Here is a 115,343-nt window from a genome sequence, read left to right as displayed (position 1 = left end):
CGCTTCTTCAGCCATTGTATGAACAATTGATTGTCGCTCTTTATTCTTTTGGTCGATTTCTTCAGCTAATGCCTCCGCCTCAAGTGCATCTTCAGTTAATAACAATTCCACTGCAGGATCCGCAGAATCTAGTCTCCCTACTGCATTTAATCGTGGTGCAATCGTAAAGCCAATGGTCTCTTCTGACATCTCAGCTAATTTGACATTGGCTAACGATATTAATGAGCGGATACCAAGATTTTGTGTAGATTGCAGCTTTTTAAGACCTTTTTTCACAATTAAGCGATTTTCATCTGTCAATGAAACAAGGTCTGCAACTGTACCAATTGCCACAAACTCTAACAGATCATTTGGCACATTACCTAATAGAGCGTGAGCAAGTTTAAATGCTACACCCACTCCAGCAAGCTCTTTGAAAGGATAACGACTATCAGGAAGTTTCGGATGAATGATTGCCAGACATTCTGGTAAGATAGGGCCTGGTTCATGATGATCCGTTATAATTAAATCGATTCCCATTTCTTTAGCCGCTTGCGCAGGTTCGATAGCAGCAATTCCTGTATCAACAGTAATAATTAACGAAACACCGATATCACTAGCATATTGAAATGCGGGAACATTTGGTCCATAACCTTCCGTAAAGCGGTTAGGTATGTAAAATTGCACATCTGCTCCTAGTGAAGTCAAAGTTCTCATCATGACAGTCGTACTCGTAACACCATCGGCATCATAGTCTCCAAAAATCATAATCGATTCGTTATTTTTAATCGCTCGTTGTATACGTGAAACAGCCAAATCCATATCTTTTAATAAGAAAGGATCGTGAAATTCTTTTTTTTCATCAAATAAAAAATACCGTGCTGATTCGACGGTATTAAAGCCGCGATTAACAAGTAATGTAGCCAAAGCAGATGAAATATTTAATCCGTTTATAAGTTCCTCTACAGAGGCTTCATCTGATTGACGAACATTCCAACGCGTTTTAGAATGTAACATACGTTCACCCCTCAACTTTTACATTATACTAGAGCGACGTAAACGTTTCAATTATTCTTTGTTGCTTACCTTTAATTGTTCAGTATGATGAATGTCACTTTTCACTTGATGGGTTTTATCAGCTTCTTTGTGCCCCTCCTTTCCTTTAAGCGCTACTATCTGCTTTTTCAACGACTTTACTTCTCTCTGTAAATTAAAAATCTTTACCAAACCTACCGAACTGACAATCAGCCCTCCCATTAAAACGGAACTTAAAATAACAAGAATCAGTGGCCAACTGCTTTCTCCAAATAGATAATTAACCGTAACTGAATCAACGTTAATAACAGCAAAAATAGCGACAATTAATGTAAAAACAATACTGAGCAATATAATCCATTGGTTTTTCATTTATTCCCCTCCTATTTATTTTCATAAGGAATCATTTGAATAAAAACGTTTTGCACTTGATGAAAAGCCATTAGTTTTTCTTTTGCTTTTTTTACAATAATATGCCCATCTTCTACTGTGAGAGATGAGTCTACAGCTATTTTCAAATCAATAATTAAGTAATGCCCATGCTCTCTTGCATGCAACTCTTCTATTCGTTTAATTCCTTCCACTTTGTCTACAGCAGAAAATAGATAACTTGATGCCTCAGGGCTTAACACATGATCCATTGTATTATGAATGGCTTCCTTCCCTAGTTGAAAAGCCATATGGAGAATCATAAATGCTACAACTAAACCGATGACAGGGTCCGCATATTCTAGCCAATTGAGCCCTAACTTTCCTCCAATAATCGCACTACCTATACCGATTAATGCAGCTAATGACGAATAAACATCCGACCGATGTTCATAAGCGTTTACAATAAGTGCCTCACTATTTAATTCTTTTCCCAGTTTAAACTTATATCTAAACATTCCCTCCTTTACTAGGATGGAAACAATCACAGCAATAATCGCATATACCTTCGGGGCATCAACTGGTTGGAATAATGATTGAAAGGATGAAATGAAAATCTCAATACCAACAAAGAATAGAAATACAGCAACAATAATAGCAGCAATCAATTCAGCTTTTCCGTGTCCATATGGATGGTCCTCGTCAGGTGGCCTTTTAGCTGCAATTAAGCCGATATAAACAGCGAGTGAACCTGCTACATCAGAAGCTGAATGTATCGCATCAGCTATTAAAGCTTTACTACCAGAATGAACACCAATTACCCATTTGAAAATAGCTAGGGCAATATTTGCCCCCATCCCTAAAATTGCTGCATTCTCAGCCCGTTTAAACCTTACTTCTTTCTCCACAAGCATTTATTAAATCCCCCTCTTAATCATTCATCTACCTATTATTTCCATAATAGCTAAAATCATAACTATAACTAGAGATGGCTTCTACTTTAACTAATTCCTCATTCTAAATAAACTCGTGACAAAAAAGCATCTGCAAATTTTATGCAGATGCTTTCTTATCTTTTTAAACTTGTGGTTCGTCTGTTTTCTGTTTCTTTTCTTTGTATGTGATTAATACGCCATGCTTTTTCAGTTGCTTCCCTTTCCATGATAGCCACATTTGTGTCGCTAGGAAGATTGATGAATAAGTACCGGCAATTAATCCTATTAGTAAGGCAATATTAAAGTTACGTATCGCTTCACTACCAAAGATCAACAGGCCAAGAACAGCTAGGACGACTGTAATAATGGTATTAATTGATCGACCCAGCGTTTGCCGTAAACTTTGATTAGCTATATGCGCGAGCTCATCAAAGGTTTTAATTTTCTTCTTCCTAACCATATTCTCACGTATGCGGTCAAATGTAACGATTGTATCATTGATCGAATAACCAACAATGGTTAAGACAGCCGCTATAAATGTAAGATCCGCCTCTAGCCTTGTCACACTAAATATAACAACAATAAAGAATGCGTCATGCAATAAAGCTAGTACTGCGGCTAAAGCCATCCTCCATTCAAAACGAATGGTGACATACAGAATAATTCCTATGGCCGCAATGGCTAATGCTTTTATTGCATTCATCGCTATTTCTTTTCCTACTGTTGGGGTAACAGTACTAATATTAGGAATACTTCCATATTCATCTTCTAATTGTGACTGATACTCAGCAATTTGTTCTTTATTGAATACCTCGTCTTTGATGCGAGCAACACCAATTTCATTATTGTTTCCGGAAATAACGATGTCGTCCGTTTCGATGCCTATTTTAGCTAAAGATGCTTGATAACCGTCTTCTGTTAACGGCTCATTAGACATTTGCTCAATTCTTGTTCCTTGTGAAAAGTCAATGCTCAAGTTTAAGCCGAATATAAAGAGCACAATCATTCCAAGGACGATCATTATGCCAGAAAAACCATAATATTTTTTCCGATGCTTAACGAAGTCAAAGCGGTCAAATTTTGTTGTTAAATCTACTGTATCTAAGTTTTCATTTAGTTGATGTATATCTTTCTTATGAACACCGAACATGCCAGGCATGTTTTTAAACAGGTTACTATTTACACATAACCCGAGTAATAATCTCGCACCGTATACTGCTGTAATAAAACTCATCAATATACTTAAAATTAAAGTCGTTGCAAAACCTTTTACGGAACTTGTCCCATAAATAAACAGTACGCCTGCTGCTAATAAGGTCGTTAAATTGGCATCAAAAATAGTTGATAAAGAGTTTTTACTTCCTGCTTTAAATGCAGCTTTAATTGAACGACCAACTCGTATTTCATCTTTTATTCTTTCATAGGTAATAATATTTGCATCAACTGCCATACCAACACCAAGAATTAATGCTGCCACACCAGGTAATGTTAGTACCGCATTCATCATATTAAATACGACTAATGTCAAATATAAGTAAATAGATAAAGTGATGACTGCAATGACTCCAGGAAGTCGGTAATAAGCGATCATAAAGATGAAAATCGCAGCAATACCTATTATTCCACCTATAATGGTTTTATCTAATGCTGACTCACCAAATTGTGCACCAACAGAAGTAGAGTAGACTTCATCCAAGTTAACTGGTAATGAACCGGCCGATAATAAATCAGATAAAGTTTTTGCTTCTTCTAAAGTAAAGTTACCTACAATTGAAACCGAATCTTGATTGAATACTTGGCTCACTTGTGGAGCTGATAAGTATTTTGGATCTTCTTTTGTCACTTCTTCAGCGAATGAATCTCCTTCTTCAAAATCTAACCAAATGACCAGTAGATTCTCTCCTGCTGGTTTGTTAATAATTTCTTGAGTAACTTCTCTAAACTTATCCGCACTCTTTAACTTAATTGAAACGCTCGGACGGCCATTTTCATCGAAGGTTTGTGATGCTCCCCCTTCAACAAGGTCACTCCCATCCATCAACACATTGTCATCCACGTCTCTAAACGTTAGATTGGCCTCAGTTGAAAGCATTTCCCTAGCTTGCTCTTGATCTGTAACTCCAGCCAGCTGCACCCTAATGCGGTTATCCCCTTCAATTTGTATATTGGGTTCACTTACACCAAGGACATTAATCCGGCGATCTAGGGACTGTGCTGTTGCAGCCATTGCAGCTTGGTCTATTTCTTGGCCATCTTTTGCAGGTGACACCTCATATAACACTTCAAATCCACCTTGCAAATCAAGACCAAGCTTTACATCTCCTAAAATATCTTTCGAAGTGAATCCCATCATACTTGCAAATAAAATAATGATTAGAAAAAATGATAGAATTCTGCTACGCTTCACCATTATGTATATTTCCTCCTCACTTTCCAAACGAGCCCAAATGTTGAGCTTTAAACGTGACTTTTCTAACAAAACAAACGAAGTAAATATGATTATAACCGTTTAAAGAAAACCTTTCTCAATGCAATATTATTATTATGAAACAAGAGGAAGGGACTGTCAATTTTATCAACGTACCTGTTTAGAGAAACGTTTATGACTAGATTACTATGTAGATTGGCAAAGCACTCGTTCTATTTTAGTAATTCCTTCATTTCCTCAACATTTTCCAGAGAAAATTCTGTGTCCATATAAGCTTCTACAGTTGTATAGTTAATAAATTCTCCGACTTTTATCCCTAAAACATCTTCCACAATTTCAAATAATCGTATCGTTGAATGAGGGGTTTTCCACTTTTTCTTCTTTAAGTATTCCCATAATTGCGTTCTTGTCACATGTTCGTATCCAAGAAAGCGAAACTCATCGATTTTTACATCAAGTGCAGGTTCGACCTCTTCGAAAAAAATATCATAGGCATGCATTGTCAACTTCAACTCTCCCTTTTTTTAAATATCACTCACTTTAATTATGAAAGCTTGTCATGCTTTGTCCATCTTCTTGCATATAGATTAATTGTATATGAATACCTTTCATTTGAGAAGGCAGGGTGTACAATGTCGAAATTTATTCAAGGAACGATTATTCTCTTATTTGCTGGACTTGTAACAAGAGTACTCGGGTTTATTAATCGGATTGTCATCGCAAGGTTCATTGGAGCTGAAGGTGTCGGTCTTTATATGATGGCTTTTCCTACATTTATTCTAATCGTAACCATTACTCAGCTTGGTTTACCCGTGGCAATTTCAAAAAATGTGGCGGAAGCGGAAGCAAGAGGAGATACAGGAAAAACAAAAAAAATTCTCATTGTTTCATTAGCTACCACATTATCCTTATCGATTCTTTTTACTCCAGCTTTAATTTTATTAACACCATATTTATCCGAGCATTTATTAACTGATAACAGGACGCTATATCCATTATTAGCTATTGCACCTGTTGTGCCAATTATTGCTGTTTCATCTGTCATACGTGGATACTTCCAAGGTAAACAAAATATGAAGCCGGCAGCTTATTCACAACTTATTGAACAAGTCGTAAGAATCACATTAATTGCTGCACTAACTAAAGCATTTTTGCCATATGGAATTGAATATGCGGCAGCTGGAGCTATGCTTGCAGCCGTTATTGGTGAATTAGCTTCACTCATTTATTTACTCGCATCGTTTAAGTTAAAAAAGAAGTTTAAGTTACGAAAACAATTTTTCCAACATATCCGCAAGGGCAAGGATACCTTTAAACAACTCATGGAAGTAGCATTACCAACGACAGGCAGTAGGATGATTGGTTCTGTCGCTTGGTTTTTAGAGCCAATTGTTGTCACTTATAGTCTTGCTATAGCTGGTGTTTCTACAATCGCCGCGACAGAAGGGTATGGTGCCTTAACCGGTTTTGCGCTTCCCTTGTTAATGCTACCGTCATTTATTAATATAGCGCTCTCCACTTCACTCGTACCTGCTATTAGCGAAGCCAAAGCAGTGAATAACTTCCATTTAATTGAGTATCGTCTGCAACAAGCATTAAGAATATCTTTAATAACAGGTGGTCTTTCAGTTGTAGTTATCTATATTCTGGCAGAACCATTGATGACTGTAATGTATGGTTCGACAACAGGCACCGAATTCTTAAAATTAATGGCGCCTCTATTCCTATTCTATTATTTCCAACAGCCACTGCAATCAGCTCTACAAGCCCTTGATTTAGCACGTGCTGCCATGATGAATAGCCTGATTGGTGCGGTTGCTAAAATTGCCGTTATCTTTATTCTTGGAAGCCAGCCTGCCTTTGGTATTACAGGAGTAGCGCTCGGATTAATTGTTGGCTTTGTATTAGTCACTCTCCTACATTTCGCCACTTTGTTAAAAGCGATTTCTTATACCATTCATATGCGGGAATACTTCATCACATTTGGCGCAATGTTCCTTACCGGTTATATCGGATATATGACCATTAAGTTCCTAAATTTCACCAGCGTACCTACTATCCTATGTGGGGGAATCGTTATGAGTTTCATATATCTATTCATCATGATTTTCACAAAGCTCATTAGAAAAGGTGATGTACAAGGCCTTCCAGGAGTCGGTCCGTTTTTAGCAAAATTTACGTTTAAATAGCCTTCATAAAAAAACTGAGTGACTAGATCTACTCACTCAGTTTTTCACCTGATTTCTCATCAATTAAATCAATATAAAATGTATTATTTTCAAAACTACATAACGACACCCTTGAAATATCATAAACCCCTTTTTCCTTTAATTGTTTCTTCAACCATTCCTCATTCTTATTGATTAGTGTTAAGTTTTCACTATTTATTCTCCCATCCATGACGAGAGGAAGGGTAAATGATGGTGTAAGGTCCGCTTGTGATGACTGATTGCTCTTTTCAATCACAGACAGGCTACCGGATACCTCTAGTATTGCATACTCAACATCAGATATAAGTGCAATATCTTTTTCACGTAGTTGCATAAGGAGATCGTCTAAATTGTAACGTAGCTTTTTCATTGCTTTCTCATCAATTTTCCCTTTATTAATTAAAATAACTGGTTTTCCATCAACAAAATCCCTCATTTTCTTACTTTTTAAGGACCAATAGGCGGAGATAATCTGTACAACCATCAGAATAAGCATAGGAAGAATATTCCTAAATAATTTCTCGTCACTTTTCTCAATTGCAACAACAGCCAATTCGGCAATCATTACTGAAATGACTAAATCAAGTATACTAAGCTCACCAATTTCCCTTTTCCCCATGATGCGATAGATAATAGTCATTAACACATACAATAAGACCGTGCGAAATATCACAATCAAATATTCTTCCAACATAGCCACCTCTTTATAAGATTAGCTTGTACAGGACTTCTCAATTTAATCAAATTGAGTAAGAAATATTTTTTTGATTTTGCTTCTATTTTTCCATACGAAGAATATGCTTGTACAAAGGAATTTTATCAAAAGAGAAAGGGGAGGTTTCCAATCGAAGAATCGAAGGCATTAGGGACTTCCGTTTTACATGGCCTAATAGCCATTTTCACATTGGCAATTGTTAGTAGTTTTATTTTCGCTCTTATATTAAGGTTTACTTCCTTACAAGAGTCTTCTGTTCAATATGTCATGACAGCCATTTCTTTTATTGCTCTTTTTACCGGAGGTTTCATTTCAGGTGGAAAAGGTAAACAAAGGGGATGGATGCTCGGCGGGATAACTGGTGCGATTTATACAATTATTATTTTTTCATTCCAATATCTCGGTTTTGATAAACTATTTAACCCTCAACAAATCGTATACTTTATTTGCTATATTCTCATTGCTATGATGGGTGGGATTTTAGGTGTAAACATGAATTCAAAGTCAACAAAATAGACATCATGTAAATGAAAAAAGCTGTTTAAAGTAGGAGATCTACTTCAAACAGCTTTTTCATTCTTAAACGGTACCTGCCGCTGATTCAGTTACTTCACGAATCGCTTGACGGTCGTATGTAAGACGGCTTCCATCGCCACACTTGATAACGACTTTGTCCTCATCGATTGCATCTACAAAGCCATGCAAACCACCGATTGTAACTACTTTATCGCCTTTTTTCAGACTATTCTGCATTTGATTAACCGCTTTTTGACGTTTTTGTTGTGGTCTGATTAAAAGGAAATAAAACAGCACAAACATAATGACTAACGGTCCAATAGTAGCTAAAATATCCATATTCTCTTTTCCCCTCCTTTCAAGTATTAGAAGTTTTTCGCGTTCGGCTTATTAAAGCCATATTTCTCGAAAAATTCTTCTCTAAAGTCACCTAGACGATCCTCTCTGATTGCCTCTCTGACCTTTTCCATTAATTTTAACAGAAAATATAGGTTATGATAAGTTGTAAGCCTTATTCCGAAAGTTTCGTCACATTTTATTAAGTGTCTTATATAGGCACGACTATAATTTCGGCAAGTATAGCAATCGCAATTCTCATCAAGAGGACCAAAGTCACGTGCATACTTCGCATTTTTTACAACTAATCTTCCTTCACTCGTCATCAATGTGCCATTTCTTGCAATCCTCGTTGGTAATACACAATCAAACATATCTACCCCACGAATCGCACCATCAATTAAGGAATCCGGTGAACCGACACCCATTAAATAACGTGGCTTATGATTAGGTAGCAATGGTGTTGTTTCTTCCAACACTCTATTCATTATATCCTTTGGCTCCCCAACTGATAACCCACCAATTGCATAGCCAGGAAAATCAAGTGAAACAAGGTCTTTCGCACTTTGAGCACGTAAATCACTATATTCGCCACCTTGAACAATCCCAAATAAACCTTGGTCGTTTGGTCGTTCATGTGCTTCTAAACATCTTTCGGCCCACCTAGATGTTCTTTCAACAGATTTTTTCATATATTCATGTGTTGCTGGGAAAGGTGGACATTCATCGAATGCCATCATAATATCCGAGCCCAGTGCGTTTTGTATTTGCATTGCCTTTTCAGGTGAAAGGAATAGTTTATCCCCATTCATATGATTACGGAAATGGACACCCTCTTCTTCAATCTTTCTAAAATCACTTAGACTAAATACTTGGAATCCACCGGAATCAGTTAAAATAGCGCGATCCCAATTCATGAATTGATGTAAGCCTCCCGCTTCCTTCACCAACTCATGTCCAGGTCGTAACCATAGATGATAAGTATTACTTAAAATTATTCCCGCTCCCATATTCACTAGATCTTCAGGTGACATTGTTTTCACCGTTGCTAGTGTACCTACTGGCATGAAAACAGGTGTTTCAAATGAGCCGTGAGGTGTGTGAACACGTCCAAGTCTCGCGCCTGTTTGTTTACATGTTTTTATCAATTCATAACGTATAGCTGTCATGACTTAACTCCTTTTCCATATCAAACTCTTTTATTTAATAAACATTGCATCTCCAAAACTAAAGAAACGATATCTTTCTTCCACTGCTTGTTTATATGCTTCAAGCACATGCTCACGTCCAGCCAATGCACTAATAAGCATAATCAACGTTGATTTTGGCAAGTGGAAATTCGTGATCATGCCATCAATCGCCTTAAATTCATATCCAGGAAAGATAAAGATATCAGTCCAACCACTTGACTCTTCAAAACGTCCATTAAAAGCAGTAGCAATTGTTTCAAGTGTTCTTGTTGAAGTTGTACCAACACTGATGATTTTATTACCTGTTTCCCGAATTTGGTTTAACGTTTGAGCTGTTTCTTTTGTCATTTGATAGAACTCTGCGTGCATTTCATGGTGATCGATGTCATCTACATTTACTGGTCTGAACGTACCTAAACCTACATGAAGGGTAATGAAAAGAACCTCAATCCCACGCGCTTTTATTTTTTCTAATAGTTCTTCAGTAAAATGCAAACCAGCTGTAGGAGCTGCTGCAGAGCCATTCTCCCGTGCATAGACTGTTTGATAGCGATCTCTATCCTCTAGTTGTTCTTTAATATAAGGTGGCAAAGGCATTTCACCTAATTGCTCCAATACCTCATAAAAAATCCCTTCATATTTGAACTTGAGAATACGACCTCCGTGGTCACTCTCTTCAACACATACTGCTCTCAGTTGACCATCGCCAAAGATAATTTCCGTGCCTACTTTCACTCGTTTGGCTGGCTTTACAAGTGTTTCCCATTGATCATCTTCAAGCTGTTTTAACAGCAGCACTTCTAATTTTGCTCCCGTTTCTTCTTTCATTCCAAAAAGTCGTGCTGGTAATACTCTTGTATCATTCAATACGAGGGCATCACCTGGCTGTAAGTATTCGACAATATGCTTAAACACGTCATGACGGACCGCTCCCGTCTCCTTATCTAATACCATTAATCGGCTACTTGTTCGATCTTTAAGCGGTGTTTGCGCAATTAATTCTTCTGGTAAATTAAAATCAAATAAATCTACTTTCATTTTGTCTCGTCTCCAACTTTTGAATAATTTAACGTGATTTCCCAACAAAATAGACAATTAAGGAAAGGATCACACTAATAATAATTGACGTTACAATTGGGAAATAAACGGTTGTATTCCCTTTTCTAAATACGATATCTCCAGGGAGCTTCCCTAAATTGAAAAAATGCATAAGAAAGCCAATAACAAATAGAACACCACCAATAATCATGAACCATTTTGGCAATTGGATGGCACCTCCATTTGAAAGTGTTCATAAACAAGCTGTGTCACAACCCGGCCCCTTGGTGTCCTTTGTAAGAAACCAATTTGTAATAAATAGGGCTCGTACACATCTTCTATCGTATGTGCTTCTTCTCCAATGGTTGCAGCAATCGTCTCTAATCCTACTGGGCCACCGCGAAAGCGCTCAATCATGCCCCTCAGTAACTTATGATCAATATGATCTAATCCTAATCGATCGACCTGTAACATCTCTAATGCCTCATTTGCAAACTGTTGGTTTACTGCACCATCCCCTCGTACTTGAGCATAATCCCTAACTCTACGAAGCAAACGGTTCGCAATACGAGGCGTTCCTCTTGAGCGACGAGCAATCTCATCTGCAGCCTCTCTGTCTATTTCTGTATCGAGTATAGCTGCCGTTCGTACAACGATTTCCTTCAGTTGCCCCTCATTATAATATTCCAGCCTACTCATAACCCCAAACCTATCCCTTAAAGGTGCAGATAATGAGCCAGCTCTCGTTGTAGCACCAACTAAAGTAAAAGGAGGAAGATCCAGCCTGACGGAGCGAGCACTTGGGCCTTTTCCGATCACGATATCTAGACAAAAATCCTCCATTGCCGGGTATAATACTTCTTCTATTGCCCTAGGCAAACGATGAATCTCATCTATAAATAATACATCACCAGGCTCAAGTGAAGTCAAGACAGCCGCTAAATCACCAGGCCGTTCAATGGCTGGCCCTGCTGTTGTCCGAATATTAACGCCCATCTCATTACTAATAATAGATGCTAAAGTCGTTTTTCCAAGGCCTGGTGGTCCGTAAAGAAGAACATGATCCAATGTTTCATTCCGCATTTTCGCTGCTTTGATGAATATGCGCAAATTCTCCTTCACCTGATCTTGGCCGATATACTGTGCTAAGGTTTGTGGACGTAAGCTATATTCAAATGAGGTATCTTGATGATCCGCTTCTCCTGATATAATACGCTCATCCATTTGTTAACCATCCTTCCATGCCTTGCCTTCTTTCTTACTTAAGCAGCTTTTGCAAGGCCAATTTAATATACTGATCGGTAGTTAATGTTTCAGCACTTAAATCTTTCGTTATTTTCTTTAATTCTTTATCAGAATAGCCGAGCGCCTTTAACGCCAGAAGAGCTTCATCTAATTCATGGTTTCGATCACTCTTTATTTGTTTCTCTTCTGTAAATAAGTTCGGTAACAAGTCTGGCACAATATCCACTAATTTTCCTTTTAAATCAAGAATCATCTGCCTAGCCGTTTTTTTGCCTACACCAGGGAATTTCACAAGAAACGCCTCATCTTCATGCTCAATCGCATGGACAACCGCTTCTGGCTGACCTGTAGCAAGAACGGCAAGTGCACCTTTAGGACCAATACCAGTAACATTGAGCAATTTCATAAACAAAGCTTTTTCCTGTCGTGATGTAAAACCATATAGCGACTCAATATCTTCTCTGACATGATGATATGTATAAATTTTTACTTCTTGATCGGTCGTATACCTAAATGGATTGGGTGTAATCACTTGGTAACCAATTCCATTATTATCTACTACAATGTATTCTGGCCCGATGAAGTCAACACGACCAATAATATATTCAAACAAAATTCATTCTCTCCCTCTCTTACATACCTCCCACCATTATACTACAAAATTGTCTTGAAGAAAAAAGGATATCTATTTACTCGACAACTATCAATATTTTTGCCTGTTCACTCATGAAAATAGTGAAATGACCAATGCAAATGAACTGCAGCTTTAAAAGATAATTATAAAAGAAAAAACCAGTCATTCAGACTGGTCTGCTTCCCGATCTTTCCCTACCAATACTTTCTTTAACTCATCTTGAACAGTGACATCAGCCATCGGAACTTTTGAGCGATAAGCGGAGCGTGAGATAAGATGCGCTGATACAGGTGCGGTTAAAAAAACAAAGAATATGACTAATATTAACCGAATACTAAAAACACCTTCATGAATAAGAAAAAAGATTAAAGTACCTATAAGCGTAAATAATACACCAATCGTCGAACTCTTTGACGCTGCATGGGATCTTGTATATACATCTGGTAATCGTAAAATCCCAATCGCACTAAGAAAACTAAACAATGTCCCAATTATAATGAGTATTCCTGCTCCTAACTCACTCGTTACGGTCAGATTCAATGACTTTCCCCCTCTCTAGGAAACGTGCAAAGGCTATCGTACCAATAAACGATAAAATCCCTAGTAATAACATGACTGAAAAGAACGCACTTGTCCGCATGAATATAGAAATAATCGCAATCGCCGCAATAATATTTACTCCTATATTATCAAGCGCCTGCACGCGATCCGGAATAGACGGACCTTTAATAAGACGATATACAGCTGCTAAAATAGATAGGACAAGGAAACATAATGCAACTATTAATAAACTCTCAATCATCTTCCTGTCACCCTCTTAATCGACTTTTCGAATCGAACCTTTGACTTCAATAGCGATTCACTCGAAGTTGGGATGTCTAGTCCATGAACATAGAAGGTCTTGTTGTCATTTGAAACCTCAACTACAACCGAACCTGGTGTTAAGCAAAGTAGAAAAGAAAGTAATGCCAATTCGATCTCACCTTCTAATTCTGTTTCAATTGTAAAAATGCCAGGACTAATATCCAACTTTGGTTTAATAACCTGTTTAACAACCTCCATACTAGATGTAAATAATTCATGAATAAACACTAGTAACAGGCTAAGAATGTTCACAAAAGTAATGATATAAAAGTTATCATCAAAAAACCTTCTTATTAAAAAGAGAATAAATATCCCTACTAAATAACCACTAAAAAAAGATAAAAAACTCCATTCATCCTGTAAAAACATCCATAATGCAGCGATGAATAAATTGACGAGAACTTGCATGGCCATACTAACTCACCATCCTTTCAAATAGAATGATATTAATCGCTATATCCTAATAAAACAGCCTCAATATAAGATGACGGATTCATTAAAGATTCTACAGCAATATTCACATAATCATATAACCCTTCAGCCCCTATCCCAAGGCCGATAGTTAGAACAACGAGTGCTACTATCGGAAACATGACGCCCTTTGTACTACTCTTTTCCATGTCTTCTGATAGAATTGTCTCTCCCCAAAAACTATTCATAAATATCTTCATTACCGAAAAGAGTACCATTAAACTCGTTATTAACCCGATTGCACCAAGCCAATAATAGCCAACCTCAAAGGTGCCTTCAGTTATATACACTTTTCCAATAAAGCCGCTCAATGGAGGGATACCCGATATGGAAAGTGCAACGACAAAGAACATCCATCCAAGATAAGGATGTGTTTTTATAAGACCACTTATATCATTCAATTTACTTGTACCTACAAGGGCAATGATCACACCACCAATAAGAAAGATGACCGCTTTTATCACCATATCATGAATTAAATAGTATATGGATCCCGTCAAACCTTCACTTGTATAAGTCGCTAGCCCTGCTAGGATAAAACCAACACCAACGATGACGTTGTACGTTAAGATTTTCTTAATATCATTAAAGGCAATCGCTCCAATGGCGCCAAACAACATGGAGATAGCTGCCATAATACCAATAATCAAATGAGTCACTTCTGGTTGATGATGAAAAATCAACGTAAAGAATCTAAAGATAGCATAAATACCAACCTTCGTTAATAATGCTGCAAAAATTGCTGCTACTGCTGTCGGCGGTGCACTATATGACCCTGGTAACCAGAAGAATAAAAATAAAGCAGCCTTTAAACTAAAGACAAATAAAAACATCATCGCTACAGCGGTAATAATGCCGCTTTGACCTACTTCACTTACACGCTCAGCTAAATGAGCCATATTAATTGTCCCCGTCACTGAATACAAATACGCTACAGCTACTAAGAAGAGAAAAGAAGCAAGAAGATTAATCAAAACATATTTAATGGATTCTCTTAATTGCTTCTTCTCTCCTCCTAAGGTAATAAGGGCATAGGAAGAGATTAACATTACTTCAAAACAAACGAATAAATTAAAAACATCTCCCGTGAGAAAAGAGCCATTCACGCCGGTAATTAAGAAGAGAAACAATGGATAGAAGTAATGCCTTTCTCTATCCTCACCTATAGAGCCAAAAGCAAAAATAAGACAAAATAACCCTACAATACTTGTTGTTAATAATAGCAATCCAGAAAACATGTCAGCTACCATACTGACACCAAATGGCGCTTCCCAGCCACCTAATTGTAATGTTTGAATCCCATCATATTTCACCTGATACATTAAAACGCCAGAAATAACTCCAGTGGCAATAAGGGTTAGTACACTAAAAATTTTATGAAATAATATACGTTGTCTAAATATCACCATCACTAAACCAATAATAAGAGGTACAATGATCGGCATTATAACTAAGTTATTCATTCTCATCACCTCTCATTTCTGCTGTGTTATCGGTTCCTAGTTCTTGATAGGCTCGGTAACTCAACACAAGGAACAAGGCGGTCGTTGCAAAATTGATAACAATAGCAGTCAAAATAAGAGCTTGAGGAAGTGCATCCGTAAAGGTTGTTGTACCTATTCCTAGCAATGGTGGTCCACCACTCTTCAAACCACCCATCGTAAGGATAAGTAGATGGACCCCATGACTGATAATCGACGTTCCTAAAATAATTCTTATCAAGCTCTTCGTTAAAATTAAATACGTACCGATTGTAAACAAAACTCCAACTAGAATCGACATTATCGTTTCCATATTATCGATCCTCACTAATCGTCATAATAATTACCATCGCTGTTCCAATAACAGCTAAAGCTACACCTATATCAAAGAGCACAGCTGTCGCCAATTCCGTTTTCCCGAATATTGGTAAATCGAAATAATCAAAAGCTTGGAATAGGAAAGGCTGATCAAATAAGATTCCTCCCACTCCTGTTAATACTGCTATAAGCACACCAACAGCTGTTAAAACTTTAAAGTCGAACGGAAAGTTCGCTCTAATTGAATTAATATCATATGTTAAAAACAAGAGCGTGAGAGCTGCTGCGAAAGCAAGCCCTCCAATAAATCCGCCTCCTGGATTGTGATGTCCGGCAAAAAACAAGTAAACAGCAAAGGTAAGAATAATGACTACTGCAACATTCGTTACAGCCCTTAAAATAATATCATTAGGCTTTTTCATTATTTCTCCCTCCTTGATAATCGTAATTTAATCATTGTGTATACGCTCAGTGCAGCTATACATAACACAAAAATCTCTAACATCGTATCAATACCTCTGAAATCGACTAATATCGCATTAACGATGTTTTTCGCACCTGCTAATTCATATGAATCCTCATAATAACTAGCAATTGGTTCAAAGATTTGGGTACCATTTGCCGATAACGCGAATACTGTTACCACCGCTCCGACTGCGATTGATATAATTAAATTCAAAGGCTTGAATGGAACCCCTTTCTTTTGCTTCTTTGTTTGCTCTTTAAATTTTGGTAAATGGAAAAAGCAAAGTAAGAATAATGCTGTTGTAACCGTTTCAACAACAAGTTGAGTTAACGCCAAGTCCGGTGCTCTGAAGATAACAAAGAACAGCGAGACCAAATAGCCTAAAACTCCGAGAGAGATGATTGCGGTCAATCTCGATTTTGCTAACAAAACAGTAAATGCCGCTACTAACATAGATAAAATAATCGCCATTTCAAAAATATTAACTGGTGCATCGTTCGTTAAATCAATTGTTATTGAATTCGAAACAATTAATGTTCCACCAATTAATAGAACAAAGAATGTGAATATATAAGCAAGATAATCACGCGTATAACCCGTCATGTATTTATTCGTTATACTTGCAGCAATACGTTGCGACGATTCTAATCCATTATTATAGAGTGCATTGATCGTTAAGTTTTGCGGGTACAGTCGATACACTTTTGTCCACTTCTTTAACGTAAGATACATGATTGTCCCTATAACAACAACGCCGATTGTCATATATAACTCAGCAGAGAAACCATGCCAAGCCGATATATGGATTTCAAGTACATTCTCTTCCATTAAAGATGGTAGAATAGCTGCTACTGCTGGGACTAACAGTAAATCTGCAATCACATTTGGGAAGAAGAAAATGACAATGACCAATGAAGCAAGAATGATAGGGGCAATTAGCATACCTATTGGAGCTTCATGCGCCTTTTTCTCCAAACGCTCTGGTTTATATTTCCCTCTAAATGTCTTAAAGACAAGAATCATACTGTATATAAAGGTAAATATACTCGCAACCCAAGCGATAATTGGAAACAGTACACCTAATGTTTCCATATTAAATGCATCCATTTCCATTACTTTAACTACAGATGCAAAAAACATTTCCTTACTTAAAAAACCATTAAACGGTGGTAGACCTGCCATGGCAAATGAACCAATTAAGGCAACTGTAAATGTGATAGGCATTACAGTCATTAAACCACCCAGACGTCTAATATCACGCGTACCGGTTTCATGGTCAACGATACCCACTACCATAAATAAGGCACCTTTAAATGTAGAGTGATTAATCATATGGAAGATAGCTGCTGTAATCGCTGCTGCATACATAGCAGCTTCATTTCCGTAACCGAAATAAAGGGCGGCTGATCCAATTCCAAGCAAGCTCATTATCATTCCCAATTGGCTGATAGTGGAATATGCCAGTAAACCTTTTAAATCAATTTGTTTCACAGCGTTGAATGAACCGTACAATAACGTAATTAAACCAACTGTAGAGATTATCCAAAACCATTCCGCTGTACCACCAAATATAGGGGTTAATCTTGCCACTAAATAAATCCCTGCTTTTACCATTGTTGCTGAATGCAAATAAGCACTAATTGGTGTAGGCGCCTCCATTGCATCAGGTAACCAAATACTAAAAGGAAACTGTGCTGACTTTGTAAAAGCACCTAGTAAGATTAATATCATCGCTGGCAAGAATAAATCATGCGCAATGATTGTTTCACTCATAGCAAACATTTCTCTAATGCTATACGTGTCCGTTATCATCGATAGCATAATAAAACCAGATAACATCGCTAAGCCACCAAAAATCGTAATCAACATCGATTTTTGAGCGCCATACCTGGATTTTTCTCTTTCATACCAATAAGCAATTAATAAGAAAGATGAAATACTCGTTAATTCCCAGAAAACGTATAGAACAAGTATGTTATCTGAGAATACAAGTCCTAGCATCGCTCCCATAAAGAGTAGTAAATACACATAAAAATTGTGAAGCGCTTCTTTTTCTTTTGATAAATAATATATCGAATATAAGATAACGAGTGCACCAATACCCGTGATAAGTAAGCCAAAGATTAAACTTAACCCATCTACATACATATCTAAATTAATACCAAATGAGGGAATCCATGGGATCGTTTCGTATATTGTTGCGCCTGAGGCAATCTTAGGAATTAATTGCAGCAAATAAACGAATATAATAATAGGGATAAGAATTACAAACCAACCTGTATGCAATCTTTTATTGAAATATTTATAAAACAATGGGACAAAAATCGCAAAAACAAATGGAATTAAAATCATGATGTGCAATATCGTCAACCGTAGTCCCTCCTCCTGAAATGACTGTGAATGTTAATGACAAAAACTTTTTCAAAAAATGGGGTGACAAACTTATTTTGTCTTATGTTAATTTATCCATTACATTAATGTTTTAATTAGGGGAAAATAATGTTTCTAACTATCTTGCCACATTTCAAAAATGGCAGAATTCATGAAATTTCATTTTTTAATTGACTGTTTCATTCGCATAGGATATAGTCATACATAGTTTATTGATATTAAATGTAAATTTTTATGAATTTCACATCTATTTCGAGGTGACAAAACATGAAAAAAATTAAAGGACGTATGGACGAAAGCATATTAGTTTGCGTCTACTATGGACCAAATGGTGAAAGACTTATTCAGCGTGGATGCAAAATTGCAAACATGATGGATTGCCCTCTATATATTTTAACGATTGACCCTAAGCCTTTTGATGATATGGATGCAGAGAAGTCTCATTATATTACAAAATGGCAGCAATTAGCTGAAATGCACAGTGCTGATGCTTTCATTTTAAAAGATAATGAAAGAAGGCCTGTTTCCAAAGTTATTGCTGATGTCGCTCGCGAAAAAAATATAACACAAATCATTCTTGGGCAAACGGCACAAAGCCGCTGGGAGCAAATTGCAAAAGGGTCTATTATTAACTCTCTATTAAGAGAAGTACCTTTTGTCGACCTGCATATTATTTCAGTATCACGATCATTAAAAGATGAAGAAGGTCATTTTGAAAAAGGTGTTCGTGCTTACCTGATTAAGGATGGGGACCATTATCGACTTACTTTCAAATATTCAAATGATGTAGAATATGAAGGTATATTCTTTAAAGATCTCGGTACCGATTTTAATAATGGTGTGTTTAAGTTTATGAAAGATAAAAAAACACTACAGGTTCAATGTACAGAAGATGTCATAAAAGATTTCAAAAATGTTGATATGGCTCCTGAATTTGACGAGGACGATGAAAAATAATCCGTTCTCTCCTCTTAACGCCTCCAATTATATGGAGGTGTTTTTTTATAAATTGACATCTACTTTGATTAGCTGTTTTTCGCATTTATCAACACCAATATACCTTAATGTTTCAGCAGGAGTATGGTGATTGTATATATTCATTAGAATGGAAATGGCAATTCCCTTCCGATAGGCATGGTAACCAAAAGTTTTTCTTAAAGTATGCGTACCAATTTTCCCTTGTACACCAACCTTTTTTGCTGCTTGGTTAATGATACGGTAAGCTTGTTGCCTCGTAATAGGTTGTTCGTTCTTTTTAGATTTAAATAAATAATCGTTGTCATTTAATTTAAATAACTTCATATAAGAACCTAGTTCTTTCAAAATGCTGTTATTTAAATAAAATGCACGAGATTCACCATTCTTTTCGTCCTTAATATATAAAAATTCTTTTAAGCCTTCTTCCTCCCATAAATCTTTAACCTTTAAAAATAATAAATCACTCACTCTTATCCCTGTATTAATCCCTAAGACAAACAGGAGTACATCCCTTTGTGAATGCAATCTTAATTCTGCTTTAATTTTGTTAATGTCTTCTATATCCTTAATCGGATCCACAAACTCCACAGGATTTCCTCCTAGAAATTTTAATGTAACTTAATTGTATGTTATCAAAAATTAAGTTACATTACAACTTGTAAGTATACGGATTAGCCTATTTATTTATATTTTTAAAATTGCTATCATTCTTTATTTTCCTTACTTTAAAGCAGAATAAACTTTTACTACTTCAAAATAGCGACCCTTTAAAAGGTCGCTACAGTCATTTATAAAGAATAGCCGCTAAAAGATTTTAAAACTTCCATATAATCATTTTTTGACTTAATTGGAATCCCTTGTTTCAATTGTTCACATTTTTTACTTTCAAGCTTTCCTAAATCAATAGAAAAGAACGATTGTATAATTTGCGCCTTTCTTGGTTTGCCATTAAAAATGGTGAGCACACCATCTTCAGAAATGCCAAAATATCCATTTGCTTTTAATAATGGCGAAATATCATTTACTTGTTGCCGAAAAACCATTTCCCCTTTTTTCATATCCATTAATTGCCACTCATCGTATTTTGCCCATAAATCTTCAAAAGACCATATCGTTTCACGCACTCGCTCCTGACTAATTTCTCCATCAATATATTCTCTTTCTAATATAATATCTATTTGTTCTGGTTCAATCTCTGTGTTTGTTAGGGATTCTTTTCCATTACTTACAGCTTGGACGCTATTATTATGAATACTAAAGGGAAAAGTGATGAGTAAGATAATTAAGGTTGTAGCACTTAATTTCTTCATTATTGCCCCTCCTTCACCAAGTATATCCAACTCTTCATACTGATATTTTCTCCACTTTTTTCTTCCTTATACGCATAGGCTCCATTGAGCATTTCATAGGACTTGTATCAAACAAAAAAAATACACGAACAAATTTATTTTACAAATTTGTTCGTGCGTCATTGATATTGATTACTTTGAATAAAAGACTTCATCAATATTCTCATTTATTTTTTCCATAGGGAGACCGGCTTTTATATCATTATCAATGATGGAAAGGCGATAGAATTGACTTTCGTTCGTTATAATTCTCACCTTTCTCTCGCCAACAAAGGATTTTACCTTTGAAAAAACATCTTGTTCAACTTGTTTTACATCCGCATCTTTATTTAGTCTTAAAGCAATTACAATCTTCCCGTCATGCTCTGCTGCTTTCGCTTCTTTTACTTGCTCTACTTGTTCTGCATGACGGATTACTTTTCCGACTAATTCTCCTTCATAGGATTGATAATAGTTAGACCTAGGTTCATGATTATACTCAATATGGCCATTATAATTGACATCTGTTTTGCTGAATTTCCCATCTCTTGTTGTACCCGTTTCATCTCCTAGAGAATGATCCATCCACTCAGTTACTGCACCATCATCATCATTTAATAGCTTTATTTTTGATTTTTGATTATGCTGTTCATTCGTATAATAACCAATCGGTACTGTCCGGTTCTCATGTGTCGTATCACTTGCATGATTATTCGTACCACAGGCAGCTAAACTCATCGACATTACAACAGCAAAAGGGACAAATAAAATCTTCCTTTGCATGCACATACCCCCCACAGGTAATATTAGAGATTTTTCATCTCTTTACTATTTTGCAAAAATCAGGGGAGGTCATACAAATTAGATTTATCCATCTATTCTTTTTTTCAGCTCTTCCACAAATAATTTCCTTTTCTGAAATTGCTCGATGGTTAAAGATAGTAATGGTCGCATTTTCTCTGGAAAAATATAGTTTCTCTCTCGAATACACCTATTCCATTCTCGAAAGACATCAGTTGGAAAAGAGAGAGCATACAGATATTGTTTACTAGTAGTAAGCTCCTTTAATTGAGGAAACTTCTCCAATTCATTTAGTTCCCAATCAAGCGTGGGTAGAATTCTGTTAGCATACTGTAAATAATCCGATTCCTTTTGGCCAATGGATATCAAGTCAAAATCAATTAAAAATAATTGGTTACGATCATCGCGAATCATATTATGATGCGCCACATCACCGTGAAGTACTACTTGATTCGTTTCTAAAGAATCTTCATTTTCCCTCATACCTGTTAAAGACCATTCTGCCCATGCTAAGTATTCTGCCATCATCTCTTTTGGCAAGAAATACTTTACAATACTTTTATTTTTTTTGAATTGCACTGTCCGAATTCTCCATTTTTCTCGCTGATGGTATGGAGGCAGTAATGTGACATAACGATCCTTTAACTTTTTTGAGATATGATGAAATTTCTCAATGAGATCTAACCCTTCTTTACGATCGATTTCTTTTTGATAAGTAAAAGGCTCTTCAGAAGGGGAAATATAAAATAAGCACCCAAAATAAATTCCTTCAAAAAATAACGGTGGATCTTTTGCTAAAGGAAGAAAGGAATAAGTACGAACAAATCCCTCTTTTATTAATGAAGAGGTAAATGTTTCTTGAAGCTTAAACTTATGAAATGAACGAAATCCTTTTAATATAAATGGTTCGTGATCTGTCTCCACTTTAAAAACATTTTGCCTAATTTGTTTGATTTCCCATATGGTCCATGGTATTTGTTTTTGTAAATAGGAGAGGAGACGATTATGTTCATCGTCTCCTTTTATATTATCCTTCGAAGTCGCTGCTTTCTTCATAGCCTCTTGGCATACCAAACGGTTGGGCACCACCCATTGGTGCATAACCAGTTGGGAAACCATGGTGCGGCATCGGACCATAAGGATAGCCAAAACCTTGATTCATCGGTGCTTGATATTGCGGGCCTCCACATCCACAATCTTGCGTACCTGCTACAGTTGGAGGCAATGGCATTTGACTTTGGCTTGGGCTTAACGGTAATTGTTCCCCTGACTCACTCACACCTTGCACCTGCGGATAAAACGGCATTCCACCATGATGCATCATATGATGTGGTGGGCATGGTGGTGGACATGGTGGCGGGCATGGATAGCAAGGTTGCTGCATGGCCGGCATCATGTAAGCCGGTTGTAACGGTAATTGCTGATCATAAGCACCACCCACTTGTGGTGGCAGTTGTGCTTGCTGATCGTAAGCACCACCCACTTGTGGCGGAAGTTGCGCTTGTTGATCATAGGCACCTCCTACTTGTGGTGGCAGTTGCGCTTGTTGATCATAAGCACCTCCTACTTGTGGTGGCAGTTGTGCTTGTTGATCATAAGCACCTCCTACTTGTGGTGGCAGTTGTGCTTGCTGATTGTACATACCTCCTACTTGTGGCGACAGCTGTGCTTGTTGTTGATTTTGATATGGTGCCAAATAGGCAGAACTTTCTTCATGATAATTCGGACTCTCTACACCCGCTACCATACCTTGTTGCTGATAAGGGTTGTAAGCTCCTTGATTTTGGGGATAATAAGGCTGTTGCATTCCAGGCTGGAACATATTTGGGTTATAAGGATACATAAGTTGATCATAACCTCCTTGGATTTGCTCCTTTCCTTTAGGAGAAGGAGCTTTGGCTGACTCAGTCGACTTAGGTAAGATATTGATTGGTTTTTTTGGTAATTGCGGCATAGGTTTCAATGGTTTCTGTTCTTCTACTGGCTTTAATGGCTTTTGCTCCTGTACAGGCTTTAATGGCTTTTGCTCTTGCACTGGTTTTAACGGTTTCTGCTCTTGAACAGGCTTTAATGGCTTTTGCTCTTGAACAGGTTTTAGTGGCTTTTGTTCTTGCACAGGCTTTAACGGTTTTTGCTCCTGAACAGGTTTTAATGGTTTTTGTTTTTCAAAATTCATCATATAGTAGTTGTTTATATCGATATCCGGCAGGATTTGTTTAGGCATTTTAGGTTTATACGGTTTTTTTACTTCTTTTTTTACTGCCTCTTTTTTCACTTCTTCTTTCTTTACCTGTTCTTTTGGCATCTCTTTTGGCATTTCTTTTTTAGAGCCTACGTTAATCTTTGTTCCTGATAATGGTGCTTCTTTCTTAACCATTCCTCCCGTGCCTGGTACTTTAATTTTCATACCTGGCATGATCATATCAGGGTTACTTAACTGAGTATTCATCTTTTTAAGCTCTTCAAAATTCACGCCGTACTTCTTCGCAATCTTCCATAGGGTATCACCCTTTTGAACAATATGGATCTTCACGCTGGTTCCCTCCTATACAAAACAAACTTTCATTGATGAGAGCTTTATACCATCAATGATTATAACGAATCGGGATAAAAAGTAGCTGCCTAACACCAATAAATAGGTGCGGGCTCATACCTACTTTTCGACGAGTCCATATATTCTATGAAGGAATGGGCAAATTGCTAATAATCTTCAAAAAAACTTATGCAGAAATCATAAAAATTATGATAAACATTATATGAATGCACCTAAAAAGGAATATTTTAATGAAAATTTCACCGATCCTAAAAATGGTTTACCATCTTATTTTTTTCCAGAAAAAAACTACCTAATGAAAGGTAGCCGTATTTCCAATCTATTTTAATACCAACATACGTGCTAAAGCTTTTTTTGCATCTGCTGCGATTTGATCATCAACCTTGATTTGATTGATAGGTTCGCCCTTCTCTAACATTTCTAAATTCCACGCTAAATGCATTAAATCAATCCGATTCATTGTCATACATGGACACATATGTGGATTTAATGAAACGATTTGTTTATCTGGATGTGATTGAATGAGACGGTTTACTAAGTTCATCTCTGTACCAATCGCCCACTGAGACCCTGGCTCACTCTTTTCGATTGCCTGAATAATCGCATTCGTTGAACCATCCATATCGGAACGTTCAACAACTTCTCTTCTACATTCTGGATGAACAATGATTTTCATTTCAGGATAGTTTTTTCTTATATCTTCAATGTTCCTTACTGTAAAATTCTCATGCACCGAGCAATGGCCTTTCCACAAAATTACTTTGACTTGCTCATATTCTCCATCAAATGCTAATCTATGTTGAATCGGATCCCAGACTGCCATTTCATTTAAAGAAATCCCTAACTTATAAGCTGTATTTCTGCCAAGATGCTGATCCGGCAAAAACAAAATTCGCTCCTTTTGTTGGAGCGCCCACTTCACCACTTCTTCTGCATTAGAAGAAGTAACAGTTGCCCCACCATGTTCACCAACAAATGACTTAATGGCAGCGGTTGAATTTACATAAGTAAGTGGTAAAATTGTTTCCCCAAATCGTTCAGTTAATAGTTCCCATCCTCTTTCCGTTTGATGGATATTAGCCATATCAGCCATGGAACAGCCCGCTCTCATATCTGGTAAATAGACTTTTTGATTTTTTGTTGTTAAGATATCGGCTGTTTCAGCCATAAAATGTACACCGCAAAACACGATAAACTCCGCCTGTGTATTCTCCGCACATAATTGTGCTAATTTTAATGAATCACCTGTGCTATCAGCAAATTGTATCACTTCATCTTTTTGATAATGATGACCTGGAATATATAGCTTTTCTCCAAATCCAATCTTTACTCGCCTCACTATATTTTCTAACTGCTCGTTAGTTAACGAACGATACTTATCTGGTATAATCGTCTGTTTTTCAACTGTGTCAAATAGATTCATGCTGTTTCTCCTCCTCTTTCACAGACATCTTCACACTAATATCGAGTGCGGTAACTGAATGTGTTAAAGTACCAAGCGAGATGTAATCCACGCCTGTTTGCCCATATGCATGAAGTTCTTCTAATTGAATACCTCCTGATGCCTCTGTTACAACACCTTTCGGCACATAAGCAATCCAATCTTTTATTTCATCAGGTGTACGATTATCAAACATAATGACATCTGCACCCGCAGCAATCGCTTCATTTAATTGCGCTAAACTTTCGATTTCGACTTCTATCTTAACCATATGTCCAACTTGTGACTTCACTCTTTCTACTGCTTTCTTTATCGAGCCTGCAAAGCTTATGTGATTATCTTTAATCATGACCGCATCATATAATCCGTAGCGATGATTATAACCACGGCCTGTTCGAACTGCATATTTCTCAAGCATCCTTAATCCAGGTGTCGTTTTTCTCGTATCGACAATGCGAGTATGTGTACTATTTAATAAATCCACCGCTTTTTTTGTTTTCGTAGCAATGCCGCTCATTCGTTGCACTAAATTTAAAATTACACGTTCTCCTTTTAAAAGTGCTGAGATTGGACCATACACTTTTAGCAATACCTCCCCTTGATTAAAACACTCACCTTCCTTTTTAAAGAATTTAAAATGGCATTCATTCGATAATAAGAGAAAGCCTGTAGTTACAACCTCTCTACCGCAAAACACACCTGTATCTTTCGCTAGAAAAGTAATTGTGCCTTTTTCATGTTCTCCAAAGATCAATTCTGTTGTTAAATCTCTTTCTCCAATGTCTTCAATGAAGTAATGCTCTAATTGCTTGCGAAGTTTCACTATATTCATCATGTTCACCTTTCTTTTCATGCTTAATTTCTTTTTTCAACCATTCTTCCACTTCAATAGGAAAGTCTTCACGAAAATGTCCCCCTCTACTTTCAGTCCGTATGAGGGCAGATTTAGTCATGCATCTTGATATTTCCATCATAAAAACGATTTCAATTTCCTCTTGTGATAAATGATCTAATGATTGCGGGAGATGATAATGATTGAGATAACGTAACTGCTTTTGTAAGTTGGTCTTATTCCTTACTATGCCGACATATTCCATCATCCGTGTTTGAATATCTTCTTTTGCTGGTAATCTTTCTTGGATATTCTCTTTTTTCATTTCAAACCGAAAATTGCTTCTTTCAACGGAGATGTTCTTACTCATATTAATTTGCTGAGCCACTTTTTTACCAAAATACAAACCTTCTAAAAGAGAGTTACTAGCTAAACGATTTGCTCCATGCACACCCGTCCTTGCCACTTCCCCAATTGCATAAAGATGAGCAATACATGTCTCACCAGCATCATTCGTCTTGACCCCACCCATCAGAAAGTGGGCACCAGGCGATACAGGTATTAATTGATCCTCGAGATGAATACCATTGGCTTCACATAATTTACTAATGGTCGGAAATCTAGTAGAAAATTGTGCCACCTGCTGAATATTTACATACACTTTCTTACCTTGCTTCATTGTTTTATAAATTGTTTGAGCAACAATATGCCTTGGTGCTAAATCCTCAAGTGGGTGAATCCCCTTCATTATTGGATATCCTTGCTCATCAACTAAAACGCCACCTTCCCCACGAACAGCTTCAGAAATAAGACCTTTCGCTTCACCATCCACGAATAATAAAGTCGGATGAAATTGAATAAATTCAAGATCCGTTAATATAGCTCCAGCTCGATGCGCAAGAGCTAAACCATCACCAGTAACAACAGAACTATTAGACGTATATTGAAACAACTGACCGCACCCACCAGTTGCTAAAACAACATGTTTGGCGAAAATGATATGGTTTTGGTCTTCTTTTTTTATTTTTACGCCGTAGCAAATTTTACTTTTAACGAGGAGCTCATAAACAAATGCATCAGTTATTACTTCCACATGTTTAGGTAATTGATTAATCATAAAATCAATAAGATGCTTCCCCGTTGCATCGCCACCACTATGCACAATTCTTTTTTTACTATGGGCTCCTTCTAACCCTAGTGATAATTGCCCGTTTGTATTCTCATCAAATGGGAAACCTTGTGCATTTAACTCATGAATTAAATCAGGCGCTTCCTTTGTTAAAGATGCCACAACCTGTTCCTCATTGTGATAGCACCCAGCATCCAATGTATCTTGCAAATGGAGTGCCCAATCATCCTCTTTACTGAGCGAAGCAGCAATTCCTCCTTGTGCTAAATAAGAATTACTCCTTCTCACATCTGACTTTGTGATAATTATCACATGCAAATCACTACGTAATTTTTGTGCTAATTGAAGAGCAGCCAAACCACTCCCAATAATAACCACATCTAAACTCTTCATTATGATCCTCCTGACAGTAAACTATTCAGGTTAAATTAACATATGTCTTGACACCTATATTTACACAGATTTAAACTGATGACAAGAGTTTTATCAATTATTTATTTCCCTTCTTGTAATAATTAAGTAAAAACCTTTACTAGAAATAAATATAGAGGATGATGGATCAGCCATAATCCATCTCCTTCTATCAGAAACGAAGGACTGAGGCCATTTATGATTTACTTAGACTATGCCGCCACTTGCCCCTTATCAAAAGAAGCGGCGGATGCATATGTAAGAACTGCCACTGAATTCTATGGAAACACAGCAAGTTTTCATGATATAGGGAGTCGAGCACATGATTTACTGGAACAATGCCGTTTGACGCTAGCTTCATTTCTACATGTTCCGAGTGATGGCATTTATTTTACGAGTGGAGGGACAGAAAGTAACCTTATTTGTATCCAATCGCTTTTAACATTAAAGAATACAAAAGGACATATTATTACAACTCTAGCAGAGCATTCTTCCATTTCTAATTTTTTGGCCATTCTAGAAAGCAATGGTTATGAAGTCACTTATTTACCATTTGATCATAACGGTCAAATTGATTGTAAACAATTCGCAGCTGCTATTAGGCAAGATACCATTCTTGCTATTATCCAACATGCCAATAGCGAACTTGGTTCAATACAACCAATCGAGGAAATCAGTAGATTATGTAAAATTCATCAAATCTTGCTTCATTGTGATTGTGTCCATTCCTTTGCGAAAGTCGATCTCACTTATGTAAGCCAGGCCGTTGATAGCCTTGCTATATCTGCCCATAAATTTTACGGACCAAAAGGAACAGGTTTTGCTTATATTCATCCAGGACATCCTATTAGTGGCTTACTACCTAATACTTCACATGAAAAAGGATTGAGGCCAGGTACAGTCAATCTACCAGCTATCGTTGCTATGACAATAGCTGCAGATGAAAGCATAAAAACATGGAAACAAACAAGAGCGCATGCACAAATCCTTCGCCAAGCTTTTATCACTCATTGTGACCATTTTGACTCTATTATTTATGAGGCACCGAAAGATAGACAAATCCCATCTACTATAGGGATGCGCATACCTGGAATTGAAGGACAGTATGTGATGTTAGAAGCGAACCGAAAAGGATATTGCATTGCGACTGGTAGTGCTTGTGCAGCAAACGCGCAAATACCATCCAAGGCCATGTCTGCCATCAGGGTTAGTGGCAAAGAAGCGAAAGAATTTTTCAGAATATCCACTGGAACAGAAACCTCGAAAGAACAATTAATCGCACTTGCCGAATTTCTAGCTACACTAAAGGAAAACATGGGATAACTTTATTTATTCTGGTTTCTTATGGTAAAATTATTGATTATCGTTATAGTAGAGGGGATTAAGAATGAGCGGACAAAAAAAGGTGCTTGGAGAAGACAGAAGGATGAGACTACTACAATTATTGAAGGAAAGAGAAGAGCCTATTACAGGTAGTGAACTAGCCGCTAAGTATCATGTAAGCAGACAAGTAATAGTCGGTGATATTACCTTGTTAAAAGCAAGAAACGAACCGATTATTGCCACAAGCCAAGGATATTTAAGGTTAAATCATACCTCACCACATCCGGTGGCGACAAGAACAATAGCTAGTAACCATTCACCTGAACAAACAGAAGAAGAGCTAAATTTGCTTGTTGATCATGGCGTCACAGTAAAAGATGTCACAATCGAACATCCAGTATATGGTGATTTAACAGCTTCCATTATGGTTTCTGACCGCAAAGAAGTGAAACAGTTTATGAAGAAAATACATTCTACTCAATCTAGTTATTTATCAGAATTAACAGGTGGCATTCATCTACACACGATTACGAGCAGCAGTGAAGCAAAGCTGGACGAAGCAGAAGAAGCATTGAAAAAATCAGGATTTCTTATTGAAATAGATTCATAATATTAGGAAATGGTACTTTATAAAAAAGAAAGTAGCGCATACCGCACTACTTTCTTTTTTCTCATTTATGAGTCAATTCTTCTATTTTCCCGAGTTGATAGGAAGGATAACTGCCTAAAATATGCACTTTGCAGCCTAATGCCTCTAATTCCGCCTTGACGCCCGGAATAAGGACATCATCTATTTTCTGGTCGATATCAATAATAAAGAAATAATTCCCTAATCCTGTTTTCATTGGCCTTGACTCGATTTTTGATAAATTTAAATTTCTCCATGAAAAGGCAGATAGCACTTGGTGAAGTGCTCCAGCACGATCATCAGGTAACGAGACCATAACAGTTGTCTTATATCCTTTTGACTTTTGCGCTGTCTTCAGGTGACAATCTTGCTTTGCCACTACAATAAACCGTGTATGATTATGTGAAAAATCATGAATATCTTGGTGAGCAATGGTTAAATGATATTCTTCTGCTGCTAACGCATTGGCTATAGCAGCAACCTTTTCATCAGGATGTTCACTTACATATTTTGCAGCTGCAGCCGTTGATGTCATATTAACAAGTTCCACATCTTTTAAAGTCGAATGTAGGAAACGATGGCATTGTGCAATCGCATGAGAATGGCTATATACTGTTTGAATATCTTCTAGTTTTTGACTAGGGTGAATGAGTAAATGTTGTCTAATAGGGATTGTCATTTCACCCACAATTGGGTAAAGTGCCTCATGAACTAAATAATCTAAAGTAATATTAACTGATCCTTCTAAAGCATTTTCAATTGGTACAACTGCTAAATCAATTTCATCATTCGCTAAAGAGTCTAAACAAGCAGGAATGGTCGCTTGTGGAATTGCTTTATCTTCTGGAAATAACCCGCGAACGGCTATATCAGTAAAAGTAGCAACTGGTCCTAAGAAGCCTATTTTTTTCATTGTGTACACCTTCCATCAGTAGCTTCATTCTATGTAGCCACAACAAATTTGAATTATGAAAATACTCATTATACTATACTTTAACACTTTAGCTTATGGATGTAAAAGAGGTTTTTTATCTTTTTATAAGATATCTTCCCTTTTATAATCGAGATCGTTTATTTGGCATGTCGATGATTGAGCACCTACGCTTTGACTTACCTAAGGTTCATACATGTATGTTTGTCACTTCACCTATTTTCATCTTACTAAGCTGTTCGTTATTCATTTAGGTAGTAATCCTTTTTTTAGAAAGAATAAGACGCATGAGTTTTAACTCATGCGCCTGAACTTAATACTTCTACTTTATCTACGAATTCTAGTTTCCTTAAATCGGATAATAAATGATCGATTCCTACTGCCATATCAGCAACATTTAGTGATAGGGTGACATTGGCCCGACCTAAAATCGGTATGGTTTGGTGGATGGTTAATACATTACAACCTGATCCAGCCACAATACTTAATAACTGTGACAATGTGCCCGAGCGATCCTCCAAATGGAAAAACAATGTAATAATTCTTTCTTTCACGATTGTATGAAAAGGAAAAACAGTATCGCGATATTTATAAAATGCGCTACGACTCAAATCTACTTTATGGACAGCGTCCCAGACAGACTCTGCTTTTCCTCTTTCAATCATTTCTTTTGCATCCAAAGTCTTTTTCATAGCCTCAGGCAATACATCTTCTCGGACAAGGAAGAATTTTTTATCTAATTTATCCTGTTTCATCTTTCACCTCATTGATATTTTAAGGTTAGTCAATAAATTCAAATTCATAATCTAATAACTTGACGATATCTCCGTCTTTTGCACCTTTTTCGCGTAATGCTTCATCTACACCCATTCCTCTTAACTGACGGGCGAAACGTCTAACCGATTCGTCTCTACTAAAATCAGTCATCTTAAACAATTTCTCAACTGCATCACCAGACACGATAAAGTCACCAGCTGAATCCCTTGTAATCGTAAATTCAACTTGATCTGCTTCATGTTTATAAAGTACACGGTGAACACCTGTATCCTCTTCTTCATGCTCAAGTGGGAATTCTGGTGTTTCTTCTACTTTATCTGCAATCGCAAATAGTAGCTCACGTAAACCAGACCTTGTAACAGCAGAAATCGGAAAAATTGGATACTCTTCTTCAAGCTGCTCCTTGAATGCCGCTAAGTTTTCTTCTGCATCAGGCATGTCCATCTTGTTCGCTACAATAATTTGTGGGCGTTCTGTTAGACGCAAATTATATTCCTGTAATTCATTATTGATTGTCACATAATCTTCGTACGGGTCTCTGCCTTCCATTCCTGACATATCAATCACATGTACAATTACGCGTGTACGCTCAATATGTCTTAAAAATTGATGGCCAAGACCCACTCCTGAATGAGCACCTTCAATTAACCCAGGTAAATCAGCCATGACAAAACTACGATTATCTTCTGTTTCTACCATACCCAGATTAGGAACGATTGTCGTAAAATGATACGCTCCAATTTTCGGCCTAGCTGCAGAAACGACAGAAAGTAAAGTCGACTTACCAACACTCGGGAATCCAACTAGCCCCACATCTGCAAGCAATTTCAATTCAAGCATAACTTCTCTCTCTTGACCTGGCTCTCCATGTTCTGATAATTCCGGTGCAGGGTTGGCAGGAGTTGCGAAACGGGAATTGCCACGTCCTCCACGGCCACCTTTTGCAATGATTGCCTGTTGGCCATGCTCCGTTAAATCCGCAATTACTTCACCAGTATCAGCATCAGTAACCACAGTTCCCGGCGGTACTTTTATAATCATGTCCTTCGAGTTTCTACCATGTTGATTTTTAGACATTCCGTGCTCGCCACGTTCTGCTTTGAAATGTTTTTTATATCTAAAATCCATTAGTGTTCTTAAGCCTTCTTCAACAATAAAGACAACATTCGCGCCTTTACCACCGTCTCCTCCAGCAGGACCGCCTTTAGGAACATATTTTTCACGACGAAAGGCTACCATTCCGTTCCCACCGTCGCCACCTTTTACATACACCTTGACCTGATCGACAAACATAAGATCTACTTCCTCCTATTCAAAAGATGCACATGAATATGAACACCCTTGACTCTCGCTGTTTATATTATCTTTTACTGACTAGCTTTTTACTATTAAATAAATCCACTTTACTTCTCTTCAAAAAGAACAAAGAAATCAAATGATATTTCATCTTCTATTAAGCGCCGCACTGTAAGCCCCATACTTGTTGATTGCTCTAGTAAAAATAAGCGAATCTGCTGCATATAAATAATTGTTCCACTAAAATCAAAAAAGAAACGGACACCCTGCTTTTCTGGATTAATTGATATAGATAAATGATTATCAGCAAATGGCTGTACAGCATCATTTAAGCAAGAGAAAAAAGACCTTGTCCAATCAGTTAAACTTTTATCATCCAGTTGATCACATTTGAATACTTCATAAACGTCATACTCTAATTGAAATTTTGGATTTTGCCAATTGTACGTAAATAAAAGTGAAGCAAATTGAGGCATTTGTAGGTTTGATAACTTTGCCTCTTGTTGCGCCTCCACAACAATTTCATCAATAATTTCTTTTGCCCGTTCCACCTTATTTAAGCTTAAATTGCCTTTAATTAGTTGTATTTTATTTAACCAATCATGCCTTGCATGACGTAGCACTTCAACAATATCCCAATCTTTTTCCATAATTGACTCCTACATCTTCTTTTATGGTCCCTGCCATTACATTGATATGGTGTTAGTATAACAAAAAAAACCCATAGACGTATGTACCCTAGCAAAAAGAAAGGTAAGAATTTTTAAATCTGCCCCTATATTTAAGGTTCCCTCAATAGAATTGCATAAAAAGATGCGGACTTTTATCAAAAGAGGACAGTTTGAGGAGATATATGTGGGATGAATGACATGAAGAGAACTCTAACCATTAATGGTTAGAGTTCTCCACTCAATCTTATGCTTCTTGAGCTGCAGGGTATACGCTAACTTGCTTACGGTCACGTCCAAGACGCTCAAATTTTACAACTCCGTCCACTTTCGCGTAAAGAGTATCGTCTCCACCTTTACCCACGTTTACACCTGGGTAAATTTTCGTACCGCGTTGACGGTAAAGAATAGAACCACCAGTAACGAATTGACCATCTGCACGCTTAGCACCTAAGCGCTTAGAGATTGAGTCACGTCCGTTCTTTGTAGAACCTACTCCTTTTTTAGATGCGAACAACTGAAGATCTAATTTTAATAGCATGAAATCCACCTCCTACTGTTTGAAGGTTATTTTTATATTTTCCGGATAGTTCTCAACGATCGTTTGCAATGAGACAACCATTCCCTCAAGCAATAATTGGACTTTCTTTTCTATATCTTGAGCAAGATCGCTCGGAAGAATACAGGATAATAGTCCAGATTCCATTTGAATCTGCGGGGTAACTCCCGCTAACTGATGGATGCTATTAACGCATCCAACTGAAACAGCTGATACACCTGCACAGACAATGTCCTCTCCATTATTAGCAAACAGGGCATGACCACTTATTTCAAATGATTGTATGAGTCCAGAACGATTACGATGAATACTTACATCAATCATCAATCATCAACCTTATGCGTTGATTTTATCAATCACAACTTTAGTGTACGGTTGACGGTGACCTTGTTTCTTATGATAGTTTTTCTTTGCTTTGTATTTGAATACAGTGATTTTCTTCGCACGACCTTGTTTTTCAACTTTAGCCGTAACTGAAGCTCCATCAACAACTGGGCTTCCAACTTTCACACTGTCTCCACCTACGAAAAGAACCTTTTCAAAAGTAACTGTTTCGCCTGCTTCTGCGTTAAGCTTTTCGATGTAGATTGTTTGACCTTCTTCTACACGGATTTGCTTACCACCAGTTTCAATAATTGCGTACATAACTGCACCTCCTCTTAAGACTAAGACTCGCCATCCCAGGTGTCCTGCAAAGCAGAATCTTAATAACCTTTTCTGCGCGGTTGTAGCATGGGCGCTACAAACATAACATCAAAATGTTATCATACACATGCTGTACTGTCAATACGATTACACTTGCATTTCTTTCACAGAACCAAATCTTTTTATTTGATAGCTTGGCTTTGGACGATCAATGAATTCGAAAACAATGTGTTTCGCACAACTATCTTCTAATTGTTGCAGTTCCTCTTTAGTGTATATCGCAGCGACATCCCTTGTCACCTGAACAAGAACCGCTTCCTCATCACGGGTCCGATACGACCACAATTCTCTCTCTAAGCGAAAGGCAACTGTTTCTGCGCGCAATACCTTACCTGTCCCATGACAAACTGTACAATTGTCTTGTAATGCTTCCGAAAGTGACACCTTCGTTTTCTTTCTCGTCAATTGTAAAATACCAAGAGGTGTAAATCCGATTACTTTTATTTGTCTTTCATCGGCGGCTAGCGCCTCTTTCATAACAGATAAAATATGGATTCTATCCTGCTCTTTTTCCATACTAATAAAATCTATAAGGATCATTCCTGCTAGGTCCCTAATACGTATTTGTCTCGCTACTTCCTTTGCCGCTAATTCATTTGTTTGTAAGACCGTATCTTGCAATTGCTGTTTTCCAGAAAATTTCCCAGTATTCACATCAATAATGGCTAACGCTTCTGTTTCATCAAAAATCAAATATGCACCATTATCTAACCATACCATTCTTTTTAACGCTTTTTCGATTTCACGTTCAAGACCATAGGCAGAAAAGATAGCTTCTTGCTCCGTATGAAGGTGAAATGTGACATTGTCTTTAGGCTGTAACTCCTTTTTGACAGTAGCATCATCCACAATTACTTCCCCACTCTTCATTTTCTGTATGACTTGACGTAATTTATGTAGAAATTGATCTTCGGTTTGAACCACACCGGGTCGTTTTATCAAGAGAGAGGCGGAATAGAGCTGCTGATATTTTGCCCGCAATTGTGTTAATTCTTTTTCCAGTACAGCCATATCAACATCTTTCGCAGCGGTCCTAATCACTAGCCCTTCCTTGTCTTCTAACAACCTTGCACAGTTTTGCTTTAAATGTTCTCGAACACTATGGTCAGTAATTTTCTTAGATACAGCAAGATAGTTCCCATAAGGCAAATAGACCATATAATTGCCTTGCAATTCAATAACCCCAGTCAGCCTCGGTCCTTTCGTCCCCGTTTGATCCTTTTCTACCTGCACAAGTAACCTTTCCCCTTGATGGACAAAAGAAGAAAGGTTACGTTTTTCCTTCTTATCATCATTTTCAAGTGCATAACTTTGTAATTTATCCTTATGCAAAAAGCCACTCTTTTCTTCACCAATATTGACAAAGAGTGCATTTAACCCTGGCATTACCTTTTCAACTATGCCTAAATAGATATTCCCTACTCTTGTTTCGTGCTGTGAAGGTTCAATATACAATTCTTCGACTTCATCTTGATCGAGCAAGGCATATCTTTTTTCTCTATTGATTGTATTGATCACTAATCTTTTCAATTGTTCTTTCCTCGATTCTAATAAACATACACTAAGTCACTTATTTGAGCTGACACATTCTTTTCCGCAAAGTACGCATGTAATAACTCATTTTCATCTAGCACACTCTTTTCTTTGTTCCCTGTCTCAACAATAATCGAATGTTTACAGCCACGTTGAAATTTCTCAAGTACTTTCATGATTGGTTCAGATTCTTGAACAACTATTGGCTTTAATTTACGTAGCTCACTATGTTTCCCATAGTATCGTTCCAATAAGAACCGCATAAATATATATCTGCGCTGTTTCCATTCATAGTATAAGGAAAAAAGTAAGAATGCAAGGATGATGCAAATATTAATATTAAATGGGAGAATCCAAAGAGACGCGATTAAAAACAATATGAGCATAAAGATAGACAGTTGCAACGCCTTTCTATGTGCCTCACCAAATGCATAAAAATAAGACAAATACAAAAAGACTAATTTCCCACCATCCAACGGCCAAATCGGAAGCAAATTAAAGAGTAAGATCATCAAATTATACTGGACAAATAATGTAAAGAACTCAGGTGTGACTAACTGCCATTCATAACATAGGAAGGCAACAGCAATCATCCAAACATGCTGTAAAGGTCCTGCTAAAATCACCATTAACTCTTCTTTTAATGGTCGATTCCCATGTTCATCCATCTCTGCAACACCACCAAATGGAAGTAACACAATGCTTTTTATTCTCCAAGAAAAAAACTGTGCGGCCACAGCATGTCCTATTTCATGTACAAAAATAATCAATAGTAAAAGAAAAAGCTCGTTAAAATGAGAAGTGATAATAGCTAAACCGACTACCAACCAGAGTAAAGGATGGATACGTATTTGCTTCAATAGTGTGATCCATTTATTCAAAAGGAATCACCTGCGAAGGATCAACAAAGTCATCCCCTTTTTTGATAGCAAAATAAAACAAGCCTTTTCCATCCTCTTTCGTAGCCGCCTCTCCTACTTCTGCTCTCTTTTCAACATAGTCGTATGCTTTCACATCAATTTCAGCTAAATTGCCATACCAAGATTGACTTTGATCCGCATGTTGGATGATAACCGTTTGTCCAAACCCGGGCTTTTCCCCAATAAATTCCACGACTCCTCCATTTGCAGCCTCTACTTTTTCGCCTATGTTTGTTTCAATCGAAATTTTTTGACCATCTTGCTCAAACTCTTGTAATACCTTGCCTGTTGCTGGTAAGCTCGGTTGCGCTTCCTCAACAGATTCTTCGGTCTCTTTCTGCTTTGGCAATAGGGCAAAGGATTGGCCAAATTGTTCCTCATACCAATTAATAACAGTGGCAAATTGAAAATTCTTATCCATTGCTTCTACAACAAAGGCTTTCGGCTTTTCAAAAATTGCTCCATCATTTTTAAACATAATGGCCACAATGAGAAATAAGCAGGCAGATACGAGCACTTTGAATAGAAACACTTCCTTTTTAAATAATGGGTGATTCGTATTTGAATGTTTAGGAGGTGGACTATCATATGAGGGAAGTTGATCAAAACCATGCCTCTCCTCATCTTGCAACCAATTCATCTTTTTCGATTTTTTTTGAACAGGCTTATTCTTCTCCATCTCTTTTTTTCTCTTAGCCATCCGTTTCCTTATATCATCAGCTCTTGAGCTCATCTTAACTTCCCACCTATTCATCATCATTTGTACAAGTCTATGACGAGAGGTTTTTAAGTATGACAGATAGATAGGAGAGAAGTTATTTAGGGTGTGCTGGCATATAGAAACAGTTGGAAGAATGACAATAAATGAAATATTTTAGCCATTGGAGTGCTTTCAACAAGAAGAAGGGTAGCGTTTTAATAGAGGGAATTTTAGCTGATGATAATTTATTAGTTTATCGATGAATACTCTTACAATTTTCCCCATTATGTCTTTTGTGTTTGACAGATAGTTTTACTGCTTTTACTCGCAGTTAGAATATTCCCATAGCGTTTTACCCCTTGTGGGAAAGATTAAAAAATCCTTAGCGACAACAGCTCACTAAGGATTTCCATTTTTATTTTACTTTGAAGAAGTTCTTTATCTTTGTAAAAACACCGGTATTCTCTTCTTGAAGTTGTTGAAGTGGTACAGACTCGCCAAGAATTCTCCGGGCAATATTTCGATAAGCAATGGAGGCAATATTATTTGGATCCATTGCGATTGGTTCTCCTTGATTGGTTGCTCGAATTACTTGATCGTTATCCGCCACAATTCCTAATAACTCCAAATCGAGATGTCTCGTAATATCATCAATATCCATCGTATCTCGGTTTTTCATGAGTTGTGGTCGAATACGATTAATAACTAACCTTGGACGTTCGATATGATCTTCTTGCTCTAACAAGCCGATAATGCGATCGGCATCGCGAACCGCTGTTGCCTCTGGTGTTGTAACAACAATCGCTTTAGTCGCTCCTGAAACTGCATTTCGATAACCTTGTTCAATACCAGCTGGACAATCAATAATAATGTAATCAAAGTCCTGCTTTAAATCGTCAATTAGTATTTTCATTTCGTCCGGATCAACCGCATTCTTATCACTTGTTTGTGCCGCAGGCAGGAGATAAAGAAGATCATCAAAGCGTTTATCCTTCACAAGGGCTTGCTGCATCTTACAACGCCCCTTAACTACATCCACTAAATCATAAATAATACGGTTTTCAAGGCCCATGACAACATCAAGATTTCTTAGCCCAATATCTGTATCCACAAGGCATACTCTTTTTCCTTGCAGGGCTAATGCTGTACCAATATTTGCAGATGTTGTTGTTTTACCAACGCCGCCTTTTCCGGATGTAATGACTATCGCTTCTCCCACTCTAGAATCCCCCTTGCAAATTCGATATATTTGGTCTTACATGTACCAATACTTGCAGTCTGTCGATAATGATTTTCCGCTCTTCATTCATATAAGCACATTCCATTTCGCGACTGTTCTCATCTTGTTTTTCATCAGGCGCACGAGAGATGCTATCACAAATACGAAGCTGTGTCGGTCTCATAATAGAAGCTGAGATCACAGCCTCATGGTTACCATAGAAACCCGCATGTGCAATTCCTTTTAGCTCACCCATAATAAAAATATTGCCACCAGCTCTTACTGTTCCTCCAGGGTTAACATCACCAATGAGTAATAAATCCCCCGGGACTTCAATCACTTGGCCTGAACGAACAATTTTTGTAATAGAAACGATTTCGTTTGCTTGCTTTTGCTTTTCAGCCTCATCCTTTGTCAGAACATTAGAAAGCACAGACTCCACAACAAGATTTTTCTTTTGTCTGATTAACTCTTTTATCTCTTCCTCTTGAGAAGAAGTTAAATAGCGATTACCTGTATGTACAAGGACAGAGATCAATTTATTCTCTTGACTTTTACTACTCTCTATTAATTTATGATTTAATTCTTTTTTAAGTTCCGCATAAGAGCATGCATCATCAAGATGGAGTGTAATCCCATCCTTCGTGCCCTTCATCGTTACATTTTGTCTTTTATTCATTTCAAGATGTTCACCTCAAGAAAGACAAGAACAGATCCATTCTGTATGCTCGCCTCATTCTGATTCTCAATACATATTGTAGGAATAAATTCGACATCAGTTTGCAAAATCCTTTTTTCTTGCAAACTCAATCTTCACTCTGGATGAAAAGAATAATTATATGGCAAAAGAAACCGGATAACCGGTTTCTAAAGTTGCCTGCAAACAGTCATTCAACTTTATTTCTGCTTTTTTCTTCCTTGTTGCTAGAACACATCTAACATTATAATGATAGTCGTTCCACATATCTTTCAAAATATTTCTTCAATGGGAAAATGACTATAATGATAAAAATAAGATTCAATATAAGTGTTGGAATGAATCTCGAAAAAATGAAATCCGAGAATCCCATTGTTGTAATACTAATAATAAAGTTGACCCCATAAGATCCTAGCTCCATTAATGCCACACCAAAAAGTGTAATGATTGTCGTCACAATAAGATTATTCTGTAAGATCTTCATTAATTGATACACAATATACGTAACAACTGGGAATAAAAATAAGTTAATACCGATAATTTCAGTATAAACAATATCAAACAGCAAACCAAATATAAAAGCATAAAGTAAACCTAGCTTTTTCGAGCCAAAAATGACTAAAAGCATAATTGCTCCAAGTAAAAAATGAGGGATAAACCATCTCTCATTTGCAAACATCTCTGTTGGAGCAACCATAAGCGCAAATGTACTTTCTATGACGAATAAGAAGATAAATAAGAGAGGGAGAAGATATTTTCTCAACTTTCTTCCTCCTCATTTAATTCTTCAAGCTCTTTTTGAATCTCTGGATTAATGCTGTTAAGTTTTGTTACCATCACATGTTGAATGTCATATAGGTCTGCATTCGGCTCAATATAAGCAGTTTGTGTAAGGCCATATTCCGCAGGTGTAACCTCAACAACTTTTCCAATTGGCAGGCCTTTAGGGAATACTCCACCATAACCAGATGTTACTACCATTTGCTCTTTTTCCACTTTTGCATCATAAGGGATCTTCGTCATAAGCAAACGTTTTGTTTTTTCATCGTACCCTTCAATTAAACCAAACGTTTCTTCTTTTTTCTCACCATTTTGCACAACAGCTGAAATACGGTTCGTTGGATCTTTAGAACTTACCAGCTGAATCGTGGACGTGAAGGTTTGTGCACTTTTCACCTTACCAATCAGTCCATTGGCTGTAATAACCGCCATATTTGCCTCGATACCGTCTCTTGTTCCTTTATTAAGGGTAAGCTTTTCTTCCCACCTTAAAGGGTTTCTACCAATTACTGTAGCCTGTATAGGTTCATAGTCGGTTAAACTATCTTCTTTTTCTAGTATTTCACGAAGCTCAGCATTATCCTTTTCTAACAATTGCACCTCTGCTTCTAAAAATGCTAGTTTATCTAATCTAGATTTCAGTTCTTTATTTTCTTCATATGTATTTTGCAAGTCTTGAACATTTTCAAAGAAACCAGCAATGTACTGTGTTGGACCGGCAACAATATTTTGCGCCCATCCCGTCATATCTTTTAAAAACTGTTCTGGCCATGTAACACTATCTCTTTCTCTTAAAGAAAAGCCTATCAACGATACGAGAATAATGATACTTACAAGCAAAATAATCAGGCGTTTATTCAGAAAGAACTGTGGCATGCTAAACACCTCGATTGTTATATTTTATGCATTAATAAACTTGAAAAACAGGGCATTAATGGCAGCCACTAATGCCGAATTTTCCTGTAGGTCACTATTCTTAACGAGAGTCTTTAGATTTATTTTTAAATAAATGAATATGATCTAACGCTTTTCCAGTTCCAATTGCCACACAATCCAGTGGGTTTTCAGCAATAAGGACAGGCATTTTGGTTTCTTCACTAATGACTTTATCCAAATTGCGTAACAACGCTCCTCCACCTGTTAAAACAATTCCACGGTCCATAATATCTGCTGCTAACTCCGGTGGTGTTTTTTCTAATGTTACTTTAACTGCATCAACAATAGAGTATACCGTATCTTTTAATGCTTTTGAAATTTCATCACCTGTAATCTCAATTGTTTTTGGTAACCCAGTTAAAAGATCACGTCCACGGATTTCAAGATTGTCTACACCTTCCGCTTCGCTAGCAGAACCAATTTCTAATTTAATCATTTCTGCAGTTCGATCACCAATCATTAAATTATAATTTTTACGAATATAATTAATGACTGCATCATCCATTTCATCCCCAGCGATGCGGATCGATTGGCTAGTAACAATTCCTCCTAAAGAAATAATAGCCACTTCAGTTGTACCGCCACCAATATCCACAACCATACTTCCTGTCGGCTCCCATACAGGTAAATTCGCACCAATTGCTGCTGCAAATGGTTCTTCAATGGTAAATGCATCCTTTGCACCAGCTTGTCTAGTCGCATCGACGACAGCTCTTTCTTCTACTGCAGTAATGCCGGATGGTACACAGACCATAACATTCGGTTTACCTGAAAAAATGCCCTTATTTTTATTCGCTTGTTTCATATAATATTTCATCATTGTTGCTGTTGTATCATAATCAGCGATTACGCCATCTTTCATTGGTCTTAATGCCACGATATTTCCCGGTGTACGACCAATCATATTTTTAGCGTCATTCCCAACGGCAACAATATGTTTTGTATCAGTTTGAAGTGCCACGACCGATGGCTCTCTAACAACGATTCCTTTACCTTTTACATACACTAGTGTATTTGCTGTTCCTAAATCTATCCCAAGGTCTTTTGTACCAAATCCAAACATTCCTGTATCTCCCTTTCTGATACTATACAATTTTTAAAATAAGGTATATTTTATAGGGCATCTGACAGTCCCTCATTCTTAAAAAGATGATAGGTAAAATACTATACTTCCCCTAAAAAATCATAAACAATATTATATCGTATCGTCAAATAAAAACATAGTGCTAGATATAACCTTTTTCCTTTAAACTGACAAATTTCTTTTCACCAATGATAATATGATCGAGAATATCTATCCCAATTATTTTACCACATTCAGTTAGTCTTTTCGTCACATCAATATCTTCTCTACTTGGAGTCGGATCGCCAGAGGGGTGATTATGCAGACAAATAATCGAGGCGGCAGACTGTCTGAAAGCTTCTTTATACACTTCTCGTGGGTGAACAATAGAGGCATTTAAGCTCCCAATAAATATGGTTTGCTTGCTTAAAACTTGGTTCTTAGTGTTTAAATAAAGACAGACGAAGTGTTCCTGAGATAGAAAACGCATTTCGTTCATTACGTAATTTGCAGCATCCTCTGGTGAACGAATGCTGTATCTTTCATCGAAGGTTAAATTAGTCATTCTTCTGCCAATTTCTACAGCTGCCATGATTTGAATGGCTTTTGCCTGGCCAATACCTTTCACTTCGGTAATTTCGCTAAGGGAAGCATCTTTTAATAAACGCAATCCATCAAACTTTGTTAGTAAGCGATTGGACAGCTGCAAAACGGATTCATCTTTTGTCCCTGTCCGCAATAAAATAGCGATTAGTTCATGATTGGATAAGCTCTCTGGCCCACTTTGCATTAACCTTTCCCTCGGCCTTTCATCTTGTGGGAAGTCTTTAATCATTAAGCTTTCCGTATCCATCCCTTTCCTCCTTTTTCATTTATCCAAACAAATGGTGAGGAAGTGAATAGCCTATTTTGCGCAACTCTCTAATCGTTTGTGATATAGGTAATCCCATTACAGCAAAATAGTCTCCATGAATTTGTTTAACAAGTGCTGCCCCAATTCCTTGGATACCATAGGCTCCCGCTTTATCAAAAGGCTCACCCGTTTGGATATAGGCATAGATTTCTTCTTCAGATAATGACCAAAATTCAACTTTAGTAACAACAGAAAAACGAGTGATTTTATTTGCTGTTAATATTGCTACACCTGTGTACACTTCATGTGTACCGTTCGATAGATTCTTAAGCATAAGATACGCTTCCTCTTCATCTATCGGTTTGCCAAGAACTTCACCTTTATGGACAACAACCGTATCTGAGCCGATTACAAAAGTATCACACTCGTTATTGTAGACGGCTCTCGCTTTTCGTTCCGCCAATGTTTGTACAATTTCATCTGGCTTTAAATTGGCATCATACCGTTCATCAACATGACTGCCTTTTACTTTGAAAGATAAATTCATTTGTTCAAGTAGTTGCTTTCTACGAGGGGAAGTGGAAGCGAGTATGAGGGTTTGTGTTTGCATGTGTTTCACCTTACTTTCATCGCATTTCAAATTGGGAGATACCCTTTTATCGTATCAAACAAAACAGCTTTTAACAATTTAAAACCCTCATTTTTATCCTTAATTTTAAAACAAAAAATAGCCCGAAAAAAAATCGAGCTAAAGAGAGCTAAACTTCATAAAAAAATAAATATAGGAAGTAAAGTAAAGTCTCACAGATTCATTAGAAATAAAATTATTCCCCAGAAAATAATATACTAAGAAACTTTTAAGTTTGAACGATGACCGTATATGATTGTAGGAAATTTAAGACTGCTTGTTGAGCGTCCTCTCCATTATGAGCTTTTAGAGCAGTAAGCATTTTATCCTTTAATGCAATTAAATCTTCATGGTTCAGCCCTTGATTCATCTCATTTAACGTACTTGAATACGTATTAATTTGTTCAGCGGACGCTTCACTTGTCAATAATCGATACACTTGAGGTGAGAGCTCTAGGATTTTCTTTTCTTCTGCAGTTAAACCTTCTACCTTAGCACCATCAATCATATACTCTTTAGCAAACACTTCTGCACCTTGACCTTCTAATTGGGCACTCATAGCCTTAGCCGCTTCACTTGTAGCTGCAACGCCAATGATAAGGGTATATTGTTCTTGATTCTCGTGGATAAATGTAGGAATACCTTTCTCCTTATACGAAGCAGCGATCCCCTCTGCACTATCCTTGGTAGTAAAAACGCCTCCTTGGACGATAAACGTATCTAAAGCAGGTAATTCTGCCGTCTCACTACCAACTATTCCTTCTCCTGATGCACCTACTTGTGAACTTGCGGCGCCCCCCTCTGCCGTTTCCCCTTTATCGAGAACATTTAACATAACCAACCCAAATCCCGTTCCGACAACAACGGCAAACAGAATGGTAAAAAACATCGACGGATTTAATTGATATTTCATTTGTTTAAAACTACTTTTCTTTTTCTTAGCTAGGCTTTTACTAGATTTGTTATTCTTTTTCTTCACTTTTTCTCTTTCTGCTAATTCTTTCTCCCAATCTACTTCTTCTTCTCCACTTGGTAAAATCCAATCAAATTGATCCTCCACTTCATTTTCTTTTGTGGCCGCTTGCTCTTTTACACCTTCTCCTTTATGCTTCGGTTGACCGTCTTGATTTAATTTTATCGTGATTGTTCTCGCCTTTCCGTTATGCTTGTCCATCTTTGTCCACTTCCCTCCCTCTTGCCTTTTACTATTATTTTCATCACTTTATCATAGGAGAAAAAAAAAATAACAAGACTTTTGTCGTCTTGTTACAGAATGATTTCGTCAAATTCCATCATGGATAAAAACTTTGTCTAAGACAGAATAAGACTTGCCAGCAGCTTGGCCATTGACAATTTTAGGATTATTCTCTTTTACATCAATAGCGGTAGGGAAATGTTTAACTAATACAATCATATGTAATCCCTTATGCCATCCTTCACCTGAACGATCTCGATTGATTCAATGGCTGTATACCGATCTAAATGCTGAAATTCCTCTGTGTATAAAAGCCAACCCTCATAGCTTTAAGATTGCAAGTGTATGCTAATGACGGTCTTTTCTAATCTATTTGGCCACTTTACTTCAACAATACCTTCCTCTGATGCTGTCGAAATATCATTGATTGTTTCACTATTTGCCGCTTCATCCGGTTTAACTCTTTCAACATTAATTGCCATTTGCGTAAGCTGAATGTTATTAACCTTTGCCGCTTCATCTTCAATGATACCGTTTTATTGTTAGTTTTAGAGAAACATCAGTTTGCTTACTTCGCATCACAAACGCTTTTTCTTAGGAAAGATCAAGCCAGCAATTAAACCACTTTGTCAAAACTAGAAGATTTGTAAATAATACAGCCATATTTCTTCAGCAAAAAAGTAAGCAGATAGCGCTCCTGCTGCAATAAAAGGGCCAAAGGGGATGGGGTTGCCTCGTTTGACTTTGCCAACTAGCATAGCTAGTAAACCGAAAACAGCGCCGTAAATCGTTGCAAGGAAAAAGGTGAACAAGACAAGCTTTGCTCCAAGTGCAAACCCTAATAACGCAAACAGCTTAATATCACCGCCGCCCATCCCACCATTACTCACAACAGCAATGGCAAGAAGCAAAAAGAAGCCAATAGCGCAACCAACCAAACTATCCCACCAAGGTGAAAGTGGCCAAATCAATCGTTCTATTAGAAAAATGACTGCAAAACTAAGCAAAATACGATCCGGTATTAACATATATTGAATATCCGAAACGAAAATAATCATAAATAAAGAAATCAACGTGAGAGCAAATAAAAGCTCTGGCGTCCAACCTAATGTGACAAGTGCAAGCACAAATAACAGCCCTGTTAACAGTTCAACGATAGGATATAATGGCGAGATTCTCGCACCACATTGACGACATTTCCCACCCTGAATTACATAAGATAACACAGGTATAAGTTCAATGGCTTGCAAGGTATGGCCGCAGTTAGGACAAGCTGACCGCGGTTTTACAATCGATTTTTTCACTGGTACCCTCAAACCGACAACATTGTAGAAGGAGCCGAGGATGAGGCCCGTAATAAATAAGTAGATTAGTAGTAAAATGGGATTGACCTCCTAACTTTTTTCCTTAACACTTTCTTAAGATAAGTACGGCTTCATTATTTCCGTTAAAAACTAATCTTTCACCTTTTATTAAGAAAACTTTGTATGTGATATTGCTTTTCTCTTTTTCAACTTCAACATAAGAATCTGCTGAATTTTTAGTTTTCTTCTTTAGATCTTCCATTTTTTTAACTAACCAACTTCAGCTATATTGTTTTTCTTGAATAACATTCTCAGATGTAATCATCAACTAGCCGAACTAAACATCTGCCTTGCATTAGCAACATGGGTATCCTTTTTCTATTATCAATGAACCCTCCTATACTCTCACACAGCAATGGTTGCTAATATGCCGAGGATGACAACGCGGGCTAGTCGTTCTACGAGCGTGAGTCCTCGTTCATTTTTACACTGTTATTTCTTTGTTTCAACATGTTCATCTGTTATTCTATCTTTTTTATCCAAAATCAGGTATACATCACTAGTTATATTATACTATTTTTCTGTTAAATCAATAGATATTTTCCCTCTAAATGGTAGATAATATTCGACAAAATAAAAAGGAAACACTTCTTTCACAAACGGCAACCCTATTAATAATTAGCTTACTTACGATAAAAGGGGTACGTAACAATAGCCAGTCTGTACAATCTTTGATTAGTTTATTATCACGAAATAGCAAAATCGCGAGCACAAGCATGAACAAGAATAGGAGAATCATATACCAATTCATCGTAAGGCATACGATAAATATCGTAATGGCTGGAAGTTCTGCGTTGAAACTGGCGAACATTTGAACAAATCTTGGGTCCACTGTACATTAAAAACAGCACACAAAAGTAGCAATGACACTGACAACAATAGGATAGGTCAATGCTGAAAAAAACTTGTTTTTTAGTTGAGTTTGTTTTTCATAATAATCAGCTAGCCAGTGTACGACATCATCTAGCATCCCTCCGGCTTCTCCAGCTGGTAAAAGGGCAGCGGATTGCCGCAAATACATTCAATATACTTGTCTTTCAACCCATTTTTATAGCCATACCTTATGTAATCATTTCGTTACGCTTGTCTCTATTGTATGCATACAAACTTCTCTTGATGTTTGTAACACATTGATGAGCTGATGGATTTTCTCATTACGAATAAGGTTAGCTACCGAATAATTCAGTAGCTATCATTCGACCGGTACCCGCTTTTAAGAGCACGATCCGCTGTGAAAAAACCCTACTAAGACGGATGCGAGTGGAAGGCGAATTTGCGTTTGTTATGCTTTCTTTGAAATGGCGCTTTTTTTCTTAACAAAACATGACAATTAATTGGACTCCACCCTTCTCTTCTTCAGCTTCAGCAAACTATGGTGGAGAATTGTATCACCCGAATAATATAGATTTATCCGCTTATCAAAAAGGTACGTCTTTAGATGAGTGAACGGGTTGTTACATCCCTTCTTACCCTTTTCATCAAACCAAATTAGCAGAATGGTATGAAGCAAATGGCTATGGTTCCATAATAAAAAGTGACAATTTAAAATTACTCCATATCTTGACGAAAAATACCGTTATATAAGCCGGTTTCAAAGGCAGTGATTATTGCTACCGGTATCAGTTCACAAATTCAATGGATTGAAACGGTTGAGCAGAGTTGTTTTCGCTCCATATGAAAGTGTAACCTTCTATGAGAATTTAATGGCAGGATTATTGCTAAAGATGGCGTTTATCTTATGAGTGGGGGAACAACGGTGAATACATCCCAAATGGTGATTTTATTGCTCAAGAAAAGGACTTTCTGCTTGAATAACACATAATACTCAAACGTTAATTGCTCTATTCATGCTGGTACAATGAAAGGTAAAGGGCAATCCAAAAAGCCATTTTCCACTTTTGGATGCCCTATACATAAACGGCTACAAGCCAGATTCATCGTAACCAAACATTATTGATGAGCAAGAAAACGCTTTACTTCGGAAATAAAGTATAGGGAACCTGTAATCACTAGAACGTCATTTGCACGCATGGTCGCTTTTGTTTCTTTGATTGCTGCTTGCCAATCAGCTGTAACGGAGTGCTGATGCTTTTGACTGATTGCAGACAGTTCCTCAGCTTTTGCGGCACGAGGAAATTCAAACGTTACAAAAGTAATCGCTTTCGCACAATCCTCCATTTTTTGAATCATGCCTTGAAGTGGTTTGTCCTGTAATGCTGCAAAAATAAAATAAATATCACGATCTTGGTAGCGCTTTTCTAATTCGTTACAAAGCGCAGTCATTCCTTCTTCATTATGTGCTCCGTCTAAAATTGTTAGTGGGGATGTCGCTACGCGCTCAAAACGACCGGGCCAATACGTGCTCTTCAAGCCTTTCCCAATGCTTTCTTCTGAGATCACAAAGGAAAAATATTGATTCAGAAAATCAATCGCCATTAGTGCCAAGCTGGCATTTTCTACTTGATGAACACCTGGCATCGATATTTCTAAATAGTCTCTTTGACTAAATGTATTATGAAAAGAAAAGGCCTCACCCACTTCTGTCGATACGATATGCTCTGCTTGGAATTGCTTATTTGCTTGATAAACTTTTGCATGTTTTTCTTTTGCCGTCTTTTCGATAACAGCCACTGCCTCATCCTGCTTTACACCAGTAATAATTGGTGTCCCAGTCTTTATAATCCCAGCTTTTTCAGAGGCAATCTTCTCAATCGTATCACCTAATATGGCTGTGTGATCAAGACCAATATTTGTAATGATAGATAATAGTGGATGAAGGACATTTGTTGAATCTAGTCTGCCACCTAATCCTACTTCAAATAATGCAATATCAACTGGTTCAATATGGGCAAAATAATGAATCGCCATTGTTGTTATAATTTCAAATTCAGATGGCTCTCCTAGTTCTGATCCTTCAAGCTCTACTGCAAGTGGATAAATATCATTCACTAGCTGTACAATATCATTATCAGAAATCGGCTTGCCGCCTAATGTAATCCGTTCATTAAATTGCTCTATATACGGAGAAGTAAATGTACCTACCATAATCCCTTCTGCTTCAAGGATCGAATGGATATAAGCAAGTGTTGAACCTTTACCGTTCGTTCCCCCTATATGTATGACCTTCAGTCTTCTTTCTGGATGATTCAACTTTTCCATCATCCATTCCATCCTTTGTAATCCTGGTTTAATCCCAAGACGAAGACGAGAATGAATCCAACCAATTGCTTCTTCATATGTTGTAAACATGTCTATCTGCCACCTTTATTAATATAACCATGATAAGAGGAGACGATATTTCGCCTCCCCTCCTATTATACCTTATTCACCTTTTAATTCGTTCATTCGTGCTTCAACTGCTGAGCGTTTTTCGCTATAATCCTGTTCTTTCGCTTTTTCTTCAGCGATTACTTTTTCAGGTGCTTTCTTCAGAAAACCTTCATTGCTTAATTTTTTCTGAACACGCTCTACTTCTTTATTTAACTTATCCCATTCTTTTTGCAGACGAGCAATTTCTTCGTCGATATTAATTAAACCTGCTAATGGTAGAATAATTTCTGCTCCAGTAACAATTGCCGTCATCGCTTTATCAGGTGCTTTCGCATCAATCGCTATGGTTAATTGCTCAGGGTTACAGAAGCGTTCAATATAACCAACATTTTTACTTAACACTTTTTGTACTTTTTCATCTTTTGTTTTAATGAGCATATCAATCTTCTTACTCAATGGTGTGTTTACCTCTGCACGAATATTACGTACGGAACGAATAATTTCAACAAGCAGTTTCATTTCTTCTGCTGCTGCTTTATCCGAAAGTTCCTCATTCACAGTCGGCCAAGAGGCAACTGTAATCGATTCCCCTTTATGAGGAAGGTTTTGCCAGATTTCCTCTGTAATAAACGGCATGAATGGATGTAATAATCTCATTGTTTGGTCTAATACATAAGCAAGAACAGATCTTGTTGTCTGTTTAGCCGCTTCATCTTCACCGTATAATGGCAGTTTCGCCATTTCAATATACCAGTCACAGAAATCATCCCAAATGAAATTATAGAGGATACGTCCTACTTCACCAAACTCATAACGATCGGATAGCCTTGTTACCGTTTCAATCGTTTCATTCAAGCGAGTGAGAATCCATTTATCTGCAACCGATTTTTCACCAGTTAAATCAATTTCATCATAAGTTAATCCATTCATGTTCATCAAAGCAAATCGAGAAGCATTCCAAATTTTATTGGCAAAATTCCACGTAGATTCTACTTTTTCAAAGCTGAAACGTAAATCTTGACCTGGTGAGCTTCCTGTTGATAAGAAATAGCGTAAAGAGTCTGCACCATATTTCTCAATCACATCCATTGGATCAACGCCATTACCTAGTGACTTACTCATCTTACGACCTTCCGCATCACGAACCAACCCGTGAATAAGTACATCTTTAAATGGACGGCCACCAGTAAATTCAATACCTTGGAAAATCATTCTAGATACCCAGAAGAAAATGATATCATAACCGGTTACTAACGCATCAGTCGGATAATAACGTTTAAAATCAGCACTTTCTTCATTCGGCCAGCCTAAGGTAGAGAATGGCCATAACGCTGATGAAAACCATGTATCAAGCACATCTTCATCTTGTTTCCAGTTCTCACTATCACTTGGTGCTTCTGTTCCTACATATACTTCACCTGTTTCCTTATGATACCAAGCTGGGATGCGATGGCCCCACCAAAGTTGACGAGAAATACACCAGTCACGAATATTTTCCATCCAGCGTAAATACGTATTTTCAAAACGATCTGGAACGAAGTTGACTTTATCTTCACCCTTTTGCAACTCAACTGACGCATCAGCAAGTGGTTGCATTTTTACAAACCATTGGGTAGACAAATAAGGTTCTACAACTGCTCCACTACGTTCTGAATGACCAACAGAATGAAGATGCTCTTCGATTTCAAAAAGAATACCTTCTTCTTGCAAATCTTTAACGATTTGTTTACGACATTCGAAACGATCTAACCCTTGATATTTGCCAGCATTCTCATTCATTGACCCGTCTTCATTCATTACTAGAATTCTTGTTAGATTGTGACGATTACCAATTTCAAAGTCATTTGGGTCATGAGCTGGTGTAATTTTTACTGCTCCTGAACCAAATTCCATGTCAACATAATCATCTGCAACAATCGGAATTTCTCTGCCAGTAATAGGAAGTTTAACCGTTTTACCAATCAAGTGTTGATAACGCTCATCTTTAGGGTGAACTGCAACCGCTGTATCACCAAGCATCGTTTCAGGTCTTGTTGTCGCAATTTCAATATGACCACTACCATCTGTTAATGGATAGCGCATATGATAGAATGCCCCTTGAACATCTTTATGAATAACTTCTATATCAGATAAAGCGGTTTGAGTAGAAGGGTCCCAGTTAATAATATACTCGCCTCTATAAATCAAACCTTTATTGTATAAAGCAACGAAAACTTCTTGTACAGCATCTGATAACCCTTCATCTAGTGTAAAGCGTTCACGGTTATAATCTAAACCGAGACCAAGCTTAGACCATTGTTGTCTAATATGTCCTTTATATTCATTCGTCCATTTCCACGTTTCCTCTACAAAGGCTTCACGACCTAGATCATAACGACTTTTGCCTTCTTCGCGCAGTTTTTGCTCAACTTTTGCTTGAGTAGCAATACCTGCATGGTCCATACCAGGTAGCCATAGCACATCATAGCCTTGCATGCGCTTCATTCTCGTCAAAATATCTTGCAGCGTTGTATCCCATGCATGACCTAGATGCAATCTTCCCGTTACATTTGGTGGCGGAATCACAATCGTATAAGGTTTTTTCTCCGGATCATCTTTTGCCTCAAAATATTTTCCTTTTAACCACCAATCATAACGACCTTGTTCAATAGACTGAGGGTCATATTTTGTTGGCATCGTGATATTATTCTCTTCCATCGCCTATTCATCCTTTCTCACATTCGCTTATCGCTAACAATCAAACAAAAGCAAAATAAAAAACTCCACTCGTCACAAAAAGGACGAATGGAGTTGCTTCCGCGGTACCACCTTTTTTTCAATTACAGATATCTTTAGTAATTGACTCTCGAATGGATAACGGCGTTCCCGTCTTTCGCTAATAATAGAACTATGTTCACGAAAGAAGCTCCAGGGCGACCTTCCAATGGATTCGCTTAGAAAATCTCTCAGCAATTGATTTTCCTCTCTTAAAGCAAAGCGCCAATGTACTCTTCCCTATCAAAGCTTTTCATTTGTTTGAATATAAAATAATACTACCTAAAAATAGTCACTATAGTCAATAAGGATGACCAATTTTTTTTATTATATACATGATAATAAAAAAAGGGACCAACTTATAAGAAAAATGGCTCTTATTTTAGACTTGTTATGTATGATGAAAAAAGGCGGGATGAGGATGCAAATGCACACTATATATTAATTTTTACCGAATAAGTTTGATTGCTTCTTAAAATGAATATAGGAGCCCAGTTTTTATCCATTTTGGGCTCCTTCTTGTTCTGCCTTCGCTTTTTCAGCTGCTTCTTGTGCTTGTTTTTTCTGACGCTCAATTTCATCAATCCTCATGGCTACATATTCCGTATTCTTTAATAACCAAAATTGCCTTTGTATATGTTCTACATGCTTTCTTTCATTCTTTCTCGACTTACCATTATGATATTTTTCTGCTGCGCGAATGACAGGTCCTGGATGAGCAAAATAACTTTGAAATAAAAGCATTTCATCTTCTCTAAACGGATAATGCTTAAAATAAGTGTAAATCCAATCGACGGCATCGTCCGCACGCTTCGGAAAGGTTTTTAAAGATCTTGATAAGAACGGAAGAAGATCATGCATAGGTGAACTTCTCTTCGCTTCCTCAAAATTCAAAAAATAACCATATCCACGCTCATCATACAAAAAATGTTCGGTAGAAATTTTTCCGTGTATAACAGCAGTACGAACTTTTTCCTCTTCCTTTGTTTTCTCGTACCAATCCTTTAATTTCTTCGTTGAGAAAGTTAACGCTTGAGCGATATCATTATAATATTGTGTAAACATCAACTCATAAGGAGACATATATTCCCTAGATTCACATGTTTCAATAAAACCATTTAAAAATTCACTCTGCTTTTCCCATTCTAGTAACGTATTTTCATAATGCTCCTCACGTTCTTCCTTAGAAACTTCCACTTCTTTCGTACTTAAGACATGCAAGCGAGCAAGTTCTCTAAACATTTGTTGATGACGTTCAAATTGATCTTCTTTAATCTCATTTGCTAGCCAAGGCATTAAGTAATACAGCTTTTGTTCGTGTAAAACGGCATACCTACCGTCAACCGTCGGATAAATCGGGACAATCCGGTTGTATCCCATCTGGTATAATTGTTGAATATAACGAATGAAGTCCGCTCCATGATTTGCTTTTATTTTTTTCAAAGAAAAAACACCTTTGCTAGAGTAAACCTTCTGAACGCTACCAAAACTTTCGATGAAATTAGGCTCAAGTGCATAGTGTTTTAAAATGGGACCATATTTTTTTAATCTATTTTCCTTTGCCACTTAGACCACTCACTTTCCTCCCTTACCTTTATTGGTAAGTAAACAAGTGACACTGATAAAAATGCGAGCAGACCGGTGAGATCTGCTCATAATAGGCTACCCTTATCAGCTGCTAGTTTGTTACAGCTACAGGGATATATAATACTTGGCCTTCATGCACTTCTTGATTCAATTCAAGTTGATTGGCTCTCATTAATATTTGTGGTGTCACATCATATCTTTCTGAAATAAGATCAATCGTGTCATTGGGCTGGACAATACATACCTTAACCTTCGTCAATTGTTCTTCATCTTCTTTACGAGCAAAAAATTCTGTTAAACTCATGCTTTTTTTGCCCTTTACTTTCTTCTTCTGTTGTTTGACTTCTTCCGAAGAAGATTCAAGCTCATCTTTCACCTCTTCATGCTCTTGAACCGGTTTTGTTTCTTCTACTTGCTTAACCTCAAAGATTTCTTCTGCTTCCTGCTTTTTCTCTTCATATCGATTAGCTATAAAAGAAACCTCTGGCATATCAATGGGTTCCTCTTCATGGGGCTCAAGAATAGGTAAGGAGCGATTTAAAACCGGTTCTTCTTCAACCACTTCTGGCTCCTGCTTCGCTTCAGCAACAAACACATCCTCATCTTTTTTATTTTCCTCCGGTAAGGTGAAGTTAATCTCTGTATGTTCTTCTTCACGACTGGTATCTTCTTCTTCAACTTGAGCCGTTGAACGTTCGACCGTGTCAAGCTCTAGCACATTATTCTCATCTTCGGTATATGCTACATGCTGTTGATCACCATACAAACCAGATATCGTCAAGTTGGCATGGAGCTTCATGCAACTTCTTTCAGGAAACATATAATCAAATGACTCTACTTGGACATCAATATCATCCAATCTTTCAATGCGATTATTTGGGATTGTAATATCTACAGGAAAATAGTGAGTAAACTCACATACGCCCTCTTCCCTTTCTTCCACAGATTGGATAAATCTTAATGTAGATGGTGGTTCATTCATACTTTCCTCGGTTGATTCATCACGATGATATTCACCTGTTAGTTCTAGGGCTCCTTGAATTGTTACATACTGCTCACTATCCTGAATCGTTATATTCGGATCAAGTGAAATCGAAAGTAATTGTGATACTTCCTGTCCTTTTTGAAACCAAACGGATTCCTCTAGCGAAAACCGCAAGTTCGACGGATTTCCTTGAGACATATTCGACTCCTCCTCCCATATCATCAAAAAACAATAACATCTTTTCTCTTACACTTTATGAGGGCGAAAAGTGAATTATGATTACTTTACTTAGAAAGGAGCGAGTCTTCGCTAGATTAACGATATTGTTAAAGGGGAATCGATCAATTTAGGACCTGTGAATGTTAAAATCTAACGCCTTTTCACACGGAGATCATCGTCTACATAACTTTCTCTTTGATTGTTTCCCAATGTTTGAGCCTTATCAATGCAGCTGTCTTTACCTCTTTGTTACTGATATTCTTCTCTTTGCGCGCTCTCTAAAGCATTTGTCTATCGAAAATAAAAAAGCGAACAATTCCATTTCGGAATTTGTTCGCTAAAAACTTATTTCAATTTCGCAAATGCTTTTTCAGCTGCGACAATTGTTTGATCAATATCTTCATCCGTTAACGCTGTAGATAGGAATAAACCTTCGAATTGTGATGGTGGAAGGAATACGCCTTGAAGCGCCATTTCACGATAATAAGAAGCAAAGAAGTCAAGATTAGACGTTCTCGCTTTATCATAATTAATGACATCTTCATTTGTAAAAAATAGACCAATCATTGATCCTGCACGGTTAATTGTATGTGGAATCTCATATTTTTCTGCTGCTGTTCTCAAGCCTAATTCGAGTTTATCGGCTTTCTTAATAAAGCTCGCATACGTATCAGGTGTTAATTGGCTTAATGTCGCATACCCTGCAGCCATCGCAAGCGGGTTACCTGATAGAGTACCTGCTTGATAAATAGGCCCACTTGGTGCAACTTGCTCCATAATTTCCCGTTTACCACCGTACGCACCCACAGGCAGTCCACCACCTATAACTTTTCCTAAGCAAGTTAAATCAGGTGTAATGCCGAAGAAACCTTGGGCACAGTTATAATCCACACGGAAACCTGTCATCACCTCATCAAAAATAAGAAGGGCGCCGTATTCATTTGTCACATCACGCAACCCTTGCAAAAATCCTTCTACTGGAGGGACAACTCCCATATTACCAGCGACAGGTTCAACGATGATGGCAGCGATATCTTCACCAAATTGTTCAAAAGCGTATTTCACACCTTCAAGATCATTGTAAGGAACTGTAATCGTATTCTTAGCAATCCCTTCAGGCACACCAGGGCTATCAGGCAATCCAAGTGTAGCTACACCAGAACCCGCTTTAATTAAGAGAGAATCCCCATGACCGTGATAACAGCCCTCAAACTTCAAAATTTTATTCCGTCCTGTGAACCCTCTAGCTAATCTTAGTGCACTCATCGTTGCTTCTGTACCTGATGAAACCATCCGAATTACATCAATTGAAGGAACACGATCGATGACAAGCTGTGCTAATTCATTTTCAATTAGTGTTGGTGCCCCGAAACTTGTTCCATTTTCAGCAACTTCCTTCACTGCAGAAACGACTTTTTCATTAGCATGTCCTAAAATGAGCGGGCCCCATGAAAGGACATAATCGATATATTCATTCCCATCAATATCATAGATTTTTGACCCTTGGCCTTTTTCCATAAAAATCGGATCCATATCGACCGACTTAAAGGCACGGACTGGGGAGTTTACTCCACCAGGCATGAGTTTAACTGCTTCTTTAAATGCGGCTTGTGACTTTTCATATGAACGCATAAACATCCCTCTTTTCTTATTTGTGTGAATTCAGCCATTTGGCTGCATCTTTTGCATGATAAGTAATAATTAGATCACTACCAGCTCTCTTCATCCCTGTTAGCATCTCAAGTACGATTCTTTCTTCATCAATCCAGCCATTTTGTGCAGCAGCTTTTACCATGGAGTATTCGCCACTTACATTATAAGTAACAAGTGGTAAATTAATATTGTTTTTCACATCACGAACAATATCAAGATAAGGCATCCCAGGCTTTACAATGAGGAAGTCTGCACCTTCCATTAAATCTGATTCAGCTTCTCTTATTGCTTCTAAGCGATTTGCAGGGTCCATTTGGTATGATTTCCGATCACCAAATTGCGGTGTACTACCAGCAGCGTCTCTAAATGGCCCGTAAAAAGCAGACGCGTATTTGACCGCATAAGACATAACAGGTATATGTTCAAAGCCTGCCTCATCAAGACCTTCACGAATAGCTATTGTAAATCCATCCATCATATTGGAAGGAGCAATAATATCTGCACCGGCTTTCGCTTGACTAATAGCTGTTTGCACAAGTAATTCTAATGAAGCGTCATTTAATATTTCCCCATTTTCAATCAATCCACAATGGCCATGGTCAGTATACTCACAAAGACAAGTATCAGCAACGACCAAAATGTCTGGATACTTCTCCTTAATTAATCTTGTTGCTTCTTGGACAATTCCATGTTCATGATACGCCTGTGTACCACAATCATCTTTTTCAAGAGGAACACCAAATAATAAAATAGATTGGATACCTAAAGAAACAACCTCATCCATCTCTTCAGTTAAATGGTCTAATGATAAATTATAAATACCTGGCATAGAAGGAATTTCTTTTTTAATATCTTGGCCTTCTGCAACAAAAATAGGATAAATAAAATCCTCCACATGTAGATGCGTTTCTCTAACTAGATTGCGCATATTTGCTGTCCTACGTAAACGGCGGTGACGATTAAATTGACTATTCATTGTACTACCTCCAACTTGATTAAGAAATGACTTTAATTACTTCATTAATTAAATGTTTAAATGTATATACTGTCGGTACAGCATGTACCTTCAAACCGTAAAATTCTGCTCTTTTTGCAGCTATTGGTCCGATACAACCGATGATACTCTTCCTTATTTGATCCTTCAAACCATAACGCTCGACAATTTCCATAAAATGGTCAATTGTTGACGGGCTCGTAAATAATAATATATCTATGCCCTCATTCAATAAGCGATCTGTTAATACTTGTTTACTCTCGTCAGGAAAAAAATTTTCATAAACGATTCGTTCAGTCACTCTATGCTTTGCTTCCACAAGCTTTTGCTTAATAAAATCGCGGGCGAGGTTGCCCTTAGGCAAGAAAATATTTTGTTCTCCCCCTAAAATGGCGATAAATTCATGGGCAAATGTTTCAGCAACAAATTCCGATGGCATGAAATCAGCTTTCATGTCATATTGCGCCAACGTTTCAGCCGTTTTCTTTCCTATAACGGCCAACTTTGGTAAGTTAGTCTTTTGTGACACATATGTAAAAAACACATCAACTGACACACTACTTGTGAAAATAACCCATTGATATTGTGTGAAATCGATGGTTTTTAAAGAATGGGCATCTGTTGTTTCTCTAAAAGAAATTAATGGGATAATCACTGGATGTCCACCAAGGGATCTGACCAACTCACCACTAGCCTCCGATTGATCTTTACTTCGGGGAATAAGGACAGACATTCCATGTAAGGCACTGTCCTCATGAATCATCCTTTGTCTAACTCCTCTTTAACTGCATCAATTAATGCTTTTGCACCTAATTCCGATAAATTTTCTGCAACTTGATACCCTATTGTCTCAGGATCATCGCCAACAACCATATCTTTATAAATCGTACGGCCATCCGGAGAACCAACTAAGCCAGTTAAACTTACTTCCCCATTCTCAGTTAAACGTGCAAATCCGGCAATTGGCACTTGGCAACCGCCCTCCATTTTATGAAGAAATGCACGCTCGGCAAGCACTGTTTTTTTCGTTTCCTCACATGTGAATGCATCTAAAAGTTTTCTTAGTTCATGATCATCTTCTCTACATTCGATAGAGAGTGCACCTTGACCAACGGCTGGTAAACAAATATCTGGATCAATAAATTCTGTAACGATTTCCTTTGTCCATCCCATTCTTGATAGGCCGGCAGCAGCCAGAATAATGGCATCATATTCTTCTGTTTCAAGCTTAGCAAGACGTGTATCAATATTCCCGCGAATCCATTTAATTTCTAAATCTGGTCTTTTAGCCAAGAGTTGTGAACCTCTTCTTAAACTACTTGTCCCGATAATTGCGCCTGGTTTTAAGTCAGCTAATTTCACATGGCCTTTGGAAATAAGTGCATCTCGATAGTCTTCTCTTTCCGGAATACAACCAATGGTCAATCCTTCAGGTAAGACAGCTGGCATGTCCTTCATACTATGTACAGCCATGTCAATTTCCTTATCTAACATCGCTTGTTCTATTTCTTTAACGAATAGGCCTTTTCCTCCTACCTTTGAAAGGGTAACATCCAGGATTTTATCTCCTTTTGTCACAATTTCTTTTACTTCAAAATCAACTGCAGGATTCAAACGGCGTAACTGTTCAATCACCCAATTCGTTTGTGTTAACGCAAGCTTACTTCTTCTTGAACCGACAATTATTTTTCTCATGACAGCCTCCCTATTCTTTAAAAACATATTCCTTTTCTTATTCATACCAGAAATGGAAAGACGATAACCTTCCAAATAAGAAAAAATTAATTAATACAACAAGGAAAGCAGCCACATTCCAAGTAGCAAGTGATTTACCACTCATTCCTCTGCCAACCTTTAAATATAAGTAAATACTATACAAAATGAGGACCAATAAGGAACCAAGCACTTTTGAATCCAACCATACCATATTTGGTAATTTCATATAAGCCCATTGTATCCCTAATATTAAACTAATCACTAACATAGGCACCCCTATACTAGCAAATAGATAAGACATTTTTTCTAGTTGTGATAAATTCGCAATTCGAATCAGCCTTGAACCCCACTTTTTTCTCTTCAACAAATCATATTGAATCAAATATAAAAGAGCAAATACAAATGACAATGAAAAAGCACCATATGAGAGAATCGCACCAATAATATGAAAAAAGAGGAGCTCAGACATCAATTGATTCGCCAACACATCTGATTCAATCTCAATAGGAGCAAATGTATGTAAAGCCATAATAAAAAAACCAAGTACATTTGTGAAGAAAACGATAAAATCAACTTTCATAATGCGATTAATAATTAAAGAAAATGTAATAAGTATCCATGCGTAGAAGTATAAACCTTCAAATATCGTTAATACAGGAAATCTTCCCGTATTCCACATATAGAGTAATAAGAATATCGTCTGTAATCCCCATACAAATGCAAGTAACCAGAAGGCTACACGATTGGCCTTCCGGTTACTTGCTAAAAAGTCAATAAAGTAGAGAAGTACACTCGCTGCATAAAGAACGACAGTAAATTCATGCAGGCGTGCCATATAGATATCAAACATGGACAGTACCCCTTTTTATGATTGAAAGGATGTCTGTTGCACCTTTACACGATCTGATTTTGGTTGTTCTTGTTTTTCGATTTGTTGGACAACAAGATCCTCTATATTAAATATTTTCACGAACAATTCTAATGCTTTATCAGCATTTTTATGTCCTGCCAATTCTTTTGCTTGTAATACAGGGTCTTTCAACATTTGGTTCACAATACTCTTCGTGTGCTTGCTAACCACTTTTCTTTCCCGTTCTGTTAGGTTTGGAAGCTTTCTTTCCAAACTCTTCATTGTGTCAGCCTGAATAGCAAGAGCTTTCTCTCTTAAAGCTGAGATGACAGGTACCACACCTAGAAGTTTAAGCCACTGTTTAAATTCAACGATTTCACTTTCGATTAATAATTGAATTTTCTCCGCTGCTTTTTTACGCTCTTGCAAATTCGCTTCAACAATACCTTCTAGATCATCAATATCATATAAGAAAACGCTATCTAGATCAGCAAGTGCTGGATCTAAATCACGTGGAACAGCAATATCAACCATAAATAATGGCTTACCTTTCCGCAATCTTTCTACATCTGCCATCATCTCTTTTGTAATCATATAATTGTTTGCACCTGTAGAAGAAATCACGATATCAGCTTCCACTAATGCACATTGTAATTCTTGCATTAATTTCGCCTGTCCTTCATAGCGATGTGCTAAATTTTTCGCTTTCTCAAAAGTACGATTAATTACCGTAACATTGGCACCATTTGCATGAAGATGTTGTATCGCTAATTCGCCCATTTTACCTGCTCCGAGAATTAGGACTTGCTTATTCGTAATTTGACCGAATATTTTCTTAGCAAGTTCAACTGCAGCATAACTAACAGATACGGCATTTGCGCCAATATCCGTTTCGGAATGTGCCTTTTTAGCAAACGTAATGGACTGCTTGAATAATTGATTGAAAATTGTTCCAGTTGTATGTTCCACTTGCGCTTGCAAAAAACTAGAGCGAACTTGGCCTAAAATTTGTGTTTCTCCTAGGACCATTGAGTTTAATCCACTACCGACTTTAAATAAATGCTCTATCGCACCATCATGTTCATAAATAAAAAGAAAGGGCGAAAATTCATTTTGATCTATTTGAAACCAATCGGCTAAAAATTCTTTAATATAATATCTACCTGTATGCAGTTGATCGACAACCGCATAGATTTCGGTCCGATTACATGTGGATAGAATTACATTTTCCAAGATGCTTTTCTTTTGTTGCAATGCTTGCATTGCCTCACCCAATTGAGAAGGATCGAATGTTAATCTTTCTCTAATTTCCACAGGGGCTGTTTGATAGTTTAGACCAACGACCACGATATGCATTTTTAGTAGACCCCCCAAAAAAATTGCATAATTACCTACATATATTATAACATTATCTTTACAAGCTGTTTCAAAGAAATGTGAACAGAGTATGAACACATATGATATGATATTTGAGTAGTAAATGATTAATTTAGAACTATTATAATTTGATATTTATTATCATAAACACTCCACTATGTACAATACCAAAAAACTGTCTAATATTCAAGTGTACCTAACTGAAAGTGGTGAATAAATGAAAAGTCAACGACTATTTGCCGGCATTATCTTAGTAGGCTACGGCTGTTTCTTTCTCATTCAGCAATTACAGGTTGAGAGTTTACAATCGCTATTGACCTGGCCAGTATTACTAGCTATTACAGGTTTGGCTTTTTTAATCCAAGCATATAGCGGTAATGAATATAATGCTATATTTCCCGGTGTGATTCTCTTTGGGTTTGGTTTACATTTCATCATTGTTGATCGTTTAAGCATATGGCCTAATCATATCGGTGCCTTTGTCCTTATTATTGCCCTTGCTTTTTTATTATATTACTTAAAAACAGGCAATGGCCTCTTGCAAGGGTTTCTTATGTTAGTATTAGCCATTACTTTATTATTTTATGATAAAATTTTGCAATATGCAGGTAGCTACGGTGAGATCATTTCATACATAACGAAATTCTGGCCTGCTATTTTTATTATCATTGGCCTCTTTTTCCTTAGTAAAAGAAAATAATCTATGAGAAACTTCCATTGAAAAAAACGAACAAAATGTTCGTTTTTTTCGTTTTTGTTAATTATTCACTTTTATAGAACAGAATCTAAGAAACTTTTCGTTCTTTCTTCCTTTGGATGATTAAATAACTCTTCAGGATGACCGACTTCAACAATTTTACCATCATGCATATACACTGCCCAATCTGCCACTTCCCGCGCAAATCCCATTTCATGCGTGACAACAATCATCGTCATCCCTTCTTCAGCAAGTTCTTTCATTGTTGCTAACACTTCACCTACTAATTCTGGGTCTAGTGCAGAAGTTGGTTCATCAAACAGCATTACATCCGGCTTCATTGCTAATGCCCTTGCAATGGCAACACGCTGCTTTTGACCACCTGAAAGTTTAGATGGATAAACATCTTTCTTATCCGATAAGCCAACTTTATCTAACAGGACTAACGCTTGTTCCTCCGCTTCCTTTTTCGATATTTTTTTCACTTGCATCGGTGCTTCCATTATATTTTGTATGACTGTTTTATGAGGGAAGAGATGAAAGTGCTGAAACACCATTCCTACTCTTTGTCTAATTTCATTTAAGTCATGAGAATCTTTTTCTATTACTTCACCCTCTAATGTAATGGTTCCACTATCTTTTAATTCTAGAAAGTTAAGACATCTTAGCAATGTGCTTTTACCAGAACCACTGGCACCGATTAGACAAACAACATCGCTTTCTTTTACTGTAAAATCAATATCTTTTAATACATGAAGATCACCAAAAGACTTATTTAATTTCTCTATATTAATCATAATTGATTCACTCATCTATATTCATCCCTTTCTATCGCTCACTATTAGACATTTTCTTCTCAACAAGGTTCACAATAACTGTAAATAGAAGAACAAGCACTAAATAATAGACGGCAACAATCAATAAGTAAGTCATATAATCATAATTGATTGATCCTTGTGTTGTGGCAATATTAAAGAGCTCATAGACCCCTACAAATGAAGCTAGTGAAGAATCCTTTAACGCAATAATAAATTGGTTCCCGAGTGGTGGCAAAGCGCGTCTGCTTGCTTGTGGTAAAATTATTCTTCTCATTGTTAAGCCTGCACTCATCCCTAGGGAACGACCTGCCTCCATTTGACCACTTTCAATAGATTGAATGGCTCCTCTGAAAATTTCTGCAATATAGGCACCATTATGGAAGGCTAAACCTAAAACAACGGACCAAAAACCGGAAATATTTAATGAAGTTAAACCGAAATAAAAGATAAAGATTTGCACAACGAGAGGTGTTCCTCTGACTAAGAAGATATAGAGGTCCGCAACCCACTCTAATACTTTCACTTTAGATATCTTTAACATAGCAAAAAAGAGACCGATAAAAATAGCAATAAAAATTGAGACGATTGTTAATTGAAAAGTTAGGAGCATTCCCTCAAAAAACATCGGGAAGGTGTCAACAAACGTTGTTAGTATGTCCATATTTCCTCCTTAAGGTAAAGTGTATTTTCTTTTTAGATGCAAGAGGCGAATGCATACGCAATAAACGGAGATGCATTCGCCAACAGAAAATTATTCTTCTGATTCTACAGTAATATCTTCGCCGATATATTCCTTGCTAATTTCAGTCAAGGTTCCATCTTCATGAAGCTTCTCTAATGCATCGTTAATTTTTTCAAGTAGCTCTTCATTGTCTTTGGCTACAGCAATCGCTTGCTCACTTTTTTCTAAAAGCTGTTTTCCCTCAATATTCATACCCGCACCGATCGCTTCTTTACCTGTAACAAAATCGGTAATGACCGCATCATGCTTTCCACTAGATAAAGCCTCGAGTGCTACGACATCGCTATCATAAAACTTAATATTATCAGTAACTTCTGATACTGTTTTTTGATACGTTGTTCCTTTAGCAACAGCTACTTCAAGACCTTCTAAATCTTCTAATGTTTCTATATCGCTATCCGGTCTCACATAAATTTGTGGGCCTGAATAATAGTAAGGAATCGAGAAATCAACGGCTTGTAACCTTTCTTCTGTTATTGTATGACTAGCAACAGCGGCATCAAAACGTCCTGATTTTACACCTTCAACAATTCCACCGAATTTAAATTTTTGCTGCACTGGTTCTAGTCCTAGCTCTTTTGCAACGGCTTCTGCTACTTCAATGTCGAAACCTGTCATTGAACCATCATCTTGCGTTACACTAAATGGATTAAATTCTCCCGATGAAGCATAAGTGAATTTCCCTTCCTCTGCTAAATCCATACCTCCACTACTCGCTTCTTCATTTGAGCCACATGCAGCTAATACAGCTACAGATGCAGCAACAATCATTCCTTTAAGTATCTTTTTCACTAGTAAAATATCCCCCTTGTATGTTCTTTTTTCATATATGCTATCAACCTTACCACTCTTACAAATTATTCTCAAAATTCATATTTTATGATATTTTAAGATATAAAACTGTAAGAAAGTCTCACACATCCCTCTTATCCTCTATCCTCCTTATTAAACATGTATCCTCCTATATCATCTCTATTACTAAGAGTAGAGGGGAAGGGTCCACTTGATTCACAAGTGAAATGATGTAACTCAATTTTACATACATAGTCTAATTTCCCTAAATTCTGAAAAATAAACGTAAACTTCTCAACAAATGCGCATCTTTAAACTTAAAGTGTTGATAACCATTTCATCCTACCAAGATAAAAGAAAATCTTTAACAAAAAAAGACGAACAAATCCGGCCTCATCCGGTTTGTTCGTCTTTTTAAAATGTTTGATTGTAACCTTGAACCAGGTTACATCAAACCTTTAATAACGGCCCATGCTTCCTCTTTCCCTTTGCCTGTTTCTGAAGAGAATAAGATAAGAGAGTCGCTAGGGTCAACGTCAAGTGTTTCTCTCGTCACTTTAATATGTTTCTGCCATTTTGATTTTGGTACTTTATCGGCTTTTGTGGCAATAATGATGCAAGGAATCTCATAATGTTTAAGGAATTCATACATCATCACATCATCTTTAGTAGGCTGATGTCTTAAATCCACAATAAGAACAACCGCTCGTAATTGTTCTCGAGAAGTGAGGTATGTCTCAATCATTTTCCCCCATGCTTCCCTTTCTTTTTTTGACACTTTTGCATAGCCATAACCTGGTACATCAACAAAATGTAAGATTTCATTAATAAGATAAAAGTTTAATGTTTGCGTTTTTCCAGGCTTAGAAGATATTCTTGCTAATCCTTTACGATTCAACATTTTATTAATAAAAGAAGATTTCCCTACATTCGAACGACCTGCTAATGCAAATTCTGGTAATTCTACATCTGGATATTGTTCAGGCTTTACGGCACTGATGACAATATCTGAACTTACAACCTTCATTGTTCCACCCCGTCTACTAACGCTGCTTTCAGTACTTCATCTACATGGGATACAAGCACAAATGAAAGTTCCTCACGAATTGATTCTGGAATATCATCTATATCCTTTTCATTATCTTTCGGTAAGATAATTTTTGTTAATCCCGCGCGATGAGCGCTCAGTGATTTCTCCTTTAATCCACCGATAGGTAAGACACGACCACGCAATGTTACTTCACCTGTCATGCCTACTTCTCTTCTAATTGGTACACCCGTTAATGCTGAAACAAGTGCAGTAGTCATTGTGATCCCTGCAGATGGACCATCCTTAGGAACAGCCCCTTCTGGAACGTGAATATGAATATCGAATTTCTCATGAAAATTCTCATCAATCCCTAATTCCTTTGCATTTGAACGCACATAACTAAAAGCTGCTTGAGCGGATTCTTTCATCACATCACCAAGTTTACCCGTTAAGACTAACTTACCTTTACCTTTTGATAAAGAGACTTCGATTTGAAGTGTATCTCCACCTACAGTTGTATAAGCAAGTCCTGTAGCGATACCGACTTGATCCTCTAATTCAGCCTGGCCGTATCTAAAACGTTTCTTACCTAAGAAATCTTCAACCGATTTCGCAGTAACAACCACTCTTTTTTTCGTTTCTGATACAATAATTTTTGCCGTTTTCCTACAAATACTAGCCAATTGACGTTCTAAACTCCTAACACCAGCTTCTCTTGTATAATAACGCACAACAGCTTGAACAGCATCATCTCTCACTTGCAATTGAGATTTCGAAAGACCATGCTCTTTGATTTGTTTTGGCAAAAGATGGTCTTTAGCAATATGAAGCTTCTCATGTTCTGTATAACCAGCAATTGAAATGACTTCCATACGATCTAATAATGGTCCTGGAATTGTACTTAAATTGTTAGCTGTAGCAATGAACATAACCTTCGATAAATCATACGTCTCTTCAATATAGTGATCACTGAAGTTATGATTTTGCTCAGGATCTAATACTTCAAGCATTGCCGATGATGGGTCTCCACGAAAATCATTAGACATTTTATCAATCTCATCTAATAAAAATACTGGATTAACTGTTCCTGCTTTTTTCATCCCCTGGATTACTCTACCCGGCATTGCACCGACATACGTTCTTCGATGTCCGCGAATTTCTGATTCATCACGGACACCTCCTAAAGATACCCGGACAAAATTACGATTGAGAGAGGAAGCGATTGATTTCGCTAGACTTGTTTTCCCTACACCCGGAGGTCCAACGAGACAGAGGATAGGGCCTTTTAAAGAGTTCGTTAATTGCTGTACCGCCAAATATTCAAGCACTCTCTCTTTTACTTTCTCTAAACCATAATGATCTCGATCAAGGATTTTCTCTGCTTTTTTGATGTTTAAATCATCGACCGTTTCTTTAGACCAAGGTATCGCTAATAGCCAATCGATATAATTTCGAATAACAGAGCTTTCTGCCGAACTAGAAGGGACCTTTTCGTAACGATTCAGCTCTTTTAATGCTGTATTTTCTACATTACTAGGCATATTTGCTTCTGCGATTTTCGCTTTTAAATCTGCAATTTCTCCTGTTTTACCTTCTTTATCGCCTAATTCCGTTTGAATGGCTTTCATTTGTTCGCGCAAATAATATTCTTTCTGCGTTCTTTCCATCGATTTCTTTACCCGATTGCCGATTTTCTTTTCTAAATTCAGCACTTCTTTTTCGTTATGAATAATGCTGATCACACGATTCAAACGATCTTTTATATTAATTGTCTCCAAGATTTCCTGTTTCTCTTTTAGTTTTAAAGGAAGATGAGAAGCAATAATATCAGCTAAACGACCGGGTTCTTCAATATCTGTAACAGATGTAAATGTTTCTGTTGATATTTTTTTAGATACTTTTATGTATTGTTCAAAATGACTTAAAAGAGTACGCATTAATGCTTGGTCTTCTACATCACGAGATTCAGACTCCTCAAACACTTCAACCTTTACTGAAAAATAGTCTTCATCATCTAAAACCTCTGCTATTTTTGCCCGTTTAAGTCCTTCTACTAGCACACGAATTGTACCATTTGGCAATTTGAGCATTTGTTTTACCCGAGTAAGAGTACCTAAATGATATAAATCATCGCTGTCAGGCTCATCTATCGAAATGTCCTTTTGTGTTGTTAAAAAGATTAAATGGTCATCTACCATTGCTTTTTCAAGTGCTTGTACTGATTTATCACGACCTACATCTAAGTGTAGGACCATTGTAGGATAAACGAGCAAACCTCGAAGCGGCAGGAGGGGGACGATGATCTCTTTCTTATTCGTCATATACTTGCACCTCCAAAATGCATATGTATCAAGATTTCAATTCATTTTCTTTGTACAATTTTATCTTATTTACTTCACAGTGTCGACTTTTTAATCTAGTTCGTTAGCTAAAAAAGTAAAAAAGGGCAATCATTTTGTTTGTTTTCTTCATTCTAGCTTGACAATTGCTTATTTCATTCCCTATTTATTTGCCTTTAAAACGGGGGAATGAAAAACTCCGGCAGTTGTTGCCGAAGTTATTAGTACCTCACATACTTTCCTTTTTAGCAAGATCAATTGCTGACGCATCTAATGGTGAAATTAACGGCTTTTCATGTTGATATTCTTTGTGAAGGGCGAACTCGAACACTTCATTCAACGTTTTAACGGGAACAATTTGAATTCCTTCCACTTCATTTAATATCGATTGCATATTCTCTTCAGGGATAATAACTGTCTTTGCACCAGCTTTTTTGGCTGCTTTTACTTTTGGATATACCCCGCCAATAGGCTTAACCGTACCATGAATACTGATTTCGCCTGTCATTGCTACAGTGTGATCTATCGGATGTTTATAAATAGCTGAATAAATACCAGTAGCCATTGCAATCCCAGCAGATGGGCCATCAATCGGGACACCGCCAGGGAAGTTCACATGAATATCATAATCATCTGCAGGTACGCCCATTGAACGAAGTACTGTAATCACATTCTCAATTGAGCCACGCGCCATACTCTTTCTCCGAATCGATTTTCCTTGTCCGCCAATACTTTCTTCTTCTACAATTCCTGTAATATTAATAGATCCTTTTTCTTTAGCAGGAATCACAGTAACTTCAATCTCTAATAAAGCACCAGAATTAGGGCCATGAACAGCTAGACCATTAACTAAACCAACCTTGGCTGTTTCTCCGATTTTTCTTTCCATTCTCGGTACTAATTGACTTGATTGAATGACCCACTCGACATCTTCGTCCTTAATATAATCGCGCTCTTCTTGTATCGCAAGACTCGCCGTCGTTTGAACTAAGTTAACTGATTCACGACCGTTTCTAGCATAAGATGCTAATGTTTGTAAAGCGTGTTCACTTATTTTTAAGTTCACTTTATCGGCTGCCTTTTTAGCAACTTCCGCAATTTCTTCTTCTGTTAATTCCCGGAAGAACACTTCCATACAACGTGAACGAATAGCTGGAGGCAATTCGTTAGGTGTTCTTGTTGTGGCACCAACTAACCGAAAGTCTGCTGGTAAACCATTTTTAAAGATATCATGTATATGAGAAGGAATTTGCATATTTTCTTCATTATAATAAGCGCTCTCAAGGTATACTTTCCGGTCTTCCAACACTTTTAACAACTTATTCATTTGTATAGAATGTAACTCTCCAATTTCATCTATAAACAAGACCCCGCCATGGGCATTTGTGACTGCCCCTTGTTTCGGTTGTGGGATTCCTGCTTGCCCCATTGCTCCCGCTCCTTGATAAATGGGATCATGTACAGATCCAATAAGCGGATCAGCAATCCCTCTTTCATCAAATCGAGCAGTTGTCGCATCTAGTTCAATAAAGACTGAGGATGGTTTAAATGGTGATTTTTGATTTTTCTTGGCTTCTTCTAATACTAATCTGGCCGCAGCTGTTTTACCTACTCCAGGAGGCCCATAAATGATGACGTGCTGGGGATTTGGTCCACAAAGTGCCGCCTTAAGTGATTTTATGCCATCTTCTTGCCCTACAATATCATCAAAGGTCGTTGGCCTAACTTTCTCTGAAAGAGGTTCTGACAGTTTAATTGACCTCATCTTCTTTAATTGATCCATTTCTTTACGAGACTCTCTATCAATAGAGACTTTTTGAGTACGTTGGTTTTTAAGTAAGTTCCAAAAATAGAGCCCAATAACAATTCCAAAAAATAGCTGTACAAACAATGCAATTCCCGTCCAACTCATCCTATTCCCTCCTGAACATTTTCTTGCTGATAATGGATAGTATCTCCTGCGCAAAGTTGGAATAAACAAGAATTTTAAATTCAATAAGAGGAAGCTTATGGTTACTTTAGCATTTATTATAGGTGAATGATTTAATCAAACGGGAAATTTGTTAAGCTGTGATTGAGGAAATAGATATGCAAAAAAGTGGTCAATTTTTTGATTGGTTTCATCTTCTACTTTACCTGGTGATCTTATAGTAACGACACTCGATTCGATCTTGTTACACGTTAAAAGACCCTAGCTTATTTCGGCTCTAAGGCATTTATTGAGGTCATTTATTTGACTACCAAAGAATGGTGAGCGGTATGTAGGTTTTGCTCAGTTATCTTTGCGTATTTTACTCTGGATGTATGAGCAAATTCATTTAGTTCAGCTATCTTTAAGGATTTCAATATAGATGCACGAACAAATCTACTTTGTTCAGCTATCTCTAGCATTCTTACCTTGGATAGACAAGCAACTACCTACCAAATTGATATAACAAAACCAATTATCTATATACTCACACGTCCTTCATACACAGAACTTTTCACTGCAGGTAATAGAAAAGGAACTAAACCGTAGTTTAGTTCCTTTCACACTTATGCAGAAGTTTTTCTTTCTTCTTTCACAATTGTACCATCTTCAAGTAATAGCTTTGGTGAACCATTCTCAAGGACCGTTTCTTTTGTAATGATACATTTTTTAATATCATCACGAGAAGGTAAATCAAACATGACATCAAGCATGATTCCTTCAATAATCGAACGTAATCCACGGGCACCTGTTTTTCTTTCAATTGCCTTTTTAGCAATTTCAATCAGTGCTTCATCCTCGAATTCTAATTCAACATCATCTAATTCAAGCATTTTTTGGAATTGTTTTACTAAAGCATTTTTCGGCTTTGTTAAAATTTCAATCAATGCTTCTTCATCTAATGGTGTTAAGCTTGCAATAACCGGCAAACGACCAATAAATTCAGGAATTAAACCGAAACGCAATAAGTCCTCTGGTAAAACTTTAGACAGTAACTCATGTTGTTCCAGTTCTTTCTGCTTATTATCCGAACCGAAACCGATCACTTTTTGACCTAAACGGCGTTTAATGATTTGTTCGATTCCGTCAAAGGCACCACCACAAATAAATAAGATGTTCGTCGTATCAATTTGAATAAATTCTTGATGCGGATGTTTTCTTCCACCTTGTGGAGGTACGCTGGCAACAGTGCCTTCAAGAATTTTCAATAATGCTTGTTGCACACCTTCACCAGATACATCTCTTGTGATCGACGGATTTTCTGACTTACGCGCCACTTTATCAATCTCATCGATATAAATAATTCCTTTTTCAGCTTTCTCCACGTCATAGTCTGCAGATTGGATAAGCTTTAGGAGAATATTCTCAACATCTTCACCAACATAACCTGCTTCTGTTAATGAAGTCGCATCCGCAATTGCGAATGGTACATTTAGAATTCTTGCTAATGTTTGGGCTAGTAATGTTTTACCGCTTCCTGTTGGCCCAATCATCGCAATATTACTTTTTGCCAGTTCTACATCATCTACTTTACTGTTCGAATTAATCCGTTTGTAATGATTGTAAACTGCTACAGCTAGGTTTTTCTTTGCTTGGTCTTGACCGATTACATATTCATCGAGAATGTCGCGAATCTCGGATGGCTTTGGAACATCCTTAAATTCAACTTCTTCCTCTGTTCCAAGCTCTTCTTCCACAATCTCGGTGCATAATTCAATACATTCGTCACAAATGTAAACACCAGGACCAGCTACTAGCTTACGAACTTGATCTTGTGTTTTCCCACAGAAGGAACACTTTAATTGACCTTTTTCATCATTAAATTTAAACAAATCCTTCACCCCTTGATCAAACTTCTAAGCGATATATCTTCTGCGAACTTTTGTTTATCATTAGCTAAATATTTTGAGCCAAATCACTCGCCAGTTCTTATTAAAAACGCTTGATAAAAACTAACCTTTAAGTTATGTATTGCATTGTAACACACTTCAGCAAAAGACAGGAAATAATAACACTTACCTCTAAGTTATGTACGTAATACGTTATTCATGATTCGCAGAAGGAAATCACTCAATAAAACTTGTACTTCCATAAGCATGTCCATTTTTATGTCCATCCATAAGTGGAATTTTTTTCAGGCAGTTATGTATATGATAAGGTAGCCTGCTTTTGCCGTACTACTATTATGTAATATCTAAAATTGTAGAAAACAAGGCACGATGTGATCGCGCCTTGTTATGTGTAAGTTCCGGGTTGCTACCGTTACTTTGTTATATTCATTTTAAACAGTTTTACTATTTTCTACAAGTAAATCGATTGCTTTTTTCGCTTTAATATCAGATTGTAAACCATCAAGGCTACCACCAAGCGCCATTTGAATATTTTCAGCTGTCATATTATACATTTCAGCCATTTTATTTAGTTCTTCGTTCAATTCTTCTTCAGAAACTTCGATGTTTTCTGCAGCAGCGATTGCTTCAAGTGTTAAGTTGATGCGCACGCGCTTCTCTGCGTCAGCTTTCATTTGCTCACGTAATGCAGACTCATCTTGTCCAGAGAATTGATAATAAAGCTCAAGGTTCATACCTTGCATTTGTAAACGTTGTTCGAATTCTTGCATCATGCGATCTAATTCAGTATCAACCATTGCAGCTGGAATATCAATTGTCGTGTTCTCTGCTGCTTTTTCTACTACAGTATCACGCACATGGTGCTCTGCTTCATGGTTTTTACTATCAACTAATTGTTTCTTCGTTTTTTCTTTTAGTGCATCTAATGTTTCAACTTCTTCATCTACATCTTTAGCAAATTCATCATCTAATGCAGGAAGTTCTTTTGTTTTGATTTCATGTACAGTCGTTTTGAATACTGCTTTTTTACCCGCAAGCTCAGCAGCGTGATACTCTTCTGGGAACGTAACATTTACTTCTTTAGATTCGCCAGTAGAAACACCAATTAATTCTTCTTCAAAACCTGGAATGAATTGTCCAGAACCAAGTTCTAATGAGAAGTTGTCACCTTTTCCACCTTCGAATGCTTCTCCATCAACGAAACCTTCAAAGTCAATCACAACTGTATCACCTTGTTCTGCTGTACCTTCTTCTTTAACAACAAGCTCAGCTTGTTTTTCTTGAAGGCCTTTTAATTCGTTTTCTACATCTTCATCCGTTACTTCTGTATCGAATTTTTCTACTTCAAGACCTTTATATTCGCCAAGTTCTACTTCAGGCTTTACAGTTACTTTCGCAGTGAAAATAAGCGCTTTACCTTTTTCGATTTGTTCTACATCGATTTCAGGACGATCAACTGGCTCAATGCCTGTTTCTTCAATCGCATTTGCATACGCTTCTGGTAAAAGAAAATCAACTGCATCTTGGTATAAAGATTCAACACCAAAGCGTTTTTCAAATAGGCTGCGAGGCATTTTACCTTTTCTGAAGCCAGGAACATTTACTTGTTTAACTACTTTTTTAAATGCAGCGTCTAAACCTTCGTTTAACTTCTCTGCATCTACTTCAATTGTAAGAACCCCTTGGTTCCCTTCTAACTTTTCAAATTTAGCAGACATACTATTATTTCCCTCCAAAATCTATGATCATTTCATTCACAGCAAATAGAATGAATATGTCTAATCGATTATTCATTTATATAAGGTGAATCATCTTTCTATCCACATAATACAACCATTATATTATAACATAACGTCTCTAGCTTTCAACAATGAGACTATATTTTAGGATAAGAAAATTCTTCTATTGCTTCAATATAAGTAATAGCTGCATGATAATCTTCTTCTTCGACAGAATATTTCTCAAGCATTTCATCCACAGAAAGGTCCATGCCTAAATAATCAATCGCAAGTGTATGATAGGCAGCTGCCCATGTTTTAATTGAAAATGGTTCTAATTCTACCGGATACATGAGAAATAAATGACGGTTTACAAGAGAAGCCGCATGTTCAAGTAAAATGGGATCATCTTGTTCCATCTGCTCTTCTAACTCTTTGAGCATATCGATCCTTTGGTGAAAATCCTCAAAGTCCGGCAACTGTGCAGGAACGAAACTTTTTACCGTTCCCATTTTTTCAACAATTACTTCCTTATTATATAGATGCTGTTTCAGCACATCGAGAAGTAATGTCTTAAAAAAGGGATGCCCTTCTTCAGATCGTAAATAAACAAGGATTTCTTTTACATTGTGTACAATATTCTTGTCTGCCAATTCTTTAGCAAGTATCATCTGTTCTTGTTGATCTTTTATTTCAAAAAGTTGTAGTTGAATTACCGCGTCACTCTCTACATCACTGGACTTTATATCTGCTTCAGCCATTCTACGGCTGAATTCTAGTAGTCGGCTAAGGTGTTCAAATTTCCCAGGAGGCACTTTATTCTCTTCAAATAAGTATTCAATAGTGGTGACAATTTCATCGTAGCGATGTAATTGTACTAAAATCATCAAATACATATCGACCACTTGGAGATAATCACCTATTCCATTATGAAGCATGTATTCCGCTTGTTTTTGCGCAAGTTGCAATTGACCTGATTCAAAAAAAGCGAGCACAAGACCCGTTTGAATATCCTCATCCTCACCATTTAGATCTGAAGCTTCTGTTAAAAATTCTACCGCCTCTTGAAACTCTCTGCGATGCAAAGCCTCTAATCCCTTCTCTAATAAACGCCTATCTAAAAAGGGGAAGGGAACCACTTTATTTTTTTTGTCATTACGATTTTGTTTTGTCATTTTGCCTACGTCCCTTAATTTCCTTATTTAGTGGTAAGTGTAGCATGAAAAAAGAAAAATGCAAAAGGATTGTGCAATTGGGAGATTCCGAGGAAAAACATCATAAAAGGGAGGCTGGGACATAACTAAATGAGCTAACCTCAAAAAAGAACAATAACAAATTGATCTTAAAACATCATTTGAAAAAAAGTCCGTTCCATTGCGCTACAGTCACTCGCTTTCCGATGAGAGGGGCTGAGCCTCCTAAGGCATTGCCTGGTCTTAGCTTTTCCTCTATTTCCCGCAGGAGTTGAGTGTCTTCCGCTCCATTTCACTATTCTTTTCATATAAGGGTTCAAATCACACAAAAAACCGAATGATTAGATGCTAGAACTCCTAATCATTCGGATAAATCATTAGCTAGCATACTTATGTCCCAACCTCATAAGTTCCTATCTTAATGCTTGTTCATATGCTGTGATATGGTCATCTAATTGCAAGGTGATTTCAATTTCATCCCACCCATTCATTAGCATCGTTTTCCAATAAGCATCAATTTCAAATGACACTTGGAATCCTTCATCATCACGAATCGTTTGCTTCTCTAGATTCACTTCTAATAGATAAGGCTGTTGTTTGCCTTTTTCAAGTAATTGCACAACCTTCTCCTTTGGCAATGCAATCGGTAACACACCATTTTTCAGGCAATTTTGATGAAAAATATCTGCGAACGATGGTGCTACTATCACTTTAAATCCATAATCTAGGAGCGCCCATGGCGCATGCTCCCTTGACGACCCACAACCGAAGTTCTCATTTGCAATTAAAATGGAGGCATTTTGATTTTTTTCTTGATTTAATTCAAACGTCGGGTTTAAACTACCATCTGCCATATAACGCCAGTCATAGAACAAAAATTGGCCAAAGCCCGTTTTTTCAATTCGCTTTAGAAATTGCTTAGGAATAATCTGGTCTGTATCTACGTTGGCACGGTCGAAAGCAATCGCTTTATCCTTTAAAGTTTTAAATCGAGTCATCTACTCCACTCCCTATCTTACTGGTTGTTTTTCAACCATTTTTCTTACATCGACAAAATGACCATGAATAGCGGCTGCTGCTGCCATAATTGGACTGACTAAATGAGTTCTCGCTCCAGAACCTTGTCGACCCTCAAAATTCCGATTAGATGTGGAAGCACAATGTTCACCGCTAGGGACAATGTCATTATTCATACTCAAACACATACTGCAACCTGAATCTCTCCACTCAAACCCAGCATCTTTAAAAATGGCATCAAGACCTTCTTCTTCTGCTAGCGCCTTGACCGTTTGTGAACCTGGCACAACTAATGCACGCACATCAGGATGAACTTTATTGCCTTTAATGATAGAAGCCGCCTCACGTAGATCTTCTAATCGTGAATTGGTACAAGAACCGATAAATACATGTTGAATCTGAATATCTTCTATTTTCTGTCCTTCCTGTAGTCCCATATATTTAAGGGCACTCTCAAGTGATTTCTTTCCTACGACTGTTTCATAATCACTTGATGTAGGAATGGAATCAGTTACTTTAGATGTCATCGCTGGGTTTGTCCCCCAGCTAACCATTGGGGCAATATCGGCTGCTTCAATCGTAATCACACGATCATAAGTTGCATCTTCATCCGACACTAGTGATCGCCATTTTGTCACAAGCTTATCAAAGGCTTCCCCTGTCGGAACATGCTTACGTCCTCTTAAGTAAGAAAATGTTGTTTCATCAGGGTTCACTAATCCAGCTCTCGCGCCACCTTCTATCGACATATTACAAATCGTCATCCGCTCTTCCATAGACATATCTGCAATCACTTCGCCCGTATATTCAATGACATGTCCTGTTCCAAAATCAAACCCATACTGAGAAAGCACATAAAGGATCACATCTTTTGCTGATACACCGTGTTGCCTTTTGCCATTGATTTCAATTTTTAATGTTTTCGGTTTTTGGCGCCAGATGGTTTGTGTGGCTAACACATGCTCTACTTCACTTGTACCGATACCGAATGCAATGGAACCGAATGCACCGTGTGTGGATGTATGACTATCGCCACATACAATTGTCATACCTGGTTGTGTTAAGCCTAACTCTGGACCAATGACATGAACAATTCCTTGGTCTGGATGATCAATTCCTGCCAATGGTACTTGAAACTCTTCACAGTTCTTTTCTAATGTCGTCATCTGGTTCAAAGCAACCTTATCATTAATGACCTTGCGATTATCTGTAGGGACATTATGATCCATTGTGGCGAAGGTTTTATCTGGTCTTCTCACTGTCCTCCCTTTCATTCTTAAGCCAGAAAACGCTTGCGGCGATGTTACTTCATGCACTAAATGCAGATCAATATACAATAGGTCTGGCTTTCCCTCTTCTTGATGAACAATATGTTGTTCCCATATTTTCTCTATAATTGATTGTCCCATTTTTTTCACACACCTTTTTAAAAGAAACACGGACCCATAATAGGCCGTGTCCCTTCTTCATTATTTAAGCGTACGCACCCATAATATGCATAATAGCTTCATTATCTAGTAGCATCGCTTTTACTTCCGCGATCATTTCTGTTGTCGATGTCACTTGTTGGCTGAACTCCGCAATATCACTTGTTCTAAAGCCTGCATCTAACACTTGTTTTACAGCACGTTCTACCTCATTCGCCTCTGTTTCTAACCCGAACGATTCACGAAGCATCATCGCAGCAGATAAAATCATTGCTAACGGATTGGCCACGTTTTTTCCTGCGATATCAGGTGCCGAACCATGAATCGGTTCATATAAATATGGACCATTTTCAGATAAACTAGCAGATGGTAACATGCCTAATGAACCGGTTAAAACGGAGGCCTCATCACTTAAAATGTCACCAAACATATTCTCTGTTACGACAACATCAAACTGTTTAGGATTTGTCACCATTTGCATCGCCGCATTATCAACTAACATATGTTCAAGATACACATGGGGATAATCTTTTGCTACTTCCTCTGCCGTTTCCCTCCACATCCTGCTTGATTCAAGTACGTTTGCTTTATCAATAGATGTGACTTTTTTTCTTCTCTTTTCTGCTAAAGCAAATGCTTTTTCGATTACACGCTTCATCTCTGCTTTTTTATAAAATAATGTATCGACTACCGCAGATTCTCCGTTAGCATCCATTCGTTCACTCGGTTGACCAAAATATAATCCGCCAGTTAATTCGCGTACCATCAATAAGTCTACACCTTGGATCACTTCATCTTTTAAAGGAGAAGATTTCGCCAAACTTTCAAAATAAGTTGTTGGACGAAGATTGGCATATAGATTAAGCTCTTTACGGATTTGTAATAACCCTCTCTCCGGACGGATATCAGGATTTACTTGATCCCATTTAGGACCACCCACTGCTCCTAAAAGAATCGCATCGCTTTCTTTGCAAAGTTGAATGGTTTCTTCCGGAAGTGGTTTGCCTTTTTCATCAATCGCATGGCCGCCAATCATACCATAAGAAAATTCAAATTGGTGATTATAGCGCTCTCCGACTGCTTGGAGAATTTCAACTGCTCCTTTTGCAACTTCTTTCCCGATCCCGTCTCCTGGTAGTACAGCGATACGTTTTTTCATCTTTTATCCCTCCGATTAAAAGTGTATGTTAACTATTTTGCATAGCTGGTTCCGTTTTTTCTTTCATATATATGACTCGGTTTACTGCATTTAAATAAGCTTTTGCTGATGCTTCTAGCACATCTTGAGCGAGCCCTCGACCGCTCGTTTCTACCCCTTGATATGTTAACTTAACGAACACTTGCGCAAGCGCATCTCTACCGGCTCCAACTGATTGAATGCGATAATCGAGTAACCTAATTTCACCATTCACACTTGCTTCTAATGTGTTATATAGTGCCTCAATACTTCCTGCACCCGTACCCGCTTCCTGTATCACTTGGTTATCGCTTCCGGATAATGTAACCGTTGCTGTCGGCACTTGATTCGTACCGTACTGAATTTGGATTTGAATCAATTCATAGAATCGCTGTTCCTTCGATAATTTCTCTTCTAGTACAAGGGCGACTAAATCTTCATCTGTCATCTCTTTTTTGCGATCGGCTAAATCTTTAAATACAGTAAATAGTGGTTTGATATCTTCATCTGCCACATCTAATCCTAATTCGTCTAAACGATTTTTAAATGCATGTCGTCCTGAATGTTTACCAAGGACAAGAGAGTTAGATTGCACACCAACTAATTGCGGTGAAATAATTTCATAAGTCGTTACTTCTTTTAATACGCCATCTTGATGAATACCAGATTCATGGGCATAAGCGTTTGCTCCAATAACGGCTTTATTTGCTGGGACCGGCATACCGGAAAGTTTGCTTACAAGGCTACTTGTTCGGCTAATTTCTCCTAGGTTTAATGTTGTTTGAGCATTGTAGAAGTCTTTTCTAATGTGAAGGGCGACAGCTATTTCCTCAAGCGCTGCATTGCCCGCTCGCTCTCCAATTCCATTAATCGTTCCCTCTATTTGTGTCGCACCATTTTCTATCGCAGCTAAAGAGTTTGCAGTGGCCATCCCTAGATCATCATGGCAATGAGCTGATAATGCTACTTTATCGATAGACGGGACATTATTTTTTAAATATTTAAAAATCTCTCCGTATTCCTTCGGTGTTGCATATCCGACTGTGTCCGGTATGTTGATCACCCTTGCTCCTGCTTGGATGACTTTCTCTACGATTTCTGCCAAGAAGGGCAATTCTGTTCTTGAAGCATCCTCTGCTGACCATTGCACAATGGAAAAGCGTTCCGCCGCATACTTAACGGTATTAACTGCCGTTTCCACTACTTGCTCTTTTGTCATTTTAAGTTTGTAATCACGATGAATAGGGCTAGTTGCTAAGAAGGTATGGAGCCTTGGTTCGGCTCCTCCCTTCAATGAGTCCCATGCAGCATCTATATCCGATAATACCGCTCTCGCTAAACCTGTTACAGAAGCGTTCTTCACTGTTTCTGCAATAGATTTCACCGATCCAAAGTCTCCTTTAGATGCGGCTGGAAAACCTGCTTCGATGATGTTTACATTCAGTCTTTCTAGCTGTCTAGCAATCTCTAATTTCTCAGAGAAGTTCAAGTTGACTCCTGCTGATTGTTCTCCATCTCTAAGCGTTGTATCGAATATATTAATTTGTTGCACTGCTCACCACTTCTTTCTTTTTATTGTTTTGGACAAATGGCATCATTTTGCGAAGCTCTCTGCCAACTCTTTCAATTTCATGTTCACTTTCTTTTGCATTAATAGCTGTAAATACCGGGCGATTCACTTGGTTTTCCATAATCCAGCCTTTGGCAAATTTGCCTTCTTGAATATCTTTTAATACTTCTTTCATTTCTGCTTTTACCTTTTCATCTACAACACGTGGGCCACTGACGAAATCTCCCCATTGTGCTGTATCTGAAATAGAGTATCTCATTCCTTCTAATCCACCTTCGTACATCAGGTCAACAATTAATTTGAGTTCATGGAGACATTCAAAGTAGGCGAGTTCCGGCTGATAACCTGCTTCCGTTAACGTTTCAAATCCTGCTTTAACAAGAGAAGTGAGTCCGCCACATAATACCGCTTGTTCTCCGAATAAATCTGTTTCTGTCTCTTCTTTAAATGTCGTTTCTAAGCCACCAGCTCTTAATGCACCAATCGCTCTTGCATATGCTAGTGCTAATTCTCTTGCTTCACCTGATACATCTTGGTGAACGGCGAATAATGCTGGTACACCCGCTCCCTCTTCATATGTTCTTCTTACTAAATGACCTGGTCCTTTTGGTGCGACTAATAAAACATCACTTTCTTTCGGGGGAACGATTTGATTAAAATGGATATTAAATCCGTGAGCAAACATCAAGGCTTGATTGGTTAAATTCGGTTCGATTTCTTCTTTATATACTTTCGTTTGCAATTCATCTGGTAATAAAATCATTACGATATCTGCTTTAGCAGTCGCTTCACCTACTGAGTAAACTTGAAAGCCATCTTCAACTGCCGTCTGCCATGATTTCCCCTGTCTTAAGCCGATTACTACTTCTACACCGCTATCTCTCATATTTTGCGCATGCGCATGACCTTGTGATCCGTATCCAATTACCGCTACAACTTTCCCGTTTAAGTAGTTCGCATTTGCATCTCCGTTATAGTACATTTTAGCCATTATTCATTCTCCTCTATTCATCATTTATTTTTTTATACAATTGAAAAGTTATGTTTTTGTTGCGACTGTCTTTGTGTCCCTCTAGGGAAAGCCGTTGTGCCCGTTCTAGCAATCTCTTTAATACCATATGGCTTAATTAACTCTAGGAACGCTTCGATTTTTTCAGATTCACCTGTAATTTGGATGACTAAACTATCTTTGCTTACGTCAATGACAGAAGCTCTGAAAGGCTCAATTAAGGAATAAATCTCATTTCTTGTGTGCGGATTAGACTGTACCTTTATCAAAGCTAGTTCTCTAGCAACAACTGCTTGATTTGTAATATCCGTCACTTTCAGTATGTCTACCTGCTTATTGAGCTGTTTCGTAATTTGCTCGCTTTGTTGTTCTGACTCTACATAAATTACACATGTGATTCTTGACATCCCCTCCTGTTCAGATAAACCAACTGAAATACTTTCGATATTATAATTTCGTTTAGAAAATAAATTAGTAATTCGATTAAGTACACCAGGTTTATTTAAAACGAGTAGCGATATGATTCTCTTCATTCTTTCACACCTACCATCTCATGAATCCCTTTACCCGGAGCGATCATTGGAAAGACATTTTCATCAGCATCGACACGGAAATCTAGCAATACAGGCTCTCTTGTGTGTAATACTTCAGCTAACACTCTCTCCGCTTCTTCTTCTGTCGTTATGCTATAACCTTTAATATCGTAAGCTTCAGCTAGCTTCACAAAATCAGGTTGAACTGGAATCTTGCTATGTGAAAAACGTGATTCATAGAAAAACTCCTGCCATTGTCTGACCATCCCCAGAGATTGATTATTGAATATTGCGATTTTTATTGGTAAGTTCATTTCTTGTATAACCGCTAATTCCTGTGTTGACATTTGAAAGCCAGCATCACCGACAATCGCAAGCACACAACTATCTGGATCAGCAATTTGAGCACCAATACTTGAAGGTAAACCAAATCCCATCGTTCCAAGGCCACCAGATGTAACCCATCTATCCGCGTGTTTAAAGCGATAGTATTGCGCTGCCCACATTTGGTGTTGTCCGACATCTGTCGTGACAATCGCTTCGCCCTTCGTGTTTTCATACAAGAGCTCCATTACCCGTTGCGGCTTTAACTTAGGCGATGCTTGATCATAATGGAAAGGATGAGCAGCACTCCACTGTTTTAATGTTTCCATCCATTCGCTATGAGCTGGTTCATTACATTCTTCTTGAAGAAGTGCGAGTAGCGCAGCCTTTGCGTCTGCTACAATCGGAATAACTGTCGGTACATTTTTACCAATTTCTGCTGGGTCAATATCGATATGTGCAACCTTTGCATTCGGAGCAAAATGTTCCAAATTACCTGTTAAGCGGTCATCAAACCTTGCCCCGATATTAATCAATAAGTCACATTGTGAAAGAGCCATATTCGCTGTATAACAGCCGTGCATCCCACCCATGCCAATAAATAATGGATGGTCACTTGGAAAGCCACCAAGACCAAGTAATGTATGAACAACTGGTATTTTTGTTTTTTCCACATACTGTAAAAGTTCGGTTGCCCCCTTCGAATGAAGAATACCTGCCCCTGCTAAAATGACTGGTTTCTGTGCTGCTCCTACCGCATCTGATAGTTTACGAATTTGCAAGCGATTAGGCTTTAATGTCGGTTGATAACCGGGTAAGTCCATTTCTGCTTCTTCGGGTCTTTCGGTAATCGTCGATGCTATATCTTTAGGAATATCAATGAGCACTGGACCGGGTCTGCCTGTCGTTGCAATATAGAACGCTTCTTTAATGACTCTTGGAATATCCTCCAATTGGCGAATTTGAAAATTATATTTTGTAATCGGTGTTGTAATTCCTAAAATATCTGCTTCTTGGAATGCATCTGAACCAATCACACTTGTTGCTACTTGGCCTGTAAAGGCTACTATTGGTAATGAGTCCATCATCGCATCAGCCAACCCTGTTACAATATTCGTTGCTCCCGGGCCGGATGTTGCTATGACGACACCAGGCTTACCTGAAATCCTTGCGTAACCTTCCGCAGCATGTATGCCGCCCTGTTCATGTCTAGGGAGAACATGAAGGAATTTCGCATCATAAATCTTATCGTAAATCGGCAAAACCGCTCCGCCAGGGTAGCCAAAGACGACTTCTACATTTTCCCTTTCTAACGCATCCATTAATAAGTCTGCGCCTGTAATCGTCTCAAGCTTTGTTTTCACTTCTTCTGTTAAGGCAGCTTCCCGCACCATCGCTCTTTAACCTCCTTATTAAAATAAAATATAAAAAAGCCTCCCCATCCCTCTTTGACCAAACATTGGTCAAGGGATGAAAAGGCTTTGATCACCATTCCACGGTACCACCCTTGTTCGCGTTTCAAATATGCACGCGCACTCAGTAACAGCATAATAACTGCTAAGCTTAGATAACGGGTTCCTTCGACCCGGAAGACTCTACTAATTGTTCAAGTCTCCACTCCGAGGTGAGTTCATTTTAAGACTGGTTTACCGGTTTCCAGCTTGCCCGGCTCTCTGCAAAACCTACATCAAAAAACTACTTATCCTCATCAACGCTTTTAGTTTCTCACTTTAAACCACTAAAATTTCGTTTGTAAAAATAAAAGGAAAATAACGCTGCTTCCAATTTCATTTTCGATTTATTTTGTTGTGCTTTGCTTTGTTGAGGACTATCTTACGCCCATTTTTAAAAGTCGTCAACACCTTTTCGAAAAATTATTTGATAATTTAGATTAATCTGTTTTCGTGTATCCGCTTACATCATTGATCTATTAACCTTTTAATTGGACAAAATTTTTTATTGTTTTTATTCATTCAGCAGCATGCGAGAAAAGTAAGTGAAGTTCTTTTTAGGATGTGGTATTTGAGCAACTTATTGAGCAAACAAGCACGGCGAATTGAAGCCTATTAAAAGATTAATCATGAGCATTCATTTTCGATAAATACTATACAAAGAAACTACTACCTTCAGGGATCATTTCATTTTAGTCTATTTTTTTAATATTTAATCACGTAATAACGTGATAACTTCTACCATATTCCGACTCATTTTTTCATTATTTGATAAAAACCACCAGGATTAAAGAAGATTTTTATTTATTACATCCTATCACTATTATTTTAAGATAGTATTTTTATATTTGTTTTTCTTGGGTTTACAATTAAGGATGGACAACAACAAAGGAAATAACTTGTGGGTAATTTAATACGAAATCGATTTCTAGCTCAAAACAAAAAAAGCGCTAATCCAGGTTTTCACCGGAATCAACGCTAGTGTTGGTAGATAAATATGTAGCTAATGGCGTCCCAGGAGAGATTCGAACTCCCGACCGACAGCTTAGAAGGCTGTTGCTCTATCCTGCTGAGCTACTGGGACTTAATATCAAGACAATATTTATTATACGCAGGATAAACTGAAGTGTCAATTCATTTTTAAATAAATTTATAATTGGAAGAGAACTGCTGTAATCCTAGCAGTTCTCTTGTTATGCAAATGAGAATGATTGCTGCCATTCTTGGAGTTCGATGCCGTCTCTCGTCCAAATGGAAACGACCACTTTTTCCGCTGTCCAATCTACCATCATATATGTTTTTTCTTTCGGTTGCCTTGGTAGCGAGATGCTATTTGGGTTGAGATAAAGGATTTGATCTACCATTTCAGCACCTAGTTGATGTGAATGACCAAAACAAACGATACGTGCAGCAACTTCTTTTGCTCTTAAGCTTAAACCTAATAATGAAGATTTCACACCGTACAGATGACCATGTGTAATCCATACATTGCCGTTATCTGTATCTATTAATTCTTCGTTTTTATAGCGAGCATCGGTATCGCAATTCCCTCTCACTGCGACATATCCAGCCATTTCAGCTTGGTCGCTACTTAATTCAGAGTCCCCACAATGAATCATATAGTCGACATTTTGACTGTGACGTGCTTTTAGTTCTTGCAGGATGTTACGATCACCGTGGCTGTCACTAACGATGAGGAACTTCATGTTATCCTCCTCCTTAAAGAATAGTTGGAAGATCTTTTTCTAATTGCTTTAATGCATGTCCTCTATGGCTAATGGCTGCTTTTTCTTCTGATGTTAACTCTGCCATCGCCTTGTTCTTTGCATTCGCCCAAAAGATGGGATCATAGCCAAAGCCATTGGTTCCTTTTCGTGCATAAAGAATTTTACCTTCACATGTTCCCGAAACGGTATATGTTTTCTTTCCAGGGATAGCTACCGCCAATGCACAATAAAACCGAGCATCCCGCTTCTCTTCCGGTATATGTTTCATTTCTTCCAGTACTTTATCTATATTCGCTTCATCATTTTTTTCTTCCCCTGCATAACGAGCGGAAAATATTCCTGGGCGTCCTTCAAGGGCATCAATTGATAATCCGGAATCATCAGCGATCACCGGTCGATTCATTAAGCGCGAAATTTCTTCTGCTTTTAAAACGGCATTTTCTTCAAAAGTCGTACCCGTTTCTTCCACATCTGGCATATCAGGATAGTCATGTAATGTTTTCACTTCATAACCGAGTGATGCAAACATTTTTTTAAATTCCTCTGCTTTGCCTTTATTCTTTGTAGCAATAATAATTTCAGACATATAGCGTTTCCTTCCTTTTATGTTCGTCATAAAAAATAAAGAGAAGAGGAGGCCCCTTTCCTCACTCTTCTCATTCTACTATAAAAGGATGGTGATACCAATTAATAGCTGCCAGTATTCACACTTTCAGGTCTTGAAACAGGCTCTAGCTTTTCGCCATCTTCATCAAGTAAATCAGCCTCGCCATTCACTGTCACAGCAACAGATTCCACATCTGCTTGTTCTGTGAGTGATAACGCTAAAACTTTTAATACATTTTCGCTAATGACATTTTCTTCCCCACTTGAGAAAATCGATTCATCGAAATCAAGTGTAATCGTTCCCTCTTCTACTTTCGGTTCACCTAGTAAAGCGACTTCACTCGGCAAGACAGCAGAAAGTTTAGATCCTAAAGAAGGGTCCCCTAACTCGTCAATAATCGCCGTTACATTATTGTCGACATTATTTGATACTCGTTTTGTTACTGGGACGAAGTACTTTTCCTCTTCTTCGCCACCCATGTAATAAACGGTCACTGGTTTTGTATTTGTAATATCTGTGACAACAGAGTTATCATAATTGATACCGATAGAGCGACTTACTTCTTCGCCAATCGGTGTACCATTGACTGGCATTTCTTTAATCGCATTCCCATTTATGCTTAATTTTACTTGTTCTATTTCATCAAATTGGGTCAATGTCCATGTGACTGATTGCAGGACTCTTGCTTCATCTTCTGGATTATACTCAGCAAATTCCTTAGAAAAATCAACATGAGCCACTTTATCTTTTACATCAACCGTCATTTTTGTATCAGCTGGTAACACTGCGCGGAAATTATTTGGTAAGAGTTCAGTTACTTTTCCATCTACCACTAAATATTCTAACGCTTGTTTAGCAACAGAATTCGTACTCGGTAAATCTAATGTTTGTGATACAACATAGCCATTATTGTCAATTAAGTATAATTCTGTTGGAATCGTTGTTGTCTCTGCCGCCTCATCAGCAGCTCCACTTTCCTCACCAGTTGTCTCTTCTGTCTCTACATTGGCATCTTCGTTATTAATGGACATTTCACTCGGTGGGTCAATTTTCTCTTTCTCCTCTCCACCAAATAATCCACAACCTGATAACAAAGCAGATGAAACTAATACAGCGGACACTGCGATGGTCGCTTTTTTATTTAAAGACATAACCTTTCCCTCCTAAGACAGTTTGTACTACATGTATACGAGCCTATTTACAAAATAGACCGCCTTTAGGAAAGAAAGTCTTCTATTCTTTTAGACAAATTTGGACAAAGCTTATTTAAACAAGATGATGTTTCGTTAAAACAGCCTTAATTTGAAAATAATCAATTGTATCATCATTGAGTTCATCCTTAATTGGCCTTAACTTTTCTACACCGACTTTATCTGCAGCTACAAGTACTTCCTCTTCTACCTGCTCATTGAAAACTTGGTCCCAATCAATCGAATGGCCTTCTGCTACCGCTCTAAAAATATGATTTTGAATCGTTATCGGTGAAAAAGAACGCTCTTTAGCAATCTCAGAAATTGTTTTACCTAATTGAAAGGCTTCATAGGACTGGATATGACTTCCTGTCCCTTCAGCCACCTTTTTATTTACAGATTGTGCCTTCACAAAGTGTTGCTCTTTGATCTCGATGTCATTTTTCTCAGTAAAAACTTTAATCGCTTCTAGAAAAGCTTCCCCATATTTACTATACTTCATTTCACCAACACCTTTAATCGATAGCATTGCTTCTTTCGTAGCAGGGAAATACGTACACATTTCCTTTAAAGCCGTATCAGCAAAAACAACATAGGGCGGTACACCTTGTTCTTGTGCTAAGTTTTTTCTTAACTCCCTTAAGATAGCAAATAACTCGCTATTTTCTTCTCCAGCCGAACGTTCTTCTATCTCTTTATCTTCAGAAATTTTCATATATACTTGGGCTTCTCTTTTTAAAACCGGGATCGCTTCATCTGCTAAAATAACGGTCGGATATTGTCCATCTGTCATGGAAAGATAGCCTTCCGCAAGTAAATAATTGATCATATCAACAATTTGCTTTTCTGTTTTTTCTTTCATAAGCCCGTATGTCGTAAGTGTATGAAAAGACAATTGCTTAATCCGTTTATTCGCCGATCCTTTTAACACTTGAGCTGTTAGCTTAACACCAAAGCGCTCTCCCATTCGTTTAATACACGAGAAAATCATCATCGCTTCATTCGTGATGTCAACAGATTGTCTTTCATCTAAACAGTTAGAACATTTATTACATACTGAGACATCCTGATTGGCAAAGTAAGCGACAATATAGGATTGCAAGCAACTCTCTGTATGACAATAATTCGTCATCTGTCTTAGTTTTTCATATTCTTGTTCGCGAAGGCTTGTTGAAAGCTCGCTCTTTTCTATAAGGAATTTTTGTAGGAGAATATCTTGAGGAGAGTAAAGTAAAATACATTCACTTTCTTCCCCATCTCGTCCCGCTCTTCCAGCCTCTTGATAATAAGCCTCGATGTTTCGCGGCATATTATAGTGCACCACATAACGTACATCCGGTTTATCAATCCCCATCCCGAACGCATTGGTAGCAATCATCAACGACACTTGATCATGGACAAATTTTTCCTGAGCGTGTTTACGATTATCCTCAGAAAGACCAGCATGGTATCTTTCCACTTTATAACCTTTCTTCAGAAAATGTTCATATAATTGATCCGTCTGTTTTCTGCTAGAAGTATAGATAATACCTGATTCTTCTTTTCTACTGGATACATAGGCTTCTAAATACTTGCGCTTATCTCTTCCTTTTAACACTTGAAAAGAAAGGTTCGTTCGGGCAAAGCCCGTAACAAAAATATGCTCTTTTTCTATATGCAATAAGCGACTAATATCTTCTTCTACATTTTTCGTTGCTGTCGCTGTTAATGCAGCAATCACAGGCGTATTCGTAAGGGAGAAAATCCTGTCCACAACGGAACGATAACTCGGTCTAAAATCATGTCCCCATTGAGAAATACAATGCGCTTCATCAAAGACAATCATTGACAAATGAATGTTCTCCATAATCGTTAGAAACTCCATTGATTCCAGACGTTCCGGAGCTATGTAGACAAGCTTATATTCCCCTCTTAACAGTCGCTCTTCTGTTTCCGCATATTCCTTGTAAGAAAGACTACTATTCATATAGGCTGCAGGAATTCCTGCTTCAAGAAGGGCATCTACTTGGTCTTTCATCAGTGAAATTAAAGGGGAGATAACGATTGTCACACCGTCATTCATAAGTGCGGGTATTTGAAAGGAGAGTGATTTACCACCGCCAGTTGGTAAAATGCCAAGTACATTGTGGCCATGATTTAAATGCTGAATAATATCTTTTTGACCTGGTCGAAAACTTGTATATCCGAAATACTTCTGCAAATGCTCCTCTGCTGTTTGCATATTCCACCCTCACCTCATTTTTTTATTTATTTATATTTAAAAGCATAACGCATCCCGTTTCTTTCTCGCAATCTATTCATTAAAAAAACACCAAATACAATCAATGATCGTTCATTGATTGTATTTGGTGCCTCCATATTATCCGAGTTGTATACGCTCCACATCGTTTATCTCTCTATGCAACCATTTTGTGGCAATGTCTTTGAACATCGCTTCAGAACCTGTTGTGAAAAAGCGGTGCTGAGGCTCTTCTTCACTCGTGTTTAAAAAGCCGCGATCATAAAGAATCGTGCTCGCTTCTCGAGCGGTTTCATCTCCGGAACTAATCACGTTAACACCTTCACCCATGACTTGTTTAACTAAATTCTCTAGCAGTGGGTAATGTGTACAGCCCAATATCAATGTGTCTAAACCTTTATTTGTTAACGGACCTAACGTTTCTAGAACGATTTTCTTTGCAAACACACTCTCGTACTCTCCACTTTCTACCAGTGGGACAAATTTAGGGCAAGCTAAGCTATGAACGACCGTACGATTATTGATCCCTTTTAAAGCGAGTTCATAAGCACGACTCTTCACTGTTCCCGCTGTACCAATGATGCCAATAATATGATTTTCTGTGACTTTTAGCGCTGTTCTAGCTCCAGGAAAAATAACGCCAATGACCGGAATTGGTAGCTCATTTTTAATATCATCTAATGCCACAGCAGTCGCAGTGTTACAGGCAATAATGAGCATCTTCACTTCTTTTTCTAATAAAAACTTGGTCATTTGCCATGTGAATTCTTTTACTTCTTCCCCAGACCTCGGACCATATGGACACCGAGCTGTATCTCCTAAGTAAATAATATTTTCATTAGGTAACTGACGCATCACTTCTTTTGCAACAGTTAATCCGCCAACTCCTGAATCAATAATACCTATCGGTTGTTTCACTTTCTTCTCGCCTCAATCTCTTTTCATATCTTGATGCAACTTTCTTAGATTCTCCCTTAAATGAACGACCTCTTCACCGGAAAAATCCTTTAATACTTCTTGCAAATAATCTTGTCTTTTGTCGATTACTTCTTCTATAATTCTTTCGCCTTCCTCCAATAGATGGATTCTTACAACGCGGCGATCATTAGGATCTTTTACTCTTTTTACTAATTCACTTTTTTCCATACGATCGACTAAATCTGTCGTTGTACTAAAGGCTAAGTACATTTTATTCGATAATTCGCCAATTGTCATGTCCCCGTCCTCTAATAACCATTGTAAGGCAATAAATTGCGGAGGTGTAATCGTATAATTGCTTAAAATTTCACGGCCATGTTGCTTAATGATTCCAGAAATATATCGTAAATCCTTTTCTATATCTGCTACAACTTCATTTACATGTTCATTTCTATGTTCTCTTACGTTCATTCGCTACACTCCTATATATCATCGAAATATTCGGTTATTCCGTTACTTTTTAACCCTCATTTTATTGTCACCTTTTTCAGAAGAAAATTCAAGCGAGAACTGTAAGCAAACTAAAAAAATATGTCAAGAAAAGAAAAACGAGCATAGCGCCCGCCTAGAAATACTAAAACTCTATTACATTGATAACCGGCAATCCAGTCGGACTGCCGGTCTAAAATTATAACTCTAGCTCTCCCATACGAAGGAGCTCTACAACAGCTTGTGAACGCCCCTTTACACCAAGCTTTTGCATGGCATTAGATATGTGGTTCCGAACTGTCTTTTCGCTTATAAACAATTCACCAGCGATTTCCCTAGTTGTTTTATCTTGTACTAGCAGCTCGAATACTTCCCTTTCTCGTTTTGTGAGTAACGGCTTGTGAGTATAATCATTCTCCTTCAAGTATTGTAACCCTCCTTGCCTTTCGCCAGCCATGAATCGCGGGGTGGGTGTGTATTAGTCACCATATCATATGTATAATAAACAATGAGAGTGACTGAAATTCTTGAAGTAGCGAATGTTTATTTTTATAAATGTACGCCTGTCCCTATCTAAGATTGAGGTACATTTATTTTCTCATGAAAAGCATGCTTCATTTCATCGGTCCACGGCGCACCTTTACCAGTTAATTTAGATACCTGAACAATCGTTCCTCTACCTGTAAAGCAAATGTCACCATTCTCTCTTTTACCCATGTAATGAATATCTACCGAAGATTGTCCAATCCTGCCCGCTTTAACATAGATTAAAAGATTCTCATCGAAAAAAACTTGCTTTATATAGTCACATTGAAGATCTGCGACAACAATAAATGTTTCGTTCTCTTCCTTCACCCAATCATCCATAAGATTTAGACTTTTAAAATACTCGATGCGAGCCTCTTCAAAATATACAAATGGCACCGTATTATTCAAATGACCAAACATATCTGTCTCAGAAAAACGCACCTTAACAGGATGAGCAAATGTAAACTCTTCTTCCCATGCCACAATATTTTCTATATAATCAGTTTTTTTCATCTTTAGATCCTCCTTGAAAATGAATGAGCATTCAGTCGTTCTTTTTCTTATTATATCTTTTTTAAAGCGGATACAAAAGAAGAAATTCTTAGATATTCTTATGTTTCTTTCTCTGATTTTGTACCTGTAATGGCTTAAATGGATTATTCAAGTTAAATAATGTTTAAGATAGACCATACTAAAACGATTTGTGTGACATTTGGACAGGATGCCCTAACTACAATAAAAGCCCCAGCACATTCTTTTACGAAGGTGTTGGGGCTTACTTTAAATATATTCTATCCTAAAATCCAAACCACTTTTTAATCATTTCCCAAATCCATCTTGTGAATTCTCTTACCTTATCCTTCATGTGATCAATGATTTCTTGTTTACACTCAGACCAGCTAGTATCAGGGCCTGGAATACATGCGCTCGGCTCTTCGGGATTTTCTGGTTCACCTGGCTCTCCTGGATCCGTTGATTTCTCTTCTGCAATAATTCTTCCTTCCACATCCGGAGCCACTGGATTATGGTTTTCTAAATAGGTGGCAAACACATCATAATCCACTTCAAATAGTTCAGTCATTCTGCCCTCATCCTTGGCTGTTTTGAACATATCATATCCGTCTCCACCATCGGCTGTGAAAGCGTTGGTCGCAACGGTATAGGTTTCCTCTTCATTGATTGCTGTATATTCACCGTCTACTTTCACTTCAACGCCATGGATACGTTCACCCACTGGCTGTGCTTGGTCAAATTTAAAGCGAAGACCTGCCACTTGCATAAATTGGCCGGCACCTTCTTCAATATTTGCTACACTATGTTCTAATGCTTGTTTTATTTCTTCTCCTGTTAAATCAAGTGTGACTAACATATTACCGAAAGGCAACACAGTAAGAACATCGCCAAGCGTAATTTCACCTTGAGCAATAGATGCACGAATACCGCCACCATTCTGCATCGCAATTTGTGTTGGCACAGATTCATTAGCTTTAGAGAGCATACCATCTGCAATCAAGTTTCCTAAATTGGTCTCTTTCGTACGAACATCAGTACGTTCACCATTCAAGTCAACTTCACTGTACCCAACCACTTCTTGTTTTAATTCCTCAAGCGGTTCACTTAACTCATCAAGTTTATTCCGTGCCCATTCATCTTCTTCATAAACATATTCACCGTTCTCATCTTGACTAACAAGATCAAGTAACTCACCATTCCATTCTGACAGTACGCCTTCTTCATCAAAAATAATGTCTAAAGAGCCTAAATATTTATGATACTCATTAGCTTGAACGATTAAAGTTGGTTCTCCATCTTCATTTTTTACCACTGGCTCTTCTAATGTCGTATGAGAATGGCCTCCAACAATCACATCGATTCCCTGAACAGCTTCAGCTAATTCCTGATCGGGCGTATAACCTAAATGGGAAAGTGCTATAATCTTATTAATTCCTTCTTCTTCAAGGGCTGCGACTGTATTGCTAGCCATTTCAACTGCATCCTCAAAAACAATGGCTTCATCTGGATTCGCCAAAAAAGAAGTGTCCTCTGTTGTTAAGCCAAATAATGCTACTTTTTCGCCATCTACTTCTTTAATGATGGCAGGATAAATCTTACCGTTTTCTCCAGGATTACCAAACTCATTTACTTTTAATTCACTTAAAATCACATCATTATCAACATTCACATTTGCACTAACAAACGGAAATTCTGCATTGGAAACAAAGTCAGCCAGCACTTGCGAATCTTTGTCAAACTCATGGTTCCCAAATGTCATAGCATCATAACCTAAGCGATTCATAAATTGTAAGTCCGCTTGCCCTAAGTACATATTAAAAAATAATGTCCCAGAGAATACATCTCCAGCATCGACTAATAGTGTATTTTCTTTTTCATCTCTTAGTTGATTCACTGCAGTAAATAACCTTGGTACATTTTCTAAATGAGCATGGGTATCATTTGTATGAAGGATACTCATTGAAAATGGTCCGTCATTTTCCTCTTCTACTGCGATGTCTAACTCAACTAATAACGGGTCATGGTCACTAGCTCTACCATGCTCCTCCATGTATAGAGAATTGATATTTAAAACATCTACTTTGGCGGTTTCTACCAAATGATTCGATACTAAAATATGATCAAGTACTTGCATATTTCCTTGGTAATTATACGTGTACTGTTCGTTTTCCGGTAAAGCCTCAATCATATTCGTTAGCTCTTCACCTTTTAATGTTTCTAATACTTGAGTGAATTGAAAATCATTCATATCCCCTAATACAACCACATTCGCCTCTGGGTTTTTAGACTTTATATCTTTCACGAATCCATTTACAGCTTCTGCTAACTGTAATCTTTGTGCTTCACTCACTAATTCTGGTGGTTGATTCTTCCCAAATAGTGGTTCATCACCTGACTTAGAATTAAAGTGATTCGCAACGATAATCACATCTTCTCCATTAAATTCAAACTGTGCAGCTAGTGATTTTCTTGTATCTTGAAAAATTTCGTTCGTTGGATCAATGCGACCTGGATTCAATGTTAATTGACCGTCTTCATATGCAACCGCGTCGTTAGCCCCACCTTTTGGTGCCTCTTTTAATGTGACTCTCTCTGGATTATAGAGATATCCAACTCGAATATTCCCACCCGGTTGACCGCCATCTTGCTTGTCTTCTGGTGCGATATCTACCCAGTCATACGTCGGACCACCGCTTGCGGCAATGGCTGCAATTAATTTTTCATAACTAGCTTTTGCAGTTGTGGTCCCATCATCCGTCGGGCCATTATCATCTTGTACCTCTACAAGACCAATAATATCAGGTGAATTTAACTCATTGACCATTGACTGTGCGATTCTATTCGTCTTTTCTTGGCTTGTACCTGCATAATAATTTTCTATATTATAAGAGGCAACCGTTAATTTTTCTTCATCTTGGCCAAGTTCCGTTGTTACTACTTTTTTTTCTGATTCAATTAGATCTGGTAATGAATCCATATCCACTAACACTTTAAAATTGCTATAACCATAACTAATTACACCGGTGACTGTACCATCAAAACGATCACCCGTTTTAGCTACATAATCATCCTCTTCTAATAAAAGATGCAACCTTTCTGGATTTGCATTATCTTCCGTTAATAATATCCCGCCTTGATCAGTATAAAGTTTATCCTCTTCCTGATTGGCAATGACAGGAATTTCCCCATATTTTTGAGGTGCAACGACTTGAGGATTCTCTACTGCGATGCGCATACCTTCTAAACTCTCATAAAAATCGATACCATCTTCCTCAGGGTCAAAAGTTTGCAATTCATCATTATCAATAATATCATGAGGAATAGGAAGATCTTTTCCTAAAACAATGGCTTCTGGCAAGTCATTTCCTGATGATTCAATGTTTATCCTTCCATTTTGGGCATTGATTTCTGTCATCGCTAAATCTGTTTCTAACTTTTCACTATATCCGTCAAGAACCCATTCTTTCACAAGCCCATCCACTGCAACTCTATCTCCAACTTTCACTTGATGCGTAGGCTTGTAAACGAGTATGCCTTCTGATGTATGTAGATTATCATCTGGCGTATCATCTTGCATATAAAAATTACTGTTATCTACTACTTTTGTTACAATACCTTGTACGGCTTTCACGTTTTGATTTACATAAGGAGACTCATGCCCCGCTCCTTGTATATCATGAATCCTCAGACCTTCAATACCATCCGATGGCTCTTCCTCTTCACCATCGTCAGGGTTTCCATCAGCAAATGTAATTGCAGTTGGATTTTTCAAGCCAGGTACGGTAAAATATGCTTCAAGATTCCCAGTTATTTGTACTTTTTCACCTATAATATCAGGATTAGACTGTAAGCCAAATGTCGCTCGAAAACTACTAGACACTTGAACAGGTAAAATCTTTGACGCATCTTGCTCATTCGCATCATCAGCTATCGCAATATTATAATCATTACTGAAAGGTGGATTAAAATTGTAATTATTCGTCGAAACTGTATGACCTACTATGTAACCTTCTACTGTTGCATTACCTTCGTTATTTTCAATCGCTTCACTCACTGTCAAAACATCTTCTTGTGCTGCTTGTCCCGCTAGAGGGCTGAAGCTAGAAAATACTAACATAAAAATGATCAATAAGGCCAACCATCGATTACTAGCTAATTTCATTCTGTTCCTCCTTCAAATTATTATTAATCTTTCAACAACTGAAATATACCAGTTTTTCTATGATTCGTGTTTATTTATAACAAAAATTCTACATTATTTGTCAAAAATAAGCGGAAAGTACTTTTTTTATTAATCAAATAATAGGTATTATGTTTTATTATTATGAATTTTCAGTACAAAAGACTCAATTTGATTAATAACATTGCTTTTTAAATGAAGATACATACGTTTAACTTTAATTGAATAAAAAAAACACTGAGGCTATAAGCCTCAGTGTTCTATAAAAGCTATTACACACGGTCACTTCCAAAGAAATTTTTGAAAGATTGTAATGTTGTATCACGGTTAAGCGCGGCAATTGATGTTGTTAAAGGAATACCTTTAGGGCAAGATTGCACACAGTTTTGTGAGTTACCACAGTTAGCAAGGCCACCGTCACCCATAATTTCCTCTAAACGATCTGCCTTATTCATTTCACCAGTTGGATGAGAGTTGAATAAACGCACTTGAGAAAGTGGTGCTGGTCCGATAAAATCAGATTTACTGTTTACATTTGGACATGCTTCTAAACAAACACCACAAGTCATACATTTGGATAATTCATAAGCCCATTGACGTTTTTTCTCTGGCATACGCGGTCCTGGACCTAAATCATATGTGCCATCAATCGGAATCCATGCTTTTACTTTTTTCAATGAATCAAACATGCGACTACGATCAACTTGTAAGTCACGTACAACCGGGAATGTTTTCATAGGTGCTAAACGGATTGGCTGTTCTAATTGGTCAATCAAGGCTGTACAAGATTGACGCGGCTTGCCGTTAATAACCATAGAACAAGCTCCACAAACTTCTTCCAAACAGTTCATGTCCCAAGTAATTGGTGTTGTATGCTCCCCTTTTGTATTTACCGGGTTTCTTCGAATTTCCATTAGAGCAGAAATAACATTCATATTTGGACGATAATCAAGTTCAAATTCTTCTACATAAGGATTTGAATCAGGACTATCTTGTCTTGTAATTTGAAATAATACTGTTTTAGACTTTACTGCTGCTTCTGACACGATTAATTACTCCCCTTTCATCGAGTTTTTCTTAATGTTTCTTTGTATAGTCACGTTTACGTGGCTTAATCAAGCTGATATCCACTTCTTCGTAATGGAATTGTGGCGCTGATTTGCCATCAACGAATTTAGCCATAGTTGTTTTTAAGAATTCATCATCATTTCGCTCAGGGAATTCTGGTTTGTAATGAGCACCGCGGCTTTCGTTACGGTTATATGCACCAATTGTAATGACACGAGCTAATTGAAGCATATTTTGTAATTGACGAGTAAACGCTGCCCCTTGGTTACTCCATTTTGCTGTATCGTTAATGTTGATATTTTCATATCTCTCTAACAATTCAACAATCTTAGCATCTGTTTTTAACAAACGATCATTATGACGAACAACTGTTACATTATCAGTCATCCATTCACCAAGTTCTTTGTGCAGGATATATGCATTTTCTGTTCCATCAAGAGACATGATTTTATTCCATTTCTCTTGTTCTTGTTGAACTGCACCTTCAAATAATGAAGAAGATAAATCTTCACTTGATTTTTCTAATCCTTCAATATATTCAAGTGCTTTTGGTCCAGCGACCATACCACCATAAATAGCAGAAAGTAATGAGTTAGCTCCAAGACGGTTACCGCCATGTTGAGAATAATCACACTCACCTGCAGCAAACAATCCAGGGATATTTGTCATTTGATCATAATCTACCCATAATCCACCCATTGAATAGTGAACAGCTGGGAAGATTTTCATTGGTACTTTACGAGGGTCATCACCTTGGAATTTCTCGTAAATTTCAATAATACCACCCAATTTAATATCTAATTCTTTCGGATCTTTATGTGAAAGATCAAGGTAAACCATGTTTTCACCATTGATACCTAGTTTTTGGTTTACACAAACATCAAAGATTTCACGTGTAGCAATATCACGAGGAACCAAGTTACCGTAAGCTGGATATTTTTCCTCTAAGAAATACCATGGTTTCCCATCTTTATATGTCCATACACGACCACCTTCACCACGTGCAGATTCACTCATTAGACGTAGTTTGTCATCCCCTGGTATCGCAGTTGGATGGATTTGAATGAACTCACCATTTGCATAGTAAGCACCTTGTTGATACACGATTGATGCGGCAGAACCTGTGTTAATAATAGAGTTAGTAGATTTACCAAAGATAATTCCTGGTCCACCAGAAGCCATAATGACAGCATCTGCTGAGAATGATTGGATCTCCATTGTTTGTAGGTTTTGTGCCACTACCCCGCGACAAACACCGTCATCATCAATGACAGTCCCTAAGAACTCCCAACCTTCATATTTTGTTACTAACCCTGCTACTTCGTGACGACGCACTTGCTCATCCAATGCATAAAGCAATTGTTGACCTGTTGTCGCACCAGCGAAGGCAGTACGGTGATGCTGTGTTCCGCCAAAGCGTCTAAAATCTAATAATCCTTCAGGTGTACGGTTGAACATAACACCCATACGGTCGAATAAATGTATAATGCCAGGTGCTGCTTCTGCCATCGCCTTAACTGGAGGTTGGTTGGCTAAGAAGTCACCACCATAAATTGTATCATCAAAGTGAATCCAAGGAGAATCCCCTTCACCTTTTGTATTTACCGCTCCGTTAATACCACCTTGGGCACAAACAGAGTGAGAACGTTTAACCGGCACTAAAGAAAATAATTCTACTTGTCCGCCAGCTTCAGCAATTTTAACAGTTGCCATCAATCCGGCTAATCCGCCACCGACAACAATAACCTTTCCTTTACCCATATCTGACTCACTCCCTTAATACTAATACCTCTAAAAACCGAACAAATTATAGAAAAATGTATGTATTCATTATACGAAAGCAAAAATAGCACGAATACCTACAATTGATAATGCGACAAAAATGACTAAAGTTACATAAGTTGAAATCAATTGTGATCTAGGAGATACTGTAATTCCCCAGCTTACCATGAATGACCATAAACCATTTGCAAAGTGGAAAATTGCAGATAATACACCAACGATGTAAAATACTAACATGAATGGGCTAGACAAAATATCAGCCATCATATCATAATTTACTTCAGCACCGAACATTGCTGCAATACGTGTTTCCCAAACATGCCATACGATGAAAATCAATGTAATTACACCGGTTACACGTTGAACAAAGAACATCCAGTTTCGGAAAAATCCGAATCTTGAAGTATTATTTTTTGCTGTAAATGCAATGTAAAGTCCGTAAATTGCATGATATAACAAAGGTAAGAAAATAATAAATATTTCTAGGAAATATCTAAAAGGAAGACTTTCCATGAAATGTGATGCGTTATTAAATGCCTCTTCTCCCCTAGTTGCAAAATGGTTCACTACTAAGTGTTGGATTAGAAAGACCCCAACAGGTATAACTCCAAGTAATGAATGCAATCTGCGATTAAAAAACTCTCGATTACCCGCCATAAGTTTACCCCCTTGAATTTGTAGCATGACACGCTGAATATGTACATAACAAATCCTTCGCATCACTAAGAAAATGCAAATCATTTTCAAAACATTTATATGACATGTCCATTTTACTCCCATAGCCCATAAGCGTCAAGAAAACGGATACAGATTTTGTCGATATTACGAAAATTTTTTCTATTCTACTTTCACCCAAAAAACCATTGATATAGTTTTTTCTAACTCTATTTTGCGGTATATTAAAATAGCTTAGAACGCGCAAAAATATTCATTTATTACGCATAAACATACATTTTTATCAGGGTATTATTAGTGTTAAGATTATTCCCATAATTTACACTAGCTTTACAAACTAAAAATTTTTCCCTTTTTACTGTACGTATTCGTTTTTTCCAAGTAAATTGTATATATTAGACTTTAAGAAAGAGGGGAGATTTAGCATAATATGCCATCTCAAGAAGCCCAAATAGAAGAAACCGAAAACATGACAGAACCAATCGAACCAAACAAAGAAGTGATTCCAGCCTTTGGTTATGAATTAATTAGAGAAGAACTTTTACATGATTTGCTAGGAAAAGACGCACCAGATATTTTATACTGGGCAGGCAAGAGACTAGCCCGTAAATATCCTCTTGAAACAGAAGAAGACTTATTCAGCTTCTTTATCGAGGCTGGCTGGGGAAACTTGACGAAAAACCTCGAAAACAAAAAAGAAATCCAATACGAGTTGACAAGCGAACTCATTCAAAAACGTTGTAAGGAAAAGGCCCATGCCACATTCCAGTTAGAAGCTGGTTTTATTGCTCAACAAATCGAACAGAAAAAAGAAGTGATTTGCGAAACTTTCGAGCACCCACGTAAAAAAGGGGGGAAGGTTCTCTTCACAGTCAAATGGGATAAAAAGGACAATATCCATACCTAATAAATAGGTAAACAGTAAACAAAAAAATCCAAACTTCATTCTATTAAGGCATTGGAATGTTGTTTGGATTTTCCTGTCTTATTTAATTTTTTACTAAATCCCCGGCTAAATCAAACGTTTGATGCAAAGCTTGAGCAGCATTTAACATATGCGCTTGGTCTATCACAGCCGAGACTTTTATTTCCGATGTACTGACCATTTTTACAACGATGTTATTAGCAGCTAATACATTAAACATCTCAGCTGCTACCCCTGGGTTTGAGATCATTCCAGAACCAACAATCGAGATTTTCGCCAATTGTGATTCCCATTCAATCTGATCATAACTTAATGCTTCTCGATTTTTTTCTAGTATTTTCACAGTCTCTGTAAGATCTTGGTTTTTAATGGAAAAAGATAAGCTTGATGATTTATCATCTGTGATACTTTGGATAATAATATCGACATTTATATGTTCTTTCGCTAAGAGTGAAAAGATGGATGAAAGGCTTATTAAAGGGTCTTTAATCCCTAGTACAGATACCCTTGTAATATCATCTTCAAAAGCAACCCCTCTAACAACTAAGTTCTCTTCCATTTCCGCAACCTCCTCAATTATTGTTCCTTCTTCTCTTTCCATACTAGAGCGCACTTCAAGCTTTACATTATAATTCTTTGCAAACTCAACTGCTCTAGGATGCAGAACGCCTGCACCAAGATTAGCTAATTCAAGCATTTCATCGTACGAGATAGATGGAAGCTTTCTTGCATTTTTTACATAACGAGGATCCGTTGTGAACACACCTGTTACATCGGTGTAAATATCACATTTATCCGCTTTTAATACTGCTGCAAGAGCCACTGCTGTTGTATCGGAACCACCTCGACCTAATGTGGTGATTTGGCCAGTCTCACTTAAACCTTGAAAACCCGCTACGATAACAATTCTCCCTTTTTTTAACTCTTGTGAAACAGGTTTTGTGTCAATATCAGTGATTCTGGCGTCGCCATGTACTGATTCCGTTTTAATCCCTGCTTGCCAGCCCGTAAAGGAAGTTGCCTCATACCCTTTTGCATTTAAAGCAATTGTTAATAAAGAGATCGTTACTTGTTCACCTGTAGATAACAACATATCCATTTCTCTCTTACTTGGAGCGGTTGATAATTCTTTTGCCATGCCAACTAATTGATCAGTCGTTTTGCCCATGGCCGACACAACAACAACGATATCATTACCATTATTTTTTTCTGCAATGACACGGTTGGCTACATTTTGAATATGATCAACCGAGCCTACGGAGGTTCCACCAAATTTTTGTACAATTAAGCCCACTTTTCTCCCCTACTTTCAAATCATTCGTTTCTATTTCCTGCCGCCTGTATGTACAACCAACACATTTCTACCCATATTCGGCATAAAAAAAAGCAATGAGATGAAACCCATCCCATTGCTGTGTAGTTAAACGTATGAACAATCTACGTACACACAGTGAGATAGCCCTCCAAGACAGATAGTCTTGACAATCCTGCATTTATTCAATGCAGAACCAGCGAAGAAAATATTGAGTCTTTCTTCACTTCGGCGAACATTCCCTTTCAAAGTCCTTCAACGAAGCTCAATCTTCTAAGGAACTTTTACTAATGAAGCTCGCACCTCTACCTTCACTTTCAAGTTAAAAAGTGATTTGATATAAAGTTAAAAACACTATACCATATTTGTTTTTTTCAGACAATAACTATTCATGTAACTTCTCATAAAGATCTTGTGCTACTTTTAGTGGTAAGCCAGATTCCCTAAGGTCTTCTACACTAGCTGATTTCATTTTTTTTACAGAACCAAATTCTTTTAATAACTGCTTTTTTCTTTTTTCTCCGATACCATCTATTTCATCAAGAAGTGATTGAAAAGCGCTCTTTCCACGTACTTGTCTATGAAATGTAATGGCAAATCGATGGACTTCATCTTGAATTCGTTGCAGTAAATAAAATTCCTGACTATTTCGAGCAAGAGGGATTATTGTTAATGGATTTCCGTAAAGGAGTTGAGATGTTTTATGCTTATCATCTTTGACTAATCCTGCTAAAGGAATATCTAAACCCAGTTCATTCTCAAGCACATCTCGCACGACTTCAACATGCCCTTTACCACCATCAATGATGATTAAATCTGGTAGAGGTAGCCCTTCTTTTAAAACCCGGCTATATCTCCGTCTCGTCACTTCCCTCATTGATTCATAATCATCTGGCCCTTTAACTGACTTAATCTTATATTTCCGATACTCCCTTTTTGCCGGCTTACCATCGATAAAGACAATCATAGCTGATACAGCATCGGTACCTTGAATATTGGAATTATCAAAAGCTTCAATGCGATAGGGTGTGTAAATCCCTAGCTCCTCACCTAAGCATTCAATTGCATTCACCGTTCTTTCCTCATCACGTTCAATTAGCGAGAATTTTTCTTTTAAAGCAATCTTTGCATTTTTATAGGCAAGTTTTACTAGTTCTTTTTTCTGTCCTCTTTGAGGAATAAATATTTTCACATCTAAAAGCTGCTCAGCCATCGTCACATCAACAGAGTCTGGCAAATATATTTCCTTTGGTTTAAAATGATTAGCTTGTTCATAAAAACGTCCGAGATAGGTGAGCATCTCTTCTTCCGGCTCATTATAGATTGGGAACATAGATACATCTCTTTCAATGAGTTTCCCTTGCCTTATAAAAAACACTTGGACACACATCCAACCCTTATCAACCGCATAAGCAAACACATCGCGGTCAGTAAAATCCGTCATCGTAATCTTTTGTTTTTCCATCGTTGTTTCAATATGAATCATTTTATCTCTGAAGTCTTTTGCTTTTTCAAACTCTAGCGCGGCAGACGCTTCCTCCATTTTCGTTAAGAGTTCTTTTTTGATTTCTTTATAACCACCATTTAAGAAGCGAGTAATTTCATCTGTCATCTGTTTGTATGTTTCTGACTTTACTTCATTCACACATGGAGCTAGACATTGACCGATATGGTAGTACAAACAAACTCTATCTGGTAAGGTGTTACATTTCCTTAAAGGATAAAGGCGATCTAATAATCTTTTTGTTTCATTGGCGGCCTGCACATTTGGGTACGGTCCAAAATATTTACCTTTGTCTTTTTTTACTTTTCTCGTGGTAATTAGTCTCGGATGTCTTTCATTTGTTAATTTAATAAAAGGATAACTTTTATCATCCTTTAACATAACATTATATTTGGGGTCATGCTTTTTAATTAAATTTAACTCTAATAATAATGCCTCCATATCGGAAGAGGTTACGATATATTCAAAATCATCAATTTCATTTACAAGCCTTAATGTTTTTCCATCATGTGAACCGGTAAAATAGGACTTAACCCGATTACGAAGCACTTTCGCCTTACCGACATAAATAATTGTCCCTTGGCGATCTTTCATTAAATAACAACCTGGTTGAGCAGGTAATAAAGATAATTTATTTTTTATATGATCATTCATAATGAGCTGTCACATCCATACCTAAAAAGAATATCATTGCAGGAGGAAATCAAACCCTTCTTACTGATTTTGCCATAATCGTACTGTAAAAAACCCCGATCTTCTTAGAGTAGAAGCCGGGGTTTGTTTTTATGGTACTTCTTATGCACCATGTTTTTGAAGCAATTCAACTAATGCTTCTTTTGGTTGGAAACCAACCACTTTATCTACTTCTTTACCATCTTTAAATACGATAAGAGTTGGGATGCTCATAACACCAAATTTACCAGCAGTTTCTTGGTTATCGTCAACATCAAGTTTAACGATTTTCACTTTATCTCCCATTTCTCCATCGATTTCCTCAAGAACTGGTCCAATCATTTTACAAGGTCCGCACCATGGTGCCCAGAAGTCTGCAAGGACTAGACCTGAACCAGTTTCAGCAGTAAAGTTTTGATCTGTTGCATGTGTGATAGCCATAATATTTATATTCCTCCTAATAAATAACTAAAAAATCTTATCGAAAGTATATCATCGATTAATAATGGATGCTATTATTTTGCTCGTATAGATTACCCATTTTTTTATTGTATCATACTGAACCTTTAAAAGGGATCCAATGTCTATTTTATTCATCATTCATCTTTTTGCCAACATAATAAAGAAGCGAGTAGTACAAGTCTACCCGCTCATATCAGATATAAACAAAAATTATGCATTTACAAGTAATTCTTTAAACTCTTTCGTTAGTAGTGGAAGGACTTCAAATAAGTCACCCACAATACCATAATCCGCTACTTTAAAAATATTCGCTTCAGGATCTTTGTTGATGGCAACAATAATCTTTGAATTGGACATGCCAGCTAAATGTTGAATTGCACCAGATATACCGCAGGCAATATAAAGATCCGGCGTAACCACTTTACCTGTTTGACCGATTTGAAGTGAGTAATCACAATAGTCTGCATCGCATGCACCACGTGAAGCTCCCACAGCACCACCAAGGACATCTGCTAATTCTTTCAACGGCTCGAAACCTTCTTCACTTTTCACACCGCGTCCACCAGCAACAATGACTTTCGCTTCAGAAAGGTCTACACCTTCTGTTGCTTTTCGTACAACTTCCTTAATGACTTGACGCAAGTTTTTAATTTCTACAGATAAAGATGAAACATCTCCAGTTCTACTTTCATCTTTTTCAAGTGGTGCGATATTATTAGGACGAATCGTAGCAAAAAGAAGTCCATCTGTTACAATTTTCTTTTCAAATGCTTTTCCAGAGTAAATCGGACGGGTAAAGACTAAATTACCACCCTCAACTTCTAGATCTGTTACATCAGAGATGAGACCGGATTCTAGCTTTGCCGCAATCCTCGGTGCAAGATCCTTACCTTGGGCAGTATGTCCGAAAATAATTCCTTCAGGATCTTCTTGATCAATAACGGCAAGTAAGGCTTGGGAATAACCGTCAGATGTATATTGTTTTAACTGTTCATCCTCTACTGTAACCACACGGTCAGCTCCATATTGAATGAATTCAGCTCCTAAAGCGCTTACAGAATCACCAAATAATACACCTACTACCTCTCCACCTTCAGCAGATGTTTTTGCTGCAGCAACTGCTTCAAAAGAAACATTACGCAATGAACCTTCTCTTACTTCACCTAGTACTAAAACTTTTCTAGCCATTATTATACCCCCAACGTTTTTATTCTTTTATGCTCGTTATTAGACAACTTTTGCTTCGTTATGAAGTAGACCGACTAATTCTTTTACTTGATCTTCTAATTCACCTTCAAGCACTTTTCCGGCTTCTTTTTTCGGTGGTAGGGAAATTTCGATTGTTTTTGTTTTCGCTTCTACATCATCTTCGTCTAAATCAAGATCGTCTAATTCAATTTCGTCTAAAGGTTTTTTCTTTGCTTTCATAATTCCGGGTAAAGAAGGGTAGCGCGGTTCATTTAAACCTTGTTGTGCAGTGACAAGCAATGGTAAAGAAGTCTCGATTACTTCAGAATCACCTTCTACATCACGAACAACTGTAGCTGTTGTACCTTCAATATCTAATTTAGTGATGGTTGTGATATAAGGTATAGCTAATAATTCCGCGACACGTGGGCCAACTTGACCTGATCCACCATCGATTGCTACATTCCCACCAATAATTAAATCAACCTCTTTATCTTTAAGGAATTCAGCTAAAATTTTTGATGTCGTAAACTGATCTCCTTCTTCGACGTCATCTTCTGTATTGATCAGTACTGCTTTATCAGCACCCATCGCTAATGCTGTACGAAGTTGTTTCTCCGCTTCTTCTGTCCCAACAGAAACAACCGTTACTTCACCACCATGTGCATCACGAACTTGGATTGCTTCCTCAATTGCATATTCATCGTAAGGGTTGATGATGAATTCTGCTCCATCTTCATTAATTTTGCCGCTTGAGATTGTGATCTTTTCTTCTGTATCAAATGTTCTTTTCATTAGTACATAGATGTTCATGGTTTCGCCTCCTAATTTTACAAACATTCCATTGCTTCATAAGATTTTGACAAATAAAACTAAATTGTTGACTGAGCGTATGCTCAGTCTTACAATAACCTATTCCCAAAAAAACTTTTCAAATCGATTATTTTTTTAAACAATTTGAATTATTAAATCTATTATAATAGATTATAAACAAAATTGGTAATGAAAAACGTTTATATTTAAAAAATTATTTTCCTGAGAAAACTGGATTTCGCTTTTCAACAAAAGCAGAAATACCTTCCTTCGCATCTTCACTTACGAAAACTTGACCAAAAAGCTCTGCTTCTTTTTTCACTCCATCATAATAGCGGTTGGATTTACTATAATTCAGTAATTCTAATGCTGCACCGACAGATACTGGGCTCTTTTTGGCGATTTTTTGTGCCATTGCGTAGGCATTTTCTAACAGTTCCTCTTCAGGGTAAGCATGATTGGCCAGACCGAGTTGTACAGCTTCTAGCCCAGTTATTGGATCACTGGTTAAAATCATTTCAGCTGCTTTTGCCGTTCCTACATATCGAGGTAAACGTTGTGTACCAGCAAATCCAGGAATTAATCCGAGCTGCAATTCTGGTAGTCCCATTTTTGTATTTTCTGCAACTAAGCGAATATGACAACTCATTGCAAGTTCCAAACCTCCACCTAAAGCTGCACCATGAATGGCTGCAATAATAGGTTTCTTGAAGGTTTCAATTCTCTCAAAGAGCCCTTGTCCATTTTCTGCTAATTGCGAAAAACCTTCATCATTCTGGATAGAAGTAAACTCTTTAATATCTGCTCCAGCAGAGAAAAAGCGGCCTTCACCATGAATGAGAATCGCCCTAATATCTTGATTTGGCTCGATCTGATCCAGTACTTCACTTAATTCTTCAATCAACCCAGATGATAGTGCATTGGCAGGAGGGCGACTAATGGTAATTGTTGCAATTTCATTATCAATCTTCCAATTTAAGTATTCCACTTTTTCTTACCTCCATTATTTTTAATTACTGCTTTTGCAACCACTAATTAAAAGACGATGAACTTCAGGTGCTAACGCAGTTAAATCATATTTTTGATCATTCATCACCCATGTTGTTGCCGTTTCATCCATTGTCCCAAAGATCATCTGTCTAGCTAATCGGACATCAAGATTACTAGCAAACTCACCCGTTTTTTTCCCTTCGAGTAAGATTGAATCGATTAAGCCTAAATAACCTTTTAAGATTGCATTAATTTTTTGCCGTAAATCGATATTGGATTGTCTTAGTTCTAATTGTGTCACGATAGCTAAATGTTTGTCTTGAGATAAAATATGAAAGTGGGTTTCGACCATCATTAATAACTTCTCTGCTGCTCTTACTTTTCCTGCTATTTTCTCCTCAATCATTTCAACAAAGTGACCCATTTTGTTTTCAAAGAGGGAAATTAAGATATCTTCTTTGTTCTTAAAATATAAATAAATCGTCCCATCAGCCACGCCTGCCTGTTTAGCAATCTTTGAAACTTGTGATTGATGGTAGCCATTCTCAGCAATGACTATCACTGCTGCATCAATAATTTGTCTATATTTTGGTTTGTTCTTCTTCAAAATCATTCTCCCCCTATATCACTCTTGCGCCTAACAAAGAGTATACCGGAATGGAGATACTCGTTTCCACCTAATCAACAGAACAACCATTCCGAATGATAAAAAATGAATGAATAGTCATTCATAAAATTATATTATTATCTAATGATTGTTCTGTCAAGAATCTTTGCATAATTATTATGTTTTTAAGTTGGACAAGCTCTAGGATTCAAAAAGAATGAGCCACATGGCCCGATTATTTTATCGCCTCATTTTGCTCTTCAGCAAATTTCTTTTTATCTTCCTCAATTAAAGATCTTCTTAGGATTTTTCCTACTGCTGTTTTAGGTAGTTCTTCACGAAATTCATAAATTCTCGGTACCTTATAAGCAGCCAAATGTTTTCTAGCAAACTGATTTAGTTCATCTTCTGTAATATTGGCACCTTCTTTTTTAACAATATAAGCTTTCACTGTTTCTCCGCGGTAAGGGTGCGGCACGCCAGCTGCTACTACTTCCTGGACACCTTCATGTTCATATAACACTTCTTCTATTTCTCTAGGATATATATTAAATCCACCGGCTATAATCATATCTTTCTTACGGTCAACTACATAAAAATAGCCGTTTTCATCCATATACCCCAAATCTCCTGTTAATAACCAACCGTCTTTTAAAGTTTGTTCGGTATCGTCCGGACGGTTCCAATAGCCTTTCATGACTTGTGGACCTTTCACACAAATCTCACCAATTTCACCAACAGGTAAAAATTCGCCATTTTCAGTAGACATAATTTTTGCATCAGTATCGGGCCAAGGTATACCAATACTACCTTTCACTCTCGGTTCATCCCAAAGGAAATTAGCATGTGTCACAGGTGAAGATTCTGTTAGCCCATATCCTTCTACTAATTTACCGCCAGTGATTTCTTCAAATTTTTGTTGAACTTCAACAGGTAGTGCAGCTGATCCACTAATACAGGAATCGATCGAAGAAAGATCAAATTCTTTAATTTTGGGGTGATTCAATAATCCAATATAAATGGTCGGAGCACCTGGGAAAAGTGTTGGCTTTTGCTTTTCAATCGTCTTCAAGGTCGTTTCAACATCAAACTTTGGAAGCAAAACCATTTTGTTGGCTTCCATAATCGTTAAGATCATAACCGTTGTCATACCATATACATGGAAAAACGGCAGTATACCTAGAATAATCTCTTCGCCTTTTTTCGTTTGATATAGCCATGCTTTACACATCGCAGCATTGGAAACTAAATTTTTGTGGGTAAGCATAACTCCTTTCGGAAATCCAGTCGTCCCACCGGTATATTGTAATAGTGCTAAATCTTCATTAAATTCTATATCATATGTTTGAACTGGTTTTACTTCACCTTTTAATATTTCTGTTAATAAATGATAATTGCCTTCGTGTCTAACATTGACTGATAAGCCATATTGCTTTTTCTGGATAAATGGATACACAATATTTTTTGGAAATGGTAAAAAGTCTTTGATAGCGGTTACAATTACATGTTTCAATTCGGTTTGCGGTAGTATTTTAGTCACTCTCGGAAAAAGTATATCCATTGTGATAATAGCAATCGCTCCTGAATCCTTCATTTGGAATTCAAGTTCTCTTTCCATATAAAGTGGATTTGTTTGGACGACCACTCCTCCTGCGAATAGAACACCATAATAGCTTATGACTGACTGCGGGGTATTAGGTAACATGATAGCCACTCGATCGCCTTTCGTTATTCCGATGCTTTGCAAGTAACCTGCAACTTTTAGCGCAGATTCATAGACATAACGATACGTAAACTCTTTACCCATAAAGTGAATGGCTTTTTTTTCAGGGAACTCATTTGCGGCATTAACTAAAAACTCCTGAACGGGCTGTTCTGGATAATCAAGTGTTGATGGGATTTCATTAGGGTACAGCTTCAGCCACGGTTTTTCTTCAGACATTTACGACCCTCCCCAAATATTATATTTTTAGAACATTTAAAATTGTTCACCTTTTATTATAATATACACTTGTAAGCAAAACAAATGGAAATTAGATAAATCTGTGCCTTATTTACTAAAGGCGCCTCTTTATACAAGTCCATTTATCTTATGCTAAATAGCATAAACCATAGCCACCATGAAGGAGGAAGAACGGTTGTATAGTAAGTAAAAGTTTGGCGGTACTTTTACTGTAAATAAAAAACTAGACAACTATTCGCTGTATGGCGCATACGAATAATTGTCTAGATGTAACGAATAAATCAATACCTTTATATCATAAAGATGATGCCCGCTAAGATAAATAATACGCATAATACAAGTAATATTTTTGCTAATCTCTCCATTCAATTACGCTCCCTAAGATATGCTTGCACCGATAATATAAGAAATTCCGATTGATAATATCATAGATATCAGTCCAACAGCGATATTATTATTTTGTATTTCATCATCTACTTTTATATTCGGACTCATGAATTCAAAAACAAAATAAGCGATTATCAATAAAATAAAACCGAACACGCCCCAACCAATCATGACAAGTAAATGATCATTATGCATAATTGAATGACGAAACACATTGGCTATCCCAAATATCTTACCACCCGTAGCCATTGCCACAGCAACATTTCCTTTTTTAATCTCTTCCCAATTCTTATACTTTGTTACTAGCTCAAATACTGCTAAAAAGACAATCATACATAGAATAACCACACTAAAGTAGGCAGCGGTATGAACAAATTCATTCTCCCAAAACTGATTCATTTTAAGTTCTCCCCACAATTTTTTAATGAATTCTTTTCGCACTTACATGTTTTTCATTCATGTGTAAAGACAATCATTATTTAAATTCTACCACAGTGACACCTGTTCCACCTTCACCAGCTTCACCAAAACGAATAGACTTGACGGAACGGTGATTTCGTAAATACTCTTGTACACCTTGCCTTAGCGCCCCTGTTCCTTTTCCGTGAATGATAGACACGCGCGGATAGGCTGCTAGAAGAGCATCATCAATATATTTCTCAACTCTCAAAAGAGCGTTTTCATATCTTTCGCCTCTAAGGTCAAGCTCCAAACTGACATGATAATCTTTTCCTTTTACAGTTGCCATCGGTTTTGTTTCTATCGGCTTAGGTGCTTTAATAAACTCTAAATCTTTTTCTTCCACCTTCATTTTTAAAATGCCGATCTGGACACTCCATTCCTTTTCAGCTAGTTTTTCTAATAGTTGCCCCTTTTGACCGAAACTTAATACCTTTACTTCATCTCCAGGCTGGAATTGATGCGTTTGATTGGCACTTTTTTTCTTTTGCTTCTTCACTATTTCAGGTGCGGCGTCAGATAGACGTTTTCTTGCTTCAATCAGTTCATGCTCTTTTACTTCTGCGTGTTTTTCTATGCGCATTTGTCTAAGTTCGCTAATAATGCTCTCTGCTTCTTCTTTCGCTTTCTCTACAATAGATGCAGCTTCTTCTTTTGCTCTTTGTTCTAACACATCTTTTTCTTCATAATAGGAGACCATTTGTTTTTGCAAATCTTTATGAAGCTTCTCAGCGTTTTTTAATAAGGCATATGCTTCTTCACGTTCTGCCTCCGCTTGCTTTTTACTACTTTCCAATGAGGCAATCATATTTTCTACTTTGTTACTATCAGCACTTATATATTCCTTGGCATTGGTAATGACACGCTCATTTAAACCAAGACGTCCTGAAATTTCAAAAGCATTACTGCGCCCAGGAACGCCAATCAATAATTTATAAGTAGGACTCAACGTTTCTACATTAAATTCAACACTGGCATTTACAACCCCTTCACGATTGTAACCATAAGCTTTTAACTCAGGATAGTGGGTTGTAGCAATGACTTTAGCCCCTCTGTTATACACTTCATCTAAAATAGAAATGGCTAAAGCTGCCCCTTCTTGGGGGTCTGTTCCTGCACCTAATTCATCAAAAAGGACTAAACTATTACCGTCCACTTTTTCTAAAATATCAACAATATTGACCATATGTGACGAGAAAGTACTTAAACTCTGTTCAATTGATTGTTCATCACCGATATCAGCATAAACAGCAGCAAATACAGCTACTTCCGACCCGTCTAAAGCAGGAATTTGTAACCCTGCCTGTGCCATCAATGTGGATAGACCAACTGTTTTTAATGTGACTGTCTTACCACCTGTATTTGGTCCCGTAATAACGATGGAAGAATAGTCTTCTCCCATCATTATGTCGTTCGCTACGACTTCATTAGCGGGTATCAGTGGGTGACGTGCTTTGAAAAGCTTAATATGACCTTTGTCATTTACAGATGGTTTGCTTGCCTTTATGCTCTTTCCATATCTTGCTTTTGTGAACATAAAATCCATCTCACCTAAAACATACACAATGGTCTGAAGCTCATTATTATACTCATTCGTTAATAATGATAGCTGAATAAGAATCTTCTCTATTTCTTGTTGCTCTTTTACTCTTATATTTTGTAATTCATTATTTAGTTGGACAATAGACTGTGGTTCAATAAATAATGTTTGTCCAGAAGAACTTTGATCATGAATAATTCCACCATAATGACCGCGATATTCTTGTTTAACAGGAATAACGAAACGATCATTACGAATAGTAATAATCGCATCAGAAAGCATTTTCTGTGCGCTAGACGAACGAATCATTGATTCTAATTTATCTCGTACCCGACTCTCTCTCGTTCTTAATTGTGTTCTTAATTGGCGTAAATTTTCACTCGCGCTATCAAGGACATCTCCATTTTCGTCAATACTATTTCTAATCGCCGTTTCTAGTTCAGCTAACACAATGATTTTTTCACTATAGTTGAACAAAATTGGTATTTCATTTTCTTCTTCATCAGCAAAATCTTCAATAAAACGCTTCATTTGTCGACTTGCATGAATCGTACTAGCTACTTGCATCAGTTCTTGGGGACTCAACATCGCACCAATCTTTGTTCGTTTTAAGTGAGGAGTAATATCAAAAATCCCCCCTAAAGGCACACTGCCTCTCATACGTAACACTTGAGCCGCTTCATCCGTTTCGTTTTGCAACTTAAGCACTTCAGAAAAGTCTGTTGATGGTACTAAGTCTTCCGCTTTTTTCCTCCCAAGACTTGAGGACACATAGGTTAAAAGCTGCTCTTTAACTTTATGAAATTCGAGCATTTTCAAAATTCTATCTTGCATGAGGTAATCCCCCTTCATTTCCGTATCTAACCGTTCTCTTTACTTATGATTCTTTAAAAACTGCAATAAATCATCAGCTTCAAATGTATTAAGCACTGTATCTTTTAATAACCATGCTTTCTTTGCAGCCGATACACCCACTTCCATATGATTGAGTGTTTCTATTTTATGAGCATCAGTATTAATGACAATCTTGACATCAGATTCTTGTGCTAATTTTAATGCTTCTGTTGCGAGGTCTAACCGATTTGGATTCGCATTTAATTCAAGTACAGTATTCGTTTCTTTTGCTAGTGCAATTAATTTCTCGATATTGACAGCATATCCATCCCGTCTCCCAATCAATCGACCTGTTGGATGGGCAATAATATCAACATGTGGGTTTCTCATTGCATTTTCTAATCGGTGCATAATCTGCTCTTCTGATTGTGAGAAAGCTGAATGAATAGAAGCAATGACAATATCCATTTCTTTCAGCACATCATCCTCATAATCTAGGGAACCATCCGGTAAAATATCCATTTCTATCCCTGATAAAACTTGAAAATCATCATATTGTTCGTTGATTTGGCGAATGATTTCTCTTTGTTTTAATAACCGCTCTTTTGTTAATCCATTAGCTACTTTTAAATATTGCGAATGATCCGTAATCGCCATATAACGATAGCCTTTTGTGCGACAGGCAGCAATCATCTCTTCGATTGAATTAGCACCGTCACTCCATGTTGTATGCATATGAAGATCGCCCTTGATATCTTCATTTTCGATAAGTGGCGTGTTTGCGGTATATGTTTCAACTTCCTGCCCGTCTTCGCGAATTTCAGGAGGAAACAAAGGTAAATCAAAATGAGCATAAAAATCTTTTTCTGATTGGAATGTTTTGATCGTTCCTTTTTCTATATCTTCAACACCGTACTCACTAATTTTTTCTCCGCGCTCCTTCGCCAATTGACGCATACGCACATTATGGTCTTTTGAACCAGTAAAATGGTGAAGTGTAGAAGCAAATTCTTCAGGTGTTACGATTCGGAAATCAACAGAGACATCATATTTGTATGCCAGCACTACAGATACTTTTGTGTCCCCTGCCGCAATCACTTCTTTAATCTCATCTAATTGTAAAAGTTGTTCTTTCACTGAAGCAGGCATTGTCGTTGAAATAATAAAGTCCAAATCTTTAATCGTCTCTCTCATTCTTCTAATACTACCTGCTCGAGAAAAACGGTCGATGTTATTAAATGATGATAAAAATCCTTCAATTTCCTCAGCAATCGGAAGCATAAAAGCAAGGGGCAGACGGTCTGGTCTTGTGCCCACATTGGCTAATGCTTCGAGAATTTTTTCTTCTGTTTTCTTCCCAAACCCGGCTAAAGCTTGTACTTGATGATTCATACAAGCCGTCTTTAAATCTTCAGCACTCTTAACCCCAAGCTCTTTATACAACTTAGCAATTTTTTTACCACCTAAACCCGGCAATTGCAAAAGTGGAATCAAACCTGCTGGTACTTCTTTCTTTAATTCATCAAGGACACTAGTTGTGCCTTCTTCTACAAACTCTGCGATTACGGTAGAAGTCCCCTTACCGATACCAGGTAAAGTCGTATAATCATCTATTTCATCCAACGTTAAATCACTTGTTTCTAAAGCCGTTGCTGCTTTACGAAAGGCAGCCGTTTTAAAAGGGTTTTCTCCCTTTAACTCCATATAAATAGCAATCGTTTCTAATAAATGAACAACATCCTTTTTATTAATTGTCATAAGTGTATCGCCTCATTTACATTCATATTTTCTTAGTCTTTCCCGTTTTCTTGCTACCTATAAAATCATACAATATTTCAAT

General features: G+C 37.4%; 106 protein-coding genes, 1 tRNA gene, 2 pseudogenes, 1 riboswitch and 3 other annotated features (1 of these 113 running past the window's edge). Of the genes and pseudogenes, 8 read left to right on the top strand and 101 right to left on the bottom strand.

Going from position 1 to position 115,343, the window contains the following annotated elements; genetic code table 11:
• The 5 genes from recJ to H9655_RS01655 form a co-directional block, all read right to left on the bottom strand.
• Nucleotides 1-996, bottom strand: partial view of a single-stranded-DNA-specific exonuclease RecJ gene (gene recJ, locus H9655_RS01675; RefSeq protein WP_191810284.1) — the 5' portion only. Its footprint begins 1,344 nt before the window's first position; only the first 996 of its 2,340 coding nucleotides appear in the window; its start codon is at nucleotides 994-996; its stop codon lies beyond the left edge, outside the window.
• Nucleotides 997-1,047: 51 nt separating this feature from the next.
• Nucleotides 1,048-1,386, bottom strand: coding sequence for a LapA family protein (locus H9655_RS01670; RefSeq protein ID WP_191810282.1), 339 nt, complete (start codon nucleotides 1,384-1,386; stop codon nucleotides 1,048-1,050).
• Between the two features lie 11 nt (nucleotides 1,387-1,397).
• Entirely contained in the window at nucleotides 1,398-2,297 is a 900-nt protein-coding gene (locus H9655_RS01665) for a cation diffusion facilitator family transporter (RefSeq protein WP_191810280.1), read from the bottom strand.
• A 163-nt stretch (nucleotides 2,298-2,460) separates the two neighbouring features.
• Complete coding sequence (gene secDF, locus H9655_RS01660; RefSeq protein ID WP_191810278.1) at nucleotides 2,461-4,728, bottom strand: protein translocase subunit SecDF; 2,268 nt, start codon at nucleotides 4,726-4,728, stop codon at nucleotides 2,461-2,463.
• 230 nt (nucleotides 4,729-4,958) lie between these two features.
• The gene (locus H9655_RS01655; protein WP_225230417.1) at nucleotides 4,959-5,246 is read right to left on the bottom strand and encodes a post-transcriptional regulator; all 288 of its coding nucleotides are present in this window, start codon (nucleotides 5,244-5,246) and stop codon (nucleotides 4,959-4,961) included.
• 132 nt (nucleotides 5,247-5,378) lie between these two features.
• On the opposite strand from H9655_RS01655, the gene spoVB reads away from it, so the two are divergent.
• Nucleotides 5,379-6,935 (top strand): stage V sporulation protein B, encoded by a 1,557-nt coding sequence (spoVB, locus tag H9655_RS01650; protein ID WP_191810274.1) that lies wholly within the window; start codon nucleotides 5,379-5,381, stop codon nucleotides 6,933-6,935.
• Nucleotides 6,936-6,963: 28 nt separating this feature from the next.
• Here spoVB and H9655_RS01645 read toward each other — a convergent pair whose 3' ends face one another.
• Nucleotides 6,964-7,647, bottom strand: a complete 684-nt coding sequence (locus tag H9655_RS01645; RefSeq protein ID WP_191810272.1) for a DUF421 domain-containing protein — start codon at nucleotides 7,645-7,647, stop codon at nucleotides 6,964-6,966.
• A gap of 54 nt (nucleotides 7,648-7,701) precedes the next feature.
• Here H9655_RS01645 and H9655_RS01640 point away from each other — a divergent pair, with 54 nt between their 5' ends.
• Nucleotides 7,702-8,187, top strand: coding sequence for a TIGR04086 family membrane protein (locus H9655_RS01640; protein WP_318245433.1), 486 nt, complete (start codon nucleotides 7,702-7,704; stop codon nucleotides 8,185-8,187).
• 63 nt (nucleotides 8,188-8,250) lie between these two features.
• On the opposite strand, the gene yajC is transcribed toward H9655_RS01640, so the two are convergent.
• The 13 genes from yajC to H9655_RS01575 all read right to left on the bottom strand — a co-directional run bounded on the left by yajC (nucleotide 8,251) and on the right by H9655_RS01575 (nucleotide 18,600).
• A complete protein-coding gene (gene yajC / locus H9655_RS01635) occupies nucleotides 8,251-8,526 on the bottom strand; it encodes a preprotein translocase subunit YajC (RefSeq protein ID WP_191810270.1) in 276 nt (91 codons plus the stop codon).
• Between the two features lie 26 nt (nucleotides 8,527-8,552).
• Complete coding sequence (gene tgt, locus H9655_RS01630) at nucleotides 8,553-9,692, bottom strand: tRNA guanosine(34) transglycosylase Tgt (RefSeq protein ID WP_191810268.1); 1,140 nt, start codon at nucleotides 9,690-9,692, stop codon at nucleotides 8,553-8,555.
• 30 nt (nucleotides 9,693-9,722) lie between these two features.
• On the bottom strand, nucleotides 9,723-10,751 hold the full coding sequence (gene queA, locus H9655_RS01625) for a tRNA preQ1(34) S-adenosylmethionine ribosyltransferase-isomerase QueA (RefSeq protein ID WP_191810266.1): 1,029 nt from the start codon (nucleotides 10,749-10,751) through the stop codon (nucleotides 9,723-9,725).
• Between the two features lie 28 nt (nucleotides 10,752-10,779).
• Nucleotides 10,780-10,962, bottom strand: a complete 183-nt coding sequence (locus H9655_RS01620) for a DUF2905 domain-containing protein (protein WP_191811326.1) — start codon at nucleotides 10,960-10,962, stop codon at nucleotides 10,780-10,782.
• Nucleotides 10,959-11,975 (bottom strand): Holliday junction branch migration DNA helicase RuvB, encoded by a 1,017-nt coding sequence (gene ruvB, locus H9655_RS01615; RefSeq protein WP_191810264.1) that lies wholly within the window; start codon nucleotides 11,973-11,975, stop codon nucleotides 10,959-10,961. The genes H9655_RS01620 and ruvB overlap by 4 nt, the downstream gene beginning before the upstream one ends.
• A gap of 34 nt (nucleotides 11,976-12,009) precedes the next feature.
• On the bottom strand, nucleotides 12,010-12,609 hold the full coding sequence (gene ruvA / locus H9655_RS01610; RefSeq protein ID WP_191810261.1) for a Holliday junction branch migration protein RuvA: 600 nt from the start codon (nucleotides 12,607-12,609) through the stop codon (nucleotides 12,010-12,012).
• A 183-nt stretch (nucleotides 12,610-12,792) separates the two neighbouring features.
• A complete protein-coding gene (mnhG, locus tag H9655_RS01605) occupies nucleotides 12,793-13,170 on the bottom strand; it encodes a monovalent cation/H(+) antiporter subunit G (protein ID WP_404826063.1) in 378 nt (125 codons plus the stop codon).
• Complete coding sequence (locus H9655_RS01600) at nucleotides 13,148-13,432, bottom strand: Na(+)/H(+) antiporter subunit F1 (protein ID WP_191810259.1); 285 nt, start codon at nucleotides 13,430-13,432, stop codon at nucleotides 13,148-13,150. The genes mnhG and H9655_RS01600 overlap by 23 nt, the downstream gene beginning before the upstream one ends.
• Complete coding sequence (locus H9655_RS01595) at nucleotides 13,429-13,908, bottom strand: Na+/H+ antiporter subunit E (protein WP_191810257.1); 480 nt, start codon at nucleotides 13,906-13,908, stop codon at nucleotides 13,429-13,431. Before H9655_RS01595 ends, H9655_RS01600 begins: the two co-directional genes overlap by 4 nt.
• A gap of 32 nt (nucleotides 13,909-13,940) precedes the next feature.
• Nucleotides 13,941-15,428, bottom strand: a complete 1,488-nt coding sequence (locus H9655_RS01590) for a Na+/H+ antiporter subunit D (protein WP_191810254.1) — start codon at nucleotides 15,426-15,428, stop codon at nucleotides 13,941-13,943.
• Complete coding sequence (locus H9655_RS01585) at nucleotides 15,421-15,759, bottom strand: Na(+)/H(+) antiporter subunit C (protein WP_191810252.1); 339 nt, start codon at nucleotides 15,757-15,759, stop codon at nucleotides 15,421-15,423. The genes H9655_RS01590 and H9655_RS01585 overlap by 8 nt, the downstream gene beginning before the upstream one ends.
• Before the next feature lies 1 nt (nucleotide 15,760).
• The gene (locus H9655_RS01580) at nucleotides 15,761-16,186 is read right to left on the bottom strand and encodes a Na(+)/H(+) antiporter subunit B (RefSeq protein WP_191810250.1); all 426 of its coding nucleotides are present in this window, start codon (nucleotides 16,184-16,186) and stop codon (nucleotides 15,761-15,763) included.
• Nucleotides 16,186-18,600, bottom strand: coding sequence for a Na+/H+ antiporter subunit A (locus H9655_RS01575; RefSeq protein WP_191810248.1), 2,415 nt, complete (start codon nucleotides 18,598-18,600; stop codon nucleotides 16,186-16,188). The genes H9655_RS01580 and H9655_RS01575 overlap by 1 nt, the downstream gene beginning before the upstream one ends.
• Before the next feature lie 288 nt (nucleotides 18,601-18,888).
• On the opposite strand from H9655_RS01575, the gene H9655_RS01570 reads away from it, so the two are divergent.
• Entirely contained in the window at nucleotides 18,889-19,578 is a 690-nt protein-coding gene (locus tag H9655_RS01570; RefSeq protein WP_191810246.1) for a universal stress protein, read from the top strand.
• A 45-nt stretch (nucleotides 19,579-19,623) separates the two neighbouring features.
• Here H9655_RS01570 and H9655_RS01565 read toward each other — a convergent pair whose 3' ends face one another.
• The 8 genes and pseudogenes from H9655_RS01565 to nadB all read right to left on the bottom strand — a co-directional run bounded on the left by H9655_RS01565 (nucleotide 19,624) and on the right by nadB (nucleotide 28,077).
• Nucleotides 19,624-20,187, bottom strand: a complete 564-nt coding sequence (locus H9655_RS01565) for a tyrosine-type recombinase/integrase (protein WP_191810244.1) — start codon at nucleotides 20,185-20,187, stop codon at nucleotides 19,624-19,626.
• 200 nt (nucleotides 20,188-20,387) lie between these two features.
• Nucleotides 20,388-20,909, bottom strand: a complete 522-nt coding sequence (locus H9655_RS01560) for an intercompartmental signaling factor BofC (protein ID WP_191810242.1) — start codon at nucleotides 20,907-20,909, stop codon at nucleotides 20,388-20,390.
• Nucleotides 20,910-21,080: 171 nt separating this feature from the next.
• On the bottom strand, nucleotides 21,081-21,710 hold the full coding sequence (locus H9655_RS01555) for a YhcN/YlaJ family sporulation lipoprotein (protein WP_191810240.1): 630 nt from the start codon (nucleotides 21,708-21,710) through the stop codon (nucleotides 21,081-21,083).
• A gap of 84 nt (nucleotides 21,711-21,794) precedes the next feature.
• Nucleotides 21,795-22,784, bottom strand: a complete 990-nt coding sequence (locus H9655_RS01550) for a phosphotransferase (protein WP_191810237.1) — start codon at nucleotides 22,782-22,784, stop codon at nucleotides 21,795-21,797.
• A 1,333-nt stretch (nucleotides 22,785-24,117) separates the two neighbouring features.
• A pseudogene (gene safA / locus H9655_RS22965) lies at nucleotides 24,118-24,261 on the bottom strand (SafA/ExsA family spore coat assembly protein); the annotation flags it as partial.
• 340 nt (nucleotides 24,262-24,601) lie between these two features.
• The gene (gene nadA / locus H9655_RS01540) at nucleotides 24,602-25,705 is read right to left on the bottom strand and encodes a quinolinate synthase NadA (protein ID WP_191810232.1); all 1,104 of its coding nucleotides are present in this window, start codon (nucleotides 25,703-25,705) and stop codon (nucleotides 24,602-24,604) included.
• Nucleotides 25,692-26,555: a carboxylating nicotinate-nucleotide diphosphorylase gene (gene nadC / locus H9655_RS01535; RefSeq protein WP_191810230.1), complete on the bottom strand. Its 864-nt coding sequence runs from the start codon at nucleotides 26,553-26,555 to the stop codon at nucleotides 25,692-25,694. Before nadC ends, nadA begins: the two co-directional genes overlap by 14 nt.
• Nucleotides 26,509-28,077, bottom strand: coding sequence for an L-aspartate oxidase (nadB, locus tag H9655_RS01530; RefSeq protein ID WP_191810229.1), 1,569 nt, complete (start codon nucleotides 28,075-28,077; stop codon nucleotides 26,509-26,511). The genes nadC and nadB overlap by 47 nt, the downstream gene beginning before the upstream one ends.
• Nucleotides 28,078-28,293: 216 nt before the next feature.
• Between nadB and H9655_RS01525 the strand changes: the two genes are divergently transcribed.
• Together H9655_RS01525 and H9655_RS01520 are read left to right on the top strand one after the other, a co-directional pair.
• Entirely contained in the window at nucleotides 28,294-29,418 is a 1,125-nt protein-coding gene (locus tag H9655_RS01525; RefSeq protein WP_191810227.1) for an IscS subfamily cysteine desulfurase, read from the top strand.
• Between the two features lie 64 nt (nucleotides 29,419-29,482).
• The gene (locus H9655_RS01520) at nucleotides 29,483-30,028 is read left to right on the top strand and encodes a transcription repressor NadR (protein WP_191810224.1); all 546 of its coding nucleotides are present in this window, start codon (nucleotides 29,483-29,485) and stop codon (nucleotides 30,026-30,028) included.
• A 61-nt stretch (nucleotides 30,029-30,089) separates the two neighbouring features.
• Here H9655_RS01520 and pheA read toward each other — a convergent pair whose 3' ends face one another.
• The 24 genes and pseudogenes from pheA to H9655_RS01415 all read right to left on the bottom strand — a co-directional run bounded on the left by pheA (nucleotide 30,090) and on the right by H9655_RS01415 (nucleotide 47,891).
• Complete coding sequence (gene pheA, locus H9655_RS01515) at nucleotides 30,090-30,959, bottom strand: prephenate dehydratase (RefSeq protein WP_191810222.1); 870 nt, start codon at nucleotides 30,957-30,959, stop codon at nucleotides 30,090-30,092.
• 317 nt (nucleotides 30,960-31,276) lie between these two features.
• Entirely contained in the window at nucleotides 31,277-31,732 is a 456-nt protein-coding gene (locus H9655_RS01510; protein ID WP_095372413.1) for an ACT domain-containing protein, read from the bottom strand.
• A gap of 25 nt (nucleotides 31,733-31,757) precedes the next feature.
• Nucleotides 31,758-33,047, bottom strand: coding sequence for a GTPase ObgE (gene obgE, locus H9655_RS01505; protein ID WP_191810220.1), 1,290 nt, complete (start codon nucleotides 33,045-33,047; stop codon nucleotides 31,758-31,760).
• Nucleotides 33,048-33,157: 110 nt separating this feature from the next.
• Nucleotides 33,158-33,700, bottom strand: coding sequence for a Spo0B C-terminal domain-containing protein (locus tag H9655_RS01500; RefSeq protein ID WP_191810218.1), 543 nt, complete (start codon nucleotides 33,698-33,700; stop codon nucleotides 33,158-33,160).
• A 265-nt stretch (nucleotides 33,701-33,965) separates the two neighbouring features.
• Nucleotides 33,966-34,259: a 50S ribosomal protein L27 gene (gene rpmA, locus H9655_RS01495; RefSeq protein ID WP_191810216.1), complete on the bottom strand. Its 294-nt coding sequence runs from the start codon at nucleotides 34,257-34,259 to the stop codon at nucleotides 33,966-33,968.
• Between the two features lie 12 nt (nucleotides 34,260-34,271).
• Nucleotides 34,272-34,601 (bottom strand): ribosomal-processing cysteine protease Prp, encoded by a 330-nt coding sequence (locus H9655_RS01490; protein WP_191810214.1) that lies wholly within the window; start codon nucleotides 34,599-34,601, stop codon nucleotides 34,272-34,274.
• A 12-nt stretch (nucleotides 34,602-34,613) separates the two neighbouring features.
• Nucleotides 34,614-34,922, bottom strand: a complete 309-nt coding sequence (gene rplU / locus H9655_RS01485; RefSeq protein WP_095372409.1) for a 50S ribosomal protein L21 — start codon at nucleotides 34,920-34,922, stop codon at nucleotides 34,614-34,616.
• Between the two features lie 13 nt (nucleotides 34,923-34,935).
• Nucleotides 34,936-35,014: a sequence feature (ribosomal protein L21 leader region), on the bottom strand.
• Between the two features lie 55 nt (nucleotides 35,015-35,069).
• Nucleotides 35,070-36,512, bottom strand: coding sequence for an Rne/Rng family ribonuclease (locus H9655_RS01480; protein ID WP_191810212.1), 1,443 nt, complete (start codon nucleotides 36,510-36,512; stop codon nucleotides 35,070-35,072).
• A gap of 17 nt (nucleotides 36,513-36,529) precedes the next feature.
• Nucleotides 36,530-37,396, bottom strand: coding sequence for a M50 family metallopeptidase (locus H9655_RS01475; RefSeq protein WP_191810210.1), 867 nt, complete (start codon nucleotides 37,394-37,396; stop codon nucleotides 36,530-36,532).
• The gene (locus tag H9655_RS01470) at nucleotides 37,389-38,168 is read right to left on the bottom strand and encodes a M23 family metallopeptidase (protein WP_191810208.1); all 780 of its coding nucleotides are present in this window, start codon (nucleotides 38,166-38,168) and stop codon (nucleotides 37,389-37,391) included. The genes H9655_RS01475 and H9655_RS01470 overlap by 8 nt, the downstream gene beginning before the upstream one ends.
• Before the next feature lie 382 nt (nucleotides 38,169-38,550).
• The gene (minD, locus tag H9655_RS01465) at nucleotides 38,551-39,354 is read right to left on the bottom strand and encodes a septum site-determining protein MinD (protein ID WP_191810206.1); all 804 of its coding nucleotides are present in this window, start codon (nucleotides 39,352-39,354) and stop codon (nucleotides 38,551-38,553) included.
• Nucleotide 39,355: 1 nt separating this feature from the next.
• Complete coding sequence (gene minC, locus H9655_RS01460; RefSeq protein ID WP_191810204.1) at nucleotides 39,356-40,033, bottom strand: septum site-determining protein MinC; 678 nt, start codon at nucleotides 40,031-40,033, stop codon at nucleotides 39,356-39,358.
• Nucleotides 40,034-40,295: 262 nt separating this feature from the next.
• Nucleotides 40,296-40,814, bottom strand: coding sequence for a rod shape-determining protein MreD (gene mreD, locus H9655_RS01455; RefSeq protein ID WP_191810202.1), 519 nt, complete (start codon nucleotides 40,812-40,814; stop codon nucleotides 40,296-40,298).
• Nucleotides 40,811-41,707, bottom strand: coding sequence for a rod shape-determining protein MreC (gene mreC, locus H9655_RS01450; RefSeq protein WP_191810200.1), 897 nt, complete (start codon nucleotides 41,705-41,707; stop codon nucleotides 40,811-40,813). The genes mreD and mreC overlap by 4 nt, the downstream gene beginning before the upstream one ends.
• Nucleotides 41,708-41,807: 100 nt before the next feature.
• Nucleotides 41,808-42,830, bottom strand: coding sequence for a rod shape-determining protein (locus tag H9655_RS01445; protein WP_191810198.1), 1,023 nt, complete (start codon nucleotides 42,828-42,830; stop codon nucleotides 41,808-41,810).
• Between the two features lie 163 nt (nucleotides 42,831-42,993).
• Nucleotides 42,994-43,683: a RadC family protein gene (radC, locus tag H9655_RS01440; RefSeq protein ID WP_191810196.1), complete on the bottom strand. Its 690-nt coding sequence runs from the start codon at nucleotides 43,681-43,683 to the stop codon at nucleotides 42,994-42,996.
• Nucleotides 43,684-43,702: 19 nt separating this feature from the next.
• On the bottom strand, nucleotides 43,703-44,293 hold the full coding sequence (locus H9655_RS01435; protein ID WP_191810195.1) for a Maf family protein: 591 nt from the start codon (nucleotides 44,291-44,293) through the stop codon (nucleotides 43,703-43,705).
• A gap of 247 nt (nucleotides 44,294-44,540) precedes the next feature.
• A complete protein-coding gene (locus H9655_RS01430) occupies nucleotides 44,541-45,485 on the bottom strand; it encodes an SPOR domain-containing protein (protein ID WP_191810193.1) in 945 nt (314 codons plus the stop codon).
• 108 nt (nucleotides 45,486-45,593) lie between these two features.
• Nucleotides 45,594-45,725 (bottom strand): hypothetical protein, encoded by a 132-nt coding sequence (locus H9655_RS22620; RefSeq protein ID WP_263600731.1) that lies wholly within the window; start codon nucleotides 45,723-45,725, stop codon nucleotides 45,594-45,596.
• A gap of 110 nt (nucleotides 45,726-45,835) precedes the next feature.
• Nucleotides 45,836-45,988: a hypothetical protein gene (locus tag H9655_RS01425; RefSeq protein ID WP_191810190.1), complete on the bottom strand. Its 153-nt coding sequence runs from the start codon at nucleotides 45,986-45,988 to the stop codon at nucleotides 45,836-45,838.
• 153 nt (nucleotides 45,989-46,141) lie between these two features.
• Nucleotides 46,142-46,888, bottom strand: coding sequence for a prepilin peptidase (locus H9655_RS01420; protein ID WP_191811322.1), 747 nt, complete (start codon nucleotides 46,886-46,888; stop codon nucleotides 46,142-46,144).
• A 252-nt stretch (nucleotides 46,889-47,140) separates the two neighbouring features.
• A pseudogene (locus tag H9655_RS22870) lies at nucleotides 47,141-47,296 on the bottom strand (type II secretion system protein); the annotation flags it as partial.
• Between the two features lie 121 nt (nucleotides 47,297-47,417).
• On the bottom strand, nucleotides 47,418-47,681 hold the full coding sequence (locus tag H9655_RS22300) for a hypothetical protein (RefSeq protein ID WP_225230365.1): 264 nt from the start codon (nucleotides 47,679-47,681) through the stop codon (nucleotides 47,418-47,420).
• Between the two features lie 27 nt (nucleotides 47,682-47,708).
• Complete coding sequence (locus H9655_RS01415; protein ID WP_191810188.1) at nucleotides 47,709-47,891, bottom strand: type II secretion system F family protein; 183 nt, start codon at nucleotides 47,889-47,891, stop codon at nucleotides 47,709-47,711.
• A gap of 302 nt (nucleotides 47,892-48,193) precedes the next feature.
• Here H9655_RS01415 and H9655_RS22615 point away from each other — a divergent pair, with 302 nt between their 5' ends.
• Nucleotides 48,194-48,316: a hypothetical protein gene (locus tag H9655_RS22615; RefSeq protein WP_263600730.1), complete on the top strand. Its 123-nt coding sequence runs from the start codon at nucleotides 48,194-48,196 to the stop codon at nucleotides 48,314-48,316.
• A gap of 504 nt (nucleotides 48,317-48,820) precedes the next feature.
• On the opposite strand, the gene H9655_RS01410 is transcribed toward H9655_RS22615, so the two are convergent.
• From H9655_RS01410 to hemA, 10 genes are all read right to left on the bottom strand, one after another.
• The gene (locus H9655_RS01410; RefSeq protein ID WP_191810186.1) at nucleotides 48,821-50,119 is read right to left on the bottom strand and encodes a bifunctional folylpolyglutamate synthase/dihydrofolate synthase; all 1,299 of its coding nucleotides are present in this window, start codon (nucleotides 50,117-50,119) and stop codon (nucleotides 48,821-48,823) included.
• A gap of 72 nt (nucleotides 50,120-50,191) precedes the next feature.
• On the bottom strand, nucleotides 50,192-52,837 hold the full coding sequence (locus H9655_RS01405; RefSeq protein WP_191810184.1) for a valine--tRNA ligase: 2,646 nt from the start codon (nucleotides 52,835-52,837) through the stop codon (nucleotides 50,192-50,194).
• Between the two features lie 76 nt (nucleotides 52,838-52,913).
• Nucleotides 52,914-53,150, bottom strand: a binding site (T-box leader).
• A 242-nt stretch (nucleotides 53,151-53,392) separates the two neighbouring features.
• Complete coding sequence (gene ysxE, locus H9655_RS01400; protein WP_191810181.1) at nucleotides 53,393-54,460, bottom strand: spore coat protein YsxE; 1,068 nt, start codon at nucleotides 54,458-54,460, stop codon at nucleotides 53,393-53,395.
• A 112-nt stretch (nucleotides 54,461-54,572) separates the two neighbouring features.
• Complete coding sequence (spoVID, locus tag H9655_RS01395) at nucleotides 54,573-55,664, bottom strand: stage VI sporulation protein D (RefSeq protein ID WP_191810178.1); 1,092 nt, start codon at nucleotides 55,662-55,664, stop codon at nucleotides 54,573-54,575.
• Nucleotides 55,665-56,030: 366 nt separating this feature from the next.
• Nucleotides 56,031-57,317 carry a glutamate-1-semialdehyde 2,1-aminomutase gene (hemL, locus tag H9655_RS01390; RefSeq protein ID WP_191810176.1) on the bottom strand — a complete coding sequence of 429 codons (1,287 nt, stop codon included), beginning with the start codon at nucleotides 57,315-57,317 and terminating at the stop codon, nucleotides 56,031-56,033.
• A 16-nt stretch (nucleotides 57,318-57,333) separates the two neighbouring features.
• The gene (hemB, locus tag H9655_RS01385) at nucleotides 57,334-58,314 is read right to left on the bottom strand and encodes a porphobilinogen synthase (RefSeq protein WP_191810174.1); all 981 of its coding nucleotides are present in this window, start codon (nucleotides 58,312-58,314) and stop codon (nucleotides 57,334-57,336) included.
• A 19-nt stretch (nucleotides 58,315-58,333) separates the two neighbouring features.
• The gene (locus tag H9655_RS01380; protein WP_191810172.1) at nucleotides 58,334-59,095 is read right to left on the bottom strand and encodes a uroporphyrinogen-III synthase; all 762 of its coding nucleotides are present in this window, start codon (nucleotides 59,093-59,095) and stop codon (nucleotides 58,334-58,336) included.
• On the bottom strand, nucleotides 59,092-60,027 hold the full coding sequence (gene hemC / locus H9655_RS01375; protein WP_191810170.1) for a hydroxymethylbilane synthase: 936 nt from the start codon (nucleotides 60,025-60,027) through the stop codon (nucleotides 59,092-59,094). Before hemC ends, H9655_RS01380 begins: the two co-directional genes overlap by 4 nt.
• Before the next feature lie 37 nt (nucleotides 60,028-60,064).
• Nucleotides 60,065-60,898, bottom strand: a complete 834-nt coding sequence (locus H9655_RS01370; protein ID WP_191810168.1) for a cytochrome C assembly family protein — start codon at nucleotides 60,896-60,898, stop codon at nucleotides 60,065-60,067.
• A gap of 15 nt (nucleotides 60,899-60,913) precedes the next feature.
• The gene (hemA, locus tag H9655_RS01365; RefSeq protein ID WP_191810166.1) at nucleotides 60,914-62,254 is read right to left on the bottom strand and encodes a glutamyl-tRNA reductase; all 1,341 of its coding nucleotides are present in this window, start codon (nucleotides 62,252-62,254) and stop codon (nucleotides 60,914-60,916) included.
• A gap of 238 nt (nucleotides 62,255-62,492) precedes the next feature.
• On the opposite strand from hemA, the gene H9655_RS01360 reads away from it, so the two are divergent.
• Entirely contained in the window at nucleotides 62,493-62,975 is a 483-nt protein-coding gene (locus H9655_RS01360) for a LiaI-LiaF-like domain-containing protein (RefSeq protein WP_191810164.1), read from the top strand.
• Between the two features lie 71 nt (nucleotides 62,976-63,046).
• Here H9655_RS01360 and H9655_RS01355 read toward each other — a convergent pair whose 3' ends face one another.
• From H9655_RS01355 to H9655_RS01215, 29 genes are all read right to left on the bottom strand, one after another.
• Entirely contained in the window at nucleotides 63,047-63,784 is a 738-nt protein-coding gene (locus H9655_RS01355) for an amino acid ABC transporter ATP-binding protein (protein ID WP_318245432.1), read from the bottom strand.
• A gap of 16 nt (nucleotides 63,785-63,800) precedes the next feature.
• Nucleotides 63,801-64,451 carry an amino acid ABC transporter permease gene (locus H9655_RS01350; protein ID WP_095372373.1) on the bottom strand — a complete coding sequence of 217 codons (651 nt, stop codon included), beginning with the start codon at nucleotides 64,449-64,451 and terminating at the stop codon, nucleotides 63,801-63,803.
• 90 nt (nucleotides 64,452-64,541) lie between these two features.
• Entirely contained in the window at nucleotides 64,542-65,324 is a 783-nt protein-coding gene (locus H9655_RS01345; RefSeq protein WP_191810161.1) for a transporter substrate-binding domain-containing protein, read from the bottom strand.
• A 445-nt stretch (nucleotides 65,325-65,769) separates the two neighbouring features.
• Entirely contained in the window at nucleotides 65,770-66,351 is a 582-nt protein-coding gene (gene yihA / locus H9655_RS01340; protein ID WP_191810159.1) for a ribosome biogenesis GTP-binding protein YihA/YsxC, read from the bottom strand.
• Nucleotides 66,348-68,675: an endopeptidase La gene (gene lon / locus H9655_RS01335; protein ID WP_191810157.1), complete on the bottom strand. Its 2,328-nt coding sequence runs from the start codon at nucleotides 68,673-68,675 to the stop codon at nucleotides 66,348-66,350. The genes yihA and lon overlap by 4 nt, the downstream gene beginning before the upstream one ends.
• Nucleotides 68,676-68,922: 247 nt before the next feature.
• Nucleotides 68,923-70,605, bottom strand: coding sequence for an ATP-dependent protease LonB (lonB, locus tag H9655_RS01330; RefSeq protein WP_191810155.1), 1,683 nt, complete (start codon nucleotides 70,603-70,605; stop codon nucleotides 68,923-68,925).
• A 623-nt stretch (nucleotides 70,606-71,228) separates the two neighbouring features.
• On the bottom strand, nucleotides 71,229-72,494 hold the full coding sequence (gene clpX, locus H9655_RS01325; RefSeq protein WP_191810153.1) for an ATP-dependent protease ATP-binding subunit ClpX: 1,266 nt from the start codon (nucleotides 72,492-72,494) through the stop codon (nucleotides 71,229-71,231).
• A 449-nt stretch (nucleotides 72,495-72,943) separates the two neighbouring features.
• A complete protein-coding gene (gene tig, locus H9655_RS01320; protein WP_191810151.1) occupies nucleotides 72,944-74,230 on the bottom strand; it encodes a trigger factor in 1,287 nt (428 codons plus the stop codon).
• A 158-nt stretch (nucleotides 74,231-74,388) separates the two neighbouring features.
• The gene (locus tag H9655_RS01315) at nucleotides 74,389-75,405 is read right to left on the bottom strand and encodes a tetratricopeptide repeat protein (protein ID WP_191810149.1); all 1,017 of its coding nucleotides are present in this window, start codon (nucleotides 75,403-75,405) and stop codon (nucleotides 74,389-74,391) included.
• Nucleotides 75,406-75,836: 431 nt separating this feature from the next.
• Nucleotides 75,837-76,421: a 3-isopropylmalate dehydratase small subunit gene (leuD, locus tag H9655_RS01310; RefSeq protein ID WP_191810147.1), complete on the bottom strand. Its 585-nt coding sequence runs from the start codon at nucleotides 76,419-76,421 to the stop codon at nucleotides 75,837-75,839.
• Nucleotides 76,422-76,433: 12 nt separating this feature from the next.
• Nucleotides 76,434-77,849 carry a 3-isopropylmalate dehydratase large subunit gene (gene leuC, locus H9655_RS01305; RefSeq protein WP_191810145.1) on the bottom strand — a complete coding sequence of 472 codons (1,416 nt, stop codon included), beginning with the start codon at nucleotides 77,847-77,849 and terminating at the stop codon, nucleotides 76,434-76,436.
• A gap of 64 nt (nucleotides 77,850-77,913) precedes the next feature.
• The gene (leuB, locus tag H9655_RS01300) at nucleotides 77,914-79,026 is read right to left on the bottom strand and encodes a 3-isopropylmalate dehydrogenase (RefSeq protein WP_191810143.1); all 1,113 of its coding nucleotides are present in this window, start codon (nucleotides 79,024-79,026) and stop codon (nucleotides 77,914-77,916) included.
• Nucleotides 79,027-79,054: 28 nt separating this feature from the next.
• The gene (locus H9655_RS01295) at nucleotides 79,055-80,596 is read right to left on the bottom strand and encodes a 2-isopropylmalate synthase (RefSeq protein ID WP_191810141.1); all 1,542 of its coding nucleotides are present in this window, start codon (nucleotides 80,594-80,596) and stop codon (nucleotides 79,055-79,057) included.
• On the bottom strand, nucleotides 80,583-81,605 hold the full coding sequence (ilvC, locus tag H9655_RS01290) for a ketol-acid reductoisomerase (RefSeq protein WP_191810139.1): 1,023 nt from the start codon (nucleotides 81,603-81,605) through the stop codon (nucleotides 80,583-80,585). Before ilvC ends, H9655_RS01295 begins: the two co-directional genes overlap by 14 nt.
• A gap of 32 nt (nucleotides 81,606-81,637) precedes the next feature.
• Nucleotides 81,638-82,156, bottom strand: coding sequence for an acetolactate synthase small subunit (gene ilvN / locus H9655_RS01285; RefSeq protein WP_191810136.1), 519 nt, complete (start codon nucleotides 82,154-82,156; stop codon nucleotides 81,638-81,640).
• Nucleotides 82,153-83,874: an acetolactate synthase large subunit gene (gene ilvB / locus H9655_RS01280; RefSeq protein ID WP_191810134.1), complete on the bottom strand. Its 1,722-nt coding sequence runs from the start codon at nucleotides 83,872-83,874 to the stop codon at nucleotides 82,153-82,155. Before ilvB ends, ilvN begins: the two co-directional genes overlap by 4 nt.
• 69 nt (nucleotides 83,875-83,943) lie before the next feature.
• Nucleotides 83,944-84,201: a binding site (T-box leader), on the bottom strand.
• A 737-nt stretch (nucleotides 84,202-84,938) separates the two neighbouring features.
• Nucleotides 84,939-85,015, bottom strand: a tRNA-Arg gene (locus H9655_RS01275).
• A 109-nt stretch (nucleotides 85,016-85,124) separates the two neighbouring features.
• A complete protein-coding gene (locus H9655_RS01270) occupies nucleotides 85,125-85,637 on the bottom strand; it encodes a metallophosphoesterase (RefSeq protein ID WP_191810132.1) in 513 nt (170 codons plus the stop codon).
• 13 nt (nucleotides 85,638-85,650) lie between these two features.
• On the bottom strand, nucleotides 85,651-86,244 hold the full coding sequence (locus H9655_RS01265) for an XTP/dITP diphosphatase (RefSeq protein WP_191810130.1): 594 nt from the start codon (nucleotides 86,242-86,244) through the stop codon (nucleotides 85,651-85,653).
• A gap of 101 nt (nucleotides 86,245-86,345) precedes the next feature.
• Entirely contained in the window at nucleotides 86,346-87,416 is a 1,071-nt protein-coding gene (locus tag H9655_RS01260) for a GerMN domain-containing protein (RefSeq protein WP_191810128.1), read from the bottom strand.
• A 115-nt stretch (nucleotides 87,417-87,531) separates the two neighbouring features.
• Nucleotides 87,532-89,676, bottom strand: a complete 2,145-nt coding sequence (gene recQ, locus H9655_RS01255) for a DNA helicase RecQ (protein WP_191810126.1) — start codon at nucleotides 89,674-89,676, stop codon at nucleotides 87,532-87,534.
• Between the two features lie 138 nt (nucleotides 89,677-89,814).
• Nucleotides 89,815-90,612: a glutamate racemase gene (racE, locus tag H9655_RS01250; protein WP_191810124.1), complete on the bottom strand. Its 798-nt coding sequence runs from the start codon at nucleotides 90,610-90,612 to the stop codon at nucleotides 89,815-89,817.
• Nucleotides 90,613-90,624: 12 nt separating this feature from the next.
• Nucleotides 90,625-91,083, bottom strand: a complete 459-nt coding sequence (locus H9655_RS01245; protein ID WP_095372354.1) for a MarR family winged helix-turn-helix transcriptional regulator — start codon at nucleotides 91,081-91,083, stop codon at nucleotides 90,625-90,627.
• A 217-nt stretch (nucleotides 91,084-91,300) separates the two neighbouring features.
• On the bottom strand, nucleotides 91,301-91,558 hold the full coding sequence (locus H9655_RS01240; RefSeq protein ID WP_370873250.1) for a helix-turn-helix domain-containing protein: 258 nt from the start codon (nucleotides 91,556-91,558) through the stop codon (nucleotides 91,301-91,303).
• A 116-nt stretch (nucleotides 91,559-91,674) separates the two neighbouring features.
• Entirely contained in the window at nucleotides 91,675-92,142 is a 468-nt protein-coding gene (locus H9655_RS01235; protein WP_191810122.1) for an acyl-CoA thioesterase, read from the bottom strand.
• Between the two features lie 283 nt (nucleotides 92,143-92,425).
• The gene (locus H9655_RS01230) at nucleotides 92,426-96,304 is read right to left on the bottom strand and encodes a 5'-nucleotidase C-terminal domain-containing protein (protein WP_191810120.1); all 3,879 of its coding nucleotides are present in this window, start codon (nucleotides 96,302-96,304) and stop codon (nucleotides 92,426-92,428) included.
• A gap of 290 nt (nucleotides 96,305-96,594) precedes the next feature.
• A complete protein-coding gene (gene sdhB, locus H9655_RS01225; RefSeq protein WP_191810118.1) occupies nucleotides 96,595-97,368 on the bottom strand; it encodes a succinate dehydrogenase iron-sulfur subunit in 774 nt (257 codons plus the stop codon).
• A 31-nt stretch (nucleotides 97,369-97,399) separates the two neighbouring features.
• Nucleotides 97,400-99,151: a succinate dehydrogenase flavoprotein subunit gene (gene sdhA, locus H9655_RS01220; RefSeq protein WP_191810116.1), complete on the bottom strand. Its 1,752-nt coding sequence runs from the start codon at nucleotides 99,149-99,151 to the stop codon at nucleotides 97,400-97,402.
• 69 nt (nucleotides 99,152-99,220) lie between these two features.
• Nucleotides 99,221-99,829, bottom strand: coding sequence for a succinate dehydrogenase cytochrome b558 subunit (locus tag H9655_RS01215; RefSeq protein ID WP_191810113.1), 609 nt, complete (start codon nucleotides 99,827-99,829; stop codon nucleotides 99,221-99,223).
• Nucleotides 99,830-100,277: 448 nt separating this feature from the next.
• On the opposite strand from H9655_RS01215, the gene H9655_RS01210 reads away from it, so the two are divergent.
• Nucleotides 100,278-100,754 carry a YslB family protein gene (locus H9655_RS01210; RefSeq protein ID WP_404826062.1) on the top strand — a complete coding sequence of 159 codons (477 nt, stop codon included), beginning with the start codon at nucleotides 100,278-100,280 and terminating at the stop codon, nucleotides 100,752-100,754.
• An 82-nt stretch (nucleotides 100,755-100,836) separates the two neighbouring features.
• Here the strand turns inward: H9655_RS01210 and H9655_RS01205 are convergent, their stop codons facing one another.
• The 11 genes from H9655_RS01205 to polX form a co-directional block, all read right to left on the bottom strand.
• A complete protein-coding gene (locus tag H9655_RS01205; protein WP_191810111.1) occupies nucleotides 100,837-102,066 on the bottom strand; it encodes an aspartate kinase in 1,230 nt (409 codons plus the stop codon).
• Nucleotides 102,067-102,220: 154 nt separating this feature from the next.
• Nucleotides 102,221-102,400: riboswitch (Lysine riboswitch) on the bottom strand.
• A gap of 69 nt (nucleotides 102,401-102,469) precedes the next feature.
• Nucleotides 102,470-104,242 carry an excinuclease ABC subunit UvrC gene (gene uvrC / locus H9655_RS01200; protein ID WP_191810109.1) on the bottom strand — a complete coding sequence of 591 codons (1,773 nt, stop codon included), beginning with the start codon at nucleotides 104,240-104,242 and terminating at the stop codon, nucleotides 102,470-102,472.
• A gap of 141 nt (nucleotides 104,243-104,383) precedes the next feature.
• Nucleotides 104,384-104,701: a thioredoxin gene (gene trxA / locus H9655_RS01195; RefSeq protein ID WP_191810107.1), complete on the bottom strand. Its 318-nt coding sequence runs from the start codon at nucleotides 104,699-104,701 to the stop codon at nucleotides 104,384-104,386.
• Nucleotides 104,702-104,932: 231 nt separating this feature from the next.
• Nucleotides 104,933-105,910, bottom strand: coding sequence for an electron transfer flavoprotein subunit alpha/FixB family protein (locus H9655_RS01190; protein WP_191810105.1), 978 nt, complete (start codon nucleotides 105,908-105,910; stop codon nucleotides 104,933-104,935).
• Between the two features lie 39 nt (nucleotides 105,911-105,949).
• Nucleotides 105,950-106,723 (bottom strand): electron transfer flavoprotein subunit beta/FixA family protein, encoded by a 774-nt coding sequence (locus H9655_RS01185; protein WP_191810103.1) that lies wholly within the window; start codon nucleotides 106,721-106,723, stop codon nucleotides 105,950-105,952.
• 214 nt (nucleotides 106,724-106,937) lie between these two features.
• Entirely contained in the window at nucleotides 106,938-107,711 is a 774-nt protein-coding gene (locus tag H9655_RS01180) for an enoyl-CoA hydratase (RefSeq protein WP_191810101.1), read from the bottom strand.
• Nucleotides 107,712-107,732: 21 nt separating this feature from the next.
• Nucleotides 107,733-108,320, bottom strand: coding sequence for a TetR/AcrR family transcriptional regulator (locus H9655_RS01175; RefSeq protein ID WP_191810099.1), 588 nt, complete (start codon nucleotides 108,318-108,320; stop codon nucleotides 107,733-107,735).
• 235 nt (nucleotides 108,321-108,555) lie between these two features.
• Nucleotides 108,556-110,262 carry an AMP-binding protein gene (locus tag H9655_RS01170; RefSeq protein ID WP_191810096.1) on the bottom strand — a complete coding sequence of 569 codons (1,707 nt, stop codon included), beginning with the start codon at nucleotides 110,260-110,262 and terminating at the stop codon, nucleotides 108,556-108,558.
• Nucleotides 110,263-110,661: 399 nt separating this feature from the next.
• Nucleotides 110,662-111,069, bottom strand: a complete 408-nt coding sequence (locus H9655_RS01165; RefSeq protein ID WP_191810095.1) for a DUF350 domain-containing protein — start codon at nucleotides 111,067-111,069, stop codon at nucleotides 110,662-110,664.
• Between the two features lie 76 nt (nucleotides 111,070-111,145).
• The gene (locus H9655_RS01160; protein WP_191810093.1) at nucleotides 111,146-113,503 is read right to left on the bottom strand and encodes an endonuclease MutS2; all 2,358 of its coding nucleotides are present in this window, start codon (nucleotides 113,501-113,503) and stop codon (nucleotides 111,146-111,148) included.
• Between the two features lie 39 nt (nucleotides 113,504-113,542).
• Complete coding sequence (polX, locus tag H9655_RS01155; RefSeq protein WP_191810091.1) at nucleotides 113,543-115,261, bottom strand: DNA polymerase/3'-5' exonuclease PolX; 1,719 nt, start codon at nucleotides 115,259-115,261, stop codon at nucleotides 113,543-113,545.
• Between the last annotated feature and the right edge of the window lie 82 nt (nucleotides 115,262-115,343).

Source organism: Cytobacillus stercorigallinarum (genome assembly GCF_014836495.1).
Classification (GTDB): Bacteria; Bacillota; Bacilli; order Bacillales; family Cytobacillaceae; genus Cytobacillus; species Cytobacillus stercorigallinarum.
Note: the sequence above shows the minus strand (reverse complement) of the source record. Positions and strands in the feature narration are given on the sequence as shown.

Excerpts from the sequence above, each read along its gene's own strand:
- H9655_RS01670 (WP_191810282.1), bottom strand. The coding sequence starts at position 1,386 with ATGAAAAACCAATGGATTATATTGCTCAGTATTGTTTTTACATTAATT.
- H9655_RS01665 (WP_191810280.1), bottom strand. The coding sequence starts at position 2,297 with ATGCTTGTGGAGAAAGAAGTAAGGTTTAAACGGGCTGAGAATGCAGCA.
- secDF (WP_191810278.1), bottom strand. The coding sequence starts at position 4,728 with ATGGTGAAGCGTAGCAGAATTCTATCATTTTTTCTAATCATTATTTTA.
- H9655_RS01655 (WP_225230417.1), bottom strand. The coding sequence starts at position 5,246 with ATGCATGCCTATGATATTTTTTTCGAAGAGGTCGAACCTGCACTTGAT.
- spoVB (WP_191810274.1), top strand. The coding sequence starts at position 5,379 with ATGTCGAAATTTATTCAAGGAACGATTATTCTCTTATTTGCTGGACTT.
- yajC (WP_191810270.1), bottom strand. The coding sequence starts at position 8,526 with ATGGATATTTTAGCTACTATTGGACCGTTAGTCATTATGTTTGTGCTG.
- tgt (WP_191810268.1), bottom strand. The coding sequence starts at position 9,692 with ATGACAGCTATACGTTATGAATTGATAAAAACATGTAAACAAACAGGC.
- queA (WP_191810266.1), bottom strand. The coding sequence starts at position 10,751 with ATGAAAGTAGATTTATTTGATTTTAATTTACCAGAAGAATTAATTGCG.
- H9655_RS01620 (WP_191811326.1), bottom strand. The coding sequence starts at position 10,962 with ATGATTATTGGTGGTGTTCTATTTGTTATTGGCTTTCTTATGCATTTT.
- ruvB (WP_191810264.1), bottom strand. The coding sequence starts at position 11,975 with ATGGATGAGCGTATTATATCAGGAGAAGCGGATCATCAAGATACCTCA.
- H9655_RS01600 (WP_191810259.1), bottom strand. The coding sequence starts at position 13,432 with ATGATTGAGAGTTTATTAATAGTTGCATTATGTTTCCTTGTCCTATCT.
- H9655_RS01595 (WP_191810257.1), bottom strand. The coding sequence starts at position 13,908 with ATGGCCATGCAAGTTCTCGTCAATTTATTCATCGCTGCATTATGGATG.
- H9655_RS01590 (WP_191810254.1), bottom strand. The coding sequence starts at position 15,428 with ATGAATAACTTAGTTATAATGCCGATCATTGTACCTCTTATTATTGGT.
- H9655_RS01585 (WP_191810252.1), bottom strand. The coding sequence starts at position 15,759 with ATGGAAACGATAATGTCGATTCTAGTTGGAGTTTTGTTTACAATCGGT.
- H9655_RS01580 (WP_191810250.1), bottom strand. The coding sequence starts at position 16,186 with ATGAAAAAGCCTAATGATATTATTTTAAGGGCTGTAACGAATGTTGCA.
- H9655_RS01570 (WP_191810246.1), top strand. The coding sequence starts at position 18,889 with ATGAAAAAAATTAAAGGACGTATGGACGAAAGCATATTAGTTTGCGTC.
- H9655_RS01560 (WP_191810242.1), bottom strand. The coding sequence starts at position 20,909 with ATGAAGAAATTAAGTGCTACAACCTTAATTATCTTACTCATCACTTTT.
- H9655_RS01555 (WP_191810240.1), bottom strand. The coding sequence starts at position 21,710 with ATGCAAAGGAAGATTTTATTTGTCCCTTTTGCTGTTGTAATGTCGATG.
- H9655_RS01550 (WP_191810237.1), bottom strand. The coding sequence starts at position 22,784 with ATGAAGAAAGCAGCGACTTCGAAGGATAATATAAAAGGAGACGATGAA.
- nadA (WP_191810232.1), bottom strand. The coding sequence starts at position 25,705 with ATGAATCTATTTGACACAGTTGAAAAACAGACGATTATACCAGATAAG.
- nadC (WP_191810230.1), bottom strand. The coding sequence starts at position 26,555 with ATGAATATAGTGAAACTTCGCAAGCAATTAGAGCATTACTTCATTGAA.
- nadB (WP_191810229.1), bottom strand. The coding sequence starts at position 28,077 with ATGAAGAGTTTAGATGTGGTTATTATTGGGAGTGGTTTGGCTGCTCTT.
- H9655_RS01525 (WP_191810227.1), top strand. The coding sequence starts at position 28,294 with ATGATTTACTTAGACTATGCCGCCACTTGCCCCTTATCAAAAGAAGCG.
- H9655_RS01520 (WP_191810224.1), top strand. The coding sequence starts at position 29,483 with ATGAGCGGACAAAAAAAGGTGCTTGGAGAAGACAGAAGGATGAGACTA.
- pheA (WP_191810222.1), bottom strand. The coding sequence starts at position 30,959 with ATGAAAAAAATAGGCTTCTTAGGACCAGTTGCTACTTTTACTGATATA.
- H9655_RS01510 (WP_095372413.1), bottom strand. The coding sequence starts at position 31,732 with ATGAAACAGGATAAATTAGATAAAAAATTCTTCCTTGTCCGAGAAGAT.
- obgE (WP_191810220.1), bottom strand. The coding sequence starts at position 33,047 with ATGTTTGTCGATCAGGTCAAGGTGTATGTAAAAGGTGGCGACGGTGGG.
- H9655_RS01500 (WP_191810218.1), bottom strand. The coding sequence starts at position 33,700 with ATGGAAAAAGATTGGGATATTGTTGAAGTGCTACGTCATGCAAGGCAT.
- rpmA (WP_191810216.1), bottom strand. The coding sequence starts at position 34,259 with ATGCTATTAAAATTAGATCTTCAGTTGTTCGCATCTAAAAAAGGAGTA.
- H9655_RS01490 (WP_191810214.1), bottom strand. The coding sequence starts at position 34,601 with ATGATTGATGTAAGTATTCATCGTAATCGTTCTGGACTCATACAATCA.
- rplU (WP_095372409.1), bottom strand. The coding sequence starts at position 34,922 with ATGTACGCAATTATTGAAACTGGTGGTAAGCAAATCCGTGTAGAAGAA.
- H9655_RS01470 (WP_191810208.1), bottom strand. The coding sequence starts at position 38,168 with ATGAGCTCAAGAGCTGATGATATAAGGAAACGGATGGCTAAGAGAAAA.
- minC (WP_191810204.1), bottom strand. The coding sequence starts at position 40,033 with ATGAATAAAAGACAAAATGTAACGATGAAGGGCACGAAGGATGGGATT.
- mreC (WP_191810200.1), bottom strand. The coding sequence starts at position 41,707 with ATGCCACAGTTCTTTCTGAATAAACGCCTGATTATTTTGCTTGTAAGT.
- H9655_RS01445 (WP_191810198.1), bottom strand. The coding sequence starts at position 42,830 with ATGTTTGGATTTGGTACAAAAGACCTTGGGATAGATTTAGGAACAGCA.
- radC (WP_191810196.1), bottom strand. The coding sequence starts at position 43,683 with ATGGATACGGAAAGCTTAATGATTAAAGACTTCCCACAAGATGAAAGG.
- H9655_RS01435 (WP_191810195.1), bottom strand. The coding sequence starts at position 44,293 with ATGCAAACACAAACCCTCATACTCGCTTCCACTTCCCCTCGTAGAAAG.
- H9655_RS01430 (WP_191810193.1), bottom strand. The coding sequence starts at position 45,485 with ATGGACAAGCATAACGGAAAGGCGAGAACAATCACGATAAAATTAAAT.
- H9655_RS22620 (WP_263600731.1), bottom strand. The coding sequence starts at position 45,725 with ATGATTGTATTAGTTAAACATTTCCCTACCGCTATTGATGTAAAAGAG.
- H9655_RS01425 (WP_191810190.1), bottom strand. The coding sequence starts at position 45,988 with ATGGCAATTAATGTTGAAAGAGTTAAACCGGATGAAGCGGCAAATAGT.
- H9655_RS22300 (WP_225230365.1), bottom strand. The coding sequence starts at position 47,681 with ATGTTCGCCAGTTTCAACGCAGAACTTCCAGCCATTACGATATTTATC.
- H9655_RS01415 (WP_191810188.1), bottom strand. The coding sequence starts at position 47,891 with ATGTATTTGCGGCAATCCGCTGCCCTTTTACCAGCTGGAGAAGCCGGA.
- H9655_RS22615 (WP_263600730.1), top strand. The coding sequence starts at position 48,194 with ATGACAATTAATTGGACTCCACCCTTCTCTTCTTCAGCTTCAGCAAAC.
- H9655_RS01410 (WP_191810186.1), bottom strand. The coding sequence starts at position 50,119 with ATGTTTACAACATATGAAGAAGCAATTGGTTGGATTCATTCTCGTCTT.
- H9655_RS01405 (WP_191810184.1), bottom strand. The coding sequence starts at position 52,837 with ATGGAAGAGAATAATATCACGATGCCAACAAAATATGACCCTCAGTCT.
- spoVID (WP_191810178.1), bottom strand. The coding sequence starts at position 55,664 with ATGTCTCAAGGAAATCCGTCGAACTTGCGGTTTTCGCTAGAGGAATCC.
- hemL (WP_191810176.1), bottom strand. The coding sequence starts at position 57,317 with ATGCGTTCATATGAAAAGTCACAAGCCGCATTTAAAGAAGCAGTTAAA.
- hemB (WP_191810174.1), bottom strand. The coding sequence starts at position 58,314 with ATGAATAGTCAATTTAATCGTCACCGCCGTTTACGTAGGACAGCAAAT.
- H9655_RS01380 (WP_191810172.1), bottom strand. The coding sequence starts at position 59,095 with ATGATTCATGAGGACAGTGCCTTACATGGAATGTCTGTCCTTATTCCC.
- hemC (WP_191810170.1), bottom strand. The coding sequence starts at position 60,027 with ATGAGAAAAATAATTGTCGGTTCAAGAAGAAGTAAGCTTGCGTTAACA.
- H9655_RS01370 (WP_191810168.1), bottom strand. The coding sequence starts at position 60,898 with ATGTTTGATATCTATATGGCACGCCTGCATGAATTTACTGTCGTTCTT.
- hemA (WP_191810166.1), bottom strand. The coding sequence starts at position 62,254 with ATGCATATCGTGGTCGTTGGTCTAAACTATCAAACAGCCCCTGTGGAA.
- H9655_RS01360 (WP_191810164.1), top strand. The coding sequence starts at position 62,493 with ATGAAAAGTCAACGACTATTTGCCGGCATTATCTTAGTAGGCTACGGC.
- H9655_RS01355 (WP_318245432.1), bottom strand. The coding sequence starts at position 63,784 with ATGAGTGAATCAATTATGATTAATATAGAGAAATTAAATAAGTCTTTT.
- H9655_RS01350 (WP_095372373.1), bottom strand. The coding sequence starts at position 64,451 with ATGGACATACTAACAACGTTTGTTGACACCTTCCCGATGTTTTTTGAG.
- yihA (WP_191810159.1), bottom strand. The coding sequence starts at position 66,351 with ATGAAGGTTGTAAGTTCAGATATTGTCATCAGTGCCGTAAAGCCTGAA.
- lon (WP_191810157.1), bottom strand. The coding sequence starts at position 68,675 with ATGACGAATAAGAAAGAGATCATCGTCCCCCTCCTGCCGCTTCGAGGT.
- lonB (WP_191810155.1), bottom strand. The coding sequence starts at position 70,605 with ATGAGTTGGACGGGAATTGCATTGTTTGTACAGCTATTTTTTGGAATT.
- tig (WP_191810151.1), bottom strand. The coding sequence starts at position 74,230 with ATGTCTGCTAAATTTGAAAAGTTAGAAGGGAACCAAGGGGTTCTTACA.
- H9655_RS01315 (WP_191810149.1), bottom strand. The coding sequence starts at position 75,405 with ATGACAAAACAAAATCGTAATGACAAAAAAAATAAAGTGGTTCCCTTC.
- leuD (WP_191810147.1), bottom strand. The coding sequence starts at position 76,421 with ATGACTCGATTTAAAACTTTAAAGGATAAAGCGATTGCTTTCGACCGT.
- leuC (WP_191810145.1), bottom strand. The coding sequence starts at position 77,849 with ATGGGACAATCAATTATAGAGAAAATATGGGAACAACATATTGTTCAT.
- leuB (WP_191810143.1), bottom strand. The coding sequence starts at position 79,026 with ATGAAAAAACGTATCGCTGTACTACCAGGAGACGGGATCGGGAAAGAA.
- ilvC (WP_191810139.1), bottom strand. The coding sequence starts at position 81,605 with ATGGCTAAAATGTACTATAACGGAGATGCAAATGCGAACTACTTAAAC.
- ilvN (WP_191810136.1), bottom strand. The coding sequence starts at position 82,156 with ATGAAGAGAATCATATCGCTACTCGTTTTAAATAAACCTGGTGTACTT.
- ilvB (WP_191810134.1), bottom strand. The coding sequence starts at position 83,874 with ATGGTGCGGGAAGCTGCCTTAACAGAAGAAGTGAAAACAAAGCTTGAG.
- H9655_RS01270 (WP_191810132.1), bottom strand. The coding sequence starts at position 85,637 with ATGAAGTTCCTCATCGTTAGTGACAGCCACGGTGATCGTAACATCCTG.
- H9655_RS01265 (WP_191810130.1), bottom strand. The coding sequence starts at position 86,244 with ATGTCTGAAATTATTATTGCTACAAAGAATAAAGGCAAAGCAGAGGAA.
- H9655_RS01260 (WP_191810128.1), bottom strand. The coding sequence starts at position 87,416 with ATGTCTTTAAATAAAAAAGCGACCATCGCAGTGTCCGCTGTATTAGTT.
- recQ (WP_191810126.1), bottom strand. The coding sequence starts at position 89,676 with ATGCAAACAGCAGAGGAGCATTTGCAGAAGTATTTCGGATATACAAGT.
- H9655_RS01245 (WP_095372354.1), bottom strand. The coding sequence starts at position 91,083 with ATGAACGTAAGAGAACATAGAAATGAACATGTAAATGAAGTTGTAGCA.
- H9655_RS01240 (WP_370873250.1), bottom strand. The coding sequence starts at position 91,558 with ATGGCTGGCGAAAGGCAAGGAGGGTTACAATACTTGAAGGAGAATGAT.
- H9655_RS01235 (WP_191810122.1), bottom strand. The coding sequence starts at position 92,142 with ATGAAAAAAACTGATTATATAGAAAATATTGTGGCATGGGAAGAAGAG.
- H9655_RS01230 (WP_191810120.1), bottom strand. The coding sequence starts at position 96,304 with ATGAAATTAGCTAGTAATCGATGGTTGGCCTTATTGATCATTTTTATG.
- sdhA (WP_191810116.1), bottom strand. The coding sequence starts at position 99,151 with ATGGGTAAAGGAAAGGTTATTGTTGTCGGTGGCGGATTAGCCGGATTG.
- H9655_RS01215 (WP_191810113.1), bottom strand. The coding sequence starts at position 99,829 with ATGGCGGGTAATCGAGAGTTTTTTAATCGCAGATTGCATTCATTACTT.
- H9655_RS01210 (WP_404826062.1), top strand. The coding sequence starts at position 100,278 with ATGCCATCTCAAGAAGCCCAAATAGAAGAAACCGAAAACATGACAGAA.
- uvrC (WP_191810109.1), bottom strand. The coding sequence starts at position 104,242 with ATGAATGATCATATAAAAAATAAATTATCTTTATTACCTGCTCAACCA.
- trxA (WP_191810107.1), bottom strand. The coding sequence starts at position 104,701 with ATGGCTATCACACATGCAACAGATCAAAACTTTACTGCTGAAACTGGT.
- H9655_RS01190 (WP_191810105.1), bottom strand. The coding sequence starts at position 105,910 with ATGGCTAGAAAAGTTTTAGTACTAGGTGAAGTAAGAGAAGGTTCATTG.
- H9655_RS01185 (WP_191810103.1), bottom strand. The coding sequence starts at position 106,723 with ATGAACATCTATGTACTAATGAAAAGAACATTTGATACAGAAGAAAAG.
- H9655_RS01170 (WP_191810096.1), bottom strand. The coding sequence starts at position 110,262 with ATGTCTGAAGAAAAACCGTGGCTGAAGCTGTACCCTAATGAAATCCCA.
- H9655_RS01165 (WP_191810095.1), bottom strand. The coding sequence starts at position 111,069 with ATGAATCAGTTTTGGGAGAATGAATTTGTTCATACCGCTGCCTACTTT.
- H9655_RS01160 (WP_191810093.1), bottom strand. The coding sequence starts at position 113,503 with ATGCAAGATAGAATTTTGAAAATGCTCGAATTTCATAAAGTTAAAGAG.
- polX (WP_191810091.1), bottom strand. The coding sequence starts at position 115,261 with ATGACAATTAATAAAAAGGATGTTGTTCATTTATTAGAAACGATTGCT.